The sequence below is a fragment of the Pantoea sp. B65 genome (assembly GCF_047308185.1).
Classification (GTDB): domain Bacteria; phylum Pseudomonadota; class Gammaproteobacteria; order Enterobacterales; family Enterobacteriaceae; genus Erwinia.
Genome location: NZ_JAHXPU010000037.1, coordinates 115,343 through 230,685, shown reverse-complemented (window position 1 = coordinate 230,685; position 115,343 = coordinate 115,343). Strand labels below are relative to the sequence as shown.

General features: G+C 53.4%; 102 protein-coding genes and 2 pseudogenes (1 of these 104 cut by a window edge). 37 read left to right on the top strand and 67 right to left on the bottom strand.

What is annotated here, in order from left to right; translation table 11 throughout:
- From JWF83_RS17570 to JWF83_RS17555, 4 genes are all read left to right on the top strand, one after another.
- Positions 1 to 782, top strand: the 3' portion of a protein-coding gene (locus JWF83_RS17570; protein WP_413651699.1) for a pyridoxal phosphate-dependent aminotransferase. 382 nt of this gene lie to the left of the window's left edge; only the last 782 of its 1,164 coding nucleotides appear in the window; its start codon lies beyond the left edge, outside the window; the stop codon is at positions 780 to 782.
- Positions 783 to 816: 34 nt separating this feature from the next.
- Positions 817 to 1,422 carry a TetR/AcrR family transcriptional regulator gene (locus tag JWF83_RS17565; protein WP_413651698.1) on the top strand — a complete coding sequence of 202 codons (606 nt, stop codon included), beginning with the start codon at positions 817 to 819 and terminating at the stop codon, positions 1,420 to 1,422.
- A gap of 105 nt (positions 1,423 to 1,527) precedes the next feature.
- Positions 1,528 to 2,799 carry a Glu/Leu/Phe/Val family dehydrogenase gene (locus JWF83_RS17560; RefSeq protein WP_413651697.1) on the top strand — a complete coding sequence of 424 codons (1,272 nt, stop codon included), beginning with the start codon at positions 1,528 to 1,530 and terminating at the stop codon, positions 2,797 to 2,799.
- Between the two features lie 24 nt (positions 2,800 to 2,823).
- The gene (locus JWF83_RS17555; protein ID WP_413651696.1) at positions 2,824 to 3,708 is read left to right on the top strand and encodes a DMT family transporter; all 885 of its coding nucleotides are present in this window, start codon (positions 2,824 to 2,826) and stop codon (positions 3,706 to 3,708) included.
- A gap of 48 nt (positions 3,709 to 3,756) precedes the next feature.
- Here JWF83_RS17555 and JWF83_RS17550 read toward each other — a convergent pair whose 3' ends face one another.
- From JWF83_RS17550 to JWF83_RS17505, 10 genes are all read right to left on the bottom strand, one after another.
- Entirely contained in the window at positions 3,757 to 4,494 is a 738-nt protein-coding gene (locus tag JWF83_RS17550; RefSeq protein WP_413651824.1) for an amino acid ABC transporter ATP-binding protein, read from the bottom strand.
- Between the two features lie 9 nt (positions 4,495 to 4,503).
- Positions 4,504 to 5,259 (bottom strand): amino acid ABC transporter permease, encoded by a 756-nt coding sequence (locus JWF83_RS17545; protein ID WP_413651695.1) that lies wholly within the window; start codon positions 5,257 to 5,259, stop codon positions 4,504 to 4,506.
- A 4-nt stretch (positions 5,260 to 5,263) separates the two neighbouring features.
- Entirely contained in the window at positions 5,264 to 5,959 is a 696-nt protein-coding gene (locus JWF83_RS17540) for an amino acid ABC transporter permease (protein ID WP_413651694.1), read from the bottom strand.
- 34 nt (positions 5,960 to 5,993) lie between these two features.
- The gene (locus JWF83_RS17535) at positions 5,994 to 6,743 is read right to left on the bottom strand and encodes an SDR family oxidoreductase (RefSeq protein WP_413651693.1); all 750 of its coding nucleotides are present in this window, start codon (positions 6,741 to 6,743) and stop codon (positions 5,994 to 5,996) included.
- 121 nt (positions 6,744 to 6,864) lie between these two features.
- Positions 6,865 to 7,662, bottom strand: coding sequence for a LamB/YcsF family protein (locus JWF83_RS17530; protein WP_413651692.1), 798 nt, complete (start codon positions 7,660 to 7,662; stop codon positions 6,865 to 6,867).
- Positions 7,659 to 8,099 carry an acetyl-CoA carboxylase biotin carboxyl carrier protein gene (locus tag JWF83_RS17525; protein ID WP_413651691.1) on the bottom strand — a complete coding sequence of 147 codons (441 nt, stop codon included), beginning with the start codon at positions 8,097 to 8,099 and terminating at the stop codon, positions 7,659 to 7,661. Before JWF83_RS17525 ends, JWF83_RS17530 begins: the two co-directional genes overlap by 4 nt.
- A 207-nt stretch (positions 8,100 to 8,306) precedes the next feature.
- Positions 8,307 to 9,032, bottom strand: coding sequence for a hypothetical protein (locus JWF83_RS17520; protein WP_413651690.1), 726 nt, complete (start codon positions 9,030 to 9,032; stop codon positions 8,307 to 8,309).
- Positions 9,029 to 9,355 (bottom strand): putative peptidoglycan-binding domain-containing protein, encoded by a 327-nt coding sequence (locus JWF83_RS17515; RefSeq protein ID WP_413651689.1) that lies wholly within the window; start codon positions 9,353 to 9,355, stop codon positions 9,029 to 9,031. Before JWF83_RS17515 ends, JWF83_RS17520 begins: the two co-directional genes overlap by 4 nt.
- The gene (locus JWF83_RS17510) at positions 9,342 to 10,124 is read right to left on the bottom strand and encodes a hypothetical protein (protein WP_413651688.1); all 783 of its coding nucleotides are present in this window, start codon (positions 10,122 to 10,124) and stop codon (positions 9,342 to 9,344) included. The genes JWF83_RS17515 and JWF83_RS17510 overlap by 14 nt, the downstream gene beginning before the upstream one ends.
- Before the next feature lie 4 nt (positions 10,125 to 10,128).
- A complete protein-coding gene (locus tag JWF83_RS17505) occupies positions 10,129 to 12,729 on the bottom strand; it encodes a type VI secretion system Vgr family protein (RefSeq protein WP_413651687.1) in 2,601 nt (866 codons plus the stop codon).
- A 281-nt stretch (positions 12,730 to 13,010) separates the two neighbouring features.
- Here JWF83_RS17505 and JWF83_RS17500 point away from each other — a divergent pair, with 281 nt between their 5' ends.
- Positions 13,011 to 13,142: a hypothetical protein gene (locus tag JWF83_RS17500; RefSeq protein WP_413651686.1), complete on the top strand. Its 132-nt coding sequence runs from the start codon at positions 13,011 to 13,013 to the stop codon at positions 13,140 to 13,142.
- Positions 13,143 to 13,425: 283 nt separating this feature from the next.
- Here JWF83_RS17500 and nac (JWF83_RS17495) read toward each other — a convergent pair whose 3' ends face one another.
- From nac (JWF83_RS17495) to JWF83_RS17475, 5 genes are all read right to left on the bottom strand, one after another.
- On the bottom strand, positions 13,426 to 14,349 hold the full coding sequence (gene nac, locus JWF83_RS17495) for a nitrogen assimilation transcriptional regulator NAC (protein WP_413651685.1): 924 nt from the start codon (positions 14,347 to 14,349) through the stop codon (positions 13,426 to 13,428).
- Positions 14,350 to 14,529: 180 nt separating this feature from the next.
- Complete coding sequence (locus JWF83_RS17490) at positions 14,530 to 15,624, bottom strand: ABC transporter ATP-binding protein (protein ID WP_413651684.1); 1,095 nt, start codon at positions 15,622 to 15,624, stop codon at positions 14,530 to 14,532.
- Positions 15,625 to 15,631: 7 nt separating this feature from the next.
- On the bottom strand, positions 15,632 to 16,699 hold the full coding sequence (locus JWF83_RS17485; protein ID WP_413651683.1) for an extracellular solute-binding protein: 1,068 nt from the start codon (positions 16,697 to 16,699) through the stop codon (positions 15,632 to 15,634).
- Positions 16,700 to 16,727: 28 nt separating this feature from the next.
- Complete coding sequence (locus tag JWF83_RS17480; protein WP_413651682.1) at positions 16,728 to 17,531, bottom strand: ABC transporter permease; 804 nt, start codon at positions 17,529 to 17,531, stop codon at positions 16,728 to 16,730.
- Positions 17,528 to 18,430 carry an ABC transporter permease gene (locus JWF83_RS17475; protein WP_413651681.1) on the bottom strand — a complete coding sequence of 301 codons (903 nt, stop codon included), beginning with the start codon at positions 18,428 to 18,430 and terminating at the stop codon, positions 17,528 to 17,530. Before JWF83_RS17475 ends, JWF83_RS17480 begins: the two co-directional genes overlap by 4 nt.
- A gap of 389 nt (positions 18,431 to 18,819) precedes the next feature.
- On the opposite strand from JWF83_RS17475, the gene JWF83_RS17470 reads away from it, so the two are divergent.
- Both JWF83_RS17470 and JWF83_RS17465 read left to right on the top strand, forming a co-directional pair.
- The gene (locus JWF83_RS17470) at positions 18,820 to 20,022 is read left to right on the top strand and encodes a pyridoxal phosphate-dependent aminotransferase (RefSeq protein WP_413651680.1); all 1,203 of its coding nucleotides are present in this window, start codon (positions 18,820 to 18,822) and stop codon (positions 20,020 to 20,022) included.
- A 10-nt stretch (positions 20,023 to 20,032) separates the two neighbouring features.
- Entirely contained in the window at positions 20,033 to 20,725 is a 693-nt protein-coding gene (locus tag JWF83_RS17465) for an SDR family NAD(P)-dependent oxidoreductase (protein ID WP_413651679.1), read from the top strand.
- Between the two features lie 30 nt (positions 20,726 to 20,755).
- Here the strand turns inward: JWF83_RS17465 and nac (JWF83_RS17460) are convergent, their stop codons facing one another.
- Genes nac (JWF83_RS17460) through JWF83_RS17440 form a run of 5 tightly spaced genes read right to left on the bottom strand, consistent with a single transcriptional unit; the run spans position 20,756 to position 25,006 of the window.
- Positions 20,756 to 21,655: a nitrogen assimilation transcriptional regulator NAC gene (nac, locus tag JWF83_RS17460; RefSeq protein ID WP_413651678.1), complete on the bottom strand. Its 900-nt coding sequence runs from the start codon at positions 21,653 to 21,655 to the stop codon at positions 20,756 to 20,758.
- A 17-nt stretch (positions 21,656 to 21,672) separates the two neighbouring features.
- Complete coding sequence (locus tag JWF83_RS17455) at positions 21,673 to 22,443, bottom strand: 5-oxoprolinase subunit PxpA (RefSeq protein ID WP_413651677.1); 771 nt, start codon at positions 22,441 to 22,443, stop codon at positions 21,673 to 21,675.
- A 26-nt stretch (positions 22,444 to 22,469) separates the two neighbouring features.
- Positions 22,470 to 23,456, bottom strand: a complete 987-nt coding sequence (locus JWF83_RS17450; protein WP_413651676.1) for a biotin-dependent carboxyltransferase family protein — start codon at positions 23,454 to 23,456, stop codon at positions 22,470 to 22,472.
- Positions 23,453 to 24,157 (bottom strand): 5-oxoprolinase subunit PxpB, encoded by a 705-nt coding sequence (pxpB, locus tag JWF83_RS17445; protein WP_413651823.1) that lies wholly within the window; start codon positions 24,155 to 24,157, stop codon positions 23,453 to 23,455. Before pxpB ends, JWF83_RS17450 begins: the two co-directional genes overlap by 4 nt.
- 9 nt (positions 24,158 to 24,166) lie before the next feature.
- The gene (locus tag JWF83_RS17440; protein WP_413651822.1) at positions 24,167 to 25,006 is read right to left on the bottom strand and encodes a transporter substrate-binding domain-containing protein; all 840 of its coding nucleotides are present in this window, start codon (positions 25,004 to 25,006) and stop codon (positions 24,167 to 24,169) included.
- Between the two features lie 371 nt (positions 25,007 to 25,377).
- On the opposite strand from JWF83_RS17440, the gene JWF83_RS17435 reads away from it, so the two are divergent.
- Positions 25,378 to 26,298, top strand: coding sequence for a DMT family transporter (locus JWF83_RS17435; protein WP_413651675.1), 921 nt, complete (start codon positions 25,378 to 25,380; stop codon positions 26,296 to 26,298).
- A 140-nt stretch (positions 26,299 to 26,438) separates the two neighbouring features.
- Entirely contained in the window at positions 26,439 to 27,518 is a 1,080-nt protein-coding gene (locus JWF83_RS17430; protein WP_413651674.1) for a porin, read from the top strand.
- A gap of 36 nt (positions 27,519 to 27,554) precedes the next feature.
- Here JWF83_RS17430 and JWF83_RS17425 read toward each other — a convergent pair whose 3' ends face one another.
- Both JWF83_RS17425 and JWF83_RS17420 read right to left on the bottom strand, forming a co-directional pair.
- A complete protein-coding gene (locus tag JWF83_RS17425) occupies positions 27,555 to 28,826 on the bottom strand; it encodes a Glu/Leu/Phe/Val family dehydrogenase (RefSeq protein ID WP_413651673.1) in 1,272 nt (423 codons plus the stop codon).
- Between the two features lie 320 nt (positions 28,827 to 29,146).
- On the bottom strand, positions 29,147 to 29,995 hold the full coding sequence (locus JWF83_RS17420) for a nickel/cobalt efflux protein RcnA (protein ID WP_413651672.1): 849 nt from the start codon (positions 29,993 to 29,995) through the stop codon (positions 29,147 to 29,149).
- Positions 29,996 to 30,093: 98 nt separating this feature from the next.
- Here JWF83_RS17420 and JWF83_RS17415 point away from each other — a divergent pair, with 98 nt between their 5' ends.
- Both JWF83_RS17415 and JWF83_RS17410 read left to right on the top strand, forming a co-directional pair.
- Complete coding sequence (locus JWF83_RS17415) at positions 30,094 to 30,369, top strand: metal/formaldehyde-sensitive transcriptional repressor (RefSeq protein ID WP_413651671.1); 276 nt, start codon at positions 30,094 to 30,096, stop codon at positions 30,367 to 30,369.
- Positions 30,370 to 30,566: 197 nt separating this feature from the next.
- The gene (locus JWF83_RS17410) at positions 30,567 to 31,415 is read left to right on the top strand and encodes a sugar phosphate isomerase/epimerase family protein (RefSeq protein ID WP_413651670.1); all 849 of its coding nucleotides are present in this window, start codon (positions 30,567 to 30,569) and stop codon (positions 31,413 to 31,415) included.
- Between the two features lie 44 nt (positions 31,416 to 31,459).
- On the opposite strand, the gene JWF83_RS17405 is transcribed toward JWF83_RS17410, so the two are convergent.
- From JWF83_RS17405 to fhuE, 6 genes are all read right to left on the bottom strand, one after another.
- Positions 31,460 to 32,440, bottom strand: a complete 981-nt coding sequence (locus JWF83_RS17405) for a LacI family DNA-binding transcriptional regulator (RefSeq protein ID WP_413651669.1) — start codon at positions 32,438 to 32,440, stop codon at positions 31,460 to 31,462.
- 140 nt (positions 32,441 to 32,580) lie between these two features.
- A complete protein-coding gene (locus JWF83_RS17400; RefSeq protein WP_413651668.1) occupies positions 32,581 to 33,735 on the bottom strand; it encodes a Gfo/Idh/MocA family protein in 1,155 nt (384 codons plus the stop codon).
- The gene (locus JWF83_RS17395) at positions 33,728 to 34,804 is read right to left on the bottom strand and encodes a sugar phosphate isomerase/epimerase family protein (RefSeq protein WP_413651667.1); all 1,077 of its coding nucleotides are present in this window, start codon (positions 34,802 to 34,804) and stop codon (positions 33,728 to 33,730) included. The genes JWF83_RS17400 and JWF83_RS17395 overlap by 8 nt, the downstream gene beginning before the upstream one ends.
- A gap of 15 nt (positions 34,805 to 34,819) precedes the next feature.
- Positions 34,820 to 36,076, bottom strand: coding sequence for an MFS transporter (locus JWF83_RS17390; RefSeq protein ID WP_413651666.1), 1,257 nt, complete (start codon positions 36,074 to 36,076; stop codon positions 34,820 to 34,822).
- A gap of 208 nt (positions 36,077 to 36,284) precedes the next feature.
- Positions 36,285 to 36,542 carry a hypothetical protein gene (locus JWF83_RS17385; RefSeq protein ID WP_413651665.1) on the bottom strand — a complete coding sequence of 86 codons (258 nt, stop codon included), beginning with the start codon at positions 36,540 to 36,542 and terminating at the stop codon, positions 36,285 to 36,287.
- Positions 36,543 to 36,573: 31 nt separating this feature from the next.
- Positions 36,574 to 38,790 carry a ferric-rhodotorulic acid/ferric-coprogen receptor FhuE gene (gene fhuE / locus JWF83_RS17380; RefSeq protein WP_413651664.1) on the bottom strand — a complete coding sequence of 739 codons (2,217 nt, stop codon included), beginning with the start codon at positions 38,788 to 38,790 and terminating at the stop codon, positions 36,574 to 36,576.
- A 376-nt stretch (positions 38,791 to 39,166) separates the two neighbouring features.
- Here fhuE and yghU point away from each other — a divergent pair, with 376 nt between their 5' ends.
- Positions 39,167 to 40,036 carry a glutathione-dependent disulfide-bond oxidoreductase gene (gene yghU / locus JWF83_RS17375; protein ID WP_413651663.1) on the top strand — a complete coding sequence of 290 codons (870 nt, stop codon included), beginning with the start codon at positions 39,167 to 39,169 and terminating at the stop codon, positions 40,034 to 40,036.
- 84 nt (positions 40,037 to 40,120) lie between these two features.
- A complete protein-coding gene (locus JWF83_RS17370) occupies positions 40,121 to 40,579 on the top strand; it encodes a MarR family winged helix-turn-helix transcriptional regulator (protein WP_413651662.1) in 459 nt (152 codons plus the stop codon).
- Between the two features lie 78 nt (positions 40,580 to 40,657).
- On the opposite strand, the gene JWF83_RS17365 is transcribed toward JWF83_RS17370, so the two are convergent.
- Positions 40,658 to 41,107 carry an SgcJ/EcaC family oxidoreductase gene (locus JWF83_RS17365; protein WP_413651661.1) on the bottom strand — a complete coding sequence of 150 codons (450 nt, stop codon included), beginning with the start codon at positions 41,105 to 41,107 and terminating at the stop codon, positions 40,658 to 40,660.
- 861 nt (positions 41,108 to 41,968) lie between these two features.
- On the opposite strand from JWF83_RS17365, the gene JWF83_RS17360 reads away from it, so the two are divergent.
- From JWF83_RS17360 to JWF83_RS17320, 9 genes are all read left to right on the top strand, one after another.
- Positions 41,969 to 42,613 (top strand): helix-turn-helix transcriptional regulator, encoded by a 645-nt coding sequence (locus JWF83_RS17360; protein WP_413651660.1) that lies wholly within the window; start codon positions 41,969 to 41,971, stop codon positions 42,611 to 42,613.
- Between the two features lie 572 nt (positions 42,614 to 43,185).
- A complete protein-coding gene (locus JWF83_RS17355) occupies positions 43,186 to 43,605 on the top strand; it encodes a hypothetical protein (protein WP_413651659.1) in 420 nt (139 codons plus the stop codon).
- A gap of 283 nt (positions 43,606 to 43,888) precedes the next feature.
- Positions 43,889 to 44,155: a transposase gene (locus JWF83_RS17350; protein ID WP_413651658.1), complete on the top strand. Its 267-nt coding sequence runs from the start codon at positions 43,889 to 43,891 to the stop codon at positions 44,153 to 44,155.
- Positions 44,156 to 44,636: 481 nt separating this feature from the next.
- A complete protein-coding gene (locus JWF83_RS17345; RefSeq protein WP_413651657.1) occupies positions 44,637 to 45,791 on the top strand; it encodes a mandelate racemase family protein in 1,155 nt (384 codons plus the stop codon).
- Positions 45,792 to 45,888: 97 nt separating this feature from the next.
- Positions 45,889 to 47,520, top strand: a complete 1,632-nt coding sequence (locus JWF83_RS17340) for an ABC transporter substrate-binding protein (RefSeq protein WP_413651656.1) — start codon at positions 45,889 to 45,891, stop codon at positions 47,518 to 47,520.
- Positions 47,517 to 48,554 carry an ABC transporter permease gene (locus tag JWF83_RS17335; protein ID WP_413651655.1) on the top strand — a complete coding sequence of 346 codons (1,038 nt, stop codon included), beginning with the start codon at positions 47,517 to 47,519 and terminating at the stop codon, positions 48,552 to 48,554. The genes JWF83_RS17340 and JWF83_RS17335 overlap by 4 nt, the downstream gene beginning before the upstream one ends.
- On the top strand, positions 48,551 to 49,456 hold the full coding sequence (locus tag JWF83_RS17330) for an ABC transporter permease (protein WP_413651654.1): 906 nt from the start codon (positions 48,551 to 48,553) through the stop codon (positions 49,454 to 49,456). The genes JWF83_RS17335 and JWF83_RS17330 overlap by 4 nt, the downstream gene beginning before the upstream one ends.
- Positions 49,428 to 50,294 carry an ABC transporter ATP-binding protein gene (locus tag JWF83_RS17325; RefSeq protein WP_413651653.1) on the top strand — a complete coding sequence of 289 codons (867 nt, stop codon included), beginning with the start codon at positions 49,428 to 49,430 and terminating at the stop codon, positions 50,292 to 50,294. Before JWF83_RS17330 ends, JWF83_RS17325 begins: the two co-directional genes overlap by 29 nt.
- A gap of 24 nt (positions 50,295 to 50,318) precedes the next feature.
- Positions 50,319 to 51,089: an ABC transporter ATP-binding protein gene (locus JWF83_RS17320; RefSeq protein ID WP_413651821.1), complete on the top strand. Its 771-nt coding sequence runs from the start codon at positions 50,319 to 50,321 to the stop codon at positions 51,087 to 51,089.
- Here the strand turns inward: JWF83_RS17320 and JWF83_RS17315 are convergent, their stop codons facing one another.
- Positions 51,090 to 51,989 carry a LysR substrate-binding domain-containing protein gene (locus tag JWF83_RS17315; RefSeq protein ID WP_413651652.1) on the bottom strand — a complete coding sequence of 300 codons (900 nt, stop codon included), beginning with the start codon at positions 51,987 to 51,989 and terminating at the stop codon, positions 51,090 to 51,092. It lies immediately after the preceding gene.
- 119 nt (positions 51,990 to 52,108) lie between these two features.
- Here JWF83_RS17315 and JWF83_RS17310 point away from each other — a divergent pair, with 119 nt between their 5' ends.
- Positions 52,109 to 52,888 carry a 2OG-Fe(II) oxygenase gene (locus JWF83_RS17310; RefSeq protein WP_413651651.1) on the top strand — a complete coding sequence of 260 codons (780 nt, stop codon included), beginning with the start codon at positions 52,109 to 52,111 and terminating at the stop codon, positions 52,886 to 52,888.
- On the opposite strand, the gene JWF83_RS17305 is transcribed toward JWF83_RS17310, so the two are convergent.
- Positions 52,850 to 53,977 carry a DUF2817 domain-containing protein gene (locus tag JWF83_RS17305; protein WP_413651650.1) on the bottom strand — a complete coding sequence of 376 codons (1,128 nt, stop codon included), beginning with the start codon at positions 53,975 to 53,977 and terminating at the stop codon, positions 52,850 to 52,852. The genes JWF83_RS17310 and JWF83_RS17305 overlap by 39 nt on opposite strands.
- Before the next feature lie 5 nt (positions 53,978 to 53,982).
- Positions 53,983 to 54,762 carry an ABC transporter substrate-binding protein gene (locus tag JWF83_RS17300; RefSeq protein WP_413651649.1) on the bottom strand — a complete coding sequence of 260 codons (780 nt, stop codon included), beginning with the start codon at positions 54,760 to 54,762 and terminating at the stop codon, positions 53,983 to 53,985.
- A gap of 375 nt (positions 54,763 to 55,137) precedes the next feature.
- Here JWF83_RS17300 and JWF83_RS17295 point away from each other — a divergent pair, with 375 nt between their 5' ends.
- Both JWF83_RS17295 and JWF83_RS17290 read left to right on the top strand, forming a co-directional pair.
- A complete protein-coding gene (locus tag JWF83_RS17295) occupies positions 55,138 to 56,007 on the top strand; it encodes a nucleoside-specific channel-forming protein Tsx (protein WP_413651648.1) in 870 nt (289 codons plus the stop codon).
- A gap of 189 nt (positions 56,008 to 56,196) precedes the next feature.
- Positions 56,197 to 57,240: an acyltransferase family protein gene (locus JWF83_RS17290; RefSeq protein WP_413651647.1), complete on the top strand. Its 1,044-nt coding sequence runs from the start codon at positions 56,197 to 56,199 to the stop codon at positions 57,238 to 57,240.
- 99 nt (positions 57,241 to 57,339) lie between these two features.
- Here JWF83_RS17290 and yjdN read toward each other — a convergent pair whose 3' ends face one another.
- Both yjdN and JWF83_RS17280 read right to left on the bottom strand, forming a co-directional pair.
- The gene (yjdN, locus tag JWF83_RS17285; protein WP_413651646.1) at positions 57,340 to 57,777 is read right to left on the bottom strand and encodes a VOC family metalloprotein YjdN; all 438 of its coding nucleotides are present in this window, start codon (positions 57,775 to 57,777) and stop codon (positions 57,340 to 57,342) included.
- 158 nt (positions 57,778 to 57,935) lie between these two features.
- Positions 57,936 to 58,058, bottom strand: a pseudogene (locus JWF83_RS17280) (LysR family transcriptional regulator); the annotation flags it as partial.
- A gap of 23 nt (positions 58,059 to 58,081) precedes the next feature.
- Between JWF83_RS17280 and JWF83_RS17275 the strand changes: the two are divergent.
- Complete coding sequence (locus JWF83_RS17275; RefSeq protein WP_413651645.1) at positions 58,082 to 58,219, top strand: hypothetical protein; 138 nt, start codon at positions 58,082 to 58,084, stop codon at positions 58,217 to 58,219.
- A 109-nt stretch (positions 58,220 to 58,328) separates the two neighbouring features.
- Here the strand turns inward: JWF83_RS17275 and JWF83_RS17270 are convergent, their stop codons facing one another.
- A complete protein-coding gene (locus JWF83_RS17270) occupies positions 58,329 to 58,967 on the bottom strand; it encodes an RpiB/LacA/LacB family sugar-phosphate isomerase (RefSeq protein WP_413651644.1) in 639 nt (212 codons plus the stop codon).
- Positions 58,968 to 59,213: 246 nt separating this feature from the next.
- On the opposite strand from JWF83_RS17270, the gene JWF83_RS17265 reads away from it, so the two are divergent.
- Both JWF83_RS17265 and JWF83_RS17260 read left to right on the top strand, forming a co-directional pair.
- Positions 59,214 to 60,380 (top strand): oligogalacturonate lyase family protein, encoded by a 1,167-nt coding sequence (locus tag JWF83_RS17265; protein WP_413651643.1) that lies wholly within the window; start codon positions 59,214 to 59,216, stop codon positions 60,378 to 60,380.
- Between the two features lie 15 nt (positions 60,381 to 60,395).
- Positions 60,396 to 60,719, top strand: coding sequence for a cupin domain-containing protein (locus JWF83_RS17260; protein ID WP_413651642.1), 324 nt, complete (start codon positions 60,396 to 60,398; stop codon positions 60,717 to 60,719).
- A 489-nt stretch (positions 60,720 to 61,208) separates the two neighbouring features.
- Here the strand turns inward: JWF83_RS17260 and JWF83_RS17255 are convergent, their stop codons facing one another.
- From JWF83_RS17255 to JWF83_RS17245, 3 genes are read right to left on the bottom strand one after another with little or no spacing between them, the layout of a single operon-like run.
- Positions 61,209 to 62,522, bottom strand: a complete 1,314-nt coding sequence (locus tag JWF83_RS17255) for a c-type cytochrome (RefSeq protein WP_413651820.1) — start codon at positions 62,520 to 62,522, stop codon at positions 61,209 to 61,211.
- Between the two features lie 17 nt (positions 62,523 to 62,539).
- Entirely contained in the window at positions 62,540 to 64,324 is a 1,785-nt protein-coding gene (locus JWF83_RS17250; RefSeq protein ID WP_413651641.1) for a GMC family oxidoreductase, read from the bottom strand.
- A gap of 2 nt (positions 64,325 to 64,326) precedes the next feature.
- Positions 64,327 to 65,064 (bottom strand): gluconate 2-dehydrogenase subunit 3 family protein, encoded by a 738-nt coding sequence (locus JWF83_RS17245; RefSeq protein WP_413651640.1) that lies wholly within the window; start codon positions 65,062 to 65,064, stop codon positions 64,327 to 64,329.
- Positions 65,065 to 65,392: 328 nt separating this feature from the next.
- On the opposite strand from JWF83_RS17245, the gene sbmA reads away from it, so the two are divergent.
- Positions 65,393 to 66,628, top strand: coding sequence for a peptide antibiotic transporter SbmA (gene sbmA, locus JWF83_RS17240; RefSeq protein WP_413651639.1), 1,236 nt, complete (start codon positions 65,393 to 65,395; stop codon positions 66,626 to 66,628).
- 45 nt (positions 66,629 to 66,673) lie between these two features.
- On the opposite strand, the gene JWF83_RS17235 is transcribed toward sbmA, so the two are convergent.
- Complete coding sequence (locus JWF83_RS17235; protein ID WP_413651638.1) at positions 66,674 to 68,317, bottom strand: dihydroxyacetone kinase subunit DhaK; 1,644 nt, start codon at positions 68,315 to 68,317, stop codon at positions 66,674 to 66,676.
- 173 nt (positions 68,318 to 68,490) lie between these two features.
- Here JWF83_RS17235 and leuA point away from each other — a divergent pair, with 173 nt between their 5' ends.
- Positions 68,491 to 70,173, top strand: coding sequence for a 2-isopropylmalate synthase (gene leuA / locus JWF83_RS17230; protein WP_413651637.1), 1,683 nt, complete (start codon positions 68,491 to 68,493; stop codon positions 70,171 to 70,173).
- On the opposite strand, the gene JWF83_RS17225 is transcribed toward leuA, so the two are convergent.
- From JWF83_RS17225 to JWF83_RS17195, 7 genes are all read right to left on the bottom strand, one after another.
- Positions 70,165 to 70,929 carry an AraC family transcriptional regulator gene (locus JWF83_RS17225; protein WP_413651636.1) on the bottom strand — a complete coding sequence of 255 codons (765 nt, stop codon included), beginning with the start codon at positions 70,927 to 70,929 and terminating at the stop codon, positions 70,165 to 70,167. The genes leuA and JWF83_RS17225 overlap by 9 nt on opposite strands.
- A 243-nt stretch (positions 70,930 to 71,172) precedes the next feature.
- Positions 71,173 to 71,820 carry a Qnr family pentapeptide repeat protein gene (locus JWF83_RS17220; protein WP_413651635.1) on the bottom strand — a complete coding sequence of 216 codons (648 nt, stop codon included), beginning with the start codon at positions 71,818 to 71,820 and terminating at the stop codon, positions 71,173 to 71,175.
- Positions 71,821 to 71,924: 104 nt separating this feature from the next.
- Positions 71,925 to 73,013 carry an ABC transporter ATP-binding protein gene (locus JWF83_RS17215; protein WP_413651634.1) on the bottom strand — a complete coding sequence of 363 codons (1,089 nt, stop codon included), beginning with the start codon at positions 73,011 to 73,013 and terminating at the stop codon, positions 71,925 to 71,927.
- Between the two features lie 3 nt (positions 73,014 to 73,016).
- The gene (locus JWF83_RS17210; RefSeq protein WP_413651633.1) at positions 73,017 to 73,964 is read right to left on the bottom strand and encodes a carbohydrate kinase family protein; all 948 of its coding nucleotides are present in this window, start codon (positions 73,962 to 73,964) and stop codon (positions 73,017 to 73,019) included.
- 2 nt (positions 73,965 to 73,966) lie between these two features.
- Entirely contained in the window at positions 73,967 to 74,806 is an 840-nt protein-coding gene (locus JWF83_RS17205; protein WP_413651632.1) for a carbohydrate ABC transporter permease, read from the bottom strand.
- Entirely contained in the window at positions 74,796 to 75,704 is a 909-nt protein-coding gene (locus tag JWF83_RS17200; protein WP_413651631.1) for a carbohydrate ABC transporter permease, read from the bottom strand. The genes JWF83_RS17205 and JWF83_RS17200 overlap by 11 nt, the downstream gene beginning before the upstream one ends.
- Before the next feature lie 9 nt (positions 75,705 to 75,713).
- Complete coding sequence (locus JWF83_RS17195) at positions 75,714 to 76,964, bottom strand: extracellular solute-binding protein (protein WP_413651630.1); 1,251 nt, start codon at positions 76,962 to 76,964, stop codon at positions 75,714 to 75,716.
- Positions 76,965 to 77,183: 219 nt separating this feature from the next.
- Between JWF83_RS17195 and JWF83_RS17190 the strand changes: the two genes are divergently transcribed.
- Positions 77,184 to 78,356, top strand: a complete 1,173-nt coding sequence (locus JWF83_RS17190) for an ROK family transcriptional regulator (RefSeq protein WP_413651629.1) — start codon at positions 77,184 to 77,186, stop codon at positions 78,354 to 78,356.
- 47 nt (positions 78,357 to 78,403) lie between these two features.
- Here JWF83_RS17190 and JWF83_RS17185 read toward each other — a convergent pair whose 3' ends face one another.
- The 5 genes from JWF83_RS17185 to gltP all read right to left on the bottom strand — a co-directional run bounded on the left by JWF83_RS17185 (position 78,404) and on the right by gltP (position 90,684).
- Complete coding sequence (locus JWF83_RS17185) at positions 78,404 to 79,948, bottom strand: methyl-accepting chemotaxis protein (protein WP_413651628.1); 1,545 nt, start codon at positions 79,946 to 79,948, stop codon at positions 78,404 to 78,406.
- A 279-nt stretch (positions 79,949 to 80,227) separates the two neighbouring features.
- The gene (locus JWF83_RS17180) at positions 80,228 to 86,347 is read right to left on the bottom strand and encodes an autotransporter outer membrane beta-barrel domain-containing protein (protein WP_413651627.1); all 6,120 of its coding nucleotides are present in this window, start codon (positions 86,345 to 86,347) and stop codon (positions 80,228 to 80,230) included.
- A gap of 544 nt (positions 86,348 to 86,891) precedes the next feature.
- Positions 86,892 to 88,331, bottom strand: coding sequence for a PTS N-acetylmuramic acid transporter subunit IIBC (gene murP, locus JWF83_RS17175; RefSeq protein ID WP_413651626.1), 1,440 nt, complete (start codon positions 88,329 to 88,331; stop codon positions 86,892 to 86,894).
- A gap of 2 nt (positions 88,332 to 88,333) precedes the next feature.
- The gene (murQ, locus tag JWF83_RS17170) at positions 88,334 to 89,242 is read right to left on the bottom strand and encodes an N-acetylmuramic acid 6-phosphate etherase (protein ID WP_413651625.1); all 909 of its coding nucleotides are present in this window, start codon (positions 89,240 to 89,242) and stop codon (positions 88,334 to 88,336) included.
- A 140-nt stretch (positions 89,243 to 89,382) separates the two neighbouring features.
- Positions 89,383 to 90,684, bottom strand: a complete 1,302-nt coding sequence (gene gltP, locus JWF83_RS17165; RefSeq protein ID WP_413651624.1) for a glutamate/aspartate:proton symporter GltP — start codon at positions 90,682 to 90,684, stop codon at positions 89,383 to 89,385.
- Positions 90,685 to 91,205: 521 nt separating this feature from the next.
- On the opposite strand from gltP, the pseudogene acs reads away from it, so the two are divergent.
- The 3 genes and pseudogenes from acs to JWF83_RS17150 all read left to right on the top strand — a co-directional run bounded on the left by acs (position 91,206) and on the right by JWF83_RS17150 (position 95,255).
- Positions 91,206 to 93,144 (top strand): annotated as a pseudogene (gene acs / locus JWF83_RS17160) (acetate--CoA ligase).
- Positions 93,145 to 93,285: 141 nt separating this feature from the next.
- Entirely contained in the window at positions 93,286 to 93,597 is a 312-nt protein-coding gene (locus tag JWF83_RS17155; protein WP_413651623.1) for a DUF485 domain-containing protein, read from the top strand.
- Positions 93,594 to 95,255, top strand: coding sequence for a cation acetate symporter (locus JWF83_RS17150; protein ID WP_413651622.1), 1,662 nt, complete (start codon positions 93,594 to 93,596; stop codon positions 95,253 to 95,255). Before JWF83_RS17155 ends, JWF83_RS17150 begins: the two co-directional genes overlap by 4 nt.
- A gap of 56 nt (positions 95,256 to 95,311) precedes the next feature.
- On the opposite strand, the gene JWF83_RS17145 is transcribed toward JWF83_RS17150, so the two are convergent.
- From JWF83_RS17145 to JWF83_RS17135, 3 genes are all read right to left on the bottom strand, one after another.
- Positions 95,312 to 95,854: a YfaZ family outer membrane protein gene (locus JWF83_RS17145; RefSeq protein WP_413651621.1), complete on the bottom strand. Its 543-nt coding sequence runs from the start codon at positions 95,852 to 95,854 to the stop codon at positions 95,312 to 95,314.
- A 152-nt stretch (positions 95,855 to 96,006) separates the two neighbouring features.
- Positions 96,007 to 96,705 (bottom strand): LrgB family protein, encoded by a 699-nt coding sequence (locus JWF83_RS17140; protein WP_413651620.1) that lies wholly within the window; start codon positions 96,703 to 96,705, stop codon positions 96,007 to 96,009.
- Positions 96,698 to 97,123, bottom strand: a complete 426-nt coding sequence (locus JWF83_RS17135; protein WP_413651619.1) for a CidA/LrgA family protein — start codon at positions 97,121 to 97,123, stop codon at positions 96,698 to 96,700. Before JWF83_RS17135 ends, JWF83_RS17140 begins: the two co-directional genes overlap by 8 nt.
- 101 nt (positions 97,124 to 97,224) lie before the next feature.
- Here JWF83_RS17135 and JWF83_RS17130 point away from each other — a divergent pair, with 101 nt between their 5' ends.
- On the top strand, positions 97,225 to 98,127 hold the full coding sequence (locus JWF83_RS17130) for a LysR family transcriptional regulator (protein WP_413651618.1): 903 nt from the start codon (positions 97,225 to 97,227) through the stop codon (positions 98,125 to 98,127).
- A gap of 170 nt (positions 98,128 to 98,297) precedes the next feature.
- Here JWF83_RS17130 and JWF83_RS17125 read toward each other — a convergent pair whose 3' ends face one another.
- From JWF83_RS17125 to soxR, 10 genes are all read right to left on the bottom strand, one after another.
- Positions 98,298 to 99,947 (bottom strand): Na+/H+ antiporter, encoded by a 1,650-nt coding sequence (locus JWF83_RS17125; protein ID WP_413651617.1) that lies wholly within the window; start codon positions 99,945 to 99,947, stop codon positions 98,298 to 98,300.
- Positions 99,948 to 100,163: 216 nt separating this feature from the next.
- On the bottom strand, positions 100,164 to 101,513 hold the full coding sequence (locus tag JWF83_RS17120) for an NCS2 family permease (protein WP_413651616.1): 1,350 nt from the start codon (positions 101,511 to 101,513) through the stop codon (positions 100,164 to 100,166).
- A 433-nt stretch (positions 101,514 to 101,946) separates the two neighbouring features.
- A complete protein-coding gene (locus JWF83_RS17115; RefSeq protein WP_413651615.1) occupies positions 101,947 to 102,615 on the bottom strand; it encodes a glutathione S-transferase family protein in 669 nt (222 codons plus the stop codon).
- Positions 102,616 to 102,685: 70 nt separating this feature from the next.
- Positions 102,686 to 103,780 carry an ABC transporter ATP-binding protein gene (locus JWF83_RS17110; protein WP_413651614.1) on the bottom strand — a complete coding sequence of 365 codons (1,095 nt, stop codon included), beginning with the start codon at positions 103,778 to 103,780 and terminating at the stop codon, positions 102,686 to 102,688.
- Between the two features lie 4 nt (positions 103,781 to 103,784).
- Complete coding sequence (locus tag JWF83_RS17105) at positions 103,785 to 104,627, bottom strand: carbohydrate ABC transporter permease (protein ID WP_413651613.1); 843 nt, start codon at positions 104,625 to 104,627, stop codon at positions 103,785 to 103,787.
- Positions 104,628 to 104,637: 10 nt separating this feature from the next.
- Positions 104,638 to 105,561: a carbohydrate ABC transporter permease gene (locus JWF83_RS17100; protein ID WP_413651612.1), complete on the bottom strand. Its 924-nt coding sequence runs from the start codon at positions 105,559 to 105,561 to the stop codon at positions 104,638 to 104,640.
- Positions 105,562 to 105,627: 66 nt separating this feature from the next.
- Entirely contained in the window at positions 105,628 to 106,911 is a 1,284-nt protein-coding gene (locus tag JWF83_RS17095) for an ABC transporter substrate-binding protein (protein WP_413651611.1), read from the bottom strand.
- A 62-nt stretch (positions 106,912 to 106,973) separates the two neighbouring features.
- Positions 106,974 to 108,152 carry a PLP-dependent transferase gene (locus tag JWF83_RS17090; protein WP_413651610.1) on the bottom strand — a complete coding sequence of 393 codons (1,179 nt, stop codon included), beginning with the start codon at positions 108,150 to 108,152 and terminating at the stop codon, positions 106,974 to 106,976.
- Positions 108,139 to 108,852 carry a FadR/GntR family transcriptional regulator gene (locus tag JWF83_RS17085; RefSeq protein ID WP_413651609.1) on the bottom strand — a complete coding sequence of 238 codons (714 nt, stop codon included), beginning with the start codon at positions 108,850 to 108,852 and terminating at the stop codon, positions 108,139 to 108,141. The genes JWF83_RS17090 and JWF83_RS17085 overlap by 14 nt, the downstream gene beginning before the upstream one ends.
- 289 nt (positions 108,853 to 109,141) lie before the next feature.
- A complete protein-coding gene (soxR, locus tag JWF83_RS17080; protein WP_413651608.1) occupies positions 109,142 to 109,615 on the bottom strand; it encodes a redox-sensitive transcriptional activator SoxR in 474 nt (157 codons plus the stop codon).
- A gap of 89 nt (positions 109,616 to 109,704) precedes the next feature.
- Between soxR and soxS the strand changes: the two genes are divergently transcribed.
- Positions 109,705 to 110,130: a superoxide response transcriptional regulator SoxS gene (gene soxS / locus JWF83_RS17075; protein WP_413651607.1), complete on the top strand. Its 426-nt coding sequence runs from the start codon at positions 109,705 to 109,707 to the stop codon at positions 110,128 to 110,130.
- A gap of 23 nt (positions 110,131 to 110,153) precedes the next feature.
- Here soxS and JWF83_RS17070 read toward each other — a convergent pair whose 3' ends face one another.
- A complete protein-coding gene (locus JWF83_RS17070) occupies positions 110,154 to 111,452 on the bottom strand; it encodes a diguanylate cyclase domain-containing protein (RefSeq protein ID WP_413651606.1) in 1,299 nt (432 codons plus the stop codon).
- Positions 111,453 to 112,659: 1,207 nt separating this feature from the next.
- Here JWF83_RS17070 and JWF83_RS17065 point away from each other — a divergent pair.
- On the top strand, positions 112,660 to 112,941 hold the full coding sequence (locus JWF83_RS17065; protein ID WP_413651605.1) for a YjcB family protein: 282 nt from the start codon (positions 112,660 to 112,662) through the stop codon (positions 112,939 to 112,941).
- 88 nt (positions 112,942 to 113,029) lie between these two features.
- On the opposite strand, the gene JWF83_RS17060 is transcribed toward JWF83_RS17065, so the two are convergent.
- Entirely contained in the window at positions 113,030 to 113,956 is a 927-nt protein-coding gene (locus tag JWF83_RS17060) for an ATP-grasp fold amidoligase family protein (RefSeq protein ID WP_413651604.1), read from the bottom strand.
- An 8-nt stretch (positions 113,957 to 113,964) separates the two neighbouring features.
- Entirely contained in the window at positions 113,965 to 115,221 is a 1,257-nt protein-coding gene (locus tag JWF83_RS17055; protein ID WP_413651603.1) for an oligosaccharide flippase family protein, read from the bottom strand.
- Positions 115,222 to 115,343: the final 122 nt, after the last annotated feature.

The following is a 115,343-nucleotide window of genomic DNA, read 5'->3' as shown; positions in this document are numbered from 1 at the left end:
CCCTGTATGCCGATCTGGTTAATATGGCAGGTGGAACCTGTATCCCGATGCCATGTAAACAAGATCTGCACTGGGATCTGGATCTGCTGGATAAAAGCCTGGATGGGGCAAAGCTGTTCGTTTTCTGTAATCCCGGCAATCCAACCGGTATTGTGCACACCCGGGAAGAAATTGAAGCGCTGGGTCAACTGATCAACAGGCACAATACGCTGGTCATTGCTGACGAGGCCTACAGCGATCTGGTATTCAACGGTAAGCCCTTCACCTCGGTCTTGCAGGTTCCGGCGTTTAGCGGACGCACACTTTATTGCCAGACGTTTTCCAAAAGCTACGCCATGACCGGCTGGCGCGTAGGTTACCTGTCAGGCCCGGCGGAGATGATCGCTGCGGCAGCGCGGGTACATAATAGTGTTAACGGTTCGGTAAACACCGCCGTACAGCGGGCGGCAGTGGTGGCACTAAGAGAATGCAAAGACGATGTCAAACGTATGTATGATGTCTATCGCGAACGGCGAGTACTGATGATGGAAGGCCTGGCGGCAATACCTGAACTTCGGCTGAATGAACCGGAGGGCGCATTTTACTGCTTCCCGTCTTATTCCCTGGCCATTCCGGCGATTGATATGGTGGCCCTGCTGCGCGAGAAGGGTATTGCGGTGCGTCCGGGCAGTGAGTTCGGTGCCGCAGGTGAAGGGCATCTTCGCCTCTCTTATGCCGCAAGCAAAGAGGCGATTACCGAAGGTATTCACCGCTTGCGACGCGGACTGGCTTCGCTGAAATAAACTGAACAGGCTGAACGTGATGACAGGAAAAACGATGCGCAGTGACACTGAAAGAAACCGTAAAAATCTGATCCAGGCGGCAGCCAGGCTGTTTGAAATTTCAGAGACGCCGCTCAGTATGACGGATATCGCCACGGAAGCGGGCGTGTCAGTAGCCACAGCGTACCGTCAGTTCACTTCCGTAGAAGAGGTGCTGAACACCTACCGTCATGATGTTGGTCTGTTACTACTGGAGTACAGCCAGAAACAGACCGGCAGTGGCCTGCAACGTCTGGAAAAGATTAGCCGTTACTGGATAAAACTGGTGCGTGAGCGCGGCGCCGCTATGGTGCCGATGCGTAACCGCCGCGGCTATCTGGAGCGGTTATGGGAAGGCGCCGAGTACCTTCTGGTACAGGCAAACGCAGTAAGGCCCGCACTACGCGATGCGATGGACGAAATGGACCTGCCGGACATCGGCGATAAGGCGGTTTTTCTGTGGAATATTCTTTTCGATCCGCGCGAAATTTTCGACCTTATTGATACCGTTGGCCTGAGCGAAAAGCAGGTCGGCACCCAGCTAATGTCGGTACTGGCGGGTGGTCTGCGCGGCTTTGCCACGGCTAATGACTTTTCCAGCGAAACCCACAGAGTTAAATAATTTTCTGCCGCGCTAACGCGGCCTGGCGCTGGTTTTTAATATCACTTCGTGGTGAGGGCTTCGTGCGCCCTGAAAACGAGCCAGCCAGCAATTAAGGTGAAACAGATGAGCGCGCTTTCTTACGTATCACAAGATAAAGACTCAGCATGGGCAACCTGGTTGTCGCAAGTCGATCGTGTTGTTCCTTACCTCGGCGATCTGGCTCCCTGGGCTGACACCCTGCGCCATACCAAACGGGCACTGATCGTTGATATCCCGCTGGAGATGGATGACGGCACCATACGCCACTTTGAGGGCTATCGTGTGCAGCATAATTTGTCGCGCGGACCGGGAAAAGGCGGCGTGCGTTTTCACCCCGATGTGACGCTGGAAGAAGTGATGGCGCTCTCCGCATGGATGACGGTAAAAAGTGCGGTACTTAATCTGCCGTTTGGCGGGGCTAAGGGTGGCATACGCGTCAACCCGCGTGAACTTTCGGCCAAAGAGCTGGAGCGGCTTACCCGTCGTTACACCAGTGAAATCGGTAATATCATTGGCCCACAACAGGATATCCCGGCGCCAGATGTCGGTACCAATGCGCAGATAATGGCCTGGATGATGGATACTTATTCGATGAATGTCGGCGCCACGACCACCGGCGTAGTGACCGGAAAACCAATCCATCTGGGTGGCTCGCTGGGACGGGTAAAAGCCACCGGGCGTGGCGTCTATATTACCGGAATTGCCGCAGCGCAGCGTATCGGCCTTGAGATCCACGACTGCAGCGTTGCCGTTCAGGGATTCGGTAATGTCGGTAGCGTTTCTGCCGCCCTATTTTATGAAGCTGGCGCCCGTATCGTCGCCATTCAGGATCACAGCGCGACGCTGTGGTGCGAAAGCGGTATTGATATTCCGGCACTGACAGAATGGCAACGTGAAAACGGAACCATTGCCGGATTCAGGCAGGCTGAAACGTTGCGCAGTGATGATTTCTGGCTTAAAGCGTATGACATTCTGATCCCTGCCGCCCTCGAAGGCCAGATCAACGCCGAACGCGCGCGCAATCTCAACTGCCGCCTGGTACTGGAAGGTGCCAATGGTCCGACACTACCTGCTGCTGATGACCTTCTTCGGCAACGTAATATCACTGTAGTCCCCGATGTTATTTGCAACGCCGGGGGGGTGACGGTCAGCTATTTCGAATGGGTACAGGATTTTTCCAGCTTCTACTGGAGCGAATCTGAGATCAATCAGCGGCTTGACCGCATTATGAATGATGCTCTGCGCGACGTCTGGTTACAGGCGGAAAAACTCAATGTCACCCTGCGCACCGCAGCCTACGCGATTGCCTGTGAACGTATTCTTATCGCCCGTAAAGAGCGTGGGCTGTATCCCTAATCGGTTATTAACAGGATGCTTATTGTGCCGTTAAGACATCTGTTACTGGTGCTCGCCATTATTGCCGTCTGGGCATTCAATGCGGTGGCGATTAAATGGGGGGTGGGAGAAATCCCCCCGCTGTTTATGACATTATTACGCTTTATTATTGTCGCTATTGTCATGGTGCCGTTTACCCGCATTAGCCGCAGACAAGTTCCGTTATTAATTAAGCTGGCATTTACTTTTGGCCTGATGCACTTCTCATTATTATTTATGGGAATGACATTTACCGATGCCGGCACGGCGGCGATTATCGTGCAACTGGGTACGCCATTTGCCATGATACTTGCGGTATTGTTTCTCGGGGAGAAAATCAGCCTGTTGAAAGTGGCAGGTGTGATTATCTCGCTGTCAGGAATGGTGTTCCTCTCTGGCAGCCCGTCACTTAACTCAATTAAGGGTTTGATTATCCTGCTGCTCAGCGCACTGGGATGGGCAATAACCAATATATTGATCAAGCAAAATGACGGGTTAAAACCTGGCGCGATCGCCGGCTGGATGTCGCTATTTTCTATTCCGCTGGTGGGGCTGATGTCGTTACTGTTTGAAAACCATCAGTTGCAGGCATTGGCCCACGCATCATGGAAAGGTTGGTTTGCCATATGGTACAGCGCGATCCTCTGTTCCGTTATCGCCTACAGCTTATGGTACTGGTTGCTTAAGCTGTATCCGGTAAACAAAATCATCCCTTTTACGCTGTTAAGCCCGGCGCTGGCGATTATATTCGGGGTGCTGTTTGCCGGAGACCAACTCGATATCTATAAAATAGGCGGTGCATTATTGATTATTAGTGGAGCGCTGTTTGCAACATTTAACCCGTCGCAACTATTAAGCTATTTAAGAAGGAACAGAAAAGCGGCGGTATAGCCACCCTGAACAGAAATGCCCCGGCTACATCAGCAGCCGGGCGCAATTTTAGTGCTGACGTAAATCGCTGAGGAAACGTTTAGCGCGTTCATGCTGTGGGTTGGTAAAGAAGCGCTCAGGCGCCGCTTTCTCAAGGATCTGCCCCTGATCCATAAACCAGATGGTGTCGGCCACTTCACGGGCAAAGTTCATCTCGTGAGTCACACACATCATGGTCATCCCTTCCTGCGCCAGGCTACGCATCACGTTCAGCACTTCACCGACCATTTCCGGATCAAGGGCGGAAGTGGGTTCATCAAACAACATCACCGGCGGTTTCATCGCTAATGCGCGCGCAATCGCCACCCGTTGCTGCTGCCCCCCTGACAGCTGTGCCGGATAGGCATCAGCCTTATGCGACAGCCCGACACGCTCCAGCAACTCCCCGGCATGGCGACGTGCTTCAGCGCGCTTAACACCCAGGACTTTGACCGGCGACATCATAATATTTTCGATCACCGAGACATGCGGAAACAGGTTGAAGCTCTGAAAGACAAAACCAATACGCGTGCGTAACTGATTCAGGCGCGTGCTGCTGCCGTGAATATCAATGCCATCAAACAGGATCTGCCCTTGTTCAATCGGCTCAAGACGATTAACGGTGCGAATTAAGGTCGACTTACCGGAACCTGATGGACCACAAACCACCACGACTTCACCACTTTTAATTTCAGCACTCAGATCGGTCAGTGCCTGGTATTCGCCATACCACTTGTTGACCTGATTGAACAATATCATTGGTCTCATCATCGTTCCTTATTGCGATTGAGTTTTGCTCAGTAGCATGGCTTTTGCCGCAGTGCTCCCTTCCGGAGCCTCATTTCGACGTTTACGCGCAATGCGCTCTTCGAGTTTGTTCGCCAGCCAGGTGAGACTGAAACAGATGATGTAATAGCCAATCGCCACAATGGCGAACACCTGGAAAGGTTTCGTCAGTAACTGGTTATTGACCTGGTTGGCGGCATAGGTCAGCTCTGGCACATTAATCACGTAGCCTAAGGTACTGTCTTTAATAATCGATACTAACTGGCTGACCAGACTTGGCAGCGTGTTGTATAGCGCCTGAGGTAAAATCACCAGCCGCAGCGTTTTCATATAACTCATGCCCAACGCGCGCGACGCTTCGTATTGCCCACCCGGCAGCGCCTGAATACCACCACGAACAATCTCCGCAATGTAGGCGCTCTCATAAATCACCAGCGTACATAACATGGTGGTAAAGCCACTAATGTTATGACCAATCAGCAGCGGGACACAGAAATAGGTCCAGAACACCACCATCAGCAATGGAATGCCGCGCAGTAAATAGACCCAACATGCCGCCGGCCAGCTCAGCCAGCGAAACGGCGATAAACGGGCCAGACCCAGCAATACCCCGATCGGCAAGGCAAACACCACCGCCAGCAACGAGATCAACAGCGTGCAAAGTATGCCGCCCAGCGCCCCGTTCGGATACTGCCCCATCAGAAACAGCATCCCGTTATCATGCAGAATCGTGAAGATATCAGACATGGGATTACCTCGCGTAAGCGCGCTGGAAGTGACGCGCCAGCAGGGCGCCGACAGCCATCAACAACAGTGAAAAGAACAGATAGCCCACGGATGCCACCAGGTAAGACTCGAAGGTGCGGAAGGTCTTGTTTTCGATATCGCGCGTGACATAGGTTAACTCGGCAACGCCAATCACCATTGCCAGGCTGGTATTTTTAAACAGCAATACCGTATGGTTAAGCAGTGATGGCAAGGCATTGCGGATGCCCTGTGGCAAAATCACCGAGCGCATAGCGCGCACATAGCCCATTCCCAGCGCACGTGCCGCTTCGTTCTGACCATCCGGAATGGCGCGTAAACCGCTACGAATATCCTCTGAGAAATAGGCCGCCTGGCACAGTCCCAGCGCGAACATCGAGAAGAGGAATTCGGCATCGAAGTCATTAATCCACATCTGCGTCGATTCAGGCAATAGCGTGGGAATCGCGAAATACCACATCATTAACTGAATCAGCGTTGGCACGTTGCGATGGTACGAAACGTAAGCCTGCACCAGAAATACCGCGCTGCGCTTATGGGTTAAGCGGATAACCACCAGCAGTAGCGCGATAAACATTGCCAGTAGCCAGGATCCCAACGCCAGCTTCAGGGTGACTACCGTACCATCGACGATCATCTGCCCAAACTGGCCGGTCATGACGGCACCAAAATCAAGTGTCATCGCGTATTCACCCCTTTAGGATTTACCATGCTTATTACGCGCGATCGCCGGGACGCATAGTGGAAAGTCCACCAGGCACCTGCAATGTTGGCGTGATCTCAATATTGCCGATATTCACCGCCACCGGCGCCGACAGCGCAAAAGCCACGCAGTCAGCAATATCTTTCGCCTGCGGCAGTTCAAAACCGTCGATAAAGCGGCGGCGGCCTTCTTCCTGATCGCCCATCACGTTACCAAAAATATCGGTTGCCACGCGGCCCGGGCAAATCTCGGTAATACGTACTCGCTTGCCGTAGCAATCGACGCGCAACTGGCGTGACAGCGCATGCACGCCGGCTTTGGTGGCGTGATAAATCGAGTTGCCATTGAAGTTGTAGATGGCGGCAATTGAAGTGATGTTGATAACGTGACCACAGTCGCGTTCAACCATACCCGGCACCAGCATGCGGCAAAGATGCAGCACCGCGCGCAGGTTAACATCCACCTGGGTATCAATCGCCTCTTCATCAGCATCTAAAATAGAGCCCGGGCGCGATACGCCAGCGTTATTCACCAGAATATCGACCTTAATTTCCTTGCACAGGCGCGTCAGAGCAGCAAGATCGCTGACATCGATGGCGTGCGGGATACAACCGGTGCGGGCCGCCAGGGCGGTTAACTGCTCTTCACGGCGTGCTACGGCGTGCACCGTAATGCCTTCCTGACAAAGGCGCTCAACAATGGCTTCACCCATTCCTGCTGATGCGCCGGTAACCAATGCGGTTTTGTAATCTGCAAATGGCATTTAACCTCTCCTGTAGATGCATCGGCTCAGTTATTTTGAGCCGATTAGCGATGTAATCTGACTTTATCCAGTTATCGCCAACCGGTATAAGACATAAACGGTTTGAGGCGATAAGGGTGACTTATAACACCGTACTTTCCCACGTATGCTGGCGCAGCTGGCGGGAAGGCGGCAGCAGCGGGATATCAAGCTCGGTAATCATCTCGCGCAGGATATCCACCATCACGATGGATTCCGCGGTATCGCCATGCACCAGAATCGAGGAGGCATTCACGGTTAAGGTGTTACCGTCAATCGCCTGCACTGTCCCCTGCGTCAGAAACTGGCGCACACGGACACGCAGCTGCTCAGTATCGTGAATAACCGCCCCTGGTTTTGCCCGGCTGACCAGCAGGCCATTACTTTCATAGGCGCGATCGGCGAGGAAGGTGCAGACCACCGATAAATCCAGCTGGCGCGCCACGCGCTCAACGGCATTACCTGACATGGTGCTGATAATCATATTGGGATCGAAATCCCTGACTGCCTGCAGCAGAACCTGCGCCAGTTGTTCATCTTCAGACACCATATTGCCCAGTGCGCCATGGAAACTCATATGCGTCAGCGGATAACGCGCGCTGGCGGCAAACGCCGACAGTGCGCCAAGCTGATAGGTAACGTAATGGGCCATCACCTGCGGTTCAATCTGCATGCGCCGGCGGCCGAAACCCATCAGGTCCGGAAAACCGACATGCGCGCCAAGATCAACCTGATGCTGCTTCGCCAGCGCCACCGTATTCGCCATAATCACCGCATCACCAGCATGAAAACCGCAGGCCACATTGGCAGAAGTGATACGCGGCATCAGCGCGGCATCATTGGCTATCTGATAATCGCCAAAACCTTCGCCAATATCGGCATTCAGATCAATGTACTTCATGCCGCCATCTCCCTGTTGCGTAACCGCATAATTTCACTGCCATATTGCACACAATCCCCCTGTTCCACCACCAGCGACTCAACGGTACCGTCAACCGGACTGCGCAGCGGCAGATAGATTAAACCGACTTTCAGCAGAGCCAGCATCGCGTCTTTTTGTACTTCGGCACCCGCTGAAGTAAACGGCAGCCCATTGGCTGGGTGTTGCAACAGCACAGTCCCGGGCATCGGCGCACAAAGGGCAGCGGTGTTCACCACCGGACTAATATCAGCAGCGACCGCCTCTGACGCCTGCGGCATGGCCGGCACCACCTGCGGCGCATACTCCATACGCACACGATAATTGGCGCCGCTGAACTCGATGCTGCCTAAACCGGAGGCGCGCATTTTATGTGCGATGTTACGCAAGTCGCGTAACGCTAATGATTTGTTTTCCATATTCATCTCGCCGAAGAGACTGACAAACACTCGGTTGTCGGGGGTGGGAATAGCCCGGGCTGCAAGCCGGGGCCGACGGTCATCACACTCTAGCGTGCCATGCCGCGCCCGGGGTAAGAGGGTTTCGCTTTGCAGTAATAAGAGGGGCTTATTACCCGAGGCAAAACCCGGTAGAGAGGTTATTGATAATAAATTTCGGGGATATTCCTATGGCTTATCTTTCCACTCGCCCTTTTCGCGAACAGATTTACCAGCACGCTCCAGAGTTAGCACGCTGTTTTTTAACTCGGCCTTATCTTTACCCTCCTGGTCAGAAAAAATAAAATCGAGCGAATTATCTGTTGCCAGAATAGCCTTACCAGATAACATAAAAGCGTCATCGACTTTATTCGCGATTGCCAGTAGCGTGACATTATTACAGGCTGACATAAAATCATTACAACGATTGACTACGCTCAGATTATAGCTAACAGTGTTAAATTCCCGTCTGTACTTTAGCTCGTGGTAAATATCCGATTTTTTTATTAACTCGAATCGGGAAGGAATAAACCGAACTTCCCTAATAGGTTTTTTTATTAAATTCCACGTCATTACTTCCCGATTAATTGTTAACGTCGCACGTCCATTTTTCCTGCCAGACCAGCTTTCGAACCTGATGTTAGCTTTTCCGCTACCGTCTACTTTTCCATGGATATTGGTCTCATAATCATCAGCCGGGCAATCAGTGCGATTCCCCCCCTGGTAAATCAGACAATAGCGCCCGACAATCTTTCCGCCCGACTCATTAAGCCAGATGCTCATCGAAATTGTATCGCCATCCTGCGCATCGATAATTTCTCCGCGCCACCAACCGGTAAAAGGGCTGGCAGCAAACGAAATAGAGGCCACAGTTAGCAGACTCAGGGAAAATACCGCCATTATTATCTTTTTCATTTAATCACCGCCTTAGCGCATCGATCAACACGTTTAAGCCATCCATTAATATTGGATGCATTAATAGGATCAGAGTCTGCTAAATCTCTATAGTAATTTTTACGTATATCGGCAATTCTACTGGTTAAGTTGGCCGGTTCAGGAACACTGTTCATTGCCGCAATGGTTTTAGGACCAATAACTCCGTCTATAGCTAAACTCTGACCAAATTCACTATTCAAAAGTTTTTGTATTTCCTTATCGAGCCAATAATACAGAAAAATATTGACCCTACAGGTTACGTGAAGGGGGATTGAACGATTATATTTACTATTGCGTTTCACTCCACTCACCCTTTTCGCTGAGAACAATTTTATTGTTCATAATAATGGTTAACGAGTTATCATCTCTGCCAAGGATATATGATGAGTTATCGTTTTTAAATCGATAGCTCAGAACCGGACAAATATCCTTATCACAATTTGCCCTGATCGCCTTACCCTTTAATTGCAATGCTGCATTATCAGATTTCCTGTTACCTTCATATAAAAAGTCATTACAGACCGTATTATGACGCTGACAATCAGCAGTGATTTTTATTTTAAAATGACTATTTTCAAACCAGGACACCTGATCGGGATGATACATTGAAGAGGCGGGGATATTTTTAGCTGAGAAAGAGACACCCTTAAAGCGCAATGCCCATTGTCCAATATCCTCCTGAATATCTTTTCTGGCCTGATCGTTAGAGCGATATTGCAAACTGTCATTATCCGGCACTAACCAGGCGGCATAGATTTTACCGCCGGGTTCGATCACAAAGGCCGATGCCTGATATAGATAGAGATCCTGCAACCATCCCTCAATAAATATTCCGCCAGCCTTAGTCTTATGTGGCTCACCCAAAACATCAAAATTATTTATGAACACATTAAAATCCGACAGCAATACATGCTTTAATGCCTTCCTGACATTAGGATCCACGACAATCTTCTCAACGCGAGCATTCTTATTATATTCATCAAAATTGGCCAGTACTACCGCCTTAGCTCCCGATATATTCAACAGAAGAATAAATACACCCAAACTTAAACATCCTGTTATGTTTTCCATATACTCATCTCCCTGATAATTTCAGAAATTCATTCGCTTCAAGATCATATCTTTTACGCAATCCACCCTGATAATAGTCCCACCAGTTATGTTCTGCGCCATTTTTAAAGGTTGTGGTATTGCCATAAATTTCCTTATCATAAGCAAGCCGGGCTACTTTTAATTTTTCCTGGAATGTATCAGGTTTTAATGCTTCAATAAAATCTATCGACTTACTGGTTAACGTTGCACTTCTGACTATTTCACCTGATTGCATCGAATTTAAGATAGCCTGAGCCCCTCCGACACCACGCATATGGGCCAGCGACATAACTGCGGCCTGTTTACCTGGGTCGGTAAAGTTTAGTGCCCCTGCATTTACAGCACTTTGTGTCATATAGTTTGATACCACAACAAACTCTTGATGACTGCCAACCCCATATTTTTTTCTTACTGCCGTTATATCGTCAAAAGCGGCGCTGAATCCCTTTCTGAATCCATAGACTTCAGGAATCCCACCCTGTACTGTTCCCCTTCCTTCTGACGTCATAATCGATTTCACTACATCATCATGAAGCTTATTTTTATTCTCTTGTGCTTTCTGCGCGGTTGAAGCGGCACTATTCTGCAACGGAGCCACAACCGGTTTCGCCGCCGGCGCACTGACTTTGGCGCCAGCTGCCTTCAGCTGAGCCTGTTGCTGCGGCGCGAAAATCTCCGCCAGCGCATTATTGATACTGGTTTTATGCTTGTCTCCCGGCGGCCGGGTTCCCGGCTGACTTCCGGCGCTATTCAGATGTAATATGCCGCCGGCCGCGGTGATATAACCATCACCTTCAGCAAAAAAATTAAACTCCTTGCCCGTCAGATTGATTCTGCCGTCAGCATTCAACTCAATCACGCTTTCGCCGCACTCAAGCCGCAGTTGCACTCCTGAACCAATAACATAGCTTTCTACCGCCACATCGGTTTTGCCTTTACCGCTATAGCATTCTTCATCACCTTTAACGCCATGCAGGCGATGGTTTGCCACCCGATAAAACTCACTGGCGCCAACATAATGACTGTGGTTATTCCCGACCGTGCGTGAAGCATCCTGTTTAACGTTCACATCCAGATTGCGTTCCGCCTGGATCCACAACTGCTCCGCACCCTGTTTATCCTCAAAACGCAGCGCATTGGCGTTGTCCGGCGTACCATGTTTACTGCGGCTGATAAAACCCATCTGGGTCGCCGCCGCCGGTAGCGCCCATGGCGGCATACTGGCTTCGTTATACAACCGCCCGGTGATAATCGGCCGGTCCGGATCGCCATTGATAAAGTCGACGATCACTTCATCACCGACGCGCGGGATCTGCACGCCGCCGAAACCCTGACCGGCCCAGGCACTGGAGACACGCACCCAGCAGGAGCTGGTGTCGTCGCCTTTTGCCAGCCGGTCCCAGTGGAACTTCACCTTTACCCGGCCATATTTATCCGTCCAGATCGACTCACCTTTCGGCCCCACCACCCGCGCAGTTTGCGGGCCGCAGGTGCGTGGCCACTCGCTGCATTGCGCGGCGCGAAAAGTGATATCCGCCGGGATGACGACAAAGTGGATCTGCCGTTGGATGCCGTCGTTATCTCCGCCGCTGGCGTAACGGCTCTCTTCCAGCAGGTAAGCCGCGCTGACCACCAGATAATCATCGCTATCACTGGCGCAGGGCGGGTTCATCAGGGTAAAGGTGTGGCCGGGGACAATCCCTAATGTATTGCCGCGGCCGTCAATACGCAGGTACTGCGCCTGCCATATCTCCTGGCGGATACGGACATAGAATTCGCCATGGCGATGATCAACAAAGCGCCCCGGCCACTGATAGTGGTCAATCTGACCCGGCCGCGGCGACACCGGGTTCTGCCGCGCCTGCAACAGCCAGGCGTTGGGTTTGCGAAAGTCGTAATCATCAATGCTGCAGATGCCCGGGGTCACCTGCTCACCGATCACCCACTGGCTGATTCCCTCTTCATCGGCGCTGCTGCCGGGCGCAGCGGCGTGATACGGGATCTCCGCATAACCGGGATACGGTTGATGCAGTTGCGCCGCATCCATCAACACCAGCGTATGTTGGTCCGGCGCATGACGGAAGAAGTAGTAAATCCCCTCCAGCTCCATCAAGCGCGCGATAAAGTTGTAGCTGCTCTCCTGATACTGCACGCAATATTCCCAGCAGCGGTATGCGCTGGTCAGCCGGTCTTCCACCAGCACGCCATACTCGCTGAGTACGGTTTTAATAATATCCGGCACCCGCTGGTTCTGGAAAATACGCTGGTTACGGTCGCGTTGCAGCGGCCATAAATCCGACTCCATACGCAGGCTATATAACGCATAGCGCATCCCGCTTAGCTCGGTATTATCTGTACTGACGGCGGTGACTTTGCCGTTAAGATAACGCGCCGGACTGATGATGTTCGGCGCAGGAATAGTGACGGTAATCGGCTGCCCCAACAGCGTTTTGCCATCAAGGTGCGCTTCGCTGCTCAGCAGGCTGATATCCAGCACAAAGGGGCGTGATATCTCTTCGCTACCGGAGAGTTTCCAGAAAAGTAACCCTTCGACAGGCAATTGCACAGAGATACGTTCAGGCATAAGGATCCCTCCTGATAATAGTTAATTCCGTTTTATTTATCTAATACGCTGCCGTTACGCTTACTTGTATTGAATTAATTAACAATAAAATAATTAACTAAAAAATAATATCAATAAATCCAAATACCAATATATTTACGCTGGAGTTCTATCACATAATTAAACAGAAATGTACACTTTTCTTTATGTGGCAATTGATAACAATACAGTCGGTGCCTGGAATAATAGTTTGGGTTATGTATCAGCGCCAGGATGGCAATCATCGCCAGGGAGTCAGGCAGATGTATAACGCAATAATGATACAAAAACCTGAAGTGGAAAAGCAGCTGACTCTACTGCCGGACAAAGCCGTCAGCCAGGTCGCCCGCGAGGTGATCAGACAGGCGGAAATATTGTTATTGCAACTTCTTTAATAAGTTATATCATTTTTTTCAGCTTCAGTTCAGATGGAAAATAGTGATGGTAAAAAACCTCACCAAGACCAGCCGGTAACATTAATTATAAAATCTCTCAGCATCCTTTTTTCTTCGTCTGTTCTTGATTATCCTGACTAAAAAGATAGCTGAATTTTCTTACTTACTATTGCCGTTTAATCGCCATCACTTTCTGGCGTGGCGATGACTCACAATCCGTACCCAGCTTTGCTCGGATTATCTGCTTATATTTAATGGAAATACGGGTAATTACGCCAGGCGGTTATCCCACCAGCGTCAGCGGCCGGTTATCCAGGGTACGCTTCGACATCAGCGCCAGCAGAATGGCTTTTACCGCTTCAGCAGGTTGTGAAAGCGGCAAGTGATCAGACATGCAGAATGACAGAGAAGCCTGTACTTCCGGCTCAACAATTTTTGCCATCCACGCGCCTGAGGCTTTTAACATCGCCTGAGCAGCCGACTCCGGCATAATGGTACAACCCAGACCGGCAGCCAGCGCGGCGTTCAATGTGGTCTGCGACTCAATTTCGCACTTCACCCGGTAGGCCAGACCTTCATGAATAAAGGCATCGTCCACCACTTTACGCATAATATTGTAGATACGCGGCAGAAACAGTTCATAGCGCGCCACTTCCGCCAGCGTAATGGTTTTGACCGGGCTGGCCAGCTTATTCGGGCAGACAAAGCAGAGGTTTTCTTTCATCAACGGCATAAAGCGCAGGCCGTGGATCTCGCGATTACCATAGATCACCGCCATATCCATTCGGCCATTCATAATCAGTTCACTGAGCGTGGTGCCGAAGTTCTCGTTGAAGTAGAGCACAATGCCAGGATGCTGACGATACACTTCCTCCATTAAGGGCAGGGCCAGCTGTTGGGCGGCGGTGCCTGGCGCAAGGCCGACGGAAACGCTGCCGGAGAGCGCCAGCGCTGAACCGTCGATAGCGCTCTGCGCCTGGTCGCATTGCCGCAGGATCGCCTGCGCATGGGTATAGAGGATCTTCCCCGCTTCAGTGGGCGTTACGCCGCGCTTGGTCCGTATCAGCAACTGTTGATTCACTTCCCCTTCCAGGGTGGCTAATTGCTGGCTCAGCGCCGGTTGGGCGATATGTAAAATATCGGCGGCTTGAGTCAGGCTACCGACATCAACAATTTTAATGAAGTACTTCAGCCGACGGAGATTCATAACCACTTCCTGAGAACAGAACACATAATCAGTTTGTTGCAATATCAGTGCCAGGGCGACCGCTGGCTCTCTCCGGCTGCTATATCCTGCTTTATCGCCTTAAAAAACAGTGCCAACCTCAGTAACATCAGCAACTGACCCACCCGTGGCGCCAGCGGTGCACTGCACCACCACGGTGCATCAGGCTGCAATGACGTGGTTACTTTCCATATCCCACTGCAACAATACCGGGTCACCGACGCCGAATACCGGCAACGCCGCATTGCCATGGGTCTGCTGCCACACCATCATCTCCTCGCCGCCCTCCAGCTGAAGGGTGTAATGCAACATAAAGCCGCGATACACCACCTGGGTAATACGCGCCGATACGGCGTTATAAGCGGGCGTGAGGGCGTTGCCGGTTAACGGCGACAGACGAATCGCTTCCGGGCGAATGGTTACCGTCACCGACTCCTGCGCCGGCGGGCAATAAGCAACGGATAAATTCACCCCGGATGTTGAGATCAACTGCACGCTGTCGGGCTGGCGCTGCAGCACGCGGGCAGATAAGAAATTGGACGCGCCGATAAAGCCGGCGACAAATTCCGTCGCCGGCCGCTGGTAAATTTCAGCGGCGGAAGCGACCTGCTCCAGACGCCCACCCTGCATAACCGCAATTTGATCGGCCATGGTCAGCGCTTCATCCTGATCGTGCGTCACCATAATGGTGGTCAGCTCCAGACGCTGTTGTAACTGACGAATTTCCAGCTGCATACTTTCGCGCAGACTCTTATCCAGCGCCCCCAGAGGCTCATCGAGCAGCAACATATCGGGTTCGATTACCAGCGCGCGCGCCAGCGAAACACGCTGCTGCTGCCCGCCGGAGAGCTGGGCTGGTAAACGGTCGTGATATTGCACCAGCTGTACCATATCCAGCGCTTTCTTCACTTTCCCGGCGGTTTCACTGCGCGACATACCGCGCATCTTCAGGCCAAATGCCACGTTCTCCGCCACATTCATATGCGGAAACAGCGCATAGTTCTGGAACAGCATGCCGACATTACGGCGGTGTACCGCCGTTTCCATAATTGAACGTCCGCCAACCATAATATCGCCGGTAGTCGGCGCCACCAGACCGGCCACCATACGCAGGCAGGTGGTTTTGCCGCAGCCGCTTGGCCCGAGTAATGCCAGAATTTCTCCGGCATTCACTTTCAGGGAAACGTTATCCACGGCGACACTCTTTCCGTAGTGCTTACTCAGATTGTCGAGACGGACCTCAAAAGAACGCTGCATGATCGCTTCACCCGGTAAATGTCTGATTATATTTTTCCAGCAGCTCGGCGCGGCGTGGAATGATGTAAGTCCAGTCTGGTGTAAACAGATTCAGGGCTTTCATTTTGTCTTCAGGATAAGCAAGGTACTTCAGGGTTTGCTCATCGAAATCAATGCCGCGTACCGTTGGCGCGCTGAGAGTGACCTCCGCCAGCATTTTCTGCACCGACGGCTCCAGCAGGCGGTTGATCCACGCTAATCCCAGCTCACGTTGCGGCGCATCCTTCACCAGCGCCAGACCGTTAATCCCGGTAAAAGCGCCCTCTTTTGGATAGGTCATATCCAGCGGAATACCTTTTTTGGTATGCGGATAGATGGCTTTGGAATATTCAATTCCCCCCACCATTGCCTGTCCCTGGGCAACCATCATCACCTGTGCTTCACCGTCATACACCGTCATCACATTGGCTTTTAACTGCGCGAGTTTTTCCCAGCCCTTATCGATTTCATACTGCGCTTCCTGCAACGGTTTACCGGTGGCCAGCGCGGCAGCGACAATCAGCATCAGAATACTTTGGGTATTTTTCGGCGTATTAAGGATCATCTGATGCGCATATTGCGACTCAAATATTTCGCTGTAGCTTTTGATTGGCTGCGTCACCTGCGGGTTAATAAACAGACCCGCCATCGAAACCGAGAAGCCCACGCCATAGCGGTCGCTGAGCAGATAACGATCAAAGACGTTTTTCAGGTTAGGGATCTCATCTGCCGGCAGTTGCTCGATAAGTCCCTCAGCCTTCGCCTGCGGCACCCCGATATCATCCATCGACATCACGCTAAATACCGGCTTATTTTTGGTGGCGCGCAGTGCGGCGATATTGGCGAGGGTCGCGCCTTCAGTGGTTAATACGCGGCAGCTGTACTCTTTCTCAAACGCTGGCAGCACCACTTTCTTAATCAATGCCCCCTGCGCCGAGTTATACACCCCTACCTGTAACACCCGGTCGTCTGCGGCATTGGCTCTGATGTTGAGATACGGCAGCATCGCGGTGCCCGCCACTGCCTTTAAAAAGGTACGTCGCTTCATGGATGTCATACTGCTTCCTCTGGTATTGGGGTGAATGTTATGCCGCCATGGCGCGACGCAGACCGACCAGCTTTTCCAGCGCCAGCACGACTATCGTTGCCAGGACAATAATTAACGTGGACATGGTTGCCACTGATGGGTCAAATACGGTGCCAATCTGGCGGTAGAGCACCACCGGAACCGGGGTGTTCTGCGAGTCAGCCAGCCACATTGAAACCGGATAATTATCGAAAGAAACCATAAAACAGAAGATGGCGCCCGAGGTGACGCCCGGTACAATTTGCGGGAAAATCACCTGGCGAAACGTCGCCCAACGGCTGGCGCCGAGGGTACGCGCCGCCTCTTCCAGGCTCGGATTCACCAGTTCCAGACTGGTCAGAACCGTGCGCACCACATAAGGCGTGGTGACTACCGTATGCGCCAGCAGCAGGTTGAGTTTCACATTGCTCCAGCCATAGCCGGAGAACAGCTGTAACAGTGCCAGCCCGGTAATCAGCACCGGAAAAATCAGCGGGGACAACAGCAATCCTTTGCACACCGAAGCAAACGGCAGGTTGCCGCGCACCAGCGCAAAAGCGGCCGGCACGCCGAGTAATAGCGATAACAGCGTGGTGCCAATTGACAGCAAGGTGCTGAACAGCAGAGCCCCGGTAAACTCGCTATTGGCTAATACCTTGCTGTACCACTCAAGGGTAAAACCGCTGGGGGGGAAACTAACAAAATATCCATCGGAAAAAGAGATCACCACAATCAATACAATCGGCGTGATAATAAAAATCATCATCAGCGCCGCAATGCCGTATAACATCCAGCCGGCGAAGCCACGTAAGCTATTATTCATTTGCGATCTCCCGCAATACGACGTCCGCCCAGCAGTTTCATCGACAGGGTATTCACCGCGATAACGATAAATACCAGGATGGTGGCGATGGTGGCGCCAAACGGCCAGTCATAAACCGCGACAATCTGCTGTTCTGCCAGGTTGCCGAGCATTTGTGAACGCGGCCCGCCAATCAGCGCCGGGATCACATAGGAACCCGCCGCCAGTGAGAACACCAGCGTCATCCCGGCCACCAGGCCTGGCAGGCTTAACGGCAGCGTGACGCGCAGGAACACACTCCATGGCGGCGCCCCCAGCGTACGCGCCGCCGACTGCAGATTAGGGTCAATTTTGCCCAATGCCGATGCCAGCGGCAGAACCATCATCGGGAAGAAGATATGCAGCGAACCAATTACCACCGCCCACTGCGTAAACATCAGTGAATTAGGCCGATCGATAACCCCCAGATGCAACAACACGTAGTTCACCAGGCCCCCAGGGCCATTATTTAAAATAAGTTGCCAGCCATAGGCACGCACCACCACGCTGACCGCCAGAGGAGCAATAATCACTAAGGTCATCATGCGTGAAACCACCACATGGCCACGTACCAGCACCGATGCCACCGGATACGCCAGCAGCGCGGCAATCAACGCCGTAATCACACTGATACGTAAGGTGTTGATCAGGACATCGCTATATAGCGCCACCTGGAAGAAATGCAGATAATGTTCAAAGGTATAGGGCGCGCCGATATTTCCATCCGCGGTTTGCGTCATCACGCTAAAAAACATCAGATGAACCGCTGGAGCAAAAAAGAAAAACAGCTGAAAGGCGAGCAAGGGTAAAATTAACCAGGCCGGAGATTGCCAAAGCGTTAATTTTTTTATTCGATACATTGGCGCAGAAATATCAGTCATCGGATTTCCTGTGAGCAGGCTAATATCTTTAGACGATCGAACAACAATCGTCAGGGTAAGCATGGGTGTAGGATCAGAAAAACCGCGACTGTTTTATAACTCATTGAATAAAATGAATTACCATATAATTTTCGTCGTCACAAAACGGTAATATGATTCGCAGAGTAAACACCAATACATTTTCATTATGTGGCTACCTTTTCCTGTTATGGAGATAAGGCGGCGATCTTCGTGGGCAAAGCGGCGGTTTATCTTCAGATATTGTTTTGTGTTATGTCGCCACAACAAAGCGCTATTGGATTGTTTAACCCTTTCATTATTACTCTTCTCCTGGACACTGCGTCTGCACGCTAATTTTCACTGACTGATGACTTTTGGAATCCAGGACCATGCCTGATATCGCCGATCGCTTAAAGAATGTTACCGTTTCTGCCTCCGTTGCCATGACCCAGAAGGCGCGGGATCTCGCTGCCCAGGGGATACATGTTGTCGGCCTCTCCACCGGCGAGCCGGACTTCCCGACACCGGAACACGCGACTGAAGCAGCCTATGCCGCGGCTCGCGCCGGCGATACGCGTTATCCTCCAACCGACGGCACGCCAGCGCTGCGCGCGGCAATTCAGCGCAAATTTAAACGTGATAATAATCTGGACTATGACATTAGCCAGATCCTGACTGCCGGCGGCGCTAAACAGATTATTTTTAACGCTATTCTCGCCACTATTAATCCGGGCGATGAGGTAGTGATCCCATCGCCGTCGTGGATTAGCTATGCCGATATCGTCAAGTTTGCCGGGGGTATTCCGGTGCCGGTCGCCTGCCCGCAGGAGAACGGTTTTAAGCCGTATCCCGCTGATTTAGACGCGGCGATAACGCCGAAAACCAAATGGTTACTGCTTAACTATCCGAGCAACCCAACCGGTTCGGTGGCCACCCGCGCCGAGATGCAGGCGATTGCTGAGGTTATGCTGCGCCATCCGCAGGTGTGGATCATGACCGATGATATCTACGAACACCTGATTTATGACGGCGTGACCTTTTACACGCTGGCTGAAGTCGAACCTCGCCTGTTTGACCGGGTCCTGACCGTCAACGGCGTCTCTAAAGCTTATTCGATGACCGGCTGGCGCCTTGGTTTCTGTGGTGGTCCAAAAGACCTGATCAAAGCGATGAGCAACGTCAACACCCAGAACAGCGGCGGCGTGACCACTCTGACCCAGGCCGCCGCGGTGGCAGTGCTTGATGGCCCGCAAGATTTGCTGAAAGAACGGGCAGAAATTTACCGCCAGCGTCGTGACTATGTGCTGGAGCGCCTGACATCAATCGACGGCCTGAGCTGCCATAAGCCGCAGGGCGCATTTTACCTGTTCGTTAATATCGCCGCCTTTATCGGCAAAACCAGCGCCGGTGGCCGCCCGATTACCAATGATGCGGACTTTGTGATGGCTCTGATTGAAGAGAAACATGTGGTCACCGTGCAGGGTGCAGCTTATGGCATGAGCCCTTACTTCCGCCTCTCCTACGCCACCAGTATGGAGATGCTGCACGAGGGATGCGATCGTATCGCCGCTTTCTGCGCCGGCATTCATTGAGGATAAAATCATGCTCGACACGGCTCAACGGGTGGTAATGGTTTCCGGGGCCGCTCGTGGCCTCGGTTGGCATATTACCCGACGTTTACTGCAGGCAGGATTTACCGTTTCCGCCGGGGTACGCAACCCTGACGCGCTGGCCTCAGGCGAGCGCTTAACCGTCTGTCAGTATGATGCTGCAGAAGCCGGCTCCGGCGAAGCCTGGGTGGCTGAAACCATCCAGCAGTATGGCCGTATCGATGCTCTGGTTAACTGCGCCGGTATCAACCCCCGCGTAAGGGTGATGGATAAGGGTGAAGCCGCCCTTGATGATATGTGGCGCATTAACGTCAAAGGGCCGCTGCGCTTAAGCCGCGCCGCGCTGCCGTTTCTGTTTGATTGCGGCAACGGACGTATTATCAATGTCGCCTCGCTGGCCGGGCGCCGTGTCGGCAGCAATGTTGGCTACGCGATGACAAAATTTGCCGTGGTAGCCCTGACCCATGGCATTCGACAGGAGTGCTGGGATAAAGGAGTACGCGCGACGGCGCTCTGTCCTGGCTATATCGCCACTGATATGACCGCCGGTGAAACTGAAGTCACTCGTGACGACATGACGCAACCGGAAGATTTAGCGCAAATAGTTGAATTGTTGTTACGTCTGCCTGGCAACCTGTCGGTCGCGGAACTGCTGATCAATTGCCGTAAAGAGGCGATGCTGTGATAAGTAGCGGCAACTGCGGTTGCCGGTTATTTATAATCCGGAGGTCAGTTCCAGCAGCAACTCGCGCACGGCGGCGGCAGGTTCAGACATCGGAGTACGATCGGAAATGCACAGCGAGAGTGTCTCTGCTATTTTCGGGCTGTCGATAGATCGAATAATCACATCGCGTGATTCCGACTGGATACGTTCGGCGATCGCTTTCGGCATAATGGTCACCCCCAGGCCAGCGTCAACCGCGCGCGCAATACTTTTTACCGCTTCCAGCTCGCCGACAATATTAATCGTGGCGCCATTCTGGCTAAAGGCATGGTCAATGGCGCGACGGACAAAGTTATAGGAGGGAGGGAGCAGCATCGGTAAGCTACTGAGCTGGGTGACGTTAACCGGTCCCCCTTCATCATCGAAATCAAAATCCGCATGGGCAACAAAGAAAAACTCTTCGACCAGCACGGGTTCGTAATGCAATCCCTTAATACCGCCACTGCCATGCAATAAGGCAATTTCCAGATGGCCATTGGACACCAGCTGGCTGTAAGCCTGCCCGACGCTTTCCACCAGATGCAACAGAATGCCCGGATGGCGTTTACGCATTTCCGTTAACAGCGGCATCGATAAGGTTGCCGCGACGCTAAAAGGCGCCAGACCGACCGAGACCCGTCCCGAAAGTGCCTGACCGGCCACCAGCACATCGGTTTCCGCCTGGCCGAGCTGGCGCAGAATGGCATTAGCATGGCCATACAGCACTTTCCCTGCTTCAGTCGGCACCACGCCCTGCTGACTGCGGATCAGTAATTTGCGTTTAAAGTGCTCTTCCAGCGACACCAGCTGCTGACTCAGCGCTGGCTGGGCAATATGCAACGCTTCCGCCGCCCGGGTAATACTGCCCATATCAACGATGGTGATAAATGATTTCAGTCGCCGGGTATTCATCTGCACCTCTTAACGGTTTATGACGCAACAACCTCTGATGCCGGGGCGACCATGCCGCCATTGGCTTCGATTTCACTGCGGACCATGCTGGCGAGTTCCACCGATCCCGGCGTATCGCTGTGGATCAGGATCGATCGGGCGCGCACCGGCAATAGCTGCCCCTCACAGGTGGTCACCGTGCCATGCAGTAAAAACTGACGCACCCGGGCACGTACTGCGGACTCTTCTTTAATGACCGATCCGGCGATCCCTCTTGGCACCAGCTGCCCGCGCGCATCATAGGCCCGGTCGGCGAGGAAAATGGTCAGGGTCGGCAAGCCGCAGGCTTTGGCTGCCTGCTCAACAAAGGTGTCGGGTTGGGAAAAGATAATCAGCTGCGGATCGATACGCGCAATCGCCTGCATCACCTGCTGCGCCAGCGCTGCATCACGGTTAATCATATTCCCCATCGCGGCATGAAAGCTGACATGCGCCACTTTCACCCCTTCGGCGCGGGCGATAGCGCTGAGTGCGCCCAGCTGATACACCACCTGCTGACATAGTTGATCCGCGCTAAACGGCAGCTCTTTACGCCCGAATCCCTGCCGATCCGGTAGCCCCGGATGAGCGCCAATCCCCACGCCATGCTGTTTCGCCAGCCGAACCATCCGCGTCATAATGTCCGGGTCGCCAGCATGGAAGCCACAGGCGATATTGGCGGAAGAGACCACCTGCATCAGCGCCGCGTCATCACACAGCTGATAGACACCAAAACCTTCACCCATATCGGAGTTCACATCGATCTTCATCTGGATTCACTCACTGTTTGCGACGGTCAGAGACCGACGGCTTTTTTCATTGGCAGACAGCTGTCGCGCAGGCGCATCAGCCAGCGATTAATCTCGCCGGCGACGCTGATTGCTTCGCGCGCATCGCTTTTAATCAGCTGAATGTACTGACCAGGCTGCACCTGACCCAGACGCCATAAATCCTCTTCAATAATGCCGGCAATCTTCGGATAGCCGCCGGCGGTATTGGCGTCACTCAGCTGAATAATCGGTTCACCGGCTGGCGGCACCTGAACAATTCCCGGCACCAGGCCATAGGAGCGCATTTCAATCACTCTGGCGGGCATAATCGGTTCGCCAGACAGGCGATAGCCGGTGCGATTACTTTGCATCGACACCTGCCATAGCTGCTGCCAGAAACGACTGTGATGGGCAGAAAACAGTTCATACTCACCGGAAGGAATGGCACGCAGCTGAACCACGCCAGCGGCATTGCAGGGAAACACCTGTGCCATGGCGATGGTCGGCGGTTCGATACCCATACCGCTAACCGGTAAGGGTAACGCCGTAGTCTCGCCGATTGGCAGCCGATCGCCCTTCTGCAACCAACGCCCCTGATGGCCGCCAAAGCTGCCGCGCAACGCGGTGCTGCGCGATCCCATCACCAGCGGCACATCAATACCGCCGGCAACGCACAGATAACTGCGGGCGCCGCTGCGCGGAAAGTGCATCTCCAGTTGCTGCCCCTTTTTGACCGCGCAGCCCCACCAGGGCGGCAGCGCGACGCCATCAAGCTGGGCGCGGCAATCGGCGCCGGTCAGAGCAATACAGGTATCCGCCAAAAAGCGGACGCGAAATGGAAACAGCTGAATCTCGATACCGGCGGCATTCTCATCGTTGCCCAACAGTATATTGCCCGCGCGTAGCGCCAGCGGATCCATCACGCCACTGACCGATACGCCAATATGGCGATATCCGCTGCGCCCTAAATCCTGCACCGTGTTAAGCGCGCCGGTTTTAATAATCTCAATCACAGTTCAATCCTTTCGGCTAAAAACCGCACGCTGTCTCCCGGCGCCATCAGCGCCGGGTTCTCCGCCAGCGGGTCAAACACCGTTAATTCGGCAAAGCCAATGGCGTTCCAGCCGTTGGGCCCGGTTAATGCCGAGACTCCCGCCTGGGCGCCGCCAATGGTGACGGTGCCTTTCAACATATTCAGCGAGGGGACTTTCTTACGCGGTGTGGCGATGGTCGGGTCGAGGCCATGCAGATAACCAAAGCCCGGCGCGCTGCCCAACGCAAACACCGTGTAACTGCCCTGAGAATGACGACGAATCACTTCCGCGGCGGATAACCCGGTATGCTGACAGACCGCGTCCAGATCGGTGGCGTGTTCGCCGCCATAAATCACCGGAATTTCGATTAATTTCCCGCCCGGATCCACCGCCTGCGCCTGCTCCCACTGCCCTTTTAGCAGCGCGAGGGTGGCATCATAATCAACTGGAGTTTGACGGAACAGAACGAGGAGGTTGGTCACGCCGGGGATCAGCGATTCCACATCATCACGGGACGCCAGCCGGGCGGCCAGAGACCAGATACGGCGCTGGGCAGGCAGATCGAAATCTCCCGGCGCCTCCACCAGCCATGCCCGACTACCGATGGTAGAAATTTTTACCTTATCGCCATGGCCGGCAAGAATAAAAGAGGCGCGGGAAGGCGCCTCACCAGACAGCATCGTCATCAATTATTCCAGAGGTTCGAATTTAAGGCTGGATAACGGCTGAACCTTCTCTGCACGAATCATTTTGTATTCGGTATTCGGTCCAATCCACTTATCCCAGATTTTGTCGATGGTGCCATCGTCATCCATCGCTTTCAGGCCGGCGTTGACCTTCGCCAGCAGCGCAGGCTCATCTTTCTGCATGCCGACACCGATAGGTTCCAGCGCCATTGGCTCTTTGATCATCCCCAGTTCAACACCATCTTTTTTCGCCTGCGAAATCATTTTGATAGCGGTCATGGTGTTGGTCACAAAGCCCACCACTTTATTCTGCTCTAACGCCAGGAAGGCGGACGCAGAGTCCTGGAAGGTGACCGCTTTCGCCCCTGCCAGATAGATCGACTGCTCTGAAGTGGTGCCTTTGGTGGCGCTGATACGCTTGCCTTTAAAGTCGGCGCGGGTTTTATCAACGTTTGGCTTTTTCACCAACAACATCTCTTTCGCTACATAGTAGGGGTCGCTGAACTGAATCTGTTTACCACGGGTTTTGGTATACGCCAGGTTGGCGACCAGAACATCGGCACGTTTGGTGGCAATAACCGCAATACGCGCTTCAACAGACGTAGGCATCAGATTGAGTTTCAGCCCCATCTTGTCTGCCAGCGCGGTACAGAGATCCACATCCATCCCTACTAACTGGCGGGTTTGCGGATCGGGAGAGGAAAATGGGGGAACATCAGAATAGACCGCGCAATTTAACTGACCGCGAGCCTGAATATCCGCCAGCGCATCTGCCTGTGCCGCAGAGACGGTCATCATCAATGGCAGGGCCAGTATGGTGCCAGACAGTATCTTCATCTTCATTTTCATTAATATTTCCCCGAGATTTTTATTTAAAAGTGTATGACTGAAACATCCCCTGGCTCATTCACTACCAGACTGGCGAATGAAGCAATATAGAAACAAAGCGCGCTCACTGCAGTGTCTTTTCTGACGCCACCACCTGACTATATAAGCTGCAATTTAGCTTGTATAAGAGGTAAACCCTGTATGGCGATATGCATTTTGTATGACTGAAAAGGCCCATACCGCCGCGTAAACTGCGCTATAAGCAAAAACTATCCGGGCAGAACAAAATTATCTTAACCCTCTGGCAGAACACCACTCTAAGGTATGGATGGTTTCCAGCGTATGGAAAGATAACTCCAGTGATGAAGCGAGATGTAAGGTTGAAGATGAATTCCAGAATGGGTGTTCTGCTGAAGATTATGGCGGCCCTGTGCGCCACATTAATGCTGGCATGTGTTAAAGGTCTGGGTGGGGCAATTCCTACCGGCGAGGTGATCTTTTTTCGATCCTTTGTCGCCTTACTGCCATTGCTGATTTGGTTAAAGTTTCAGGGAAACATCCTTGATCTGATTAAAACCAAAAATATCTTTGGCCATTTAATTCGTGGATTTTCCGGCACCGGCGGTATGTATTTTAATTATCTGGCGTTAGTCTATATCTCCCTGGCTGATGCTACCGCCATTAGTTATGCCGCCCCGTTATTTACCGTAATTATGGCTGCAATTTTGTTGAAAGAAAGTGTGCGCTTCTCCCGCTGGTTGGCAGTTCTAGTTGGATTCTCCGGGATCATTGTTATGCTCTCGGCTCATTTGAATGCCAGCGGGTCTTTTTTTTCCGGTGCAGCGGTCACTACCACTTCCGGCATTGGCGTTATTTTTGCGCTGCTGGCCGCATTTTGTTCTGCCACCTCCTCGGTGCAGATCCGTTTTCTGAATGGTGTGGAAAAACCCGGCGCCATCGTTTTTTACTTCTCGTTAATGACCATGCTAATTGGTATGGCGACGATATTTTTCGGCTGGGAAGTGCCCGATGCGATGCAGCTATTACTGCTGACGGGCTGCGGTTTTTTTGGCGGTATGGCACAAATACTGATCACCCTCAGCCTGCGTTATGCCGATGCATCCCTGCTGGCGCCTTTTGATTACACCACGCTGGTCTGGTCGATGCTGATTGGTTATTTCTTTTTAGGCAGTCTCCCTACCTCCACCACTGTCATCGGGGCAGCGATAGTGGCAACCGCCGGTATTTTTACCGTCTGGAGTGAGCAACGTCAACGCAAGCCACGTATTATGCGTGGCATTAATTAAGGAGGTCATCAGCACTATCGTCACTGTTAGCATAATAATTAAAAAACTTTATTGTCAGTAAAAATAAAATTCGCCTTTATATTGCAAGCGATATCCGATTTTCATGCTGTTAATCACAACCAATGAAAACCAGGAATAAAATGATGATACGTATAAATAAAGCATATGTGGCTGCACTTTTATTAACTTCTGGTGTAAGTCAGGCCGCAGAGATTTACAATAAAGATGCCAATAAACTGGATTTTTATGGCAAAGTGCAGGGAATGCATTATTTCTCCGATAATGACAGCCTTGCAGGCGATCAAACTTATGTGCGTATCGGCTTTAAGGGCCAGACGCAAATTAATGATTTGTTAACCGGTTACGGTCAATGGGAATATCAGTTCCAGGCCAATAACAGCGAAGGCTCTGATGCTAATAACAACAACAAAACCCGCTTAGGTTTTGCTGGTCTGAAATTCGGCGATTATGGCAGTTTTGACTATGGCCGTAACTATGGCCTGGTGTATGACGCGATTGCTTATACCGATATGCTGCCTGAGTTTGGTGGCCCAACCGGTTCTGCCGACGGCTTTTTGCGCGGTCGTTCGACCGGGGTCGCCACGTATCGTAACCGTAGTTTCTTTGGCTTAGTTGACGGCTTAAATTTCGGGCTGCAATACCAGGGTAAAAACGACCGCGATAATATCACCAAAGCCAACGGCGATGGCTGGGCCGGCTCGGTAAGCTATGATACTGACTTCGGGGTTAGTTTTGCCGGTGGTTATGCCAGCCTTGATCGTACCGATGCACAAAATGCCGCCGGCGTTTATGGCAAAGGCAACAAAGGCGAAAGCTGGACGCTGGGAAGTAAATACGATGCCAACCAGTGGTATTTCGCCGCCATCTACGGTCAGACGCGTAATGCCTATGCGATTACCAATAGCAACACCAGTGAAAGCGGATTTGCTAACCAGTCGGAAACCTTTGAAGCCACCCTTCAGTACCAGTTCCTTAATGGCCTTCGCCCTTCAATTGCTTACGTGCAAACCAAAGGCAAAGATATTGAAGGTGTGGGTGATGAATATCTGTTGAAGTTTATCGAGCCGGGCATCACCTATTACTTCAATAAGAATATGAAGACTTACGTAGCGTGGAAGATTAATCAGCTCAATGACAATAATAAACTGGGGCTGGCGAGCGACGATCAGGTTGCCGTGGCACTGGTTTATCAGTTCTGATGTAACACCGGGCCAGCCTGCTGGCCCGGTGATCATTTACGGATACAATCCACGATCTTTACGTGCCATCAGAATACGCTCGCAGGCTACCGCATAAGCTGCCGTGCGTAACGTTACCGCCAGGTTTTGCGCTTTATCCCAGACGGCATCCAGGGCATGTTTCATAATGGTATCAAGTCGTTTCTCGATCTCCTCTTCACTCCAGTAAAAGCTGGAGAAGTCCTGTACCCATTCAAAATAACTCACCGTTACCCCGCCAGCGTTACAGATCACATCCGGTATCACGATAACGTTTCGCTGACGCAAGATATCATCGGCTTCAGGCAGCGTTGGACCATTGGCGCCTTCCAGTACTAACCGGCAGGTGAGCTCCTCTGCCCTTTGCGCCGTGATCTGCCCCTCCAGCGCAGCCGGGATCAGAATATCCATCTGCAGTAACCAGAATGCGCTGTCGTCGATATTATCCGCGCCGGGAAACGCGCGGATGCTGCCATGCGCTCTCTGCCAGGCCTGTAGCGCCGGAATATCGATGCCCTGAGCATTAAACAAGGTGCCACTGTGATCCTGCACGGCAATCACACGGGCGCCATGCTGATAAAACAGCTCCGCCGCGACGCTGCCGACATTACCAAATCCCTGAACCGCCACCCGACTGTTAGTCATCTCGATGCCGATTTTCGCCGCAACGGCACAGCCGGTAACAAATACGCCGCGCCCGGTAGCTTTTACCCGCCCGAGGGATCCACCTAAATGCACCGGCTTGCCGGTGACCACCCCGGTGGTGGTGGCACCGACATTCATCGAATAGGTATCCATCATCCAGGCCATCACCTGCGCATTGGTGCCAACATCGGGCGCCGGAATATCCTGTTGCGGGCCGATCAGCACCCCAATTTCGCTGGTATAGCGGCGGGTCAGGCGCTCCAGCTCTTTGCCGGATAACTGGCCGGGATCGACGCGGATACCGCCCTTGGCGCCGCCAAAGGGCAGATTCAGCGCGGCGCATTTAATCGTCATCCATGCCGACAGCGCCATCACCTCTTCCAGCGTAACATCGGGATGAAAGCGTACCCCGCCTTTTCCCGGGCCGCGCGAAAGGTTGTGCTGTACACGATAGCCTTCAAAATGGCGCACACTGCCATCGTCCATCTCCAGCGGGATATCGACAATTAAGGCGCGCTTCGGATGGCGCAGGGTATCAGCCCAGCGCTCAAGCTCACCAAGGAACGGCAGAACGCGTTCAACCTGCGCAAGATAGGTGGACCATGCCGAATTGTGGTCCCCGCTGACATAAGAGAGTGCTGACAATGTTAACCTCCGTTTTAAATTTGTCGCCGGAACCATTAACAGGGGAAAAAGCCAATCAGGATGGCAGCGACAATAATTAAAAATATTAAGGACAGGATGACCTGAGACGTTAAACCGGGGGCCAGATTACGGGAAACGGGCGGTGGCGGCTTGCAGGAGTTGGTGATGGCGTCATAACCAAAAACTATATAACCCGCCAGCTTGAGGACCGGGGGCAAATCATCATAACGGCAGCCATAAATGGCCCCCTACAGTGGTTGCAGATCTGCCGATGTCGATACTGTCGCCCGGATTTCCCGGCAAATTATTTCTTTATCCACTCAATGAATACTGCTTACCCCATGAAAAACCATATACAGACCAACAATAGCGATCAACAGGCTGGAGAAATAGGGCGCGCGCCGGGCGAAGGTGGCAAAACCTGACCAGCGCTGCGTAACATGACGAACACTAAGCGCCGCAGTGGCGCCAACAATCACCAGCGTCAACGCCAGACCGATACTGAAGCAAAACACCAGCGCCGCGCCGAGGGAAAACTGTTTCACCTGAATACAGAGCAGCAGCACAGTAATCGCCGCCGGACAGGGAATTAAGCCACCGGTCAGACCAAACAACAGGATCTGCGTATTGGTGACACGGCGATTGGCAAAACGCTGGCGAATATCATCGGCATGCGCCCGCTGATGGGCATCCTGAAACTCCTGTGAGCCCGCTTCCAGCCCTGCAAGTCCGGCATGCTGGTCATGGTGGTCATGGTGGTCATGGTGGTCATGATGGTTATGGTGGTTATGGTGGTTATGTGCCTGCCCGGCTTTCCACTGAGACTCTTCAGACCAGGTACGCCAGAACATCCATACCGCAGTGGCGAGAATAATGATGCCGGAAACCAGCTGGAACCAGGGTTCGGCAGTGTCAGCACTGACTTTGTGACTGATAAACATACCGCCCATGGCGATCAGCCAGACCACTGCCGTATGGGAAAGCGTGGCTGCCAGGCCAAGCATCACCGCCTGCTTTACCGTGCCGCGGATGGCGATAATAAATGCCGCCATCATGGTTTTCGAATGACCCGGCTCCAGGCCATGCAGCGCCCCCAGCAAAATGGCGCTGGGAATAAACAGCCATGCACTGGTGGTGCCCTGATTGAGTAACGCGGCAAAATCGGTCATGTTCAGTATCCGGGATGGTAGAATGCGGTGAATTCAACTTCTTATACCATTGCTATATACTATACCCCAGTATAGTTAAATACAATGTGGAGACCACCATGTCGCATACCATTGCTAATCAGAAAAAGTTACTGACACGCATTCGCCGCATTAAGGGTCAGGCTGAAGCCTTAGAAAAATCGCTGGAAACCGGCAGTGAATGTATCCAGATACTGCAGCAAATTGCGGCGGTCAGAGGCGCAGTTAATGGCCTGATGAGTGAAGTGCTGGAAGGACATATCAGAGAACATCTGATGAATGAGACCGAATCCCGCAGCCAGCGTGAAGCGGATATGGAAGATATTGTCGCGGTGATCCGATCTTATCTGAAGTAACAGATCCGCTGTTGATTAGCCGTTCACCCGCTAATCAACTTCTGCCAAATCTCACTGAATTTCCACTCTGATCTCATTTTTGACAGTTAGTCGCCTGAACGCTGCCAGATAAATTGTAATCGATTACTTTAAGTGGCAAGTTAAAAGTAATCGATTACCTAACAAATAACCTGATTCAAATCACCCTGGAGATCACTATGCTGCTTAGAAAACCGTCCGGGAGCTGGTTACTCAGCTCATTGCTGCTGTTATCGGCAGTCAGCTTTTCTGCTACTGCCGTCAAAGCGGCGGACGATCAGATCGCTCTGCAAGGCTATAGCTTGCGCAATGTCGGCACGCTGGAACAGCAATATGCAATGGCCCATGAGGCGGGATTTAAAGCGATTGAGATTGTCGGCGATCAGGGAGTTAGTGCCGGGCAGATGCGTGCCCTGCTGCAAAAATATCAGCTGAAGGTCACTTCCGATCATGTTCAGCTCGCTGACCTGGAAGCCGATACCGGCAAGATCGTCACTTTTAATAAAGCGATTAATAACCACGTCCTGATCGTTCCGTGGCTGAAACCAGAACAGCGCCCGGATAGTATCGCAGGCTGGAAACAGATGGGGCAGCGGCTGGATAAACTGGGTGCGGCACTAAAAAAGCAGGGAATGCAGCTGGGTTACCACAACCATAATTTTGAAATGAAAAAATACGGCGGAAAAACCGCGCTGGAAATTATTCTCGATAACGCCAGCCCACAAAACCTGATGCTGGAAGCCGATGTTGCCTGGATCTCGCGCGGTGGCCAGGATCCAGTACGCTTTCTGCAGAAATATCGCGGGCGCATCTTTGCCATTCATGCCAAAGATAACGCCGCAATCGGCGTTCGCGATGATGAGATGAACTTTGCCCCCGCTGGCGCCGGCCTGTTGGCCTGGGATGAGATTTTACCGGCAGCAGAAAAAGCCGGTACGCGCTGGTACATAGTGGAACACGATTTGCCAAAAGATCCGCGCGCAATTATCACCAGCGCCAGGCGCTATTTAGAGAACAACCTGAAGTAATGTCGCGTTGAGTTGGCTGGCGAACGCCAGCCAACCGCATGTGGTCAGGCAGAGGCTCTCTGCACAAAACGCCACGCCAGAATCGATTTCTCCGGTTTACTCTGCGGATCGTTGATCTTACGCAGCAGCAGGCTGACTGCCTGTTTACCGATCTCGGTCGTCGGCTGCTCTATAGTCGTCAGCTGCGGGGTAGTAATAAAACCTAATTCAGTACCATCGAACCCCACCACCGCAATATCATCCGGCACGTTCAATCCGGCAGCGGCAATAGCGGACAGAGCGCCCGCCGCCAGCGTATCAGAGACGGCAAAAATCGCATCAGGCCGTGGCTCACAGCTCAGCAGATGCGCAGTTTCTGCCTTACCACTCTCATAATTGAGTTTTTCAGCATAGCGGATCTGGCAATAGCTATTACCCTGCTCTTGCAATAAGTCGCGATAACCCTTTTCACGCAGATTGGCATATTTATAGCTCAGGTCGTGGTTGATCATCGCAATACGTTGCCGGCCCTGCTGCAGCAAGTAGTCAATAATAAAGCGCGACGCCTCAATATCATTAATGCCCACCGTAGAAACTGACGAAGCATCATCATATTCAGCACATTGTACCCAGGGCGCATCGCCAATCAGGTTTTGTAGTTCAGGTAAGGTCGAAAGTGCATCCATCGAAATCACCCCATCCACCATCTTGCCTGACAGCAGTTGCAGACTGGACTGTGAGCGCACAATATCGGAACCGGAATTACACAGCAGAATACGGTAACCGTTCTTCTCCGCTTCAGCTTCAATTCCCTGTACCACGTCGGCACAGAAGGGGTTGGAAATATTGGATACCATCACCAGCAACATACCGCTACGTGCGGTTCGCAGTTGGCGTGCAAGCAGATTGGGTTGATAGTTACTGGCTTTGATAGCAGCGAGCACGCGCTGCCGGTTATCAGGTTTTACCGTATCAATATTATTCAGAACCCGGGATACCGTTGCTACCGAGACACCGGCCAGACGGGCGATTTTTTGAATCGACATACTCAAAACTATCTCACGCTAATCCACTGATTGCGACAGAGTAACACAGTTCCTACGGGGGCTATATCAGCGAAGAATGCCACCCGGCTGGAGCCATTAATGGCTCCAGCCGGGTGCACGGTATCGGATTTACGGCAGATTCATGACTGCGACACCTCAACCCAGCACTGCTGGCGATGGCTTTGCAGAATGGCGTCAAGAATGAACATACTCTGCGCACCATCATAAAAGGTGGCGAATTCCGCCATATCCACGCCCGGCTGTTTACCTGCAGCAATAAACTGATAAAACTTACCCAGCATATTTTTAAAGGCATCAGGCCAGCCTTCAATATGTCCCCCCGGGAAATGCGCCGCCCCCTGCACGTCGGCATTCAGTTGGGCGGGATCGTCACTCAGTAGCTGATTAGGCTGGTTACGGGCGCCAACCCACAGATTTTGCGGTACTTCCTGATCCCAGCACAGTGACTTTTCGCTGCCATTAACTTCAAAAATCAGCCGGTTTTTACGTCCGGCACTCACCTGCGAGACGTTAAACGAGCCGCGGCTGCCGTCATCAAATCTTAGTAATACTGCGGCAAAGTCCTCGGTCACCACCGGCTTCTCATCATACTCCGGCAATACCGTGCCGGAAGTGAAGGTAGCGGCGCCATTTTTCGCCGCTTTTCTTTGTGGATGTACAATGGAGAAATCCGCCATTACCGCCACGATCTTGCGGCCAGTGACAAACTGCAGCGTATCACACCAGTGCGAGCCAATATCAGCCACCGCACGCGACTCCCCGCCTACTTCAGGTTCAATACGCCAGTTGTAGTCGGTATCAAACAGCATCCAGTCCTGGAAATAACCGCCATGCGCCGCAAACAGACGACCAATCTCATTCCGGCGCACCATACTGGCCGCCTGCTGCACCATCGCAAACTGGCGATAGACAAAGCTGACGCCATGCACCACGCCGTACTGCTCCGCCAGCGCCACCAGCCGCCGCGCCTCGTCGCTGCTCATACATAACGGTTTCTCTGAGAACACATGTTTACCGGCGCGGATAATCTTTTCATTAATCGCGGCATGCAGCGCATTCGGCGTGCAGTTATGCACCACCTGCAAACCCGGATGCGCCAGCAATGCCTCAATACTGCCGTAAGCATGAGAAATATTCAGCTGTCGCGCTTTTTGCTGCGCGGCTTCGGCGGAGTAATCCGCCAGAGCCACCACATTGACAAAACCCAGCCGACGCATGGCTTCAATATGCGCCGGGCCAATAAATCCGGAACCGATAATACCCACATTAATCACACGACTGCTCCTTTGGCGATAAACCCAGCATGGTACGCATCTGCTCGCTGTCATCGGAGGTGACAGCAAAATCATCAAAAGCGCGCGCGGCAACCGGGATAATCTGTTGCCGGATAAATTCAGCACCTTCGCGCGCGCCACATTCGCCATCTTTCAGGCAGCACTCCCACTCCAGCACCGCCCAGCCAGCGTAGTCATAGCGGGCCAGCTTGCTGAAAATAGCTTTAAAGTTAATTTGACCGTCACCCGGCGAACGAAAACGTCCCGGACGATCGATCCATGCCTGATAGCCGCCATAGACGCCACTGTGTGCCGCAGGGTTAAATTCCGCATCTTTGACATGGAAGGCTTTAATCCGCTGATGGTAACGGTCGATAAAGCCGAGATAATCCATATGTTGCAGATGCATATGGCTGGGGTCATAGAGAATATTGCAGCGTGGGTGATTATCAACCAGCGCCAGGAAGCGCTCAAAAGTCACGCCATCATGCAAATCTTCCCCGGGATGTAGTTCATAACAGAGGTCCACCCCATGCTGATCAAAACTGTCGAGGATCGGCCGCCATACACGCGCCAGTTCACCAAACGCGGCATTAAGCAGATTCTCCTTGCGTGGCGGCCAGGGATAAAAATAGGGCCATGCCAGCGCGCCGGAAAAAGTCGCATGCGCCGCCAGTCCCAGACGCGCAGAGGCTGACGCCGCCAGCTTCAGCGTATTAATCGCCCACTGCTGGCGCGCCTGCGGATTTGCGCGATACTGCGGCGGGGCAAAATCATTAAATGCCGCATCATAGGCTGGATGTACCGCCACCAGCTGCCCTTCCAGATGAGTCGATAATTCACTGATCGCCAACCCATGGCCCGCCAGCACTCCGCTGATTTCATCACAGTAAGTCTGGCTGCTTGCGGCACGAGCCAGATCAAAGATATGTGGATGGTTGCAGGGGATTTGTACGGCTTTAAAGCCTAACCCTGCCGCCCACACGGCCAAACCTTCCAGGGAATTAAACGGCGCCCTATCGCTGATAAATTGCGAAAGGAAGATGCCCGGGCCTTTTAACGTTTTCATTATTACCTCCAGCCATTACGCCCTGGTCACGGTCGGATCTTTATATTTGAATGAGAGCATAAAGATCACGGCGATGATGGCGGCGGCGATCGCCGGGATCCACCAGAACGTTGCCCAGCTTTGCACCGCTGATGCCGTACCTGCTGCGAACAACATGTTGTACAGGGCACCCGAGATTTGCGAGCCCAGAAACATGCCAATACCGTAGGTAAACATCAGAATAAGGCTCTGCGCCTGACCTTTAATTTTCTCGCCCGCCACCCGGTCGGTATAGATAAAACCAATAACGAAGAAGAAGTCATAACAGATGCCATGAATGATAATTCCGGCATACAACAACCCGCGATACTCCTCGTTAATACCAATGGCAAACATGCCATAGCGAACGAACCATGCCACCATGCCGGCCAGCAACATGTATTTCACCCCCAGCCTTCTGAACAACAGCGGGATGATCAACATAAAGAAGATCTCGGACATCTGGCCGAAGGACATCACGGTACTGACATTCTGCACGCCAACATCAGCGAGAAACGTCGCGGTATAAGCGTAGTAAGTGCCAAGCGGAATCGAGATCAGCATGGCGCAGACCATAAAGATCAGAAAATGGCGCTGTTTTAGCAGGGCAAAAGCATCGGCGCAGAACAGATCGCGCAGCGCCAGTTTTTGTCCCTTCGCCGGTGCCGGCGTGTGCGGTAAAGTCAGGCTGTAAAGCGCCAGTAGCACCGAGCAACCCGCAGCCACATAGAAAATAGAGACGCTGGCGGAAAGGCCGAGCATGCCGATGCATACCCCGGCGACAATCCAGCCAATGGTGCCAAAGACGCGGACCACCGGGAAACTGCGCTCGCTATTCGCCAGACTATGAAAGGCAATATTGTTAGTCAGCGCCAAAGTCGGCATAAAACACAGGGTATAGGCAAACAGCAGAGCGATAAGCTGCGCGCCGTTTTCATTCATCAATGTCTGCGGCACAAACCACAGAATCACGCCGCCGAGCAGATGCAACACCGCCACCACCTTCTGCGAGGCAAAAAAGCGGTCCACAACCATACCCAGTACAAACGGTGACAGAATGGTGGCGATCGGTCCGGCGGAAAAGGCGTCGCCGATCAGGTGGGAAAGATGATGTTGGGTCATCACCAGGCCGAGGGTGACGGACCATGAACCCCAGATAAAGAACTCTAAAAACATCATTAGCGCCAGCCTGGGCACGACCATCACGCCGCGCCGGACGTTCGCTGCATTGTTACTATCAACTGAAGAAACCATGATGTCCCTCGCAAAAGTAATCGATTACAATCTTGTCGAAATGAAATGTAATCGATTACTTTTATAGTTACCCGTCGTTTCGGTATGAAATGGGAGACGAGTCACACTTAGCTGGCGAAAACCTTAATCTGCGGGTACTCACCAAACAAAACGGGGCCATCGCAGGCCCCGTCTTATTCCGCAACGGCATCAGCAATGATATGACAGACTATTGATCATTTGCATCCTGCCACTCATCACCTTCCCGTTCCGGGGTGTCAAAGGCAACCAGACTGGCATAATGCAGCTCACGATCTTCAACGAAAATACTGCGCACAATCCCCTGCGCCAGGCGTCTCGCCCCCTGGATAATTTGCCGTGTGTCAGGGTTGAGGGGTAAAGCAGTAGAAATGCGCCAGCGCCGGATTGCTGCCAGGCTGCTTTTCCAGAAAGCGGAAATCATCCCCCAGATAAGGCGAAGTGGCATACCCCATTGCTGAGGTATGCCAGACCGCGGATTAGAAGCTGTAGTTGGCGGAAACGGAGACGCTACGTGGCGCACCGTAAACCAGGGTATTGCTGACATCGAGATTGTAGGTTTTATCAAACAGGTTATTCAGATTAGCCTGTACTGACAGCTGTCTGGTGACCTGATAGCGGGCAAACAGGTCCACCAGTGCGTAGCTACCCTGCTCTGAATAGAAGGTGCCGTTGCCATCCGGACCGGCAACATTGTCCCAGACATGGGTCTGCCAGTTAACGCCACCCCCGACGGTCAGCTGCTGCAGCATCGGCAAACGATAGCGGCTAAACAGTTTCAGCGTGGTGCGCGGCTGGTTTGGATTCACCGCTGCGCCTTCCGCATCTTCCGCAACATAACGGGTGGCGCCAAAGGTCATCTGCAGATTATCGGTTACCGCGCCATTAATTTCGAACTCAATCCCTTTGCTCACCGTACCATGCAATTCATAGTAGGCAGATTCAGTGGTCCCCGGAATCAGGCTGTAATCAGTGGCGCCCAGATGATCCTGCTCGATACGGAATAGCGCTAACGAGGTAGTCAGACGGCTATTCAGCCAGTCGGCTTTGATACCGGTCTCATAACTTTTGCCGGTAACCGGCGTCAGATAGGCGCCGTTGCTGTCACGATAAGCCTGCGGCTTAAAGATCGAGGTATAGCTGGCGTAAGCAGAATAAGTGTCATTGAAGTCATACACCAGACCCGCGTATGGCGTGATGTTATTTTTCTCCATATTCTGCGTCAGGGTGCTGGTGCTGTAATTGGTATAGCGGGCGCCGACAATCAGATGCAGCGGATCGGCCAGTGAAATACGGGTGGCGGTGTAAACTGACTTCTGATGCACCGTATCGTCCTGCGCTAAACTCTGCTCACCCCAAACCGTCTCCGGGAAATAGCCGTTCCAGTTATTAAAATTGCCCAACTCTTCCGCTGAGATGTTGGCATAGGTGTTTATATAGCGGTTATTCTGGCGGCTATAGCTGACCCCCGCCATTAACTCATGCTGGCGTCCCAGCAGTTCATAAGGGCCGCTGGCAAAAGCATCAACCGCATCGACTTTACGGGTACCACTGTTCCAGCCGGTGCCGCCAACCACCGGATAATTAGCATACGGGCTGACACCGATGCCGGTGGTTTTATCAAAGTAACCATCGATGTACATCATTTTGCTGTCAAAATCGACTTCCGTATGGGCACCGTTAACGGTCAGGTTCCAGCCGTTGGCGAAATCCTGCTTCAGGCTGGCAAAGATCTTTTTCGAGGTTTTATCGTTATAGGCCCAGTCTGGCGCGGTACTGGTGCTGCGGTCATAATGGGTTTTGCTGCCGTCAGTATAAAAGGCCGGCAAGCCGTTCCAGGTGGCGCCTTTGGTGTTGGTTTGCTGATAGTCATAGCCTACCGATACCGTGGTAGAGTCGGTCAGGTCGGCGTCCAGCACACCATAGAGGAATTTCTTAGTCGAATTATAACGGTCGAGCCAGCTGTCCTGATCCTGATAACCAGCGATCACCCGGCCGCGGACATTCCCTGACTCGCTCAGAGGCGCGGAGAGATCGGCGACATAACGCTGTTTATCCCAGCTACCATAGCTGGTAGAGAGATTGCCGACAAACTCCTTACTGTCCGCATGCTTACGCACCATATTCACTGATGCCGCCGGGTTGCCGGCGCCGGTCATTAACCCGGTGGCGCCGCGCACCACTTCCACACGCTCATAGATAGCGGTATCAGCCAGCGCATCGCCTAAATTCCACTGGCCATCAAAGCTGGTTGCAATACCATCAACCATGTAGTTATCAATCATGAAACCACGTGAGAAGAAGGTGCTGCGGCTATTACCGGAATTGAACTCGGTAACGCCAGTGGTATTTTTCAGCACCTCATCCAGCGATTGCAGCTGCTGATCTTGCATCCGCTGCTGGCTGATTACGCTGACAGATTGCGGCGTATCACGCGCGGTTAAAGCCATTTTGCTGGCGGAGCGGGTAACCGGCACATTGTAATCACTCTTTTGCTGCGTGCTGTCCGGGTTTTCCGTCGCCGCATCAACCACCAGCGTTTCTTCTTTATTGGTTGTTTCAGCCGCTGCTGCGTAAGGAACCTGCAACGCAGTGGCGATCACTACAGTCAGCAGGGAGAGAGACGGGGGATTGATGCTGGCGGATGCGAAATCGCGAACGCGACTTTCCCTGTTATGGCGTGGAGCAAAAAACATTATTCATCCTCAGGAGATTTTATTATTTTTCAGTTAACGGAATGAACAGGCATTTTTTGACCGGATAAATGCCGTACATTCGGGCATATTTTCCCTGTACCAGCAATAAGTTACTGCGGCAGCAATAGCTCTGGCGGTGATATCTTTCCCTGCAAACCTTCGCTGATTGCGAGCAACGCCACTGTAATGTTACTCGTCAACATAAAGCGAATGAGAAGTATAATCATTTTGATTAGCAATGTAAAAAGATGTTACCAGCACCGTCTGAGGCTGGACACCTGCCATCCCTCATCCGGTTAAGTCACATTCTGCCGAACTGCTACACTCAGAGACGAAAATTGACCACTTCCATTGTTAGCAAAGGCAGGCCATTACTATGTCGGAAAATAACTATCAGCCACCCAAAGTCTGGACATGGAACCAACAGAACGGCGGCAACTGGTCCAAAATTAATCGTCCGGTAGCCGGACCTACTCATCAGGCCACGCTGCCGGAAGGTAAGCATCCGCTGCAGCTCTATTCGCTCGCCACGCCGAATGGGCAGAAAGTGACGATTCTGCTGGAAGAACTGCTGGCGCTTAATGTCAGCGGGGCGGAATACGATGCGCATTTGATCCGCATCAGCGAAGGCGATCAGTTCTCCAGCGGTTTTGTCGCGGTCAATCCCAACTCAAAAATCCCGGCGCTACTCGACCGCTCTGCCCTGACGCCGGTGCGGGTATTTGAATCGGGGGCGATTTTGCTGTATCTGGCAGAGAAGTTCGGCCATTTTCTGCCAAAAGAGCTGGCGGCCCGTAGCGAAGTGCTGAACTGGCTGTTCTGGCTACAGGGCTCGGCGCCCTATCTCGGCGGTGGTTTTGGCCATTTCTATAGCTATGCGCCGGTGAAGATCGAATACGCTATCGACCGCTTTACCATGGAAGCCAAGCGACAGCTGGATGTGCTGGATCGCCAGCTGGCAGAGCATCGCTATATTGCCGGTAACGACTACTCGATTGCCGATATCGCCATCTGGCCCTGGTATGGCAACCTGATACTGGGTGAAATATATGGTACGGCGGCTGAATTCCTTGATGTTGCCTCCTACCGCCATCTGCAGCGCTGGGCACAGGAGATCGCCATGCGTCCGGCGGTACAGCGTGGTCGTATGGTTAACCGCACCTGGGGCGAACCAGCCGAACAGCTGCATGAACGTCATGACGCCTCGGATTTCGAGCGGCAAACTGAGGATAAGCGCCAGCCATAATTACCGGCGGGAGTCAGGGTTTCGCCTGGCTCCTGCGTGGCATCTTTGCTTGCAATTAGGTAGTGCCCTATCTATATTTCAACCATGACAACACCGCAAAATGACCCAAAAGCGGCTGACGCGCCCCTGTTGCTCGATCAACAGCTGTGTTTTGCCCTCTACTCCGCCAATCTGGCGCTGCATAAGCTTTACCGGCAACTGCTGGCAGAGCTGGATCTGACCTATCCGCAATATCTGGTGATGATGGTGCTGTGGGAAAAGGATGATGTTACGGTCTCCGACATTGGCGCCCGGCTGTTTCTCGATTCCGCCACCCTGACGCCGCTACTGAAGCGTCTTGAAACCGCCGGTATGCTGCACCGGCAGCGCTCGCGCCAGGATGAGCGTCAGGTGGTCGTCACGTTAAGTGAAGCTGGTCGTCTGTTACGGCAGAAAGCGCTGGCGATCCCGGAATCGGTGCGCTGTGCGGCGGCCTGTGATGTCGGAACCTTACAGGGACTCAAGCAGCAACTGGAAATACTGCGCGATAATCTGAACAGCTAGGCACGGCGTAAATGCACAGAGGGCCGGTCAATACTGACCGGCCCCGTTTTTTTTACGGCCTGACGCCGTTATCCGCGATTAAGACTCCGGCATCGCTGACGAATGGTGAGTTGAAATCAACCATTGCTGGCCATTCCAGGCATAGGTAAAGGTATAACGGGCAGATACTGCGGTATTATCTTTAAAGGTAAAAGTATAGGTCCCGGCATCGATCGCCTTATTACAACCGATACGAATCGTACGACTGTCAATTTTCCCTACTGGTTTCTTTTGTAAAAAATGTTCAAAGTACTCTTTGCGCTCCGCATCGGTTAATCTCACCGTATTAGATACGGTTGGCAATAACACCGCGTCAGTCAGATAATTTTGCGCGACTTTCTGCGGGTCTCCGGATTTCAGTGCGTCATTCCAGCGGTCAAACAGTCCGGCAATATGTTGTTGATCGACAGGCTCACATTTGTTGTCGCTGGCGAGTACAGAAGCTGACACTGATGATGCCAGCATAAAAAGGGCAATACGGGTTTTCATTAAAAACATCCTTGATTAATTAACGCAAGGACATTTAATATCCCCTGGTTTATTTAGGCAATGAAATTTACGCATACTTATAATTCAGGAATAAAAGAATACAAAAGCGGTTACAAAGCCATTAAATTAATAACAGTCTAATTATATTGTTTTGATTTATATACCTTATGATACCCCTGACACTTCCATCAGCTGATGCGACAGTCTCTCGATCGGCGTCCTTCCCGGCTGCCATCATAGTTGCTGGCTCGACCGGATGCAGATTGCATTTCGGCCCAGCCATAACTGGGGACATCTCCGCACTAAACACCGGGTCTCCGCCGGCAGGGAAATACCCGCCGCCGCCGCCGACAGCAGATGGTTTTTTTCTCACCACTATCTACAATTTATACCGTCATCGTCCGAAAAAAATACAACGCCTTATTGCACCATTCATTTGTCAACATGCATCGTTATCGCAGTAGTGCACGACCAATTTACCGAAAATGGACCTGCTATGCGCCAGAGTGAGACTGCGTAACTTTATGACTGCACTGATATAAACACATTTCATTTTAATGCGTTAATACCCCTGCCAGTCAGATGCGGGGCGATTCTCAGTTGCCGAACACCAAACGTCAGTAAATGAGGCGCTGCCGTTTATATATTCCTCCGCCGCCGGAGGCTATGTGAATAAGGTGCAATTTAACCCGATAACAAATTGAAAAAAATCAATTTTAAAATATAGCGACCAACAGGATTACGCCATCTGCAACTGGCGTAATAACTGGCATTGCGCCGTTGCTATTTTCATCCCGGTAATAACGCATTAATGGCGGCGAATAATATCAATGTTTTCATCTGGTTTGATGGAGGTTTTTTATGGAAAGCGATTACAATATTTTACTCCTTGATGAGTGCTACCTGTCATGTCTGGGGATCACCCGCTTATTAGAAGAGAGAAACCCGCATAGTTTCCGCTTCAGTTATGCAACTTCGCTGGCGCAGGCAAGATCATTTATTTATAGCCAAAAAATTGACGCAGTTATTTTAGACAGTGAAAATAATGTTACTCTTTCCAGTACTAAAGCGTTCCTGCGAGAAATACGTTTAAAACAACCTGAGATTAAGCTGATTGTGTTTACCAGCCATTTCTCTTTGTCACTATTAAGAATGTCCCAGATGCTGATAATCAATGGGTTTCTGTCACGCCGCGAGCCGCTTTTGCCGCTGGCGGAAAGTCTGCAGCTGCTGCTGTTTGGCAACAAAAGTCAGTTAAGCGCCAGCTTTATCCGCCAGGCGGAGCAGCTGGCGCCAACAGCCTGCGCCGCCGCCCTGACACCAGCGGAGAGCCGTATCTTGCGCTTCCTGCTGGAGGGGAAAACCCCGGCGCAAATTGGTCGCCTCACCCAGCGCAGCGTAAAAACTATCAGTAGTCAGAAACGCAGCGTGATGCGCAAGCTGGGGATCACCAGAACCAGTCAGCTGATTATGATGAGTGAAGGGTTATATCAGAATTTTTATTAGTCACCTCTGGCCGCGGATATTAGCCTCAGAGGCTCCACTACGGTTAACCATTACTCATTTTTGCGGCTTGCTATACAGGTTAAGATGCATTATTACTGTAGCGCTGGTTATCAGTTTTATTCTCCCTCGCCTGGGGTAGCCCCTTTCGTACTGTGCCGCTTGCCGGCCAGACAATCTTCTATTTTAAATTAATACAAAGTTCATTTAACTAAAAATAGAGTTAGTCGCCACCATAACTATCGTTTGCTTCTGTTAATGACACTAATATATACGTAAAATCAATAAAAAAAACAGTAAACAACTCAGTAAAAAAGGGTAGCATTCTTAATGCTTTTTTAATTTTAGAATAACCGGCCAAAATAAATAAACCCCGCCAGTAAACCTATAATCACCTCTACTCTGTTCATGACGGTCTGAGGTGTCCTATGAAGCGCTGTCTCATCGCCTCGCTCTGTTTCTGCCCGGGAATTATCCTGGCAGGCTGCTCCTCATTTTATCCGCCATGGAATAACCCCAGAGACTATCCCGTTGACTATCAGATAATAAAGGATAAAAGAGCCGGGATTATAACCATGACCGATGAACAGCGTGCCGTGGTGGTGGTTCCCGGCGCCCTGAACGGCAGTAATGCCGATTTAAGAGTCTGCCCGGAACCGCCGGCAGATGCGGCCTCGGACATCGCCAACGCGTTTAAAGCACAAATAGAAGCGGCGAATGCCAATCCGGTTGCCAGACAAAACGCTGAAACACAAATGTCGAAAGAGTCGTCCTTCACACTCTCTGCAATTCTCGATCGTACCCAGGGGTTAGAGCTATTTCGCGATGGTGCAAATACCCTCTGTATCGCCTGGTTAAATGATATTTACAATAATGGTGATCTGGACTCGTGGCGTGAGGATTTCCGTTACCTGCTTTCTCTCTCATATCAGTTGATAAACAAGGAGATAACATCAAGACAGAGTGGGGTAGCAAAAACCAACGGTGCCAAATGAAAACCGCTGTTCTATGATTAACATCACTCTGTTTTATTTGAATTTATTCTGACTTTATCAATTCTTATAGGAAATATCTTAATGTGCATCTTTTGATATCGCAGGCATCGTCATCTTCACTATAACAAAAACTACTTTTAATATTAATTAAATATCACCATGTGATGTTCAAAAATCATCAGATTAAATAACGGTTTTTTAGATAAATATTTATTACCATTATTTGATTCTGAATTTGTTAAGCCATGCCCAATAAAGTACATTCCGCTAGTGGGAGACGGTCATGAACAGAACAAAATTCAGTGAGAAACAAATCCACTTTACGCTAAAGCAGGTCGAAGTCGGTGGTAATATTCAGGATGTATGTAAGATCATGGGAATATCACAAGCCACTTTTTATAACTGGAGGAATAAATACAGTCCAAAGAAAGTTGAAAGCCAGAAAAAAGTAAGAATGCTCGAGATGGAGAATAAACGCTTAATGACCCGGATAAGAGAACTGGAGCAGGATAAAAATATTTTGCTTAATGAACTAAAAAAAAACCGTTAGGCCAGATGATCCACGAATGCACTTATCATCTTTAGCTATTCGTTAAACTCTCTTTCTCTTTTTTTCCGGCTAACAACATTATTTAGCAGCTATCGTTGGCCCTGTGAAGCGCTAAATATCAGTCTATTCCCCTGCTATTGATGCCTTCGAAACTGGCGGTAAGCCGTCGGCTTAGCTCCGGATATCGTCCGGATATCCGGAGCTCTGCGGTATACGCCGGGAGCCGATACAGATCACATTTCACAACATTATGGTGATTATGCTCACGTTACCCTGTGCATTTGCCCGAAAAATGATGCGTATTTACTCCGCTTTCACCAGGGCGAGAACTGATTGTTAACTATACAGTGTATAATTGAAACGGTGTTTTAGAATTAAAAAGCACCACACTGTATAGCAAAACCCGGGCGACACTCACCTGCAGGCGGTGTCATCGCCCGGCGGTTACTTCCCTGGAAACCCTCTGACGGCAGGAATTATTGTGAAAATACGCTCTGTTGATGTCACCGTTTTTAATTACCCTACCCGACGCGTCGCGGACAGCGCTGGTCATTCACACCCCGGTGAAGAGAGCCTGGCGACGATGGCGATGCTTACCATCACCAGCGATGAAGGTGATTGCGGCTACTCCTTTGCACCGCCGGAAGTCGTACGCCCCCATGTGGTTAACGCCTTCTTTAAAAAAGTACTGATTGGTCAGAACCCCTTTGACCGTGAACGCCTGTGGCAGGATTTGGTGCACTGGCAACGCGGTAGCGCCCACCAGCTGACAGAACGCGCGCTCTCTTTTGTTGAACAGGCGCTGTGGGATCTGATTGGCCGTAAGCTGAAGATGCCGGTACATAAGTTGCTGGGGGGCTATCGCGAAAAAGTCCCGGCCTATGGCAGCACCATGTGCGGTGATGAACTACCGGGCGGGCTGTCGACCCCGGATGAATTTGCTCAGTTCGCGGAAAAACTGGTGGCGCGTGGTTACCAGGCGATCAAGCTGCATACCTGGATGCCGCCAGTCGCCTTTGCGCCGGACCCCAAAATGGATATCAAAGCCTGCGCCGCCGTGCGCGAAGCGGTAGGGCCGGATATTGAACTGATGCTGGATGGCTATCACTGGTACAGCCGCAGTCAGGCGTTGACCATCGGTAAGGCGCTGGAAAAACTCAACTTTGCCTGGTTTGAAGAGCCAATGGAAGAGGAGAGTATGGCGTCCTACGCCTGGCTGGCGGAAAATCTGTCGATTGACGTGATTGGTCCGGAAAGCCTCGGCGGGAAACACCACAGCCGTGCCGACTGGGTCAAAGCGGGCGCCTGCGATATTTTGCGCGCCGGCGCCAATGGCGTTGGCGGCATTTCTCCCTGCATGAAAGTGGCCAGCCTCGCCGAAGCCTTCGGTATGGATTGTGAGGTCCATGGCAACGGCGCTGCCAGCCTGGCGGTAGTCGGCGCGATCCGTAACTGCCGCTGGTACGAACGCGGTCTGCTGCATCCGTTCCTTGATTACGATCAGCCCCCGGCTTATCTCCACAGCCTGGTTGATCCCATGGATGAGCAGGGATTCGTCCATCTGTCGAATCGCCCCGGACTGGGGGAGGACATTAACTTTGATTACATAGAGACCCATACCGTCAGTCGCGACTGATCTACGGGCAGAAAAACAATAACCCCCAAGTCAGCCGAAGCGACAGCTTCAGCAACGAAGGGGGAATAAACCTCTGACTCTACCCGGAAGGTACAATATGAACACTGGCACCCTGACAGCCGCGTGGATGTTTGCGCTGCTGTTGCTGATGCATGGCGGTGCGGCGCAGGCGAAAACTCCGCCCGACCAGCTCATCATCGGCATGAATATGAATAACCTGCTCACTCTCGACCCGGCGGCAATGACCGGTAATGAAGTCGTGGGCATTGTCGTTAATCTGTATGACTCGCTGGTCGAACTGGATCCCGACCAGCTGACGAATGTCCGCCCGGCGCTGGCCACCAGCTGGCAGGTGAATAGCGACGATAATCTGCTGACCTTTACATTGCGCCAGGGGGTCACTTTCCACTCCGGCAACCCGCTGACCGCAGAAGACGTAGTGTGGTCGATGCGTCGTATTCTGCATCTCAATTTGGCGCAGGCTTCAGTCTGGAAGTCTTATGGCTTTAGCAAACAGAATGTCGATCAGATGGTGCGCGCGCCCGATCCCTGGACGGTAGAAATTGCGCTGCCGAAAGCCAACGATCCGCAGCTGGTGATCTATTCTCTTGCGGCGCTGGGCAGCGGTTCGGTACTGGATCGCAAAACCGTACAGTCCCACGAGCGTAATGGCGACTGGGGCAATCACTGGCTGACCACCAATGAAGCCGGATCCGGGCCATTCCGCCTTGATATCTGGCAGGCAAAAGATGTTCTGCGCATCAGCCGTAACCCCGACTACTGGCGTGGCCCGGCAAAACTAAATCGTGTGGTATTCCGCCATTTTCAGGAGTCGCAAACCCTGCGCCTGATGATTGAAAAAGGCGATCTGGATATTGCCAGCAGTATGGCGGTCTCCGATATCAATGCCCTGCGCCACGACCCGAATCTGACCGTCGATGCGGTGAAAAAAGGCACCATCTATTATGTGGCGATGAGCATGAAGGAAGCGCATTTCGCCAATGCCAAAGTACGCGAAGCGGTGCGCTACCTGATCGATTACCAGGGAATTAACAAGGCGCTGATGCCGGGATATGGCATTCTGCACCAGCGTCCGATTCAGTCCGGCATGCCCGCCACCCTGCCGGATCCGGGTTATAAACTGGATATCCCACGCGCCAAAGCGCTGCTGGCGGAGGCCGGTTACCCGGCGGGTTTTGATACCACCCTGCGCGTGCTGGCTGATCAACCCTTCCTCAATATTGCCATTGCCGTGCAGTCGACGCTGATGCAGGCCGGGATCCGCGCCAAAATCATCACCGGCACCGGTAACCAGATCTACGGCGCAATGCGTGAGCGCCGCTTCGATATGCTGGTGGGCCGCGGCGGCAGCGGAGTTGAGCCTCACCCGCACTCCAGCCTGCGTTCGCTGGTCTACAACCCCAATAACAGTGACGCCGCACGCCTGACCAACTTCCAGGGCTGGCGCACCAGTTTCTATGACCCGCAACTCAATAGCGAGATCGATCAGGCGCTGCTGGAGCGCGACCCGGCCCGGCAACAGCAGGACTATTACGCTATTCAGCAGCGCTATGACCGCCTGATCCCGGCGCTTATCCCGCTGTCGCAAATGGTGGATTCGGTGGTGGTGCGGAATGAAGTGCAGCACTATCAGCCGCACCCCTCGGCAACCACCTTTCTGCGTGATGTATCCAAGTCCGTACCAGCCACAGAGGGGAACGCACCATGACCACAGCATGGTTGTTAGCGGACAGTCCCGTCCGCCGGGTGGGACGCCGCGTGATGCAGGTGGCGATCACCCTGTTTGGCCTGCTACTGCTGACCTTTTTTATCGGGCGCGTGATGCCAATCGATCCGGTTCTGGCCATCGTCGGGCCGGATGCCGACCACAGCACTTATCAGCAGGTGTTTCATCAGCTGGGCTTTGATAAGCCGCTGTGGGTACAGTTTGCTATCTATCTCAACGCCCTGCTACACGGCGATTTAGGCAATGCGCTACTGACCGGCAAGCCGGTGGCGGATGATATTCTGCGTGTGTTCCCGGCGACCCTCGAACTGGCGACGCTGGCGATTATTATCGGCACCGGTCTGGGCATCCCACTGGGGGTTCTGGCGGCAGCCCGGCGTAATAGCCTGAGTGACTATGTGGTACGCATTATCAGCCTCGCGGGCTACTCCACGCCGATCTTCTGGGTGGGGATGATGGGCTTATTGCTGTTTTACGCCTGGCTCGGCTGGGTCGGCGGCGCCGGGCGGCTGGATTTCAGTCTGGATGGTCAGGTCACTAACCATAGCGGCCTGCTGCTGCTGGACTCGCTGCTGGCAGGTAACTGGACGGTGTTCCGCAATGCGCTGAACCATCTGATATTGCCCGCTTCGCTGCTCGGCTTTCACTCCATGGCTTATATCAGCCGTATGACGCGCAGTTTTATGCTGGCTCAGCTGTCACAGGAGTTCATCATCACCGCGCGCGTTAAAGGACTGACCGAGTGGCAAGTGATCTGGCAGCACGCCTTCCGCAATATTCTGGTGCAGTTGCTGACGGTGGTGGCGCTGGCCTATGGTTCGCTGCTGGAAGGCGCGGTGTTAATTGAAACAGTATTCTCCTGGCCGGGTTTTGGTTCCTATCTTACCGGCAGCCTGCTGCTGGGGGATATGAATGCGGTAATGGGTTGCGTACTGGTGGTAGGCATCATCTTTGTGATGCTAAACCTGCTCTCTGACCTGCTGTATCAGGTCTTCGATCCGAGGACGAAAGCATGACTATCTCGCTCGCTTCTCCCGCCAACGGCAGCAGCGCGCAGCGGCTGGCAAACCTGCGTCGCCGTGCCGGCAGAATAGGTCAATTCCTGCTGCGCATGGCGCGAAACCCACTGACCGCCATTGGCGGCGGCATTGTGCTACTGCTGATGATTGTTGCGCTGTTTGCGCCGTGGATTGCCCCTTTTCATCCGCTGGTGCAGGATTTAAATAATGCTCTGACAGCGCCGAATGCCGTCCACTGGTTTGGTACCGATGAGTTTGGCCGCGATATTTTCAGCCGTCTGGTATATGGCGCGCGCATCACCCTGTATATCGTCCTGCTGGTGTCGATTACCGTCGGCCCGCTCGGCCTGCTGCTGGGGGTCACCGCTGGCTACTTTGGCGGTAAGGTCGATATGCTGCTGATGCGCATTACCGACATCTTTATCTCCTTCCCCAGTCTGGTACTGGCTCTGGCCTTTGTCGCGGCGCTTGGCCCCGGCCTGGAACATGTGGTGATCGCCATCACTCTTACCGCCTGGCCACCGATTGCCCGTCTGGCGCGGGCGGAAACCCTGTCACTGCGGCAGGCGGATTTTATCTCTGCGGTGCGGCTACAGGGCGCGTCATCGCTACGGGTGTTATGGCGTCATATTGTGCCGCTATGCATGCCGTCGGTCATTATCCGTATCACCATGAATATGGCGGGGATCATTCTCACCGCTGCGGGCCTCGGCTTTCTCGGCCTCGGCGCCCAGCCGCCGGATCCGGAATGGGGAGCCATGATCTCCAGCGGCCGCACCTACATGATGGAGTGCTGGTGGGTGGTGACGATTCCGGGACTGGCGATTCTGATCAACAGTCTGGCGTTCAACTTTTTAGGAGATGGCCTGCGTGACATACTCGATCCCCGCAGTGAATAACGCTCCGGCGTTACTGGACGTGCGCGACCTGCACGTCAGCTTTTTTAACGGACGTCAGGAAACCGCGGCGGTGCGTGGCGTCTCCTTTCAGCTCGGCAAAGAAAAACTGGCGATTGTCGGTGAATCTGGCTCCGGTAAATCAACCGTGGGGCGCGCGCTGTTGCAGCTGCATCCGGCTAAAGCGCAGATCCGCGCCGAACGTATGCAGTTTGCCGATATCGATCTGCTGCACGCTTCGGCAGCGCAAATGCGCCAGATCCGCGGTAAACGAATCTCAATGATCATGCAGGATCCCAAATATTCACTGAATCCGGTGATCTGCGTCGGCGATCAAATTGCTGAAGCCTGGCGCTCGCACCATCCCTGCTCCCATGCCGCCGCCAAAAGCAAAGTGATCGACATGCTGGATGTAGTGCGGATCCGTCAGCCGGAGCGGGTTTATCATCTCTATCCCCATGAGATCTCCGGCGGCCAGGGACAGCGCATTATGATCGCCATGATGCTGATTACCGATCCTGAGCTGGTGATCGCCGACGAACCCACTTCCGCCCTCGATGTGTCAGTCCGCCTGCAGGTACTGGCGCTGCTGGATGACCTGGTACAGTCACGCGGGCTGGGGCTGATTTTTATTAGCCACGATATCAACCTGGTCCGCAGCTTCTGCGACCGGGTACTGGTGATGTATGCCGGGCGGGTGGTGGAATCAATCGCCGCCGCCGATCTCGATCGGGCGCAACACCCCTACACCCAGGGGCTGCTCAGCGCGCTGCCGGATATGCAGCATCGTCGTCCGCGCCTTCCCGTCCTCCAGCGGCAATCCAGCTGGCTAACCGATTAAGGAGCTCCTGTGCAATCATCCACTATGATCGACGTCCGGCAGCTCAATCTGACATTTAATGCCGGGAAAAAGGCCAGTCAGGTGCTGTTCGACGTCAACTTTGCCGTGCGGCAGGGTGAAATTTTTGGTCTGGTCGGCGAGTCTGGTTCCGGCAAAACCACCGTGCTGAAGTGTCTGGCCGGACTGTTTACCCACTGGCAGGGTGAACTGGCGATTAACCGTCAGCCGCTGGAGCACAATATCGGCCACGACCGCTGTCGTCTGGTGCAGATGGTGTTCCAGGATCCCTACGGCTCACTGCATCCGCGCCATACCATCGAAGATATTCTGCAGGAGCCGCTGGAGATCCATGCTATCGGCCAGCGTGATCAGCGGGTTAACGATATGCTGGAAAAAGTCGGGCTGAATCGTGCCTTCCGTACGCGCTATCCCCATCAGCTTTCCGGTGGTCAGCGTCAGCGCGTGGCGATTGCCCGCGCCTTAATCCTGCAGCCGCAGGTGCTGCTGCTGGACGAGCCGACCTCGGCGCTGGATGTCTCGGTACAGGCGGAGATCCTCAACCTGCTTAGCGACCTGCAGCAGGAAGAGGGGTTAACCTATCTGATGGTGACCCACGATCTCGGGGTTATCGCTCACCTTTGTCACCGGGTGGCGATAATGCAGTTCGGCAGGATTGTGGAAGCCCTCGATACCGATACGCTACTCAGCGGCGGCGCGCAGGTTGAATATAGTCAACGGTTGCTGGAGGCCAGCCGCCACTACAGCCGCGAAATGGCGGCACGGGCGGCCGGATAGTTAGTGCTGCGCCAGCTGTTGCAGCCAGCCGATCATCGCCTGCGCACCCGGTTTTGCCAGGGTGCGTTCAGGCCAGGCCAGATAATAGGGTTTACTTAACGGCAACGCGCGGCTATCGGGCACCACCAGAGTGCCCTGCCGCAACTCCTGCTGAATAAGCATCCGCTGCCCCAGCAGCAGACCATTGCCCTGCACCGCCGCTTCAATCGCCAGCGAAGTAAGGTTAAACGTCAGTCCGTTTAACGGTCTGTCCGCTGTTATACCGGCCATCTGCAGCCAGTCGCTCCAGCCCGGCAGATAACGGCCATCATTGCCCCAGTCGAGGTGAATCAGCGGATAAGCCAGTGGATTAAAGCTCTCTGGCGCGGCAGCCAGCAGTTGCGGGCTGCACACCGGCAGCACCTGATCCTGAAACAACGGCAGCTGCTGCAACTGCGGATAGTGATGGTCGCCAAAACAGAGCACGAAATCTGCCGGCGAAGAGGTGAAATCCACCCGCGCATGGGTGGCCTGCACGGCGATATTGATAGCGGGATGCTGCCGCAGCCACTCGCCTAAATGCGGGGTGAGCCATTTTGACGCCAGCGCCGGCAACGACACCAGCGTCAGCTGATTTTGCTGCGGCGCCGCCTGCAGATGCTGCTGCGCCAGCTGTAAAATATCGAATGCTTCAATAACATAACGCAGATAATCCCGCCCGGCAGTAGTAAGCTGCACCCCTGATTGCGAGCGGGTAAACACCAGCACGCCGAGTTGCTGTTCCAACTGCCGAATCTGCTGGCTGACAGCCGCAGGCGTCAGCGCCAGCTGGGTTGCCGCTTTTGCCAGACTGCCGGTTTCGGCAGCGGTTTTAAATGCCACGATGGCATTGAGACGCGGCAGTTTCGCCGATTTCATCATAGAGCAGGATCCTGTCAGGCATTAAGCCTGGCTATGCACCGGATTAAGTTTTTATTGTTACGGCTCGCGGCCAGAACTCTTATACAGTGGAACGATTATCCGTCTTCCCCGGAGTATCCATGAACAGCCTGGACCCTGTCGTCAACCGGTTATGTCATCCGCTTGGCGACGAGCACTATATCGCCGCCTGTAAGCAACGCCTTGACCAGAGCGGCGCGCTGGTATTGCGCGATTTTCTCACCGCCAGCGCCCTGCAGGCGATTAAGCAGGAGGGCGAGGCCCACAGCCATCAGGCGTTCTATGCCAGCAGCAGCCACAATGTTTATCTGAGCAAACCCGATGATAGCCTGCCTGCCGACCATCCACGCAATCGTCAGGTGATTTCGTCAAAAGGCTGCATTACCGATGAGGAGATCCCGGCCAGTTCGCCGCTGCGCACACTCTACAATGCAGAGTCGTTTAAACACTTTCTCTGTGGGGTACTCGGTGAACCACAGCTTTACCCCTATGGCGATTCGCTGTCGTCAATCAACCTGCACTACGCTCATCGCGGGCAGGAGCTGGGCTGGCATTTTGATAACTCGTCATTTGCCATCACCCTGCTGATCCAGAAACCGCAGGCCGGTGGCGTCTTTGAGTACGTCAGCAATCTGCGCGATGCTGACCGCGGCGAGATGAATTTCGCCGGGGTACAGCAGGTGCTGGACGGCGAACGGACAGTGGATCAGTTAGCTATCGACCCGGGCGATCTGGTGCTGTTCCGCGGGCGTAACGCCCTGCACCGCGTCACGCCCACCGCCGGCGCTACCACCCGGATGCTGGTGGTGCTGGCCTATAATGCCCGGCCGGACATCGCCTTATCAGAAACCGCCAGAATGACCTTCTACGGACGCCTGTAACGCATTAAACGCCCTGGCAAAAATTTGCCGGGTGCGTAATGCCACCAGCGCCTGCCAGTCGCTATCCGCCGGATAAAAGCCTTCATACAGCGCCAGTTTAATCGCCTCGCCTTCGGCGCTGGCCGGGTCGCCATACAGATGCAGCCAGTGGTCGTCACGTACCAGCGAATGCATGGTTTCCCCGTCATAGGTACCACACTCAATGACCAACTGCATCAGCCGTACATCCGGCAGATTATCCAGCATAAACTGCGATAAATACCCGGTGGCCGTGGCGGTGACGCCGGTTTCACTGTCACGATTTTTACCGGTAATCAGCACTGTCAGCCAGGGGCCAAACAGCTGCCGGGCGTTATCGAGCGCCGGATAGCTACGTTCGGCAATCGCCATCAACATCGGGTGGCCATAAGCACCGGCGCCGGTATGCAGATCAAAACTGATAATCTGCTGCGCATGGCACAGATGACGCTGAATAATCTGTTTCAGGGTGAGGTGCGACCAACTGGCTGCCGTGCCGCCGAAGAAAATCCCGTCGGCAAACTGGTACTGTCCGGCTTCGACAATACGCTTCACCCCAACCCAGCCGATTTGCGCGCATTGCGCCTGCATCCGGGCATCCGCCTGCTGACGCTGCTGTCCGTTACTGTCACGACACAGATAGATATCATGCAGCGCCGGATAAGCGGTGTTGTGCGGCAACGGCTGACTGAAATCGATAAAGTTACGATTCAGGTCGGCATTATCTTCATTAACACGTCGCAGATGGGCGCTGCCCCACGGGTTGATCAGATGCACCATCACCAGCGCCATATCGTCAGGCATTGCGCCGGCGGTGAGACTGTCCAGCCAGGCAATCTGGCTGTCAGAACCGTAATAGCCCTCAACTCCGTGGGTGCCGGAAACCACCACCATTAGGTTGCGCGCTTCAGGCCGACCGATGATCGCGACATCGGTCGCCAGGGCCTCGCCGTGCGGCCCGGGCAGCGGGTGGGGATAACAGATCACCTCACCCGCAAGCCGGGCGACGGCCGCAAGGAAACGCGCACGCTGCGCGTTAAAATCCGGCAGTTGCTGCTGTCTGCTGCTCATCAGGCTTACTCTGGCTGGTGCCAAATATCAAAGGTGAAGTATTTCTTCGCCAGCTTGTCATAAGTGCCGTTTTTGTGCAGCTCCGCCAGCGCGCTGTTGATCATCTGACGGTGCTGTTCATCGTCTTTACGTAAGCCGATACCGGTGCCTTCGCCAAACCATTTTTTATCCAGCAGCGTTTTCCCGCTGATAGCAAACTGCTGACCCTGCGGGGTTTTCAGAAAGCCGGTTTCCGCAGAGGCGGCGTTAGTCAGGGTGGCATCGACACGACCGGAAGCCAGATCGGGATAAATCTCTTCCTGGTTTGGATAGGAGACCACCTGAATACCCAGCGGCGCCCAGACAGCCTGCGCATAAGACTCCTGCGTAGTACCCTGCGCCACGCCGATCACTTTCCCTTTCAGGGTAGCGGCATCCGGGCTTAACACACTGTTTTTCTTCGCCACCAGCGCACTTGGCGTAATGTACAGCATATCGCTAAACGCTACCTGCTGACGGCGTTTTTCCGTCATCGACATCGCCGACAGAATGGCATCGAACTTACGCGCTTTTAACGCCGGAATAATGCCGTCGTAGCCGGTCTGCACCCAGACACATTTCACCTGCAACTGCTGACAAATGGCGTTGCCCATATCGATATCAAAACCCTGCAGCGAGCCGTCGGCGGCTTTCGATTCAAACGGCGGAAAAGTCGGATCGACGCCAAAACGCAACTGCGTTTCCGCGAAAGCAGCGTGACTGACGGCGGTCAGAGCCAGCAAAACAGAGAGCGCGATTTTTTTCATACAGGATCCCCGGGAAGAAAGGTAAACAATGAACGATTTATTATTCAATTTAATAACATAGTTGATCATTTTATGGCAGCGCTCAATCGCCGGACGAATTCCCCGCTGCTTTTTTCAGCGAACAATCGTTTGCGTTAACTCCGGCAATTTTGTGATTAAGATCACATAACTTCTGAATCATTATGAAACAAACTTTGACAAATGTGAGTAATATCTATTTTCTATTCCCCTGTTACAGGCACGATGCGCGGACATTCTTCAACAGGCGTTGGCTCTGTTTTGTGACGACGAAAATCACCCTCCTGTCCTGCAGGGGCTACATAACAAGACCATCATTGTTGTACAGCGAATGGTCATTAAGCATGTGGTAATCAAATGAAAACAAAAATGTTGATGGCGGCGAGTACGCTGCTGGCGATGTCATACAGCGCATCTTCAGTTGCCGAAACCAATAACGCAGAGTACCTATCCGACTGGTGGCATCAGAGCGCTAACGTAGTGGGTAGCTACCACACACGGTTTGGGCCGCAGCTGAATAATGACGTCTATCTGGAATACGAAGCTTTTGCCCATAAAGACTGGTTCGATTTTTACGGTTATATCGACGTTCCCAAAGTGTTTGGCGCGGGGAATGGCAACGATACCGGCGCCTGGGACGACGGCTCACCGTTCTTTATGGAGATCGAACCGCGCTTCTCAATTGATAAACTGACCAATAGCGATCTGAGTTTTGGGCCATTTAAAGAGTGGTACTTCGCCAACAACTATATCTACGATATGGGCGATAACAAAGCCAACCGCCAGAACACCTGGTATATGGGTCTGGGCACCGATATCGATACCCATAGCAAAGTGTCACTGTCAGCGAATATCTATGCCAAATACCAGTGGGAAAACTACGGTGCGGCAAATGAGGACAGCTGGGATGGCTACCGCTTTAAAATCAAATATTTCGTACCACTGACCGCGCTCTGGGGCGGCAACCTGAACTATATCGGCTTTACTAACTTCGATTTTGGTTCCGAGCTGCGTGATAAAGCGGGTGACGCGCGTACCAATAACTCCATCGCCTCCAGCCATATCCTGTCTCTGGGTTACGATCACTGGCACTACTCGGTGGTGGCGCGTTATTTCCACAACGGTGGACAGTGGGCGGACGGTACGGAACTGGACTTCGGTAAAGGACCTTTTACCGTGAAATCGACCGGCTGGGGTTACTACCTGGTGGTGGGTTACAACTTCTGATTCTGACCCGGCAGCGGGCGGCATTTATCCCTCCCCTGGGGTAACTTAATGCCGTCCCGTTGCCGATCCATGTCACACCACACCACCTGTTTTAGTCCCACCGGCATTCAGATATTGAAGTTATCGGGATAGTCATGAGAGCATCCTGAGTAATATTGATGTTGCCTTTGGGTAAAACAGGGAAACAAAATGAAGTTGACACAGCGAAACGTTAGCCTTGATTTTTTTCGTGGCATTATGTCACTGCTCGTCTGCATTGGTCATATGTATTACTGGAACCATAATATCGCCATGCCGTTATCGTTTATCTTAGCGGTTGATTTCTTTTTAGTGCTGAGTGGTTTTGTTATCGCCGCATCGGTGTTGAATAATGATAACTTTGATGCAATAAATTTCGCCAAAAAGCGCTATCAACGGCTATTCCCGGTATATATAACCTGTATTATTCTTAGCGTGCCCTTGTTTATTATCTGGAAAGAGCTTCCTCACCCTAATGCATTTGATCTTTTCAAAATCATCACTATCTCACAAATGATCCCCTCCAATAGCAGAAGCGATTTCCCGCTAATTGAACCTATGGGGGTGGCAAACACTATTTCTGCTGAATTGCTGATTGGGATCCTGATTTTCCCGCTGGTCTATTTTCTGGAAAAGAAAGCGAAAGCCATTACCGCACCTTTTTTACTGGTTTTGATCCTTTTCTCATTCCTGAAGATCAATCTCGATTCACCTGATTTTATGAATATCAATTACCGGCTGGCCTACAGTTTTATCCCTTACGGCGTGCTCAGATGCTTAATGGACTATGCCATCGGGATACTTTGCTACCAGCTGCTGATTCGCTCAGGCAGTACAGAATCGTATCTAAAGGAGAGCTTGATACAACTACTGTGTATCTCAGCCTTCTTCTTTTTATTCTGCAAAATGCAGTACAACAGAAATAATGAAATATTGTCTCCGTTACTATTTGGCGTTTTTATCTACTCACTCTCAAAGGCCAGCGGTGCGGTTTTTAAATTAACCAACAATAAATTAGGTGTTTTCCTCGGTGATATATCGTACCCGATCTATCTGATCCACCCGGTATTGATATTTATTTTCAGTAAAATAATGAACTTCAGCACCACCCCAATCGTTATGATATGTTATTTAACCGCCTGTATCCTAAGTGCCTTTATCATCAACCGGATCATAGAAAAACCATCAATGGATTACTTTTCCCGATCCCGATAGTCACCGCTTAAAAACACCCGACTGAGGCAACTGGACATCCAGGGTATAGGGCATTCAGCCGGGTATTTCCCTGCCGCCCCAGGCCGCCGCCTGGCGCTATTACTCTGCCGGTTTTGTTACATTAATCATCCACGGGATACCGAATTTATCGGTAAGCATGCCAAAACCCTGCGCCCAGAAAGTCTCCTGCCACGGCATGGTGACATTGCCTCCGGCCGCAAGATTATCAAACCAGCTTTTACCTTCGTCGACATCATCGGTCGCCAGACTGATGGCAAAGCCACTATGCTGCTGCTCAGTAGCGGCCATATTGCCGTCGCTCATCATGATTTCACTGTCGCCCACTTTCAGCTGGGCATGCATAATTTTGTCCGGCGGAAAGTCATAAGCGGAAGCGCAGTCTTCCTGTTGCATCTGCTCCGCAGGCATATCATCGAAGGTGGTTTTAAACAGCAGTTCGGCGCCAAATGACTGATGATAAAAAGCGATCGCTTCTTCACAGCGACCATCAAAAAACAGATAGGGATGCACTTGCATGGCTGACTCCTCAATAATGGCAGGACGCCGCACGGCGATTATCCGTGTTATGGCGTGATTATCACTCAGCGCAAAGTGTAGTCAGCCTTGCCAGCATAAAATGGGCGTCAGCCCGCACATTGGGGCGATTTTATCATCGCATCCCAGCCAGCCGGCGGTCAGCAACTACGACGAAACAGCTGCGCCATATAGGCCCCCATCGGCGTCAGTGCGGTATCGCGCCGCTGAATCAGAAAAAAGGTCGCCTTTGGCAGCGGCTGATCGAGTTCCAGCGCCACCACGCTATACTAGCCGCTCGTCACTCATGACGATTGCCACCGCGATAATCAGCGCGCTGGATCTGGCGCTGAAGTTTCTCGCCGTCTGGATCCTGCTGCTGCTGGCCTGGTATGCGCTTGGCCTGCCAATAGGACCCGGCGTGTATCCACAGCTGCCCGGTTAAATAGTTGCGGGCGGTGGTGACATCACCCGCGATTTAATTAAATCACTATTATCAGCCACGGATGCGCCCGGAATATTACAACGGCATCTGGCGATGCCGCTCTTTTGGCTTACGCCACCAGCTGACGGACAAACGCTTCGATCTCTTTATCCTGACAGTTTTCAAAGAAACACTGCTGGAAACGCTGGCCGCTCACTGCGGTTTTAACCAGTTCAGGGTCAATGGCGCGCAGGGTATCGAGATAGTTCTCTTTCACCACCGCCGCCTTCACCTGATTCAGAATGCCCGCGTTACGTACCTGTGGTTCTTTACGCTCCAGCGGATAACCCTGACCTTTCTCACCGGTAAAGGCTTTCTCGAAGATAAAGCGCAGATTCAGCTCAGCGCCCCAGCCAAAGCCTTTGGCAAACGGCAGCGCCAGCGCATTACCATTATTGATTTGCGCAAACAGGAAGGCGTCCGCCGGATCGATACAATAACCACATATCACGCCCGGATGGATATTCAGTGACATCAGCGCGCCCTGACCAGTGCCGCAGCCGGTGATGACAAAATCGACCGCTTTGGCATTCAGCAGAATGCTGGCCATAATGCCGAGATGAATATAAGTCAGATGATGATCCTGTTCATCACTCATGCCGACGTTGTAAACCGGGTAATCCTTGCTGTCAGCGACCTGCTGTAGCTCTTTCAGGACTATTGCATTTTTGCCCGCCTGACTGTTCTCCATCATCAGTGCAATCTTCATGGTTCTCCCCTTTACGTCATTGGCTAAGGAACAGTGAGTTTTTACCACTCACTATATTTATGAAACATTGTTTCATTTTTCCAGATAGATGTCTCCCACTGACCCAATCCCGCGCCATTTATTGTGATCCTGCTCTCAATTCTGTCGGTTTTCCCTCGGCAGCGAACGCTAAAAGGATATGCTTACCGTCAATTATGAAACGATGTTTCAATAAAAAATCAATGCCAGGCTGATAAGGAGAAAAGTATGGCGAAGGGCTTACAAATTAAACTTCCGTTCCATCATTTCAGGGACCCGGAGACCGGCGCCGCCATCACCCGTCTGACGCCGCCGGAAGTGCTTTGTCACCGTAACTACTTCTACCAGAAGTGCTTTACCCGTGACGGTAATCGGCTGCTGTTTGCCGCCGAATTCGATGGCCCTCGTAACTACTACCTGCTCGATCTGCAAACACAGGAAGCGCAGCAGCTTACCGAAGGCAAGGGTGATAATACCTTTGGCGGCTTTCTGTCAGATGACGATCGCTATCTCTGGTATGTAAAAAATGAACGCAGCCTGCAACGGGTTGATCTGGCCACGCTGCAGGAGACCACCATCTATCAGGTGCCTGCTGACTGGGTCGGTTACGGTACCTGGGTGGCGAACAGTGACTGTACGCAGCTGGTGGGCATTGAAATCGCCCGTGAAGACTGGGAACCACTGACCGACTGGCATATTTTCCAGCGTTTCTTCGAAAAAAACCCGCACTGTCGTCTGCTGCGTGTCGACCTGAAAACCGGTGAAGCGCAAACCATCCACCAGCAGCATCTGTGGCTGGGTCACCCGATTTACCGCCCTCACGATGACACTACCGTGGCATTCTGCCACGAAGGCCCGCATGATCTGGTGGATGCGCGCATGTGGCTGATTAACGAAGATGGCAGCAATCTGCGTAAGGTGAAAGATCATGCGGTGGGAGAGAGCTGCACCCATGAGTTCTGGGTGCCGGACGGATCGGCGCTGATCTATGTTTCCTATCATAAAGATCGCCCTGACCGTCAGATTTGCCGCTTCGATCCGCTGACGCATAGCAATGAAGTACTGATGACTATGCCTGCCTGCTCACATTTGATGAGTAATGAAGATGGCTCGTTACTGGTTGGCGATGGCTCCGGCACCCCAGTCGATGTGCAGGATACCAAAGGCTACACTATTGAGAATGACCCCTGGCTGTATGTATTTGATGTGCCGCAGCGCCGTCATTTCCGTCTGGCAGCACATAACAGCTCATGGCGCGTACTGAATGGCGATCGTCAGGTCACCCATCCACATCCGTCATTTACCCCGGATGGCCGTCAGGTGCTGTTTACCTCGGATTATGAAGGTCAGCCCGCACTCTATCTGGCCGCGCTGCCAGCACCATTAACCGCTTAATCCACAGGACCCCCTATGTTTACCTTTAAAAAAGAGACCCGCCTGGAAGATTTAGGCAATGGCGTGACCCGCCGGATTCTGGCGCACAGCGGCGGCATGATGGCTGTTGAAGTGAATTTTGCCCGGGATGCGGTAGGTCCGCTACATAGCCATCCGCATGAACAGCTGACCTATGTGCTGTCAGGGCGTTTTGCCTTTACCATTGATGGCGTGACGCATGAAGTGACCGCTGGCGATACGCTGTATAAGAAGCCGCATGTGATACATGGCTGTGTCTGTCTGGAAGCCGGTACGTTGCTGGATACTTTTACGCCGCAACGCGAAGATTTTCTTTCCTGATACCGGCTGAGGGAGGCATAAATGCCTCCCCTACATCAGGGGGCAGATATTCTTCTGTAGGGGCGGCATTTATGCCCCTCGTATCAATGGTTTGCACTGCTGCCACCTTCGGGACGGGAGCCATTAATGGCTCCCCTACAGCAGGGGCTCAGGTATTCCCCTGTAGGGGCGGCATTTATGCCGCCCGTATCAATGGTTTGCACTGCTGCCACCTTCGGGACGGGAGCCATTAATGGCCCCCCTACAGCAGGGGCTCAGGTATTCCCCTGTAGGGGCGGCATTTATGCCGCCCGTATCAATGGTTTGCACTGCTGCCACCTTCGGGACGGGAGCCATTAATGGCTCCCCTACAGCAGGGGCTCAGGTATTCCCCTGTAGGGGCGGCATTTATGCCGCCCGTATCAATGGTTTGCACTGCTGCCACCTTCGGGACGGGAGCCATTAATGGCTCCCCTACAGAACAAGGAGGTGGTCACGTAACCCTGGCGGTTATTTTAATTTCTCCACATCGGCAGCGCCGAGATGTGCGGCGACACTCTCATCTTTACGTATTTTCGCCACGTCCTGCGCGGTTACGCTGTTACTGGCGCGATTACCCCAACTGGTGCGGATAAAGTTCACCACCTCCGCCACCTGACTATCGCTCATGCGCCAGCCGAAGGCCGGCATGGTGATCGACGATGGCGCCCCTTTCACACCAGGCAGCGTATTACCGGTCAGCACGATATGGATCAGCGAGGTGGGATCGTCCGCCAGCACCACCGCATTGCCACGCAGTTGCGGGTAGAAACGCGGATAGCCGCTGCCATCGGTTTTATGACAGGCGGCGCAGCTGTCCACGTACCATGCCGCACCGGTTTTGCTGTCATCGCCGCGCCATAATGCTGTTGCCACACTGTCGTCCGGCTTAAAACCGCTCTGATTTACATCGCGGGCGCCCAGCGACTTCAGATAGCGGGCAATCGCCGTCGCATCGTCTTTCTCCAGATACTGCAGACTGTGCTCAACCACATCGGTCATGCCGCCAAACACTGCGCTATGATCGTTGCGACCGGTGCGCAGGAACTGCACCAAATCGTCTTCGCTCCAGCGGCCTAAACCATCCCGGCTGTCGCCACGCAGATTGCTGGCGGTCCAGCCATCGATCGGCGCGTTGCTGCCGGCGAGCCAGTCGCTGCCCTGATCATTATTCAGCGCTTTTTCCTGCATGGTGATACTGCGTGGCGTATGGCAGGCGCCGCAGTGCCCCAGCCCTTCCACCAGATAGCGACCACGCGCCAGCAACGGATCCTCACCCGTCTTTGGCTGAAAGGCTTTCACATCCGGCGCGAACAGGCCACGCCACACCGCCAGCGGCCAGCGCATCGACAGCGGCCATGGAATATCGCTGTCCCGGTTGGGCTGTGCTACCGGCGCCACACCCTGCATAAAGTAAGCATACAGCGCCTGCATATCCTCATCACTGACCACCGCATAAGAGGGGTAAGGCATCGCCGGATAAAGGGTGTCACCATTCTGCGCTACCCCATGACGCACCGCTTTCTGAAAATCGTCGTAACTATAGCTGCCAATACCGCTCTGTTTATCTGGCGTAATATTGGTGGAGAAGATGGTGCCAATCGGCGTCGCCATTGGCAGCCCTCCGGCAAAGGGTTTACCGCCCTTGCTGGTGTGGCAGGCCACACAGTCGCCGGCACGCGCCAGATAGTCGCCGCGCTTAATCAGATCGCCGCCATCCGGTTGTTGCGCCTGTACGCCAGATGCCAGCACACACAGTAACAGGGCTGATAAGCCATTTTTCATCGCCATGATCATTATCCTTATACCTGCACCAGCGGACCGGGGTTTTTCAGATACTGTTCACGGATCGCTTTAGCCGACCAGTAAGTCAGCGCCGCGACCATGCCCGTTGGGTTATACCCCAGCCCTTGCGGGAAGGCCGATGCGCCCGGAACAAACACGTTCGGTACATCCCAGCTCTGCAGATAACGGTTAATGGCGCTGGTTTGCGGATCTTCCCCCATAATCGCGCCGCCGTTCATATGGGTGGTCTGGTACACCGTGGTATCGAAATGAGTGCCCGCTTTTTTCGCTGCGCCGGTGATCAGCTTTGGATTCATGGCTTCGGCGATGGTATGCATGCGCTGATGCATAAACTGCGACATTTTGATGTCGTTATCCTGCCAGTCAAAGGTCATACGCAGCAGTGGCTGACCATACGCATCTTTGTAGTTAGGATCGAGGTCGAGATAGTTAGTGCGGTAAGACTGGTGCGCGCCGTGAGCGTCCATGGAGATATGGTGGGTATAGTGGTCGGCCACCGCCGCTTTCCACTGGCTACCCCAGGCTGGGGTGCCCGGCGGTACCGGCAGACCGGAAATGGGCTTCACCCCCGCCTGGTTAACCCAGAACGGCGAGCCACCGACAAAACCATATTTGCTGTGATCGAAGTTATCGCCATTAAAGTCATCGACCCCCACCCCGGCGCCGCCGGCGCCAATAAAGTTATTGGTGTGCACGTCTTTATCGAAGAAGGCTTTAATGGTGGAGATATTCTGATAGGCGAAGTTGCGCCCGACGGTGCCTTGGTTGGTTAAGGGATCATAAGGTTTGCCAATACCGGACAGCAGCATCAGATGGACATTGTGAAACTGGAACGCTGACAGGATCACCAGATCCGCCGGTTGTACCAGCTGACGTCCCTGCGCATCGACATACGTCACTCCGGTGGCGCGTTGTTTATCGGCGGTCAGATTGACGCGCAGCACGTGAGAGTTGACCCGTAGCTCGAACTTTGGCTCCTGACGTAGCGCTGGCAGGATATTCACGTTGGGTGAGGCCTTGGAGTACATATAACAGGCGTAACCACTGCAGTAACCGCAGAAGTTGCATGGCCCCATCTGCGCCCCATAGGTATTGGTGTAGGGGCCGGAGGTATTGGCCGACGGCAGATCGTAAGGATGATAACCCACCGCCTGCGCCGCTTTGGCAAATAGCTGCGCCGAAAAGGTGCGTTTTTGCGCCGGCAGCGGGAAGTCGCCGGAACGGTCCGGCGCAAAAGGGTTGCCGCCTTTCTCTTTCCCGACCACTTGACCTTTGATGCTCCATGCGGAACCGGAAGTGCCGAACACTCTCTCGGCCTGATCGAAGAACGGCTCCAGCTCGTCGTAGTTAACGCCAAAATCCTGAATAGTCATCCCTTGCGGGATAAATTTTTTGCCGTAACGCTGTTCGTAGTGGCTACGCATCCGCAGCTCAATCGGGTCAACGCGAAAATGTACCCCCGACCAGTGCAGACCAGCGCCTCCGGTACCGGTACCGGGCAGAAACGCCGCCAGCTGACGATAAGGTTGAGCGGTTTGCGCCGCATTGTGACGAATAGTGACCGTGCTTTTCGACAGATCCTGGAACAGCTTTTTGCGCACGTTATAGGTCAGTTCGTCGATCACCTGCGGATAAGCGCCGTCGGGATAGGTATCGCGATGCGGGCCGCGTTCCAGCGCAACCACATTCAGCCCCGCTTCGGTCAGTTCTTTCGCCATAATCGATCCGGCCCAGCCAAAACCGACAATCACCGCATCCACTTTTTTCATTTCGTTTGCCATGCTTATGCCCTTTCCCCACGTACTGATACTGGCGGGAACGGATAACGTTCGCCGCGCTCCACCCAATCCATAAAATCAGCGCGGGCGCCCGGGAAGCCAATCAGCGTCCAGCCCACCATGCCCTGATTGCCGCCATGGATGGGATCGCTGAAAAAACCTTCACGGGTGTTCTGTAACAGGAAAGAGAAGAAGACGTTGGCCGGCAACTGCTTAAATTCAGCGCTGCCGCTTTCAAAGGCCTGCAACAGGGCATCCTGCTGCGGCGGGGATAATTCGGCAAATACCTTGCCATGCTGCGCCTTAGCAAACGCATCGGCGTCGGCCAGACCAAGGCGGTAGATCTGTTGCGGCACCAGCGGTAACTGATAGCCCAGCGCCGGGTCGGCATCAGCCGCAAACGGCCCCTGCATATACCAGTTGGCGCCAATGGCGTAAGGCGTATTCATCTGCCGATCGATAAACTCCGCCACGCCTGCTTCCAGCGCACCAGGGCCACGCTCATCGGCCGGGATCAGCCGGGCAACCGCGGCCTGCAAAAAAGCGTACTCTTCGCGGGTAAACCATATTGGTTGATAATCTTTCGCCTGCTGCGCTGCGGCAGCATTGCTCTGTTGCGCCTGAGCCTCCGCCGCCAGCGCCAGCGAACCGATACCGCTGCCGCCAATCGCCACCGCCGGAGCCAGCGAAATAGTTCTGAGGAGGAAGTCCCTCCTGGTGCTGCCTGTTTTTTCTTGTGACATTACATTGCCTTAACACGCCATCGCCGCGCGACACGCATAGATAAGTGAGTATCAGTTTTTATGGTTATATCAGGATAGTAGTGGGTCTCAGGCCGTTACGCTTAATTGTTACCGGTAACAAAGCCATTTATTGTAACAGCAATGCTGCAGAATTTTCAGACCACAGAAACAAAAACACACAAATTACTTAACATTTCGCGATCGCTGCCCGCGGTCAGATTAGAATAATCTGCTAATACTGCCCGTCTTGTTACTCTCAGATACAACCCACCACAGACTGTAAACACGAACGGCGCTATAACTATCAGACAACAACAGCGGAGTGCCTATGTTTAAGTCTTTCTTCCCACGGCCAGCGCTGTTTTTCAGTAGCGCAGCGCTCTGGAGCCTGGTGGCAATACTGTTCTGGTTCGAAATTGGCAGCAATCTTATTTTCCATCTCAGCAGCATGGCGGATTATGCTAATAAACCTATCCCTGACAACGCGTTGCGTTTTATTCAGCCGGCGCAGCTCTGGTTCTATTTTTACTATCTGGCGGTAGTCGGACTGTTCGCACTGGCATGGTTTATCTTCAGTCCCCATCCCTGGCAACGCTGGTCGATTCTCGGCAGTGCTTTAATTATCTTCGTGACCTGGTTTGATGTGCAGGTCGGCGTGGCGGTTAATGCCTGGTATGGCCCGTTCTACGATCTGATTCAGAATGCGCTCGGGCACCCGAATTCAATTAAAATCAGTGTATTTTACCAGCAACTGGAGGCTTTCCTCGGCATTGCGCTGATTGCGGTGGTGATTGGGGTATTAAGCGCCTTTTTTATCAGTCACTGGATTTTCCGCTGGCGCACGGCGATGAACACTTACTATATGACGCACTGGCAGCAACTGCGCGGCATTGAAGGCGCCGCCCAGCGAGTGCAGGAAGACACCATGCGCTTTTCCGGTACTCTGGAAGACTGGGGCATCAATCTGATTAAGGCAATTATGACCCTGATTGCCTTCCTGCCGGTACTGGTGGCGCTGTCAAAGCATGTGGAAAGCGTACCAATTCTCGGCAAGGTGCCCTATGCGCTGGTGATTGTCGCCCTGCTGTGGTCGCTGTTCGGCACCGGCTTACTGGCAGTGGTGGGGATCAAATTACCCGGGCTGGAGTTCCGTAATCAGCGCGTCGAAGCGGCCTATCGTAAAGAGCTGGTGTATGGTGAAGATGATGCGCAACGCGCCAGCCCGGCCACCGCCAGCGAGCTATTTCAGCGCGTGCGCTTTAATTACTTCCGCCTCTACTTTCACTACCTTTACTTCAATATCACCCGCATTCTCTATCTGCAGGTGGACACGGTATTTGGCATCTTTGTACTCTTCCCGTCGATTATTGCCGGTACGATTACACTCGGCCTGATGCAGCAAATCACCAACGTCTTTGACCAGGTGCGGGGCTCTTTCCAGTATCTGATCACCTCATGGTCGACGCTGGTTGAACTGATGTCGATCTATAAACGTCTGCGCAGCTTTGAACAGGTGCTGGATGGTGAGGCGCCGGCGGAGATGGTGGCGGTTAATCCCGATTAGTACCCGCGCAGGCAGGCGTCAGCTGACGTCTGCCTGCGCTCGCTGTCAGCCCTGACTCAAACCGGCAAATACCTGCGCAACCGCATAGGCCCCCGGATCTTTCACCCCGTGCAAACTCTGCTGATTGAGATAGGATGAGCGCCCGGCGCGGGTGACGGTCATCTGCGCAGTGGCATCCGCGCCGGCGCTGGCTGCCGCGGCAGCGGCAGCCAGATCGTTGCCAGCGGCCAGCGCGTTAAGCGCCGGTTCCAGGGCGTCAATCATCGTGCGATCTCCCGGCTGCGCCCCGCCGTAATGTTTCATGCGCTGCAGGCCATACTGCAGCGCCTGCGACAGCGGCTCGCCCTGCTCCAGTTTCTGTCCGGCCGAGGTAAACATAATCGACATCAGCACCCCGCTGGAGCCGCCCATCACCACTGCCAGTTGCTCACCCACCAGCGTCAACAGTTGTTCCGGCTGATTCAGCGGCAGGCTATTTTGCTGCAGTAGTTTCAGAATTTTGCGCGCGCCGGCGGCAAAGGTTGAGCCGGTATCGCCATCCCCCACCCGGGCATCAAGTTTATTCAGCTCGCTCTCCAGTGCGATCAGCGTTTCGCAGACGGTGGCGACAATCCTCCCGGTCGGCGCATTAGCCGACGGAGAAAAATGGCGTTGCTGTGCCGCTTTTTCTGCTGGCTGCGGCTGCAGTGGCTGCAGTTTCACTAACGGCTGCCAGCCAAAGGCCTCCACCGGGGCCTGCAAGGCGTTTTCGCGATCGGCGTCCAGCAGCAGTGTCGACAGGGAAAAACCTTTCATATCCAGCGCGCTAACCATAGTGGCGGGGCCCACCAGATGGCTGACCTGATCGCCCAGCGGCGAAGCCAGCACTTCACGCGTCAGCACCGCCATCTCCAGGGCGGAAAAGCCGCCGAGGTTATTGCACAGCAGTACCACTTTTTTATCTTCCGGCAGATTTTCTTGCAGTTTTTCCGCGACGATAGCGACAATTTCACGGCTGTTCTGCGTTTTTAATATCGATACCCCGGGTTCGCCATGGATACCCATGCCTAATTCGCTGTGTCCGGCATCCAGCCGCTCGTCGCGCGCTTCGCCCGGAATATGACAGGTCGCAAACGCCAGCCCGATACTGTTGGTGTCGGCAATCGCCTGATTAGCCAGCGCCGTCACCTGATGCAGCGGCAGTCCCTGCTCTGCGGCATAACCGGCGATTTTATGCACCAGCACGGTACCGGCAATGCCGCGCGGCTGCGGGTTATCCGGCAGTGAAATATCATCTTTCACCATCACCATTTCCACCTGATAACCGAGCTGTATCGCTTTTTCCGCCGCCAGGCCAAAATTCAGCCGATCGCCGGTATAGTTCTTCACAATCAGCAGGCAACCGGCGTCGCCGGTCACGTTGATAATCGCCGTCAGCACCGCATCCACACTGGGGGAAGCAAAAATATCGCCACAGACCGCGGCGGTCAGCATCCCTTTGCCGACAAAGCCGGCATGCGCCGGTTCATGGCCGGAACCACCGCCGGAAATCAACGCAACCTTGCTTTTATCCCAGTCGTTACGCACCACCACACGAATATCAGTATCAACTTCCAGCTTACTCAGGTTATGAAACGGCGTGCCGATCAGCGCCCCTTCAATCGCTTCATTTACCAGATCGCTTTTCTCATTCATAAAAAACTGATTCATAGAAATCCTCTCAGGGTGTGGGTTATCAACCAGAGCCGTCACTGGCTCTCTGCCATGTTTCAGTTGCCGGATAAGGCGATGTCACTTATTCGACAGCGATTGTCATCTATGCGCGAGATTATCGGGCAAATTTCCATTAAAAATGGAGGATATGCCACAAACAGGAAAACATTATGTTGACGCAACCCGCTGGAAAATATCGCCCTTTCCCCCCGGTTAAACTGGACGCGCGCCAGTGGCCTGACAACACCCTGACTCGCGCGCCGCGCTGGCTTTCAACCGATCTGCGCGATGGCAACCAGGCGCTGGCGGAGCCAATGGACAGCGATCGCAAACTGCTGTTCTGGGATCTGCTGCTGCAATGCGGCTTTAAAGAGATAGAAGTGGCGTTTCCCTCAGCGTCACAAACCGATTTCAATTTTGTGCGTCAGCTGATTGAACAACAGCGCATCCCAGACGATGTGTCAATTCAGGTTCTGACCCAGGCGCGGGCCGATTTGATTGAACGCACCTTTGCCGCTCTGCAGGGGGCGAAAAATGCCACGCTGCATCTGTATAACGCCACCGCCCCGGTGTTCCGCCGTCTGGTGTTTCGCCAGAGCAAACAGGAAATTATCCAGCTGGCCGTGAACGCAACTAAACAGATTCGCCAGCAGTGTGCGGTGCAGACCGATACCCGCTGGACCTTTGAGTACTCCCCGGAAACCTTCTGCTTTACTGAACCCGATTTCGCGCTCGAAATCTGTGAGGCGGTGGCGGAAATCTGGCAGCCCGGCGCCGAACGGCCGATGATTATCAACCTGCCGGCCACCGTTGAGGTGAGCACGCCAAATGTCTATGCCGACCAGATTGAGTACTTCTGCCGCCACTTCTCCCGGCGCGCCGAGGTCTGTATTAGCGTCCATCCCCATAACGATCGCGGTACCGGCATCGCCTGTGCCGAGCTGGCGCTGCTGGCCGGAGCCGATCGCGTCGAGGGCTGCCTGTTTGGTAATGGCGAGCGTACCGGCAATGTCGACCTGGTCACCCTGGCGCTGAATCTCTACACTCAGGGCGTGCCCCCCAATCTGGATTTCAGCCAGATTAAGCAGGTGGTGGATGTGGTAGAACAGTGTAACCAGCTGCCGGTGCATCCGCGCCACCCCTATGCCGGCGAACTGGTGTTTACCGCCTTCTCCGGCTCGCACCAGGATGCGATTAAAAAAGGCTTTGCCGCCCGCCAGCAACAGCAGGAAACACTGTGGGAAGTGCCCTATCTGCCCCTCGACCCGGCAGATATTGGTTGCAGCTATGAGGCGGTGATCCGCGTTAACAGTCAGTCCGGCAAAAGTGGCGCCGCCTGGATGATTGAGCAGAACCACGGCTTATCACTGCCTCGCGCGCTGCAACAGGATTTCAGCCGCCGGGTACAGGAGCAGACCGACGGTCACGGCAAGGAGATGACCCAGGCCAGCATCTGGCAGTTGTTCCGCGAGGCATATGGTCTGCGCCACCCGATGCCGGTGACGCTGGGGGAATACCGCAGCCAGAGTCAGGCCAATGGCCAGCTCCATTTTCGCGCGGAGCTGCTACTGGGTGAACAGCGAAAAATTATTCACGGCCAGGGTAATGGCCTGCTGTCCGGCGCAGTGGAAGCACTGCGCCAGGCATTTGACCTGCCGTTATCGATTCAGGATTACCACGAGCATACCCTCGGTCAGCGCAGCGACAGCCGATCGGTGGCCTATATTCGCTGCACTTTTGCCGATAATCAGGCGGCATGGGGCGTGGGCATTGACAGCGATGTGGCGCGGGCTTCACTGCAGGCGTTACTGAATGCGCTGAGTGCCAATCTGCAACAGCAGAAATTACTTTAGCGGAAAATAGTCGCTGGGTGCGACGCCAAGGATACGGCGGAACATGGCGCTAAAGGCGCTATGACTTTCGTAGCCAAGATCGAGCGCTACGCGCAGTACCGACTCCCCCTGCGCCAGACGCGTCAGGGCCGACATCAGCCTGGCGCGGCGCACCCAGTCGCTAAACTGCAAACCGGTTTCACGCTTAAAATGGCGCGACAGGGTACGGCTGCTGACGTTTAAGCGCTCAGCAGCCTGTTCCAGCGACCAGCTTTCCCCTGGCAATGTCCGTACCTGCTGACATAACTGCAGTAAGCTGGCGCTCTGCGGCTGCGGCAGGTAAAACGGCAACTCCGCCATCACGCGAATCTCATCCAGAATCAGCTCATAGATACGTTCGGCACGGCTATTCGGCTGGTAGTTTTCCGGCAGCTGCAACGCACTGAGGATCAGTTCACGCAGCAGCGGCGAGACCTGTACTACCTGACAACTGGCCGGTAAATCCGCCCGCGCCAGCGGATCGATAAACAGCGTTCGCGCCGCTACCTGGCCGGTAATTTGCAGCGCATGTTCGGTGCCTGCCGGTAGCCAGACCCCACGACCTGGCGGCACAATCCAGTTTCCTTGTGCGGTTTCCACCCGCACCACTCCGCTCAGCGTATGAACCAGCTGGGCGCAGTTATGAATATGTTTTGGCTCATACGCGCCATGCAGATAGTCATGGGCATAAGGGACTAAAGGTCGCGATGCAAAAGAAAAATTTACCGTGCCCGTCATAGCTGTCCTTCCAAAAAGTCGGATATTTAACAATAGCATAAAAGTTTTATGCCGGTTGTCGACGGGCGGTTTAATACAACGGTAAGAAATGATTATCCTGGCGTAACGGAACATATAGCGAACGATAATGGGATCGTGGCGACATTTACCGGACGATCTGCCGGAAAATGAATAAGCAGACGCCGCGACGCCGGCGGCATATCAAGTTTGCAAACCACCGATACCGGCGGCGTGCCGGGATCGCTACCCCAGCACCATAATCCCCAGGCGTTCCATTAACTCGGCGGCCTGCATGCTATCTAATTTCACCCCCTGCAAATCAACATAACGCACATCCAGCTCGCCTAAGCTGGAGTTGGTCAGATCGCAGTGGGTAATATCGACGGTGCGCCAGTCAAAAGAGGCAAATTCACCGCCGGAAAGGTCGGAGCCGCTAAATTTTGCCCCCAGCACCTGAGTTCCGGTCCAGCGGTTCTCCCACAGCTCACATTTTTCCAGTACCACATTGGCGAAATTAGCGTAGCTGAGGTTACTTTTGGTGATATAGGCGCTGCAAAACCACACTTTCGGCGCAATCAGATTCATAAAACTGGCATTACGGAAATCGGCGCCCTGCAGCAGGGATTCGCGGATCTCAATACCCAGCATATTGGCGTAACTGAAGTTACTCATCGACAGATCGCAGCGGGTAAAACTGGCGTCCTTTAAAAGCGCCCGGGTAAAATTGCATCCCAGTTCACTGTCACGATGATAAAACTGCGTATCAATAAATTGCGTATCCGTCAGGTCGGCAGCGGAAAAATCGCAGTTGATAAACACCGCGTCGGCAATCTTTTCGCCACTAAAGCGGGTACGCTCAATCTTTTCGTCACGCAGCATCAACTTCGCCATCATTACACCTGTAATTTTAACCAGTTGTTGGCATGGTAGCGTCGGGATGGTGGGGATGCAAATAAATTAATCAGGCAGCGCACGCGCTGCCTGCGGGTGCAGCATTACTCCGCCAGACGCTGACCGCTGGCGGCATCAAACAGATGTATTTTTTCGGTTTTCAACGCCAGATACAGCGATTCACCTGCCGCTGTCGCCACCCGTCCGGCACACTGCACATGCAGAGCAAAGCCCTGCCAGTCGAGATGCAGCAGGCTCGACTCGCCGGTCACTTCTGAAATGGTTAAGGTGGCGGGCGGCAGATCGCCAATGCGGCTCTCCGGCACAAAATCATGCGGCCGGATGCCGATAATCACCGGCTTATCGCCCTGGATGGCGGCGGCGGCATACCATTTTTCCGGCAACGCAAACCACAGAGCGCCACAGAGCACGCCGGGCTGTCCGTCGCGGGTCAGCAGCGTCCCGTCCAGCAGATTCATCGGCGGCGATCCAATAAAGCGCGCCACAAAAGTATTAACCGGACGATCGTAGATCGCCAGCGGTTCTCCCTGCTGCACAATCACCCCGTCACGCATGACGACAATCTGATCCGCCAGCGTCATCGCTTCCACCTGATCATGGGTCACATACACCATGGTGGTTTTAAAGCGCTGATGCAGAGATTTGATTTCAGCGCGCAGCTCCATACGCAACTGCGCATCAAGGTTCGACAGCGGCTCATCAAACAGAAACACCTGCGGATTGCGCACCATTGCGCGCCCCATCGCTACACGCTGCCGCTGGCCGCCTGAAAGCGCACGCGGATAGCGGCCCAGTAACTTATCGATGCCGAGGATCCCGGCAATACGCGCGATTTTGCTTTGCTGCTCCTCAGGTTTGATCTTCTTTACCTGCATATGAAACGCCAGGTTCTCCGCCACGGTTAGATGCGGATACAACGCGTAACTCTGGAATACCATCGCAATATCGCGATCCGCCGGATCCAGATCGTTAATCGGCCGGTTATCCATCAGGATCGCGCCAGCGGACAGGGTTTCCAGCCCGGCCAGCAGACGTAGTAACGTCGATTTTCCACAGCCGGAAGGGCCGACTAACACGGTGAAACTACCGTCAGGGATGGTGAGATCCAGTGGATTCAGCACCGTCTGTTTGCCATAGCGCTTGGCTACTTTAACAAGTTCTACGCTGGCCATGGCTCAGCACTCCTTTATTCGTTGTTGCAGGGTCTGCCAGTCAGGATACTGGCGCGGTGAACTACTGATGGCATGGCTTGCCACTTCGATACCCCATTGCAGCGCCACCTGATGCGCTTCGCCGGACAGCAACGCGCTGAGAAACCCGGCATTAAAGCTGTCGCCGGCGCCGATGGTGTCAACCACCTCAATATGCCGCGCCGCCGCCTGCAGATGGCTACCCGTCTGCCAGAGTTGCGCGCCATCGCTGCCGCACTTCGCCACACAAGCGCCCCTACCGCTAAGCTGAGCCGCCAGCGCCTCGCCACAGGCGGCCAGCGTCGGCAGTCCGGCAAAGCCGAGGGTCTCCACCTCATTCAGCAACAGGTAGTCGCAATCCGCCAGCCAGCCGCTGAGCTGCTGACGTAGCGCATCACTCCACGCCTGCGGCGGCCAGCCGGTATCCACCGCCACGATAAAACCGCGCTGTTGCAGGCTGGCCAGCAGTTGCGGGTAAGCCGCAAATAGCGCGGTACAGAGAAATGTGCCGCATAACAGCACAATATCGCCCCGCTGCGCCTGCGCCGGCAGCTGCTGTAACACATCGTCAGCGGTTAAGCGGACGATATGGCCCTGATTGCTGATAAACGAACGTTCTTTATCGGGATGCGTCACGCCTACGGTGAGCGAAGTTTCACACGGATATCGTGGCCAGTGCGCGGCGCTTTGCGGAAAATACCCCGCCAGCCAGCTGGCGAAACCATCGCTGCCCTGGTTGGCCACCGTACGATGCGGCACATGCATCGCCGCCAGCGCCAGCGCACAGTTACCGGCCGATCCGCCGGGCCGCAGTTCGCTGTGCTCCAGCATGGTTTCGGTTCCCGGCGCAGGCCATTGATGTAGCGTGCTCATAATTAAATCGACGTTAATATTGCCCACCACATACAGCGTGGCGTTAATTGTTCTCTGCATGCTTAACCCTTACTGCCGCCGCTGGCCAGACCGCTAACCAGCGTTTTCTGTAACCAGATGGCGATAAACAGTGGCGGAACCGACGCCAGAATACCGACGGCGGCAATCAGGCCATCATCGGTGGCGCGTCCGGCGGTGAAACCGGCAATGGTTACCGGCAAAGTTTGTGCCTGAATATTGCTGGTAAACAGCAGCGCGTAGAAAAACTCGTCCCATGCCAGCAGCCAGCCAAACAGGGCGGAGGCGCCCAGTACCGGCTTCGCCAGCGGCAGAGTAATGCGCAGCAACACCTGCCAGACGCGCAAACCATCGAGCCGCGCCGCCTGCTCAATATCCAGCGGTAAGGCATCAAACTGATTTTTCAGCATCCAGGTAAGAAACGGCAGGATCAGTGAGCAGTAGACCAGCACCAGCCCGAGATGGGTATTCAGCAGGCTCAGCTGTTGCAATACAAAGTAGAGCGGCAACACAAAGGCCACCGGCGGCACCATATAAATCGCCAGGCTGCCGAACAGCCAGCCGTCGCGCCCCGGATAGCGCGAGAAGCTGAACGCCGCCGGGATCGCCAGCAGCAGCGAGATCAGGGTGGCGCCGGTCGCCACTAGCAGGCTGTTCCACAACGCATGCAGGAACAATACCCCCGGCTGATCGGCGTCCAGGGACACCAGCCGCGCATACCGACTGAAATCCCACTGGCGCGGCAACCACTCCAGCGGAATGCGGGTTAAATCGCTGGTCGAGCTAACGCTCATCAGAAACAACCACAGCATCGGTCCGAGAATCGAGGCGGCCACCAGCAGAGCGGCGGCGTAGCGTAGCAGGGTACGGATTTTACGTTTCATCTGCGTGACTCCGGCGGCGCTGACGCAGCAGCATGGTCATATAAATCGCGATCAGCACCGCGCACATCAGGGTCATCAGTATCGCGTATGCCGCACCGCTACCGGCGCGCAGATAGCTGAACGACTCCTGATAGACGAAAAAGCTCAGGGTTTTGGTGCTGTCCACCGGGCCGCCACGCGTCATCACATAAATGATGTCGAAAATTTTAAAGGCATCAATGGTACGCAGAACCAGCGCCACGCTGAGCGGCGCGACAATCGCCGGAAAGGTAATGGCGCGAAAACGCCGCCACGCCGAAGCCCCATCCAGCCGGGCGGCTTCAAACAGGTCCTCCGGAATCGACTGCAGCGCCGCCAGCACCAGCAGGGTGACCAGCGGATAGTTTTTCCAGATATCGGCCAGCATCACCGCATTCAGTGCCGAATCCGGTGAACCCAGCCAGCTGCGATAACCGTCGATCATCCCCAGCTGTGTCAGCATGGCGTTAATACTGCCGTAGTCAGGATTAAAATTCAGACGCCACATCATCGCGTTAACAATGGTGGGCAGCGCCCAGGGCAGGATCACCAGCACGCGCAAAAAGTTGCGGCCATAGAATTTCTGATTCAGTAACAGCGCCACCAGAACGCCGATTACCCCCTCAATCGCGACGGACACCACGGTGAAATACAGGGTACGCAGGATCGATGCCTGAAAATCCGTATCGGTTAAGGCATAGAAATAGTTTTCTACCCCAACGAACAGCGGTGATGCGCCACTGCCAATCAGTGCCGCATCGGTAAAGCTCAGCCAGATGGTACGCGCCAGCGGCCAGGCAGTAAGCAGAAACATCACAATCAACATGGGTACTAACAGTACCCATGCCTGACGATGCTCGCGTTGTGACAAACTCAGCATCGTGTTTCCTTAGTGCAAACGCTCAGCACTTTTGGTGGCCGCCTGCATACCGGCTTCCGGCGTCACCTGACCCTGCAAAATCTGCTGGATCTGTTGCTGCAGGCTATTTGACAGACGTGAGTAATCCGCCGTTTCCGGTCGTGATAACATCACGTTAAGTGATTTCTTCGCGGCGGCAATCAGCTCTTCCTGCCCTTTCTGTACCGCCGGATCGTCATAGGAGCTTTTCCAGATTGGCAGGCTCAGGCGGGCATATTTATCCTGCACCGGCTGCGAGGTGATGTAGCTGATAAACTGCCAGGATTGATCCGGATGCTCGCTGGCTTTGGCAATGCCGAGTCCCATTGAGCCATTGACCGCTGACGCTGTGCCCGGCGCATCGCCCGGGGCCGGTATAATGCCAACATCGCCGGCGACTTTGCTCTGTTTCGCATCGTTAGCCATGTTGTACATATAGGTCCAGTTCAGGGCAAAGGCCGCATCGCCATTGGAGAAGGCTTTACGGACATCCTCTTCCAGATATTCACGCGAGTTCGGGTTGGTCACGCCGTTATCCAGCGAACTCTTCATATAGGTAATGGCTTTCATCGCCCCCGGATTGGTGAAGTTCAGCTTGCCGTTCTGATAAAACTCACCGCCAAAACCGGAGACCAGCGTGGTGTAATCACAGATCAGCGCTTCCGCCTGCGACCAGCTCCAGACCAGTGGATACTTAACAATACCCTTCTGTTTCAGCACTTCAGACTGTTCCATCACCTGCTGCCAGCTTTGTGGTGGCGTGGTGATGCCCGCTTTTGCCAGCATGGCTTTGTTGTAGTAGAGATATTTGGTATCGAGGATCCACGGCATACCCAGGGTTTTACCGTTATAGACCACGGTATTCATCGCGCCGGCGAACACTTTCTGTTTCTCTTCCGCCTTGATCCGACCAGAGACATCCTGCAGCAGATCGAATTTGGTAAATTCAGCTGGCCAGATAGCATCAAACAGCACCACGTCATAACCTTTGCTGCCGGCGCCGCGTGCCGCCACAATCTTGTCGTGCAGCGCCTCGTAAGGCACAAACTCCAGATTGACGCTGATATCAGGATGCTGCTGCTCAAAATCGCTGGTCATGGCGCGAATATCATTTTCGCTATAGGCCGCCTGAGTCATAAACAGGGCGTTAATTGCCGTTTTTGCGGCAACCTGGGCCGATGCGGTAGCGGCGATCAGCGCCAGCATGCAGCCAGTCAGACGCGGGGTAAATCGACTTTTCATTCTCTCTCTCCGGTAACGCTGAGCCAGATGGCGATTTATTAAATCAATTTGATTGATTTAATGGAGGTTAAAATAAGAGCTACGAACTGACAGCTTCGGGGCCCGTACCATTATAAGCAAGGCATGTGCCAGGTTAATTGGCAAGATTTCGTTTGCCCGGGCGTTAGCGCGATCACATACTTACTGAGCCAAAAAAGTCCGCACTCAGGGAAATCGTTAATGGGAACTTCGGGAACCAATCTGGAACATGCACGCGCCCATAACCGACGGGTGATCATTGAGGCAATCAGGCTTAATGGCGAACTGACGCGCGCGGAACTGGCGCGTTTAACGGCGCTGACGCCGCAAACGGTGTCGAATATCGTCGCAGAGTTACAGCAGGCGGATCTGCTGTCGTCGCACTCGCCGCGCAAAGTGAGCGGACGTGGGCAACCGGCGATCCCGATCACCCTTAATCCGGCCAGCGCGTATTCGATCGGTATCCATCTCGATCACCAGACCCTGCTGATAGTGCTGGTCGATCTTACCGGCGAGATCCATTTTCGCCGCCTTGTGATGGTGCAAAAGCCCCAACCAGGTGCAACCCTGGCGTTAATCGTCACCCTGCTGGAGGAAATTAAGCAGCAGCTGGCAGGCAACTGGCGCAAAGTGCTCGGCATTGGTGTGGTGATGCCGGGGCCGTTTGGCGTCGAAGGCCTCTCCTCGCTCGGCCCCACTACCCTGCACGGCTGGGAAAACGTGGATGTGGTCGCGCACCTTAACCAGGCCAGCGGACTACCGGTTACGCTGGAGAATGATGCCACGGTGGCGGCGATTGGCGAACGTTTTCATGGCGTGGCGCGCCAGCTTAATTCTTTTATCTATCTCTATATTGGCACCGGTCTGGGCGCCGGTATTTTTACCGATGGCCATATCTATACCGGCCATGCCCATAACGCCGGCGAAGTGGGCCATATTGTGATTGAACCCGACGGGCGCGAGTGTTACTGCGGCAACCATGGCTGCCTCGAACGCTATGTATCGCTGCAGGCAGCCTATGAGCACTGTGGTCTCGATCCGCTGAGCGCGCTACCCGACGATCTACTGGCGGTCGACAGCGATCTGTTTGATAACTGGATCCTCAGCGTTTTACCGCCGCTGCGCCGGGCGATCAATATGATCGAGTGTGTTTTCGATGCCGAGGCGGTGATTATTGGCGGCATGATGCCGCAGCCGTTGCTGCAAAAGATCGTCAGAGGCCTGTTCCCGCTGCATAAATCAGTACGCAGCCGTTATCTCGACGATATGCGGGTGAAGATGGGGATGACCGGCAGTGACACCGCCGCGCTCGGTGCCGCGGCGCTGCCGATTTTTGACGAATTTAACCCACAATATAATGTGTTGCTGAAATAACCGACATATGGCGGAAGCCATCCGCGTAGGGCGGCATTTATTTCGCCCTAGCGAAATACGCTAATTGCCTCAACCAGACGGGTGGCCTGCCGCGCCAGCAGGTCTGAAGCCTCGGCACCTTCCTGCACTCGTGCAGCGTTCTGATGGGTATTACGATCCAGATCTTCGACTGCCAGGCTGATCTCCGATAGCGCGGTAGCCTGCTCGGCAGTGGCGGAACTGATCAGCGCAATCAGCGAGGTCACGTTCTGCACCTGAGACACAATGCCGCCGATGGTTTCACCCGCCGTATTGACATGCTCAGTGCCGACTCTGACCCGTGTCGCACTGGTCTCCACCAGGTGTTTAATTTCGCTGGCCGCACTGGCGCTGCGTTGCGCCAGATTCCGAACCTCACCGGCCACCACGGCAAAACCTTTCCCCTGCTCACCGGCACGCGCCGCTTCCACTGCCGCATTCAGCGCCAGAATATTGGTCTGGAAAGCAATACCGTCGATCACACTGGTAATATTGGCGATTTTCTTCGAACTGTCAGTAATTTCCGCCATCATGGTGACCATATCACGCATCGCTTCGCCCCCATCCACCGCCGCCTGACTGGCCGATATCGACAGGTTGTTCACCTGGGCGGCAGTTTCGGTATTGCTTTTCACCGTCGCCGTCAGCTGGTTCATGGTGGCGGCCGTCTCCTGCACACTGGCCGCCGCCTGTTCGGTTTGGCGACTAAGGCTATTATTGCCCTGAGCAATCGCATCGCTGGCACTCAGCACATTGACCGCCTGACCGCTGACGTCATCCACCAGCCAGCGGAACATCAGACCCAGCTGACTGATGGCGCGCAGGGTAACCCCCACCTCATCAACGCGATCTATTTGCTCCACCTGATTGCTGGCGCCGGTAGCAACACTTAGCGCCTGCTGACACAGTCGTTCAATCGGCCGTGAGATCTGATACTCCAGCCAGGCACCGGCCAGCAGCAGCAGCAGCGCCATCACCGCGGTAAAAGCAGCGATATGGCCAGCCGCAACCCCTACCAGCCAGATACTCAGCACGCTTATCGGCAACAGCGTCAACAGGGTGGTGCGAATACGCCAGCGCAGCGGTAGCGTTTTAAACATTGAGCGCCAGCGCATCATGCCGGTACGCACAATCAACCCCTGATGGAAACGACGATTTTTACTCTTTCCGGCGCGGAATTCACCGTATAACTGCTCGGCCTGGCGCACCTCTTCCGGCGTCGGTTTGGTCCGCACGGACATATAGCCATGCACCTTGCCATTGCGCACCACCGGAATCGCATTGGCGCGGACCCAATAGTGATCGCCATTCTTGCGCCGGTTTTTTACCAGTGCCGTCCACGGCAGACCATGCTTTAGGGTGGACCACATATCGGCAAAGGCTTCCTCCGGCATATCCGGATGGCGCACCAGATTATGCGGCTGGCCGTCGATCTCCTCCGGCGTATATCCACTGACTTCAATAAACGCATCATTGGCGTAAGTAATGTGGCTATTGAGGTCAGTGGTGGACATCAATGTGGCATGATCATCAAACAGATACTCGTGCTGCGTCACGGGCTGATTATTACGCATTGTAAAGTCCTTGAGGGAATAAGAATGGTTTGCATTAGTAAAAAGTATTACCGTTTTTTATATTTTCGGCGGCAACAGGAGGGAACTTTAGTACAGGTCAGGAAATATTTCGTGATGGAGATAACGCTGATAAATACAGGCCTGACGCGTCAATATGATAATCATGGAAATCATTTTTCAAAAAATGATTTCCATGATTATCTTAAGCCCAACTTAATAATAAATAACCTTAATATTATTCCGGGCATACACAACGGCAGCCCGGAATAGGGCCCGCGATCAGAATTGCCAGCGCACGCCGAGGTTATAACGCCAACCCTTCGCGCCATTGCTGTCAATTTCGCGGCGATAATCCGCTTCAGCATACAGTGAAACATCATTTTTAAAGCGGGTAGTGCCGCCGACGCCCAGTTCCCACATTTGACCAAAACGTCCGCCGCTAAAGGTATGGTCAAGATTATTGTAACCCGTGGCGCCAATAGTAGTCTTACTGCCCCCGCCCCAGCCATGATAGTAGTTCGCCCGTACGTAAGGGGTGTACTGGCGACTGGCGTCGTCCGTCCAGCTGCGGTCAAGACGCGCACCGATGCGGCCGACCGTTTGCCCGTAGCGGTCGTATTTCACCGTAGTACCATCGCGATCGGTAAAGTCATTCATGTTTAACCGCATATACATCAGCTGCGCCTGCGGCTCGATCTGGATGTCATAGGGCAACTGAAACGGATAACCGCTCTCCAGAGAGGCGGTCCAGCCGCGCCCTTTCGGTTTGCCAACATTTTTTTCCCGGCTGATATCAGTTTCTCCGCGATACCAGTCAAAAGAGAGCGCACCGTCAAGATAGAAACCATTCAGTCGCTGCCAGGTGCCATACAGGGCCACGCTGTCACTGGCGAAACTACTGCTGCTGAAGCCGTCAGCCGCCTTCGGGCGCAGGCGCGCATTACCGCGGGTATAAGCTACCCCGCCGCGCAGACTGTCCTCAGCGCCGTCCAGTTTCAGCACATTGCCGCCAATCTGCAGCGCGCTGTAGTCGAGATCCATGTCATAACCAAAATTCTGAAAACTGACATCGGATTTATAGCTGTAATTTGAGCCGATATAGCGCATAAACATCTCGCCGCCTTTGGCATCGGGGTTATTCTGCTGTTGGCGCAGCTCACCCAGACGTTTATGCAGATCATCGATAATCGCCGCGGTGTAGTACGCCAGCCCTACCGGCGCGGAGAGATAGGCAGCCACCTGAGGGATCACCGCGATACGTCGTGGCGAAGACGGCAGGGTGCGCGGATTAGTCGGCGTGCCGGGTGTGGACGGACAACTGTTATCCGTTTCACAAACATACAGATTACCCAGCCGGTAATCCCAGAACGCGTTATTGCTGCCGCCGTCCACCCGTCGCTGATCGGCATAGCTTTCGCCCGGAGCAAAGCTGTATAACTGGTAGCGCCAGGGTCCAGCCGCCAGATAACCGCCCTGCAGGGCAAAACTGTCGGCACGCGCGCTACCTGCCACCTGCACCAGCGATATCCCTTCATTGCCGCCGACCAGGCTGTCGTGGTTAATATCGGTAAGGTTGCCGTTACTCAGGCTATCCAGTTTGACATTAAGTAAGGTGGTGCCGGTGGTGGCATCGCCCGTCACCCGCAGGTTATCGGTAAATTGATTGCTTAACGCCCCACCTTCATTGAGACGTGTCAGCAGATTGAGTTGCCCCCCGGCGGACGCCAGATCGCCGGCGATGGTCAGCGTATTGCCCGGCGATCCGCTGCCATTGGTTAGATCGAGGGTGCCGGCATTATTCACCACCAGTGAATTATCCGCTCCCCCGCGGATCAGCGGATGAACACTATTTCCGGCGTACAGCGTAGAGGCTGCGTCAATATTTACCGTGCTGCTGGCCAGTTGTAAATTATCGGTTAACGTCCACTGACTCTGTTCAAAATTAATGGTATTCCAGCCGGTGCCGAGATTAACCCCTTTCGCCGGGTCATCTTCGGCAAAGGATCCGCCGCGTGCAACGATCTGCGAGAAGGACAGCGTATTGCCGCTGCCCTCACCGCTGGTGATATGCCGCGTGGTGCTAAGGTCAACATCCTGCACCAGTGCCAGATTAGCGTCGCCCGCCCCCAGCGACAGACTGCCGTCCAGCACGCCGCCGGTCCATACCACCACATCGCTGCCATCACCGCTATTGATATCGCCAAGAACATCGCCCGCCATCAGCAACACCGTATCCGCTTCGTCGCTGCCGGCTACTGCCTGCCCGTTCGCATCAGGCGCCGCGATAATGCCGTGATTTTCCAGGGTCGCGGCGGTGCCGCCGCTAAGATCCACTACCGGCGCCACCGTGCTTTGCGAACTCAGCACACCGCTATTGATCACCCTTTCAGCGCTGTTACTAACCAGCGCCGAACCGCCGGCCGCATTGTTAACACTGACGTTAGCCGAGTTATAGACGGTGCCGGTGGTATTGGCGCGAATGCCGATCCCGCCGGCGCCTTCGACGTTAAACTGGTAGCCGTCGCCCAGCACTAAATCTGTGCTGGTGGGGGTATCATCCTGGCGGGTAAAATTGAAGCCGACGCCAGCGCCATGAACCGTGGTGGTGACCGTTGATGTGGGGTCTAAGGCGATGCTGGTACGGATACCGCTGCCGTCAGTGACATTGATCGCCACATTATCCAGCGTAACCGCATCGCTTTCCGCGCCATTTTCCACGCCATTGCCGTCTCCCGTAACATTAATGGTTGTGTCGCTTACGGTCATACCGATTGCGCCGGCATCAGGCAGAATACCGTGCGCCGTCCCGGCACTATTAATAGTGGCGTTGCTTAACTGCAGAAAACCATCACTCCCCACCACCACCCCGGCGATACCATCGTCAACATTGACGCTTCCCCCCTGGACCTGGGTCGCGCCGCTGCCGCTGATATCTATCCCGGTGCCATTGGCAATATTCAGCACGCCGGAGTTAATAATGCTGGTGGCGGAACGGCCACGAATACCGGTGCTGTTATCGCCATCCAGCGTCAGGCTACCCTGCTGAATTAAGCTGGCATCGTTTGCCACATCAAAACCAATGGCATTGGCGCCATCACCGGCAATAATGGCATTACTGGTCACCGCCGTCGGCGCGCGCTCTCCGTTTAATGCATTCGTCAGATCGGTACGTAAATTGTCCACTAACACGCCAATGCTGCTATCGCCATCCAGCGTGATACTACTGTCCGTCGACAGCGTCGCGCTGCCGCCGCCTTCCACCCGAATGGCGGTGCTGTGGTTGCCGCTGGCGATAAAGTCACTGTTGCCGTTCAGATTACTGCCCGCGCCGGAAACAATCACTCCGCTGCTCTCGGTGCCGCTGGCGCTGATATTGCTGCCGCTGGCAAGGTTAAGCACCGCGCCGTCATCAATGCGATAGCCGGTGGAGCCGAGCGTATCGATATCCAGCGCCGTGCTGGCGCTGTTGATCGCTGAACCCGCCCCCACCGCGTGATAAGCGATCTGATCGCTGTTGCCAAATGTCGGCACCGATACCGCGGCAATATTCACTTGCGCTCCATTAACCGCTTCGGCGCCGATGGCGCCCGGGCCCAGCAGCGATAACTGCCCGGCGTTCAGATTAACTACCGCGCCGGATCCGGCGGCGCTGACGCCACGGCTACGCCCCTCTACCGTGCCGCCATTAACCTCAATCGCGCCACTGTTGTTGGCGGTGGTGGTCTGGTTAGCGCCATTCACCACCATGCCGAAACCGCCATCATTGACCGAGATAGTGCCGCTGTTATTCGCCGTCGCCCCGCTTTGCACCAAAATGCCGGTGGAATTCGCGCCACTGAAAGTGATATCGCCGCTGTTGGTGAGTTGCGCGCTGTTACGCGCGATATAGCCGGTCAGCCCGTCCTGGGTGGCATTCAGTTCAGCGGCAGAGCTCAGCATGGTGGTAGCCACCGGACTACCGACATTTTCTCCGGTTAGCGAATGTTTCTGTCCGTCAACAATGGCGCCCACCGCATGATCGCCGCTCAGGTCAAAGGTGGTGGCGGCATCAATCACGCCGTTAGCCCCGCCTTCAATAATCACCCCGGTGGCCCCACTCCCTGAGATAATAAAACTGGCGTTATGAGTATTAACATCAGTGCCGCTGCCTGAACCTATTACGCCGACCGAGTCGCTACCCGAGGTGGTTAGCACCATATCGGTACCGTCAAAATCTGCGCCATCTTCAACGCGAAACAGGGCCGAACCGCTGCTGGTCACATTCAGAATACTATTGCTCGCCACGTTAATATTGGCATTCGGACCATAGGCAAAGAAGCCGATTTGATCGCTGCCCTGACTAAAATGAGGAACCGCATCATTCGCCACCTGTACCGTCGCATTGCCACGGGCATGGACCCCAATAGCGCCATTGCCGGTCAGATTAATCGGTCCGTCAATTACCGCATTCGCCACGCCGCTACCCTGGCCTTCCGCCCAGACGCCAAAATTACGCGTGCCGCTGGCCGGGTCGGCTTCCCCGGCAACATTAATAGTGCCTCCCGATGCGGCCTGCGCGACATGAGCGTTACTGGCGAGCACTTTTAAGCCAATACCGTTGATACCATTAAGATTAATGGTTCCGCTATTCAAAATATTGCCGCCACTCCCCGAGTTAAGCACTGACATGCCGACATTTTCGCGTGGCAGACTGCCCGCCCGGCCATTAACATCAATGGTGCCGATATTGCGCATATTGGCATTAGCCGCATCACTGGCAAACATCCCGGCGCCGTTTTGTACCCGTGAACCAATCACAATACTGCCGTAATTTCTGGCAATACCATCCTGTAGCAGGGCAATCCCACTGGTTAAGCCACTCTGATTCATCGCGGTATCCGCCACCGCCTCAGTTTTACTGTTTTGCGGACCACGCCCCAGATAAATTACGCCGCTGTTCAGATTATCAAACCCTGAGAGCGCAGAGTTCAGCAGCACTCCGGAGGTCGTGCCGGTGGCACTGGATCCATTTACGCCAACATTAATATTGCCCGTATTGTTGGCATTGGCATTGGTACGTAAATTTATCGCCGCAATACCGTTAGGGGTGTTACTTCCGGTGGTTGCCAGATTGATCACCCCCGTATTGGTGAAGGCTCCCTCATCCTGTACCTGAACCGCATTGGCGCCATAGCCGGTCAGGCCGATACCACTACCGCTGGCATCAGCACGGTTAAGAAATCCGCCATTAATCACCCCGCTATTGGTGCCGCTGCTGCCACTACCACTAATGAACAGAGCGGAACTGTCGGTATTACTGGTGAGATCATCCCCCTGACTCGACAGTTTGCCGCGCACCACCACCTGCGCACCATTAGTGGCACGTACCGCGCCAGCGGTGGCACCGGACACTTCCAGCGTTCGGTTAGCGGCAATATTCACCCTGGCATTGGCTCCGCTTGCGTTAATCGCCACCACATTACCCACCGGCTGCGTCGCCTCATCCGGTGACGTCGCGGTGACATCGTAAACAATATTGCCGTTAACTTTGGTAATGGCTTTATTGAATTCAGGCAGATAACGTAATTTATCAAGATTACCGGCCTGGAGCTGGCTAATCAGCCAGTCATTATAGGTTCTCAGGTCCGCGGCATTATTAACGGTAAAACGGCTGGTATTGCCATCCAGCGTCTGTACGCTGAATATGCCCATATAGGTTACGACATCCTCGGCAACAAAGGTTTTCGCGGCGCGAGTGCCGCTGACCGGGGTTGCGGCACTGCCGAAAAAGCTGATGCGGTTATTATTATCCCAGTTTAGTGTGCTGACAGCGCCGCTGGCGCCATCAACATTAAATAGCGAAGTTTGCTTCGCCGCCATTGACCAGGCATGGGTACTGGCGGTGCTGCTGGCGGTACCGCTACCAATATTCACCGACAGGGTACCGCCATTGCTGACATTGGCTACCCGTGCATTAATATACTGATTGCCGCCGACGTTCTGAATATCAGGGACCAGTGTACTATTGGTGACCGATGGCTGCGCCACGAGGTTTGCCGTATTGTAGACCTGAAAGATAGTATTTCCCCCGGTAGCAGGATCGGGGACGGTAATCGCGAAATTTTGCGGCCCGGGATCCAAACGGGGTTTATCAATAAATTGCTGACCTGAGGTCACAGTCAGGCCGCCAAGTGCCGTATTAACACTGCCATCGACACCCGCTGAAAATTTTTGGTTACCGCTTAACGTTTCGCTGCTGCCGGAAACATTCAGTGAGCCAACAAGATTATCATTAGTTCCGGGGGTGTAAGTAAGAAGGGTTGCAGCATCGCCATTACTGATAATAGCAGCATTAACTACCACTAAAACCATAGTACGCAGCAACACCGGGGCGCGGAAAACCGATTTAAATTTAAACATTATTATTCCTCCAGCTAAGCGGATACAGTCCATTTAAAATAAAAATGATTTATGTATTGTCGGCTGATGAAATAACTTTATAGCAAGAGAAGATTTACCCCAGCAACCAACCCCAAGGACACAAAAATAAATTCTTCGCGTTTAATCCTGAGGTTAAGTTACAAAGCCTTGCATCTCTCTTTAAATAAAGACAACAGTATCCCCACCTCTATTCAGCGAAGAGGAAATAAAGTAAAGACAAATAAATAAATCAACAGTGAGTTCAGCTCAGCATATTACCTCGATAGAAAAACGCGATGAAAACTCAGATAATTACAATAAAACGCCATCCTGTTTTTTATAAACAAACCATAAACCACTGATTGACGTTAATTTATCTTCAGGAAACTCTAATTATAACTGGCACTGAAAGTTATTTGGCAATTTTCGGAATTAATATAAACTGTTAACAAAGAGTAAAAGCGTGGGGTGTTTCACATTTCTGATTTTCTGCGGATAACGAAATAATTAAACCCGTTAAATAACGGATTTAATTAATCGCTAATTAACTGAGGTCAATACCTTTACTGCCAAATAACCAGGTCGCGGCAAAGCCTGCCAGCCATGCCACCGCCATGCCACTAAAATAGACCGCCATGCCCGCAAGAATACCCTGAGCCGAGGTCATTAACGGTAATGCAACCAGTCCGGAAGGGCCGAATACCGTATTTAAACCCACCGGTAATCCCAGCCAGGCCACCAGACCAAGAAAGAACCCACCCGCCGCGCCACCAATACAGGCGGTGATAAAGGGTTTAATCCGTGGCAGCGTGACGCCATAAATTAGCGGTTCTCCGACGCCGAGAAAGCCGGGAATAATCGCCCCTTTAATCTGGCTGCGCAGGATTGAATCTTTTTCTGCCCGCGCATACAGAGCCAGCGCGGCGCCAACCTGTCCGGCACCGGCCATCGCCAGAATCGGAAATAACGAATTAAACCCCTGAACATCCATCAGCGCAAAATAGACCGGAATAAAGCCCTGATGGATGCCAAACATCACCGCCAGCAGGAACAGCCCCGCCAGCAATGCGCAACCAAATGGATTACCATTCAGATGGAGAAACAGCCACGACATGGCTTTAAATAACTCGCCACCGAGCGGCATAATCACCACAAAAGTAATGGCGCCGGTTATCAGCAGCGTTAGCATGGAGGTCAGGATCATATCGAGGTTATCCGGCATCCACTGACGGATCTGCCGCTCAATCCACGCGCCCAGAATTGAGGCCATCAGCACCCCGATAATATTGCCGCGCGGGTCGATAGCCATGCCGAAGAAGTTATCGATGCCGGCGTAGTAACCGACTTTGGCATCAGGCAGGTAGCCGAGTAAAAACAGCGAAGCGATAATCGCGCCATTGACGCCAGAACCCCCAAACGCCTTCTGCGCGTTATAACCAATCAAAATACTCAGAAAGGTAAACAGCCCCTTGCTGAAGACTTTCATATAGCCAATGCCCTGCAATAGCAGCGCGTTATGGTTGCCAGCGCTACTGAGATGGAAAAGTTGCTCCAGCAGGGTGGCAATCCCTAACAGCAACCCGGCAGCGATAAATCCGGGGATTAATGGGGTAAAAATAGTAGCGAATTTAGCCAGAAACTGATGGATAGCGCTGTTCTGCCCTGCCTTTTGCTGTTTTTTATTCTTTGCCGCCAGCGTCCGCAGATCGGGAGCGGCCTGCTGACCGCTGGCGGCCAGGCGCTGATTCAGCATCTCCGCCGCGGTTTGCGCTTTGCCGGGGCCGAGGATCACCTGCAACTGATCGTCGCTGTTGACCACCCCCAGTACGCCCGGCAATGTTTTTAGCTCGGCCAGCTGAATCTGGCGTTGATCATGCAAAGTTAACCGCAGCCGCGTCATACAGTTGCCACACACCGCTACGTTCTGCCCCCCACCGACCGCCTGCAGAATAGCCTGAATCAACTCATCAGTGATTTTGGCCATTATCAGACTCCTTGTGCCAGCAGCGCCTGACGAATAAAGCCATGATGCTGCTGCAATAACCGACGCGCCTCATCCGCTGACAACTGCGCCAGCACCATCAGAATGGCGGTTTTACAGTGACCGCCACAGGCACTGAGCGCCCGTTGCGCCTCCGCCTCGCTGCAGTCGGTAGCCTGCGACACGATATTCACCTGACGCTGAACCAGCTTTTTATTGGTGGCTTCCACATCCACCATCAGGTTGCTGTACACTTTGCCGCTGCGGATCATCGCGCCGGTGGTCAGCATATTCAGCACCAGCTTCTGCGCCGTTCCCGCTTTCATACGTGATGATCCGGTCACCACTTCCGGGCCGACCACCGGGGTCAGCGCAATATCGGCAATCGCGGCCATGGCGCTATCCGGGTTGCAGGTCAGCGCTGCGCTGGTGGCGCCCAGCTGACGGGCATATTCCAGCGCGGCGACCACATAAGGGGTACGGCCACTGGCGGCGATACCGACCAGCACATCTTGCGCGCTGAAATTGATCGCCTTCAGGTCTGCCACTCCCATTTCACGGTTGTCTTCGGCGTTCTCTACCGCCTGCAGAATCGCCTGATGCCCTCCGGCAATCAACGCCACCACCTGTTCAGGTGGCGTGCCATAGGTTGGCGGGCACTCACTGGCATCCAGGATGCCCAACCGGCCGGAAGTGCCGGCGCCACAATAGATCAGGCGCCCCCCCTGCCGGAACGCGGCGGCAATAGCGTCAACCACGCGGGCAATCTCCGGCACGATCGCTTCTACCGCCAGCGCCACTTTCTTATCTTCATGGTTAATCACCTGCAGCATCGCTACTGTCGGCAGCTCATCAATATTTTCGCTGGCTGGATTGCGGCCTTCGGTGATCATCGTGTTCAGGTCAATTTTCATAGCGACTCCAGGCAGGATCGGTCGAACGGAATAATTTATTCCTTTAAATATAGGATATAAAGAATTACTAATTCCAGAAGAGCAGAAGATAATAATGGATGCCAGGGAAAAAAACCCGTCCGGGGAGGACGGGTCAGCGATTATTCCGCGCTCTGGGGGCGCAGACTCAGCTCATAGCTTGCGGCCTGCTGGCTATCAAACTGGTCTTCCCATTTGGCAATGACCAGCACCGCCAGTGCATTGCCCACCACGTTCAGCGCGGTACGCGCCATATCCATAATGCGGTCAACACCGGCAATAAACGCCAGTCCTTCCAGCGGGATCCCGACACTGCCGAGCGTCGCCAGCAACACCACAAAGGAGACCCCCGGCACGCCTGCGATACCTTTTGAGGTCACCATCAGCGTCAGTACCAGCAAAATTTCCTGACTAACCGACAGATTGATGCCATACAGCTGGGCGATAAAGATGGCCGCGATGCTCTGGTATAATGTTGAGCCATCGAGATTAAAGGAGTAACCGGTTGGCACCACAAAACTGGTAATCGACTTTGGCGCGCCATAGGCTTCCATCTTCTCCATAATCCGCGGCAGTACCGTTTCCGAACTGGAGGTGGAATAAGCGAGGATCAGCTCATCCTTCAGAATATGCATCAGGGTAGTAATCCGCAGCTTGCAGATGCGCGCCACCGTACCCAACACCACAAAGGCAAAAAACAGAATCGCGGCATACACCAGGATCACCAGCTTCGCCAGCGGCCATAGCGAGGCAAAACCAAAGTTCGCAATGGTGACCGAAATCAGCGCAAACACCCCCACCGGGGCATAACGCATAATCATATGCGTCACTTTAAACATCGCTTCTGAGGTGGAACGGAACACTTTCAGCAGCGGATCACGATGTTCTGCCGGTAACGATGAAAGGCCGAGACCAAACAATACCGAGAAGAAGATAATCGGCAACATGTCGCCTTTGGCAATTGCGGCGAAAATATTGGTCGGAATCAGGGACATAATCGTAATCACCAGGCTATGCGTCCCACTTTGCACCTGCTGCGTCGTCGCTTCATATTTAGAGATGTCCACCGTTGCCAGCGTCGACATATCAATGCCGCTACCCGGCTGGAACAGATTGGCCAGGGTAATACCTACCACGATGGCAATGGTGGTGATCACTTCGAAATAAATAATGGTTTTTACACCAATACGCCCCAGCTTTTTCGCATCACCGACGCCGGCAATACCGACAATCAGCGTCGAAATCACGATCGGCACGACGATCATTTTGATCAGGTGAATAAAAATATCACCCGCCGGACTCAGAATATTACTGACTAACCATTCACGTTGTTCCGGCTGATTATGCAGAATTGCACCGACAACGATCCCCAGCACCAGCGCAATTAGAATTTGCCAGGCAAGGCTGATTTTAAAACCTTTCATAACGCTTAATTCCTTAACAAAACCCCACTTCCGCCGGCTATATGCGGAAGGTTTACACTCAAGGGAGGCGGACCGTAATCCGTTAAAATCGAGGGTTATTGATGGTTGACGCCTGCATAACAGGTACGTAATCAGTACCATTTTCGCGGGCATAAAAGCAACCCTTTGCGCGGGGGGTTGCCAGCGGATCGGCGCGAGCGGATGAGATTATGAAAAGTTATTGAAGGCATAACTTGCTGTTATAAAAAGTAATATTTAAACACCATTTAGCATAGATATGCAGTTTCGTTTAAATAACACCCTGTACTGTTTGCTGTTTTTTCAGGCAGTACAACCATACATTTCCTACACTGTAGCAAACAGGATCCTTCGCCTTCATGCGTAGCAAGCATGTAATAATCCTGGAAATTACTACATCTATAATTCTCGTGATCTGCCGCCCAAAAAAGAAACAAAGCGCGATCCCCATCTTTAATTAACTTTTGGTTGACATCATATTAACAAATAAAAGGAGACCAGCCATGAGCCAAATACATAAGCACCCCGTTCCCGCTAACATTGCGGAAAATACCCTGATCAATGCAGAGCAGTACCAGTCGATGTATCAGCAGTCGGTACAAGATCCCGAGGCTTTTTGGGGAGAACAAGGCAAAATACTTGACTGGATTAAACCTTACACCCGCGTGAAGAATACCTCCTTTGCGCCCGGCAATATTAACATTCGTTGGTTTGAAGATGGCACGCTTAACCTCGCCGCCAACTGTCTGGATCGTCATCTGAATGAACGTGGCGACCATCCTGCCATTATCTGGGAGGGTGACGATGCCAGCGAAAGCAAGACCATCACCTTCCGCGAACTGCATCGTGAAGTCTGTCGTTTCGCCAATTCACTGAAAGAGCTGGGGATTAATAAAGGCGATGTGGTGGCAATCTATATGCCGATGGTGCCGGAAGCGGCGGTGGCGATGCTGGCCTGCGCCCGTATTGGCGCGGTGCATTCGGTAATTTTCGGCGGTTTTTCACCGGAAGCGGTCGCCGGNCGCCAGGCTGGTGGTAACCGCCGATGAAGGCATTCGTGCAGGTCGCGCCATTCCGCTGAAAAAGAACGTTGATGAGGCGCTGAAAAATCCTAACGTTAAATCGATCACCAACGTGGTGGTATTTCGCCGCACCGGTAAAGATATTGCGTGGACTAACGGTCGCGATCTCTGGTGGCATGAACTGGTCAATAGCGCCAGCGCCCATCATCAGCCGGAAGAGGTCAATGCGGAAGATCCGCTGTTTATCCTGTACACCTCCGGTTCGACCGGCAAGCCGAAAGGGGTGATGCATAGCACCGGCGGCTATCTGGTGTATGCCGCCATCACCTTTAAATATGTCTTTGATTACCATCCGGACGATATCTACTGGTGTACCGCCGATGTCGGCTGGGTCACCGGGCACAGTTATCTGCTGTATGGGCCGCTGGCCTGTGGCGCCACCACGCTGATGTTCGAAGGGGTGCCAAACTGGCCGAAACCCAGCCGTATGGCGGAAGTGGTGGATAAACATAAAGTCACCCTGCTGTATACCGCGCCGACCGCTATCCGCGCGCTGATGGCTGAAGGCGACCGGGCGATTGAGGGGACTAACCGTTCATCACTGCGCATTATGGGTTCCGTCGGTGAGCCGATTAACCCGGAAGCCTGGGAATGGTATTACCAGAAAATCGGCGACAGTCGTTGTCCGATAGTCGATACCTGGTGGCAGACGGAAACCGGCGGTTTTATGATTACGCCGCTACCGGGCGCCACCGAGCTAAAAGCCGGCTCCGCCACCAAACCGTTCTTTGGCGTCCAGCCAGCGCTGGTGGATAACGAAGGCAACCCGCAGGAAGGCGCCTGTGAAGGCAATCTGGTGATCGTCGACTCATGGCCGGGCCAGGCGCGCACGCTATATGGCGATCACGATCGCTTTGAGCAGACCTACTTCTCAACTTTTAAAAATATGTACTTTAGCGGCGACGGCGCGCGTCGTGATGAAGATGGCTATTACTGGATCACCGGCCGCGTCGATGACGTACTGAATGTCTCCGGCCATCGTCTGGGTACCGCTGAAATCGAATCGGCGCTGGTATCCCACCCGAAAATTGCTGAAGCAGCGGTGGTTGGCATTCCACACAGTATTAAAGGCCAGGCGATCTATGCCTATATCACCCTGAACCACGGTGAGGATCCGACGCCAGAGCTGTACAACGAAGTGCGCAACTGGGTACGTAAAGAGATTGGCCCGATTGCCACACCGGATGTCCTGCACTGGACCGATTCACTGCCGAAAACCCGCTCCGGCAAGATTATGCGTCGTATTCTGCGCAAAATCGCCGCCGGCGATACCAGTAACTTTGGTGATACCTCAACCCTCGCCGATCCTGGCGTCGTTGAGAAGTTAGTTGAAGAAAAACAGAGCATTAAAATGCCGTAAGCCTGCCCCCCTTCCCGTGTGGGGAGGGAGTCCGACCCGGTTTTTAAAACAATAATAAACGCCCTACGCAAGAGGCCTGTCGCGCGGTCAGTTGGTGACCAGCAAGATAGCCTCCCGCATAAAACCTCTGGAGATGCTGTGATGAATGATGTCATCTGCCAACGGATCGAAAACAGTGCTCATTTTAAAGAGCTGGTGCGCAAACGCCAGGCTTTTGCCCTGTTCCTTTCCGCCATCATGCTGGTGCTTTACGTCGGTTTTATTTTACTTATTGCCTTTGCCCCTGGCTGGCTCGGCACCCCACTACATGCAGGAACCAATGTTACCCGCGGCATTCCCATTGGCGTCGGGCTGATTGTGATTTCATTTGTACTTACTGCCACTTACGTCTGGCGCGCTAACGGTGAATTTGACCGTTTGACTAAACAGATTATCAGCGAGGTAAAAGGATGAAAGCACGTTATGCGGCCCTGGCAGCATTAATCCTGCTGCCTCTGTCGGCGCTGGCGGCCGATGCCATTACGGGGGCGGTAGAGAAGCAGCCCACCAATTATGAAGCGATCATTATGTTCCTGGTATTTGTGGCGGCAACGCTGGGCATTACTTACTGGGCATCGAAACGTACGCGTACCCGCAGTGATTACTATACTGCCGGTGGCAATATTACCGGCTTTCAGAATGGCCTGGCGATTGCCGGCGACTATATGTCAGCCGCCTCATTTCTCGGCATTTCGGCACTGGTCTACACCTCCGGCTACGATGGTCTGATCTACTCACTGGGCTTCCTGGTGGGCTGGCCGATTATCCTGTTCCTGATCGCTGAAAGGCTGCGTAATCTCGGGCGCTATACCTTTGCTGATGTGGCGTCTTATCGACTGAAACAGAAACCGATTCGCTCCCTCTCCGCCTGTGGCTCGCTGGTGGTGGTGGCGCTCTATCTGATTGCACAGATGGTTGGCGCCGGTAAACTGATTCAGCTGCTGTTTGGCCTTGATTACCATATCGCAGTAGTGCTGGTCGGCATACTGATGGTGATGTATGTGCTGTTTGGCGGCATGCTGGCCACCACCTGGGTGCAAATCATTAAAGCGGTGCTGTTGCTATTCGGCGCCAGCTTTATGGCCATTATGGTAATGAAAACCGTCGGCTTCAGCTTTAATACCCTGTTTACCGAAGCGATGGCGGTGCATCCGAAAGGCCAGGCGATTATGCGCCCCGGCGGGCTGGTAAATGATCCGGTTTCGGCTCTGTCGCTGGGCCTCGCGCTGATGTTCGGCACTGCCGGCTTGCCACATATTCTGATGCGTTTCTTTACCGTCAACGATGCGCGTGAAGCACGTAAAAGCGTACTCTACGCTACCGGCTTTATGGGTTATTTCTACTTCCTGACGTTTATTATTGGTTTTGGTGCGATTCTGTTAGTCAGCTCTAACCCGGCGTTTAAAGATGCCAGCGGTGCGCTGATTGGCGGCAATAATATGGCGGCTGTGCATCTGGCCGATGCGGTTGGCGGGAGTCTGTTCCTTGGTTTTATCTCTGCCGTCGCTTTCGCCACTATTCTGGCGGTGGTGGCCGGTCTGACGCTGGCTGGCGCCTCGGCGGTTTCTCACGACCTGTATGCCAGTGTGTTCCGTAAAGGTCACGCCACCGAGCGTGAAGAGCTGAAAGTGTCGAAGATCACCGTGGTACTGCTGGGGATTGTGGCGATTCTGCTGGGCATTATGTTTGAGAAACAAAATATCGCCTTTATGGTGGGGCTGGCGTTCTCTATCGCTGCCAGCTGTAACTTCCCGATTATTTTACTGTCGATGTACTGGTCAAAACTGACCACGCGTGGGGCGATGATTGGTGGCTGGCTGGGGCTGGTGACCGCGGTGGTGCTGATGATCCTTGGCCCGACGGTGTGGGTGAAAGTACTGGGTCACGCGCAGGCGATTTTCCCGTACGAGTATCCGGCCCTGTTCTCCATGCTGACGGCGTTTATCGGTATCTGGCTGTTCTCGATTACCGATAGTTCGGCAGAAGGTGCGGCTGAGCGTAAGCTGTTCCGCGCCCAGTTTATCCGTTCACAAACCGGTATTGGTATTGAACAGAGTAGTAAATCCCATTAATCGCTAAAACAATGCCGGGCATTGCCCGGCATTTTTATCGGCTGCCGCTGCAGAAATCAGAAACGCAGTGAACCACCAATATACGGACCATCGGCCAGCAGGTTGTCTTTACGCCCATCCTTGCCATCCAGTGCCAGATACCGGTAACCCACCCGCAGATTGACCATCGAAATCGGGGTAAAGCTCAGACCCGCTGACGCTTCCTGGTAGTTGTCGATGCGGCTGGATAACGCGTCAGGGGCATAATAGTATTCACCATACACTCCCAGCATATTGGCTAACGGCATCTGCGCGCTGGCACCTAACGCAACAGCATAACCGTCTTTAGAATCTTCCGGGCTGATATACATTGCCTTCACGCCGGGGGATAAAAACACCGAACCGACCTGAAAGTTATAGCCGACGCCGACGCCGGACAGGCTGCCATCATGATCGCTGCGCATCCAGTTACCGGACAGACTTAAACCCGGCGTGGTGGTTCCCATACCAACATTGATAGTGGTGTAGTTTTTACCTGCCTCAAAACCACCTTCAATTGCCTGCGCTGATCCTGCTAACAGCCAGATTGCCACGCCGCTGCTTAAAAGAATTTTATTCATTGCCAAACTCCATGTTGAACTGGCTTAGTTATAGAAGATGGATGGTAAACGAATAAAAAACCATTTAACAATCAGATTACTCAAAGATCAGCGCGATCGTATCATCGCTCCGCGGGGATATTTTCGCTAAACTCCGGCCCGGGGCCCGGCAGTTAAAGGGTTGCCCACATCAGATGACCAATCGCCGGGGCAATAATCACCGTAACCACCCCCGACAACATCATCACCAGGCTGGAAACCACCCCCTCCTGCTGGCCCATTTCGTAAGCCTTCGCGGTGCCGGCGCCATGTGATGCGGCACCAAGCCCGGCGCCTTTCGCCATCCCCTGTTTTACCGCCAGACGGATAAACAGCAGGTCGCCCACTGCCATACCAAACACGCCGGTGATCACCACAAACAACGCCACCAGATCGGGTTGACCACCAAGCTGCTTCGCCGCCGCGAGGGCAAAAGGCGTGGTAATCGACCGCACCGCCAGGCTACGCTGAATCTCTTCAGGCAGCGTCAGCAAGCGCGCCAGCCACACCGAGCTACAGACCGCCACGCCAGTAGCGGTAATCACCCCGGCGCTCAGGGAGAGCCAGTGGCGGCGGATAATCGCCAGATTTTCATATACCGGTACGGCAAAGGCCAGGGTGGCCGGCCCCAGCAACCACAACAGCCAGCGATTGTCGCTGATATAGTCCTGCCAGGAGATATGTGTCACCAGCAACAGCGCTACCAGCACCATCGGTGTCATCACCAGCGGCATCATCAGCAGTTTATGCCAGCGGCGATACAGACGTTTATTGAGAAAGTAGATCGCCAGGGTGGCGAACAGACAAATAATACTGAGGGCAAAATCATTCATGACGTGCCTGCTTACGTTGTGCCAGCCAAATCTCAAACCGATACATCCGGTCAACTATCAGGGCGGTGGAGCCCAGTACCATAATGGTACTGACCGCGATCACCAGAAAAATCCGCCAGCCTTCCACACGCAATAATTGTGAGTAATTCACTACCGCTACCACCGCCGGGACAAAGAACAGCAGCATTTCCGCCAGCAGCCATTTTGAACCGGCGCGAACCCAATCCAGCGGCAGTACACGCAGCATAATCAGCGCCAGCAGCAATAACATGCCGACAATATTGGCCGGCAGCGGCAGATGGAGCCAGTCAACCAGTTGCTCTGATGCGATGAACATCCCGGCATAGAGCGCTACCTGCAGCGGTACCTGTAAACGTTGCAGTCTTTCCGCACCGTGCAGGTGCGATGCCAACGCCATGATCTTTTCCTCTTGTGAATTCAGGCTGTCAGTATAAATCGCTGACAAAGAGTGAATGAAATGAATTAAAATCATTACTACCATGCCTTAAAGGAATACTTATGGACGTCAGAGCGCTGCGCTATTTCGTGGAAGTGGTTCGCCAGCAAAGCTTCACCCGCGCGGCGGAAAAACTGTATGTCACGCAACCGACTATCAGCAAAATGCTGCGCCAGCTGGAGGAGGAACTGGATTGCACCCTGCTGATTCGTGAAGGACGCAAGTTACACCTGACCGACAGTGGTCAGGCGGTGTACCAGCGCGGCCTGGCTATTCTGCAGGAATTTAAGCAGCTGGAGGCGCAGATCGCTGATATCAATGAACTGAAAACCGGCGAACTGCGGCTGGGTATTCCGCCGATGGTGGGCATGCAGATCGCCGGTTCAATTTCGGCTTTCCGTCAGCGCTACCCCGGCATTGAGTTAAAAATCTCTGAGTTTGGCGGCCTGACGGTGCAGCAGGCGGTATTATCCGGCAGTCTTGATTTAGCCCTGACCGCATTACCGCTGGCGGAGGAGGTCTCACTGAATACACTGCCACTGATGAACCATCCGCTCTGTGTGCTGGTGCCGCGCAGTCAGCAGTGGCTTAACCGCAGTAGCGTACCGCTGGCGGAACTGGCCGAACATCCGATACTGATCTACAACGAAGAGTTTTCGCTTTATCGCCAGCTAATGGGCGCCTTTCAGCGCAGCGGATTTACCCCACATATTGCGGTTCGCAGTGGTCAGTGGGATTTTCTGGCGGCCATGGTGCAGGCAGGGATGGGGGTGGCAATTTTGCCGGAGCCGATTTGTCAGCGGCTGGATAAAACTTCACTGCTGTGGCTGCCGCTGGAGTCAGAGCTGGAATGGAAGCTGGGGTTAATCTGGCGCGAAGGCAGCTACTTATCGCGCAGTGCCCAGGCATGGATTAGCTGCTGCCGCGAGTTCTGGCCCGGTGAAGCGCCGACCTTATCGGTATAGCGCGTGCCCATCACGGGTAGCGGGATAGCTGAAACGCTGTACGGGAGTCATTTATGGCTCCCGTCACATTAATGCCGTCTCACGGCCGGTGCAAATCAGCGGTGCGGTTGTACCTTAATGCCGCCCCTACAGGAGAATATCCGGGAAACTGTCGCTACCCCCCGCCGCTATTACTCTTCTTTCTCTACCAGCAAAGCTTCCAGCAGATCGAGATCGTGCAGCAGTTTCATCATCGTCTCGTTACTGATCTTCTGCGTGGCGCGCAGATGGTAGGCTTCCGCACGCTCAGCGCGCAGCGCGGTTAAGCGGAAGCGGCGCTCAAGGTTTTCGGCAAACAACGCCCGCTCCATATCCTCTTTACCATCAATACGCCGACGCATATTGCCGACCACCCGGGCGCTCACCTCTTTCAGCAATTCCGTATCGATATTCTCTTCGGTATCCACCGCCAGTCGCTGTTCCATGCGGTGTAGACTCTCAATGGCCGCGGCGGCCATCGCGGCGCGTGCATTCTGCATCTCATGGCGATGCACCGACTTATCAATCCCTTCCACCCCACGCAGCAGGACCGGCAGTAAAATCACCCCGACAAACAGTGAGAACAGGATCACCCCGGTCGCGAGAAAAATCAGTTCATAACGTGCCGGAAACTCTTCGCCAGAACTCAGCAACAGCGGAATCGACAGCACACCGGCGAGCGTAATGGCGCCACGCACCCCGGCAAAGGAGGCGATTAATAATTCACGCGTCGAATAGTTGCCAAACTCCATTGGCCGCTTCTTCAGGAAGCGGCGGCTAAAGCGCTGCATCATCCATAGCCAGCCAAAGCGCACCACCATCAGTGCGGCGTAAATCAGCACCACATCGGTAAACAGCATCCACAGCTGGACATTCGGATCGGCATTGGCCTGCGCCACCGAAGTTTCCAGAATACCTGGCAACTGCAGACCCAGCAGCAGAAACACCATACCGTTAAACACAAACTCCAGCATCTGCCAGACACTGTTGGCACGCAAACGCATCGCCAGCGGCGCCTGACGCATAATCCCGGAGCGGGTAATGGTCATACCGGCAGCCACCGCCGCCAGAATGCCCGACACGCCAAGATGTTCCGCTATCAGATAAGAAGCAAACGGCAGCAGTAACAGCAACACGGTCTGGGTCGCCGGATCGTCACCGGTCAGACGGCTAAACAGCCGCAACGATTTACCAAACAGCCAGCAGACGGCAATACCAGCCAGCAGACCGCCAATCGCCACTTTGACGAATTCAATACTGGCCCCGCCAACGGTAAACACCATGGTGCCCATGGCCACCGCAACGGCAAACTTTAGCGATACCAGACCGGACGCATCATTCATCAGCGCCTCGCCCTGCAGAATCGACATTATTTTCTTCGGTATCCGCCCCTCGCCGACAATGCCGGACAGCGCGACCGCATCGGTTGGCGATAATACCGCCGCCAGCGCAAATGCCGGAATCAACGGGATCCCCGGCACCATCCAGTAAATCAGATAACCAATGCCGACCACGGTGATCAGCACCAGCACTAATGCCAGGCCAATGATTTCGCGGCCATGATGGATAAATTCACTGGTTGGCGTTTTCCAGCCGTCAGCAAACAGCAATGGCGGAATAAACAACACCAGAAACAGTTCAGGATCAAAGTCAACGTGCAGGCCGAAAGTCGGCCAGGCGAGCATCGCACCGGCGGCGATTTGCACCAGCGGCAGCGGAATTTGGAACGGGATAATACGTGCGGCAACGCCGGAGAGCGATACCACCAGCGTCATAATCAGGATTGTAAAAAAGATTTCCATGCTTTCCTTGTAGCCTCTTCTTCCAACAGGCGTGACCAATGCGGCACGGGAACAACATGCCGCAACGGATTGTAAAACAAAAAGCCGGTTGGTTAAAAAACATGACGTGCGGTTAGGGAAATTAGAGAGGAATCGGGCGTAAAAGCGCAGATTTGCGGCGGGATCGAGGGAAAAAGTAGCGGATAAGGGGGAATCCTTTCCCCCAGAGTGGTGGGGTTAAATCGCCCAGCCACCGGCATAGAAGGCCACCAGGGCGATAGCAATCACCACGGTACCTACATTCAGCTTGCGCCATTCACCAGCAAAAATACGGCCAATCACCAGTGAACCGAAGCCGAGCATAATACCGGTGACGATATTACAGGTCAGCACGATAAATACTGCCGCCAGCAGGCCAGACATCGCATCAACAAAGTCGCTGAAATCGATTTTCGACACGTTGCTCAGCATCAGCAGGCCGACATACATCAGCGCCGGCGCCGTCGCATAGGCGGGTACCAGGTAAGCCAGCGGCGACATAAATAGAATCACCATAAACAACACGCCGACTACCAGCGCCGTCAGGCCGGTTTTACCACCCGCCGCAGTACCGGCAGCAGATTCAATATAAACCGCCGCCGGAGAGGTCCCGACCAGACCAGCAAAAATGCTGCTGAGGGAGTCCGTGGTCAGCGCTTTGCCGCCATTGATAATCTGGTTATCTTTGTCGAGCAGGTTAGCCTGACCAGCCACCGCACGGATGGTACCGGTGGCATCAAATACCGCCGTCATTACCAGAGCCAGTACGCTTGGCAATACCGCTGGTTTTAACGCGCCGAGAATATCCAGGCTAAACACCAGCGAATTGCCATTAGCATCGCTCAGGCTTGGCATGGCAAACAGCCCCTGGAATTTGACCGCCGGGTCAAAAATCAGCCCAATAATCGAAATAGCGATAATGGTTAGCAGAATGCCGCCCGGTACGCGCAGTTTTTCCAGGCCAAAGATCACCGCCAGACCAATCAGCGACAATAGTACCGGGAAAGAAGCGAAGTTACCCAGCGCTACCGGCAGACCCGGAGCCGGGTTTTTTACCACTAGGCCAACACCATCCGCGGCAATTAACAGCAGGAACAGACCAATACCAACGCCGGTGCCGTGTGCCACACCCATTGGCAAATTACGCAGGATCCATGCGCGGATACCGGTTGCCGAGATAACGGTAAACAATACCCCCATCAGGAACACCGCGCCCAGTGCCACCGGTACGCTAATGTGCTGACCCAGCACCAGGCTGAAGGCGGTAAAAGCCGTCAGCGAAATGGCGCAGCCAATCGCCATTGGCAGATTTGCCCACAGGCCCATAATAATTGAACCAAAACCCGCGACCAGGCAGGTTGAGACAAATACCGCCGTTGGCGGGAAGCCCGCCTTACCCAACATGCCCGGAACCACAATCACCGAATAGACCATCGCAAGGAAGGTAGTGAGACCAGCAATAATCTCCTGACGCACGCTACTACCGCGCGCAGAGATTTTGAACCAGGCGTCCATAGAACCACCAGCCTGACGTGAAGGAGTCGACATAGAGAATATCCCCTGAGATTTCTTATGATTTATTGATGCGCGGCATGCATTAAGACATGCCGTGTTTGCTGTATCCTCTGCCCGTTGCCGCTGCGCCTGGCGCGACGACACTAGCCAGAGATAAACACTGCGGGAAAAACGCTTCCCGGCACAAAAAAGCCTGTCTGACACTAAAATGGAAAAGCAAACGTTTACTTCTGCATATAAAAGATGCCAATTAAAAAGGCAAACGATTATCCTGCCTTTATCGACGGATTTTCAACTGCTGTTTGCCCCCCGGTTTGGCTTTTTAGCGATATCTTTGCGCTAACATGGCAATAGCTTTTAGCCGATCTAACTTTATGCATCCGGCCCCCTGCAGCGGACCTGGCTTTTCTTATGGCAATCGCATCAACCGGGGGCGCTACAATATTTGTCGCGCAACGCCATCACATCATCCCCCGGCAAGTGTTAGCTCACCGCCCTGCGCAATCGCGCGATGCCAGGCTGGACGGGTCTGAATCTTTTCCAGCCATGCCCGGGTATGCGGCATCAGGTCGAGATGGCTACGCGCAGCCAGCCCCTGTACCGGGAAACTCATCTGAATATCGGCAATACTGAAATGCTCACCAGCAAACCATGGGCGGATGGCCAGATGCTGTTCAATAAACTGCTGATGGGTGGCAATTTGCTTATCGAGATAACCTTTCTGCACCCCTTTGCCAAAGGCTGCGCCGACCGGTCGCAGCAGCCAGGGCACCGGCGCCTTGCCCATACGACTGAAGATCAATTTCATTACCAGCAGTGGCATCAGTGAGCCTTCAGCATAGTGTAGCCAGTAACGCGCCTGAAGCTCTTCATCCGCATCGCTAAGTTTCAGGCGCGATTGCGGGTCATATTTGCCGGCGAGGTATTCAATAATCGCCCCGGATTCGGCAATCACGCGATTTTCATCGGTGATCACCGGGGATTTACCCAGCGGATGCACTTTTTTTAAAGCTTCCGGCGCCAGCATGGTGTTTTCGCGTTGGTAGCGCTTAATCTGATAAGGGACTTCCAGCTCTTCCAGCAGCCAGAGCACGCGCTGGGAGCGGGAATTATTCAGATGGTGAACCGTAATCATAAGATAACCTTTTGTGCCAAGAGGGTTTGTTAGTATAGCGCTTAGTACCGCGCCAGAGCATCGCGCCCCGCTATTCCCCGGCTTTTGTCAGCCGTTGCTGGCTATCCGCTGCAAACAGCTGTACACGCGTGGTATCAATGCTGATCCATATCCGATCCCCCGGCGCGGCCCCCGATCTCACCATGCTATAGACACTCAGGCGCTCTGCGCCATAGGTACCGTGAATTAACTCGCTCAGCCCTGTCGGCTCAATCAGCGTAATATCCAGCGGTATCGCCCCCGGGGTGTCTGGCGTACTGAGAACAATGGCTTCCGGACGCACGCCGTAGATCACCTGCGCACCGCTTTGCAGGCCGCTAATGGTCGGGTCAATCGCCAGCGACAAATCAGCGCCAATGCGCAGCAGCGGGCCATGCTCGCTCTCTTCCAGGGTGCCGCTGATAAAGTTCATTGCCGGTGAACCAATAAAGCCGGCGACAAATTTGTTGGCTGGCGTGTCGTACAACTCCAGCGGCGTACCAACCTGCTGGATCACGCCGTGATTGAGTACGACGATGCGGTCAGCCAGCGTCATCGCTTCGACCTGATCGTGCGTAACATACACAATGGTGTTGCGCATTTTCTGATGCAGGCTTTTAATTTCAATCCGCATCTGACCACGCAATTGCGCATCAAGATTTGACAGCGGTTCATCGAACAGGAATACCTGCGGCTCGCGGACAATCGCCCGGCCCATTGCCACGCGCTGACGCTGGCCGCCGGACAGCTCTTTCGGACGGCGATGCAGTAACGCTGTCAGACCAAGGATCTCCGCGGCTTTGTTTACCGCGGCTTCGATTTCCGCTTTCGGGCGCTTCTGTACTTCGAGACTGAAGCCCATATTGCGCGCGACGGTCATATGCGGGTAGAGCGCATAGCTCTGGAACACCATCGAAATATCACGATCTTTCGGCGCCACCTGATTCATCAGCCGCGAGCCAATATGGATATCGCCGGCCGTCGCCAGCTCCAGCCCGGCGATGGTGCGCAGCAGGGTCGATTTACCGCAGCCGGACGGCCCGACCAGCACCACAAACTCGCCGTCGGCAATCGTCAGATTGATATGTCGCAACACCTCTACGTTGTCATAGCGTTTTTGCAGATGGGAAATGGTTATCTGAGCCATAAAATTATCCTTTTACCGCACCGGCAGTCAGCCCCTGCACCAGGTAACGCTGAATGAAGGCGAAAAACAGACAGGCCGGGATCAGCGCCAGCACTGCCGCCGCCATCATATCGCCCCACGAAACCGCAAATTTAGATACGAAGCTGAGCAACCCGACCGGAAAGGTCATCACTTGGTTTTTATTGATTAACATCAGAGAGAACAGCAGCTCACTCCAGGCGGCGGTAAACACAAACCCCAGAGTGGCGGCCATCCCTGGCAACGTCAGCGGGATGATCACTTTGCGCAACGCCATAAACCGGCTGCAGCCTTCCAGCATCGCCGACTCTTCCAGGTCTTTCGGGATGCTGTCGAAAAACGACTGCATCAGGAAAGTAGCGAACGGGACGTTAAACGCGGTGTAAATCAGGATTAGCCCGGACAAACTATTGGTCAGTCCGAGCGGCGCCATCACTTTGTAAATCGGTGCGAGGATCATCACCAGCGGGAACATTTGGGTGAACAACAGCAGGGCGGCAATCGCCGTTTTGCCGCGAAAGCGGAAACGGGAAAAGGCAAAACCGGCGCCCGCAGCGATCAGTGTGGAAAGAGACGCCGTGCCAAACGACACCCACAGACTGTTGCCGAACCAGATCGGAAACTGGCTGTCGATAAATACCCGCTGGAAATGGCTCAGCGTCAGTTCACCCGGCCACATCCGCACCCCTTCGCTATACAGCAGTTTATCCGGTGTAAACGAGATTTTGATCAACCAGTAAATCGGGAATAAGGCGAACACCAGATAGCAGAGGATCGCCAACCGGTGTCCGGCTTTGCGCAGCCAGGCGCTTAAAAGCCAGCTATTCACAGGGTGCTCCTTATTTCAGCAGTTGATGGCGGATGCGCAGTAACACCAGCGCGTACAGGGTCATCAGCACCAGCAGAAATACCGCCATCGCCGAGGCATAGCCAAAATCCAGTTTGCGGTAGGCGGTAGTGAAGATAAAACTCGACAGAATCGAGGTCGAATTTGCCGGTCCGCCGTCGGTCATCACCACAATCAGATCGGCAAAATTAGCGATCCAGATGGTGCGCAGCATGACCGTAATAGCAATCATCGGCGCCAGAAATGGCAGGGTCACTTTGCAAAATTGCTGCCAGCCGCTGGCGCCGTCCATCGCTGCCGCTTCATACAAATCTTTGGGAATCGACTGCAATGCCGCCAGTAAGGTAATGGCAAAAAACGGGATACCAAACCAGACATTCGCCAGCACCGGGCCGTACAGCGCCAGCTGCGGATCCGATAAGATGTTGTACGGCTCAGCAATAATATGCAGGTCAGTCAGCCAGTAAGGCAGAATGCCAATCACCGGATTCAGTAACCACGCCCAGGTCAGCCCGGAGAGAAATGCCGGGACTGCCCATGGCAGAAAAACCAGCGCCTGCACCCAACGACGCCCGGGAAATTCGCGGTTCAGCAACAACGCCAGCCCCAGCCCGAGGGCAAACTGCAGTAGCAGTGAAGTCAGCGTCCAGTTAACGGTATGGCGCAGTGCGGCATAGAAATGGCGGTCGGCGAACATGGTGCGAAAATTGTCCAGCCCAACCCAGCCCGACGCAAACGGGTTGAGCAACTGAATATTCTGGAAAGCATAAGAGATGCCGATCGCCATCGGCACAAAGATAAACAGGGCGATCAGCACCAGCGTCGGGCTGAGGTAAACCCAGGGTTCCAGCAGTGTCCGCAACCGGGGAAAGCGCGGCGCGGCAGCGGTGTCTGGTGATGAAACTTCCAACATCATGACGCGTCTCCATTCTGGATAAGAGATCTCTCCGGCCGGTTAAGCCGGAGAAGTGGCGGCGCGGCGTTACTTCTGCGTCGCCAGCCAGGCTTTCTGCTCTTTGGTCAGGTATGTCGCCCACTCTTTCACCATGCTTGCGCTGTCATTCTGACCAAGCAAGGTTTCCTGTGAGCTCTCTTTGGCGATCACTGAGTTGAAATAACCCCAGCCCTTCAGGTGGGTCGGCATGGTTAGCGGGATGAAGTCCGGGCTGTTCAGTTCGGTGAACCATCCGGCAAACTGCGGCTGGTGGTAATAGGCATCCTGTTCAGCGCCTTTATATATCGGTAGCGTACCGACAAATTTCGACCAGGTGATATTGTTCGCTTTATTACTGAGGAAGGCGATCAGATCCCAGCTTTGATCCTGATGTGTACTCTGCTTAAAGATCGACCAGCCGGTATAACCGATGGTCGGATAGGCTTTGCCATTTGGTCCGAGCGGCATCGGCGCGACGGAGAAATCATTGGCGTCCATGCTGTTTTTTATGGCGATTAAAGCATCCGGATCCTGATCCAGCATCGCGCATTTACCGGAATAAAACCCGGAGACGATCTCGTTAAAACCCCAGTTGACGCTATCTTTCGGCGCATAGCCTTTCTGGTACATATCCACCAGGAACTGCGCGCCTTTCATCGCCCCCGGCTGACTAAGCAGGCTATTGCCCTGCGGGTCGAAGAACTCCGGCGAGCCATTCATCGCCGCCATAAACATCATCCACGCATTGGTGCCGCCGACGCCGCCGCGCAGGCAATAACCACTGATGCCGTTACCCAGCGCGCTGATTTTCTTCGCATCCGCCATAAAATCATCCATGGTTTTCGGCGCTTCAGTCAGCCCGGCCTGCTGGAATAATTTCTTATTCCAGAACATCGCCCGCAGATAAAAACCATAGGGGACCATCGTCGCGTTGCCGCCGGAGGAGCGCACCATAGCCAGCGTTTTATCGGTCAGGTCGGCGGTGCCGCTCCAGCTCTTTAGCCGGGGTTCAAGATCGGCCAGCATGCCGTTGCTGGCATACAGCCCCTGCCAGGTATCCGGCATTTCCACCACATCCGGATATTGCCCACTCTGGATCATGGTGCCAAGTTTTTCAAACGCCTGTCCCCACGGCAGCGACACCACTTCGACTTCGATATCAGGATGTTGCGCTTTCCAGGCGGTTAACATTTTCTGTAGCATCTCGGTGCGCGCCGGGCTGGTGATCACTTCCACCAGCGTCAGTTTGGTGGCGGCAAAGCTGACGCTGGAAAACAGGCTGATGCTAAGCGCCAGCGCGCTGCACAGGATATGACGTTTCGGGTGTCGCATAATCTTGATTCTCCACGGAGCTAAGGGTCGGATTACCGGAATAGTCGTTGTTAAATGCGTCTTCAGGAACTGGCGTGCTCGATGGCGTGTTGCAGGTCACGCCACAGGTCGTCGGTATCTTCAAGACCGACAGAAATACGGATCAACCGTGGCGATACGCCAAAATCAATAGCCGAATTAAATTCCCCCGCCTGGTTGAGGACCGAGATGGCAGGCATCACCAGACTTTCAAAGCCGCCCCAGCTGACGCCCATACGGAACAGTTGCAGGGCATTGCAGAAGCCGGGAATATCAATACCTTCGCTAAGTTCGAAGGAGAACAGGCCGCTGTAACCGCTAAGTATTGACGTCGGCAGCGGGTCTAAACCGGGATGATTAACCCGGCTAATCCGCGCATCGCTCTGCAGACGACGCGCCAGTTCAAGGGCGCTTTCGTGATGCTGGCGCATACGCAGCGGCAACGTACGCAGGCCGCGTAGCAGCAGCCAGGCTTCATTGGCCGATAATTTTCCGCCCAAAAATGGGCTGATATAACGGCTGATGGCGCTGATGCGTTCCCGGCTGCTGATCACCAGGCCGGCCACCACATCGCTGTGTCCGCTGATATATTTGGAGGCAGAGTGAATAACCAGATCGATGCCGGCCGCCAGCGGTTTCTGGAATATCGGCGAAGCCCAGCTGTTGTCGATCATCGTTACCACCCCCTGTTTTCTGGCCAGCAGCGCGATCTGTTGCAGATTTTGTTCACCCATGACCCAGCTGTTCGGGCTTTCCAGATACAGCAGTTTTGCCCCCTGTAGCGCCTGTTCCAGCGCGGCAGGCGATCCGCCATCGACAAACTGCGATTCGATATTAAAACGCTGGCAAAATCCGCGCAGAAAACGATAGGTATCCGGATAGACGTGATTGACGCACACCACTTTATCGCCCGGACCAGCCACGCTAAGAATCGCGTTGCTGATTGCCGCCATGCCGCTGCCGAAGGCCAGGCAGGCTTCGCCGCCTTCCAGCTGTGCGACTTTTTCCTGCAATTCCACCACCGTCGGGTTGTCGACGCGGGAGTATAAAGCATGGTCGCTTTCACCGCGAAAACGGGCGATCATGCTGTCATAATCGGTAAAACTGAATAAAGATGACTGATAAATCGGCGGTGAAATCGCCCCGCGATGGTGCCGGCTGTCGTGGACTAAACGGGTGCTTTCACTGAATTCATCCTGCGGGTTGTTATCATCTGGCTGCATTGATCACTTCCTTCATATCACGTTCAGTTATGTTCAGAATGTCGTTGCTCAGCTGTCGTGCGGTTTCCGCTTCACCCGCGGCGATAGCTTCAAATAGCATGCGGTGTAGCGGGAAAGAGTCGCTGAATAACGCCTGTTCGGGCGGCGATTCGAAAAAGGCGTGTAGTAAGTCGTAGATGCCGCCGACCATCTGCAGTAGCAGTGGATTATGGGCGGCGCGGTAAATCGCGGCGTGGAACTGCCAGTCTTCGGCACCGGCAGAGCCGACGCGCAGATGGACTTTTTCCATCTCGTCGAGTTTTTGTGCAATAAACTGTAAATCACTTTCCGTCGCGCGTACCGCGGCCAGCGCAGATACCTCACATTCAATGATGCGCCGCACTTCCAGCGCATGCAGCATGGTCGCTGAATCATTTTTAAAGCGCAGTGACAGAAAGCTATCATTGGCGGTCACTTCCGATTGCAGATAAGTACCACTCCCCTTCCTGCGCACAATAATCCCCAGCGCTTCCCAGCGTTTCAGCGCCTCACGCACCGTATTGCGGCTCACCGCCAGTCCTTCAGCCAGCACCCGTTCCGGGGGTAACCGTTCTCCGACGCGGGTGCCGGATTGCGCTACGTAGCGCGTCAATGCATCAAGGACCAGCGTGTCGCTTTGCTGTGCGGCGATCGGTTGCAATAAATTCAGTTCGCTGTGCATGGCGCACCTCAATGGACTGGTTAGAATTGGTCCAACAACTCAACCTATTGACCCGTTTGCAACTTATCTGCCAGTTTGCAGGAGAATATTTAAGCGATTGATTTATTAGGGGATATAATAACTTCCCGATGCCACGACTGGCGCAGTAAGAGAATAGGGTGGTGCAAAATCCGTACAGCCTGAGCAGAAAATGCTCAGTTATGGCGCACGCCAGCCATGGCAATAACCAGCCGGCGGCGGGGAGAGGTAAAAACTATCGCGACAGGGTTCCGGCCGTCAGATTTTCACGTTAACCCTCACTGTCAATTTCCGGATCCAGCAGAATGGCGCCGGTGCCCTGCAGCGACAGACGGTCGTCCGGGTTACGCAGCGGACATTCACTCATAGACAGGCAGCCGCAGCCGATGCAGCCATCCAGTTGGTCGCGCAGACGCGTCAGAGTTTCAATGCGCTTATCTAATTCCGCACGCCACTGGCGGGTCATTTCGGCCCAGGCTTTGACGGAAATCCGTTTATCTGGCGGCGTATTCACCAGGCTATCGCTGACCGTCGCCAGTGGAATACCAATGCGCTGGGCAATTTTAATGATCGCCACCCGGCGCAGCACATCACGATTATAGCGCCGCTGATTACCGGCGTTGCGGGTACTGGAAATTAAGCCCTTCGCCTCATAAAAGTGCAGTGCCGATACCGCCACACCGCAACGTTTCGCCACATCTCCGGGCGTAAGAATGGTTTTCTGGCAATTGCGATCTTTTTTCATTTAGCCCTTTACCTCAAGTTAACTTGAGGAATTATACTCCTCCATCAACAGAACGGCGAAATCAAAATCTAAAAATGAAGGATGGGGTCATGATGCATAACGACATTATTCATACACTGACTGGCTGGATTGAACAGAATTTAGATAAAACCCTGTCGATAGATGAAGTGGCGGCAAAATCGGGTTATTCGAAGTGGCACCTGCAACGTATGTTCCGTTCGGTGACGAAACAGACGTTGGGCGGATACATTCGTGAGCGTCGTCTGACGCTGGCAGCAGAAGCGCTATCCTGTACCCAGCGCCCGGTGTTTGATATTGCGATGCAATATGGTTACGACTCACAGCAGACGTTCTCACGGGTATTTCGCCGGCAGTTCTCACAAACACCGACCGCCTATCGCCACCGGATGCGGCGACAGCAGTCACAACGTACGGCGAACTGGAACTTTGACTGCGGTGAACATTACGCCGGCCACGGCCAGCGTACTCATGGCGAGTCCTGCCCGGTAAATTAACTCTGCCCCCTTTCACCTCGCGGTTAAAGGGGCTGCCGGGCAGAGCTATCCCCGTTGGTTTGCCAGCAGGTTGGTGAAAAATACCAACCGCCGCCCAGTTGCTTAATGTGGTACATCGCCGCATCAGCCTGCGCCAGCAGCGCCTGGGGTGAACTATGGCGTGGTCCCAGCGCAATACCAATACTCAACGATTGTTGTACACAGCCCCCCTGCGGCAGGATGATTGGTTGTAGCATCGCCGCCATAATATGGCGAGCGACCTGCGCTGCCTGCTCACCCGACTCGGCGTTCGTCAACATAATGGCGAATTCATCGCCGCCAAAACGCGCCACCAGATCCTCTTTGCGCAAATTTGCGCGTAACCGCTCGGCTATCGCACCCAGTACGCAATCTCCGGTGGCATGCCCCCAGGTATCATTAACCTGCTTAAAATGGTCACCATCAATAAACAGCACCGCCAGGCTGCCGCGCGTTTCCGGCAGACTAAACTGACAGGCTAATGCGCGCTCAAACTGTGCGCGGTTAGGCAAACCGGTAAGGGAATCATGCGCCGCCTGGTACGCCAGATCAGCGTTTTCCCGCGCCATATGATTCTGCCATTCCGCCAGCTCATCCAGCAATCCGTTGAAATCCATACTTAACTTGTTCAATTCAGCGATCCCCGATGAAGGTACCCGTTGGCAGAAAGCACGTCGCTTGCGCACATCATGTGCCACAGAAGCGATACTACGCAGTCCCTGAATAATCCCCGCATGCATGCGATGGGAGAGATAAACGGCTACCAGAGCAGTAATCAATAAACTACTGGCCAGCCATGCAAACGCCTGGTAGATATAGTCAGTGATCACACTGGCGTCACCGATAATCGTCACGCGTCCGACTTCGCGCTGGTTATAAACCACCGGCAGCGTGACAGGACGCGGAAACAGCCAGCGGGCAATCACACTATTGATGCTGTTCTGTTCCTGATGTTCAGGCGACTGCCAGCTGGCCAGCGGTTGATGACTGGCATTAAAAATAGTGGCTTGTGAAAACGGCTTCGGACCACTCAGTCCTTGCAGCAAATCGCTGGCCTTGTCGCGGTCATTCAGCAACACCACCCGCTGTGCGCTATAGCTGATAGTTGATGCCACCAGTTGCAGATTATTTTCGGCATAGTGGCGCAATGCGAACAACGATAACGTTGACAGTGAAACCCCTGATAACAGCAACGAAACAAGGATGATCATCACATGAATACGCTGTAGCAACTTACGCAGCGTTGGCAATGTACGCTGATGTGGCTCAACCACATAACTTACCTGCGGATTACGTTTAACCATGATCCTGCCCTGCTTATCACGCCAGTAATTGCACGCGTAACGGCTACGGCGATGACCCTCTGACAATATCATCTGTACGACTGTCTGCCGGTTATCGGCGTCGATAACCACCAACAGCATGCTTTGATGGCTCTGACGTCGCCGTCAGGCGCTCCCCTGGCTCAGGGCAGAGTGATATTGACTGAATGGGTCTTCAGGCATTGAGTGCAGAGTAACAAACGCTACAACTCAATCTTGCAACCTTCAACGCCAGCTAAGGTCGGCAGAGACATAAATCAGGCAAGTTATGGGCTACTTTCAGCTGGTTGTGCAAACAATATTGCCAAGCAAGAACATAAATAAACATAAATACTCCATGGTATTTGATATTGTTTTATTGTTCGATCAGTGCGAATTATTCTTAATTTTTCGCCAGGATAAATATAATAGGAAATTATTCTGGATATAAATACAGAATAATGGCAAGCAATCTCTATTTTGCATAAAATCCTACAACCAATTGCTCTACTGTACAACTTTTAACTGGGTAAGATTCATCTTAAATTAATTACTTTAGCTACTATCAGACAAAGAATGAATTTTTACTCTTAGCGATAATACTAAATCACTAATATATTGAAAATAAATCAAATCGTTGATTTTAAAGAAATTAATTTAGTTATTCCTATTATTCCTTATTTTATAATAAAAAATTAATCAGCATTACTTATCAGTGCCACTCTCACTTTTTTCATCATATGCTACGCAAACAAAGCATAAAACCCGGTTAATTTAACATAAACTACGAGACTAAATCTTCTCACAGCGCAATGACATTTAAGATTAAAATAAATAACACGACAGCCGATAAATAAAATAGTGCTGCAGCCAGCGGTGAGAAGCCCACAGGCAGCAGGAATTAACCTGATCAAAAAACCTCAGGGTTATTATTCCCAGCTGTCAGTAAAATAATCCACCGTTATGGCGCCGCGATCCCTGACTGATGGTGGCGACATCGCCCTGCACGCTGCCGTCAGCGGGTCGCTGACAAAAACTACCATACCAGGTGTAAATTTTGTTCAATTTTTAAAACTTAGTGATATAATGTGATCCACATCACACAATTGACCAACAGGTCAGTGGGTTGAGAAATCTCCCTGGCATTTCCTCAACACCTGATGGTGATGCCATTTTTCGTCAGGGCATATCATGTGAAGAGGTTTGTTAGATGGGTACCATTGCCGCCAGTGTTGTACTTATGCGTTGGGAACTGCTGAGTGCAGTAATGATGTTTTTCGCCAGCACCTTTAAGATTAAATGCCGTCAGAGCAGCCGTAATGCGATGGCGTTTGTATTTAGTGGTATTGGCATCGGTATGTCCTGCTGGTTTGTTACCGGCCTGCTTGGCATCACCCTCAGCGTGGAAAATGTCAGCCATACCTGGCAAGTCACAAAAGATGTGTTTGTTGAAGTAATGAGCCATACCCCGGACACCATGCTGCTGCCATAAGCGGCAACATAAAGCGATGCGGACCCCGAAGGGTCCGCACGGTATATCTGTCTGCCGATCACCACAGCGTGCTCAGCAGTAGCGAATTTTACATGCGCAACGGTATGCCCGTATCTGCTCGCGGCGACTGAAGACGATCCTGAATCCACATCTCCCCCATCATCTGGTCAAGCCCACGGCCAAGGCCGGTGACTAACCCGGCGCCCGGCGTAAAGGTCAGCTCGCCAAAGTACACATGATCCTGGTGGATATACCAGTCAACCCGGACATAGTCGAAGTCGGCGGCCAGCTTTTTGCTCAGTTCCAGCGCTTGTTCCATGCCCTGCTTCACCCCGGAAAGATCCAGCCCGCTATCACGAATGCGGTGATATACCTCACACAGATTATTCACGTAGAACACCATCGACAGCGCCGGACGACCACGGTTATAGATCACCTGCAACACATATTCGAAGGTGCCATCCTTTTTATTGAACATATGAAACTTGTAATCGATCGGCGCGCTTTTACCGTCACCAATGCACTTTTCCACCAGAATACGCGGTTTGATATAGCTGTAGTGGATCTCGCGCACTTCCTGGGAAAAGTCCTTACGCAGCCATTCAGTACAGTGATTAACAATCTGCTGCTTTTGCAGATAATCCGGCTCCTCCAGCATGATATCGACCATACCCGCTCCGTGATTGGGTTTAATCACCGTTCCTTTCAAAGATGTTAAGTTCAATAAGGTACTGGGATCATCGGTTTCATACACCAGCGGCACCAGATATTCGTCACCAATAGTGTGGGCGATATATTCGCGTACCAGAAACTTATCGGACAGCCTGCCATAACGGAGATTATCCCCATGGATAAACTTACGGTACAACACTTTTTCGTTAAACAACTTCGGCTCACGAATATTAGGTAATCGTTTAAATTTATGAAAATAATAGATGCGGTCCTGGTATGCCCACGGCATTTTTTTGATGAAATATTTTACGCTACGGCGTAATTCATCTTTAAACTTCAACATTTTTCACCTTATCTGTAGGTTTTGTAGTTGAGTGAGGAGATCTGTATTTTTTTGATAACACCATGCTTAAAAAAGTAATTCATTACGCTCAGGGATAATAACTCAGTGATAAACACACTCCACGCCGCGCCCATTAAGCCAAAAAAATGGATAAGCAGATACGAAGTGGGAAGACTGATCACCATCAGGCTGATAATTTTTTTCAGCAGATAGCTAAAACCGCCCTCTTTTACCATATAACGGTAGGCCACCGTCCCCATCGCCGAAAAGCAGGTGGCTAACGATAATAACGTAACCAGGCTTCCCGACTGTGCGTAGTCTTGCCCATAAAGAGTGGTAATAATTTTTTCGCCATACAGCGCAATGAACAGCAGCATCAGCAATGATACCGCCATAACATAACCATGCAGTCGCGCGGCCAGTTTAAATGCTCTGTCAGTACGTTCCCTGAATATCTCAGTAAAGCTGGATGTGATAAGCGCGACCGGAACAAATATCCAGGAGGCTGAAACCGTGTTTGCCGCGGCAAACAGACCGAGATCCTGTGCCGACCCGACCCCGACTAAAAAGAACTGCGCCGTTTTCACCTGCAGCGAGATAAAAATACTGGAAATTGCCAGCGGCAGCCCGGCATACAGCAAATAGCGTAAATACTTTTTCCTTTTATGCTGCGACGGCATCGGTGCAAGATTATGCTGGTAAAAGACGAAACGCTTAATCAGATATGGAACCAGCGTCGCTGCAACAATCGACAATGTCAGAAATCGCGGACTCAGTTTCAGCCAGGCAATAAAAAAACTCAGCGAAAAGCTTAAGATCATCCCGGTCGCATTCGCCAGGGTATTCAGCCGTGATGCCAGGCGAGCATTATTGTAGACACTGAAGGTGTCCTGCGTGACAAACAGCGCCGCCAGACAGGAGGCCAGCGCAAAGACGACAAAGTTTTCCTGCAGGACATACCAGACGTATAACAGTACCGGTAACGACAGTAGCAGAAAAATAGTCATGCGTAATTTATTGGCCACGGCCATCAATGCTACGCCTTTCTGCGCGCTTTTACTGATGCGTTTAAACAGAATGGTTTCCGTACCAAAGATAGCAATAGTCTGTACCACTGAAAACAGCGACGCGGCAAAGGCTATCTGACCAAAAACTGTCGGGCCAAAGGATTTGGCGACGTAAGACGTCACAAATATCACGCCGAATACAGAAACAATTTTTTCTGACATCATCCAGGCGGCATTAGACATTACACTGATTTTCATCCACTCATCCTTTGTGTTTCAAAAAAACCACTTAATACCGTACCAGCCAGTAGCTGCAGAATATTACCGATGCTATTACTCTCGGCAAACAGTGCCAGCTGCTCGCTATAACCCATGACCCG

What these genes read in the sequence shown, in the direction of transcription:
- JWF83_RS17360 (WP_413651660.1), top strand. Translation starts at nt 41,969, where the DNA reads ATGGAAAGCGATTACAATATTTTACTCCTTGATGAGTGCTACCTGTCA.
- JWF83_RS17480 (WP_413651682.1), bottom strand. Translation starts at nt 17,531, where the DNA reads ATGAATAATAGCTTACGTGGCTTCGCCGGCTGGATGTTATACGGCATT.
- JWF83_RS17140 (WP_413651620.1), bottom strand. Translation starts at nt 96,705, where the DNA reads ATGAATGATTTTGCCCTCAGTATTATTTGTCTGTTCGCCACCCTGGCG.
- JWF83_RS17275 (WP_413651645.1), top strand. Translation starts at nt 58,082, where the DNA reads ATGACGATTGCCACCGCGATAATCAGCGCGCTGGATCTGGCGCTGAAG.
- JWF83_RS17365 (WP_413651661.1), bottom strand. Translation starts at nt 41,107, where the DNA reads ATGAAAACCCGTATTGCCCTTTTTATGCTGGCATCATCAGTGTCAGCT.
- sbmA (WP_413651639.1), top strand. Translation starts at nt 65,393, where the DNA reads ATGTTTAAGTCTTTCTTCCCACGGCCAGCGCTGTTTTTCAGTAGCGCA.
- JWF83_RS17060 (WP_413651604.1), bottom strand. Translation starts at nt 113,956, where the DNA reads ATGTTGAAGTTTAAAGATGAATTACGCCGTAGCGTAAAATATTTCATC.
- JWF83_RS17435 (WP_413651675.1), top strand. Translation starts at nt 25,378, where the DNA reads ATGAATTCCAGAATGGGTGTTCTGCTGAAGATTATGGCGGCCCTGTGC.
- JWF83_RS17245 (WP_413651640.1), bottom strand. Translation starts at nt 65,064, where the DNA reads ATGTCACAAGAAAAAACAGGCAGCACCAGGAGGGACTTCCTCCTCAGA.
- JWF83_RS17335 (WP_413651655.1), top strand. Translation starts at nt 47,517, where the DNA reads ATGACCACAGCATGGTTGTTAGCGGACAGTCCCGTCCGCCGGGTGGGA.
- JWF83_RS17455 (WP_413651677.1), bottom strand. Translation starts at nt 22,443, where the DNA reads ATGAAGATCGATGTGAACTCCGATATGGGTGAAGGTTTTGGTGTCTAT.
- JWF83_RS17420 (WP_413651672.1), bottom strand. Translation starts at nt 29,995, where the DNA reads ATGACCGATTTTGCCGCGTTACTCAATCAGGGCACCACCAGTGCATGG.
- JWF83_RS17340 (WP_413651656.1), top strand. Translation starts at nt 45,889, where the DNA reads ATGAACACTGGCACCCTGACAGCCGCGTGGATGTTTGCGCTGCTGTTG.
- JWF83_RS17085 (WP_413651609.1), bottom strand. Translation starts at nt 108,852, where the DNA reads ATGCACAGCGAACTGAATTTATTGCAACCGATCGCCGCACAGCAAAGC.
- JWF83_RS17055 (WP_413651603.1), bottom strand. Translation starts at nt 115,221, where the DNA reads ATGAAAATCAGTGTAATGTCTAATGCCGCCTGGATGATGTCAGAAAAA.
- JWF83_RS17415 (WP_413651671.1), top strand. Translation starts at nt 30,094, where the DNA reads ATGTCGCATACCATTGCTAATCAGAAAAAGTTACTGACACGCATTCGC.
- JWF83_RS17405 (WP_413651669.1), bottom strand. Translation starts at nt 32,440, where the DNA reads ATGTCGATTCAAAAAATCGCCCGTCTGGCCGGTGTCTCGGTAGCAACG.
- JWF83_RS17190 (WP_413651629.1), top strand. Translation starts at nt 77,184, where the DNA reads ATGGGAACTTCGGGAACCAATCTGGAACATGCACGCGCCCATAACCGA.
- JWF83_RS17440 (WP_413651822.1), bottom strand. Translation starts at nt 25,006, where the DNA reads ATGAAGATGAAGATACTGTCTGGCACCATACTGGCCCTGCCATTGATG.
- JWF83_RS17485 (WP_413651683.1), bottom strand. Translation starts at nt 16,699, where the DNA reads ATGACATCCATGAAGCGACGTACCTTTTTAAAGGCAGTGGCGGGCACC.
- JWF83_RS17395 (WP_413651667.1), bottom strand. Translation starts at nt 34,804, where the DNA reads ATGAAAACGTTAAAAGGCCCGGGCATCTTCCTTTCGCAATTTATCAGC.
- JWF83_RS17235 (WP_413651638.1), bottom strand. Translation starts at nt 68,317, where the DNA reads ATGAATCAGTTTTTTATGAATGAGAAAAGCGATCTGGTAAATGAAGCG.
- JWF83_RS17150 (WP_413651622.1), top strand. Translation starts at nt 93,594, where the DNA reads ATGAAAGCACGTTATGCGGCCCTGGCAGCATTAATCCTGCTGCCTCTG.
- JWF83_RS17525 (WP_413651691.1), bottom strand. Translation starts at nt 8,099, where the DNA reads ATGGAAAACAAATCATTAGCGTTACGCGACTTGCGTAACATCGCACAT.
- JWF83_RS17510 (WP_413651688.1), bottom strand. Translation starts at nt 10,124, where the DNA reads ATGGAAAACATAACAGGATGTTTAAGTTTGGGTGTATTTATTCTTCTG.
- JWF83_RS17090 (WP_413651610.1), bottom strand. Translation starts at nt 108,152, where the DNA reads ATGCAGCCAGATGATAACAACCCGCAGGATGAATTCAGTGAAAGCACC.
- JWF83_RS17270 (WP_413651644.1), bottom strand. Translation starts at nt 58,967, where the DNA reads ATGAAGATTGCACTGATGATGGAGAACAGTCAGGCGGGCAAAAATGCA.
- nac (WP_413651678.1), bottom strand. Translation starts at nt 21,655, where the DNA reads ATGAATACCCGGCGACTGAAATCATTTATCACCATCGTTGATATGGGC.
- JWF83_RS17565 (WP_413651698.1), top strand. Translation starts at nt 817, where the DNA reads ATGCGCAGTGACACTGAAAGAAACCGTAAAAATCTGATCCAGGCGGCA.
- soxR (WP_413651608.1), bottom strand. Translation starts at nt 109,615, where the DNA reads ATGAAAAAAGATCGCAATTGCCAGAAAACCATTCTTACGCCCGGAGAT.
- JWF83_RS17490 (WP_413651684.1), bottom strand. Translation starts at nt 15,624, where the DNA reads ATGCAGCGTTCTTTTGAGGTCCGTCTCGACAATCTGAGTAAGCACTAC.
- JWF83_RS17115 (WP_413651615.1), bottom strand. Translation starts at nt 102,615, where the DNA reads ATGATTACGGTTCACCATCTGAATAATTCCCGCTCCCAGCGCGTGCTC.
- JWF83_RS17295 (WP_413651648.1), top strand. Translation starts at nt 55,138, where the DNA reads ATGAAAACAAAAATGTTGATGGCGGCGAGTACGCTGCTGGCGATGTCA.
- JWF83_RS17185 (WP_413651628.1), bottom strand. Translation starts at nt 79,948, where the DNA reads ATGCGTAATAATCAGCCCGTGACGCAGCACGAGTATCTGTTTGATGAT.
- JWF83_RS17310 (WP_413651651.1), top strand. Translation starts at nt 52,109, where the DNA reads ATGAACAGCCTGGACCCTGTCGTCAACCGGTTATGTCATCCGCTTGGC.
- JWF83_RS17390 (WP_413651666.1), bottom strand. Translation starts at nt 36,076, where the DNA reads ATGGTTTCTTCAGTTGATAGTAACAATGCAGCGAACGTCCGGCGCGGC.
- JWF83_RS17305 (WP_413651650.1), bottom strand. Translation starts at nt 53,977, where the DNA reads ATGAGCAGCAGACAGCAGCAACTGCCGGATTTTAACGCGCAGCGTGCG.
- JWF83_RS17500 (WP_413651686.1), top strand. Translation starts at nt 13,011, where the DNA reads ATGTATAACGCAATAATGATACAAAAACCTGAAGTGGAAAAGCAGCTG.
- JWF83_RS17120 (WP_413651616.1), bottom strand. Translation starts at nt 101,513, where the DNA reads ATGTCGACTCCTTCACGTCAGGCTGGTGGTTCTATGGACGCCTGGTTC.
- JWF83_RS17155 (WP_413651623.1), top strand. Translation starts at nt 93,286, where the DNA reads ATGAATGATGTCATCTGCCAACGGATCGAAAACAGTGCTCATTTTAAA.
- JWF83_RS17225 (WP_413651636.1), bottom strand. Translation starts at nt 70,929, where the DNA reads ATGACGGGCACGGTAAATTTTTCTTTTGCATCGCGACCTTTAGTCCCT.
- JWF83_RS17385 (WP_413651665.1), bottom strand. Translation starts at nt 36,542, where the DNA reads ATGCCACTTCGCCTTATCTGGGGGATGATTTCCGCTTTCTGGAAAAGC.
- JWF83_RS17195 (WP_413651630.1), bottom strand. Translation starts at nt 76,964, where the DNA reads ATGAAAAGTCGATTTACCCCGCGTCTGACTGGCTGCATGCTGGCGCTG.
- JWF83_RS17530 (WP_413651692.1), bottom strand. Translation starts at nt 7,662, where the DNA reads ATGAAGTACATTGATCTGAATGCCGATATTGGCGAAGGTTTTGGCGAT.
- JWF83_RS17070 (WP_413651606.1), bottom strand. Translation starts at nt 111,452, where the DNA reads ATGGTTAAACGTAATCCGCAGGTAAGTTATGTGGTTGAGCCACATCAG.
- JWF83_RS17200 (WP_413651631.1), bottom strand. Translation starts at nt 75,704, where the DNA reads ATGCTGAGTTTGTCACAACGCGAGCATCGTCAGGCATGGGTACTGTTA.
- JWF83_RS17210 (WP_413651633.1), bottom strand. Translation starts at nt 73,964, where the DNA reads ATGCAGAGAACAATTAACGCCACGCTGTATGTGGTGGGCAATATTAAC.
- nac (WP_413651685.1), bottom strand. Translation starts at nt 14,349, where the DNA reads ATGAATCTCCGTCGGCTGAAGTACTTCATTAAAATTGTTGATGTCGGT.
- yjdN (WP_413651646.1), bottom strand. Translation starts at nt 57,777, where the DNA reads ATGCAAGTGCATCCCTATCTGTTTTTTGATGGTCGCTGTGAAGAAGCG.
- JWF83_RS17465 (WP_413651679.1), top strand. Translation starts at nt 20,033, where the DNA reads ATGCTCGACACGGCTCAACGGGTGGTAATGGTTTCCGGGGCCGCTCGT.
- JWF83_RS17215 (WP_413651634.1), bottom strand. Translation starts at nt 73,013, where the DNA reads ATGGCCAGCGTAGAACTTGTTAAAGTAGCCAAGCGCTATGGCAAACAG.
- JWF83_RS17520 (WP_413651690.1), bottom strand. Translation starts at nt 9,032, where the DNA reads ATGAAAAAGATAATAATGGCGGTATTTTCCCTGAGTCTGCTAACTGTG.
- JWF83_RS17145 (WP_413651621.1), bottom strand. Translation starts at nt 95,854, where the DNA reads ATGAATAAAATTCTTTTAAGCAGCGGCGTGGCAATCTGGCTGTTAGCA.
- JWF83_RS17265 (WP_413651643.1), top strand. Translation starts at nt 59,214, where the DNA reads ATGGCGAAGGGCTTACAAATTAAACTTCCGTTCCATCATTTCAGGGAC.
- JWF83_RS17300 (WP_413651649.1), bottom strand. Translation starts at nt 54,762, where the DNA reads ATGAAAAAAATCGCGCTCTCTGTTTTGCTGGCTCTGACCGCCGTCAGT.
- JWF83_RS17095 (WP_413651611.1), bottom strand. Translation starts at nt 106,911, where the DNA reads ATGCGACACCCGAAACGTCATATCCTGTGCAGCGCGCTGGCGCTTAGC.
- JWF83_RS17110 (WP_413651614.1), bottom strand. Translation starts at nt 103,780, where the DNA reads ATGGCTCAGATAACCATTTCCCATCTGCAAAAACGCTATGACAACGTA.
- gltP (WP_413651624.1), bottom strand. Translation starts at nt 90,684, where the DNA reads ATGAAAGGTTTTAAAATCAGCCTTGCCTGGCAAATTCTAATTGCGCTG.
- JWF83_RS17535 (WP_413651693.1), bottom strand. Translation starts at nt 6,743, where the DNA reads ATGCCATTTGCAGATTACAAAACCGCATTGGTTACCGGCGCATCAGCA.
- JWF83_RS17560 (WP_413651697.1), top strand. Translation starts at nt 1,528, where the DNA reads ATGAGCGCGCTTTCTTACGTATCACAAGATAAAGACTCAGCATGGGCA.
- JWF83_RS17320 (WP_413651821.1), top strand. Translation starts at nt 50,319, where the DNA reads ATGATCGACGTCCGGCAGCTCAATCTGACATTTAATGCCGGGAAAAAG.
- JWF83_RS17470 (WP_413651680.1), top strand. Translation starts at nt 18,820, where the DNA reads ATGCCTGATATCGCCGATCGCTTAAAGAATGTTACCGTTTCTGCCTCC.
- JWF83_RS17540 (WP_413651694.1), bottom strand. Translation starts at nt 5,959, where the DNA reads ATGACACTTGATTTTGGTGCCGTCATGACCGGCCAGTTTGGGCAGATG.
- JWF83_RS17220 (WP_413651635.1), bottom strand. Translation starts at nt 71,820, where the DNA reads ATGGCGAAGTTGATGCTGCGTGACGAAAAGATTGAGCGTACCCGCTTT.
- JWF83_RS17355 (WP_413651659.1), top strand. Translation starts at nt 43,186, where the DNA reads ATGACCGATGAACAGCGTGCCGTGGTGGTGGTTCCCGGCGCCCTGAAC.
- murQ (WP_413651625.1), bottom strand. Translation starts at nt 89,242, where the DNA reads ATGAAAATTGACCTGAACACGATGATCACCGAAGGCCGCAATCCAGCC.
- JWF83_RS17255 (WP_413651820.1), bottom strand. Translation starts at nt 62,522, where the DNA reads ATGAAAAATGGCTTATCAGCCCTGTTACTGTGTGTGCTGGCATCTGGC.
- JWF83_RS17370 (WP_413651662.1), top strand. Translation starts at nt 40,121, where the DNA reads ATGACAACACCGCAAAATGACCCAAAAGCGGCTGACGCGCCCCTGTTG.
- fhuE (WP_413651664.1), bottom strand. Translation starts at nt 38,790, where the DNA reads ATGTTTTTTGCTCCACGCCATAACAGGGAAAGTCGCGTTCGCGATTTC.
- JWF83_RS17180 (WP_413651627.1), bottom strand. Translation starts at nt 86,347, where the DNA reads ATGTTTAAATTTAAATCGGTTTTCCGCGCCCCGGTGTTGCTGCGTACT.
- murP (WP_413651626.1), bottom strand. Translation starts at nt 88,331, where the DNA reads ATGGCCAAAATCACTGATGAGTTGATTCAGGCTATTCTGCAGGCGGTC.
- JWF83_RS17125 (WP_413651617.1), bottom strand. Translation starts at nt 99,947, where the DNA reads ATGGAAATCTTTTTTACAATCCTGATTATGACGCTGGTGGTATCGCTC.
- JWF83_RS17315 (WP_413651652.1), bottom strand. Translation starts at nt 51,989, where the DNA reads ATGATGAAATCGGCGAAACTGCCGCGTCTCAATGCCATCGTGGCATTT.
- JWF83_RS17135 (WP_413651619.1), bottom strand. Translation starts at nt 97,123, where the DNA reads ATGGCGTTGGCATCGCACCTGCACGGTGCGGAAAGACTGCAACGTTTA.
- JWF83_RS17475 (WP_413651681.1), bottom strand. Translation starts at nt 18,430, where the DNA reads ATGACTGATATTTCTGCGCCAATGTATCGAATAAAAAAATTAACGCTT.
- JWF83_RS17100 (WP_413651612.1), bottom strand. Translation starts at nt 105,561, where the DNA reads ATGATGTTGGAAGTTTCATCACCAGACACCGCTGCCGCGCCGCGCTTT.
- JWF83_RS17205 (WP_413651632.1), bottom strand. Translation starts at nt 74,806, where the DNA reads ATGAAACGTAAAATCCGTACCCTGCTACGCTACGCCGCCGCTCTGCTG.
- pxpB (WP_413651823.1), bottom strand. Translation starts at nt 24,157, where the DNA reads ATGCTGTCTGGTGAGGCGCCTTCCCGCGCCTCTTTTATTCTTGCCGGC.
- JWF83_RS17410 (WP_413651670.1), top strand. Translation starts at nt 30,567, where the DNA reads ATGCTGCTTAGAAAACCGTCCGGGAGCTGGTTACTCAGCTCATTGCTG.
- JWF83_RS17130 (WP_413651618.1), top strand. Translation starts at nt 97,225, where the DNA reads ATGGACGTCAGAGCGCTGCGCTATTTCGTGGAAGTGGTTCGCCAGCAA.
- JWF83_RS17430 (WP_413651674.1), top strand. Translation starts at nt 26,439, where the DNA reads ATGATGATACGTATAAATAAAGCATATGTGGCTGCACTTTTATTAACT.
- JWF83_RS17545 (WP_413651695.1), bottom strand. Translation starts at nt 5,259, where the DNA reads ATGTCTGATATCTTCACGATTCTGCATGATAACGGGATGCTGTTTCTG.
- leuA (WP_413651637.1), top strand. Translation starts at nt 68,491, where the DNA reads ATGTTGACGCAACCCGCTGGAAAATATCGCCCTTTCCCCCCGGTTAAA.
- JWF83_RS17350 (WP_413651658.1), top strand. Translation starts at nt 43,889, where the DNA reads ATGAACAGAACAAAATTCAGTGAGAAACAAATCCACTTTACGCTAAAG.
- JWF83_RS17505 (WP_413651687.1), bottom strand. Translation starts at nt 12,729, where the DNA reads ATGCCTGAACGTATCTCTGTGCAATTGCCTGTCGAAGGGTTACTTTTC.
- JWF83_RS17290 (WP_413651647.1), top strand. Translation starts at nt 56,197, where the DNA reads ATGAAGTTGACACAGCGAAACGTTAGCCTTGATTTTTTTCGTGGCATT.
- JWF83_RS17550 (WP_413651824.1), bottom strand. Translation starts at nt 4,494, where the DNA reads ATGAGACCAATGATATTGTTCAATCAGGTCAACAAGTGGTATGGCGAA.
- JWF83_RS17330 (WP_413651654.1), top strand. Translation starts at nt 48,551, where the DNA reads ATGACTATCTCGCTCGCTTCTCCCGCCAACGGCAGCAGCGCGCAGCGG.
- JWF83_RS17250 (WP_413651641.1), bottom strand. Translation starts at nt 64,324, where the DNA reads ATGGCAAACGAAATGAAAAAAGTGGATGCGGTGATTGTCGGTTTTGGC.
- JWF83_RS17065 (WP_413651605.1), top strand. Translation starts at nt 112,660, where the DNA reads ATGGGTACCATTGCCGCCAGTGTTGTACTTATGCGTTGGGAACTGCTG.
- JWF83_RS17260 (WP_413651642.1), top strand. Translation starts at nt 60,396, where the DNA reads ATGTTTACCTTTAAAAAAGAGACCCGCCTGGAAGATTTAGGCAATGGC.
- soxS (WP_413651607.1), top strand. Translation starts at nt 109,705, where the DNA reads ATGATGCATAACGACATTATTCATACACTGACTGGCTGGATTGAACAG.
- yghU (WP_413651663.1), top strand. Translation starts at nt 39,167, where the DNA reads ATGTCGGAAAATAACTATCAGCCACCCAAAGTCTGGACATGGAACCAA.